Below are 113,649 nucleotides of genomic sequence, written 5' to 3' on the forward strand. Positions count from 1 at the left end.
GTATTCGCCAAACCCCTTTATCTGCTCGAAGATTGACTCTGCAAACGCCTTATCATAGCCGCGGTCGTGCATACCATTGACGATGCGGTCGTAATACTTCTCTAGGCCGCCTTTTCGCTTCCATGCGGCCATCGCGCGACGTAGCTGGTCGGCTTCCCCAGGGGTGAAACCAGCCGCGAGAATGGCAACTTGCATTACCTGCTCTTGAAAGATTGGAACGCCGAGCGTGCGTCCGAGCGCGACTTTCAAAGCATCGCTCGGATAAGTGACGGGCTCGAATCCTTGCCGACGGCGCAGGTACGGATGCACTGCGCCCCCCTGAATGGGACCAGGCCGTACGATAGCGACTTCGATGACGAGGTCGTAGAACTCTCTCGGCTTCATGCGAGGGAGCATGCTCATTTGCGCACGCGACTCAATCTGAAAGACACCGACGGTGTCGGCTCGCGAAATCATTTCGTACGTCGCCTCGTCTTCCGCCGGGATGTCTTGCATTTCGAATCGTTCGCCGCGTTGCTCAGAGACGATGTCGAGCGTGCGCCGGATGGCCGACAACATACCGAGCGCGAGCACGTCAATCTTGAGAAGGCCTAGTGCTTCAAGGTCGTCTTTGTCCCACTGTATCGCGCTGCGGTCCGCCATTGCGGCGTTCTCGACAGGCACCAGTCGAGTGAGCTTGCCTCGACTGATGACAAAACCGCCCGAGTGCTGCGAAAGATGACGAGGAAAATTTAAAATCTGCGCCGCAAGGTTCGCCCACATCGCAATGAGCGAATTGGAAGGGTCGAGCCCAGACTCTTCGAATCGGCGAAGCAAGTCCTGCGAATGGTCAAACCACTGATGCGATTTCGCGACCCGGTCGACGATTTGCGGGTCGATGCCGAGCGCTTTGCCTGTTTCTCGCAACGCGCCCCTCGGGCGATACGTTGAAACGGCGGCCGCAATAGCCGCGCGGTCGCGGCCGTACTTGCGATAGATGTACTGGATAACCTCTTCGCGACGCTGATGCTCGAAGTCGACGTCGATGTCGGGCGGCTCGCCGCGTTCTTTGCTAATGAACCGCTCGAACAACATGTTTCCGCGCGAGGGGTCGACCTCCGTTACACCAAGGCAGTAGCACACGGCGCTATTCGCGGCGGAACCACGGCCTTGACACAAGATATGCTGACTGCGTGCGAAGCGCACGATGTCGTACACCGTCAGAAAGTAAGCCTCGTACCGGAGCTCACGGATGAGTTGCAATTCGTGCTCGATTTGCTGCTGCACGGCGTGAGGGATGCCGGCCGGGAATCGCCGGTGCGCACCGATGTACGTCTCCTGCCGAAGGTAAGCCTCGTGTGTGAAGCCTTCGGGCACGAGCTCGTCCGGATACTCATAACGAAGCTCATCCAACGAGAAATTGCATCGCTCGAGGATGTTAAGCGTCTCGGATAGCGTATGCGCCGGGTAGAGGTTCGCCAGGCGCAATCGCGAGCGTAGATGCCCTTCCGCATTTGGCGCGAGGTCATAGCCGCATTCGGCAACGGGCTTCCCGATTCGGATTGCCGTCATTGTGTCTTGCAGCGGCTTTCTCGACCGCACATGCATGACGACATTGCCCGTGGCGACAACCGGCACGCGATACTGGTCCGCGATGTACTCGACCACACCGCGGTGGATGTCGTCCATCGCGCGCTGGTGCAGCGTGAGACCGACCCACGCCCGCTCGGCGAAGACGTCGTTCATCCACTCAAGCTGAGCAGCAAGCGCATCTTCCTTTGCGGGGAAATCTGGCATGAGAATCGCGAGGCAATCGGGCATGCCTCTCAGATGTGCGTGCTCTCTCTCGGGCCTCGAGATGTCATTCGGGGTCAGCAGGTACTCGCCCTTGGCTGCACGCATGCGGCCCTGCGTGATGAGTTCGGAGAGGTTGCCGTAGCCATTGCGGTTTTGAGCCAGCAAGATGAGCCCGAACGCCGGACTCTTGTCCGCATTCACAAGCCGGAAAAACGAGCCAATGACAAGCGGCAGCTTTTCTTCTTTCGCTTGGACGTGAGCGCGCACGACGCCCGCTAGCGAGCACTCATCGGTAATGGCGAGCCCGGAGTAGCCGAGTTGCGATGCGCGCAACACCAGTTCCTCGCCGTGTGAAGCGCCACGGAGGAATGAGAAGTTGGTAAATGCGAATAGCTCCGCATAGTCCGGCAACGCCGACGAGGGAAAGTCCACGACGACACCTGCTTATCCGAACAGGCCATGGAGGAACCATCGGACTTCTTCCGTCTTCACGCTCGGGCGCTCGCGGTATATCCAGTAGCAGCTCTTGTCGCTCGCCTCGGCGACATAGTAGTCGCGTGTCACCAACTCGCCATCATGCCAACCTGCTTCGATTCTTTCACCGGTTGAGACGAGTTTGAGCGGGGAGCCGTAGAAAGGTCGATGATTCTTCACCATCAAGCGAAGCGGCTCCTCGAGCAGCCATGTCGGACGCGGCAACCCTTCGGGCGGCACCGACAACTTCGCGTCATCCTGGACGGACACCCAACGATTGGCGAGTTCGGGCCGGTGGTCGCAAGTCGGCGCCGGGCGCAGCACGTTCTCCGCACCCAGTCTTGCGACTAGCAGTTCAAGGAGGCGGTTATGGTCTTCCGCCGAACCGCCCGGGTCGGGGAATAAGTCCTCCGACGGCGGCTCGGCAGGTTGGACCTTCGACGCGGTCAAGCGCACGGCGATAACCGCCGCCTGCAGCTCCGTGCGCCCAAGCCGTTCTTTCAGCAAACGAACGAGATGCTCTTCGTGCCACGTTGGCTCCGCGAGCGCAATTTCCAGGACGGTCGGCTCGACTGCCTGTCGACCGCGCTCGTGTTCGAGCGCCACCGTCGCAAGGGTGAGCGCGAGCTGTTGCGCGCTCAGCCAGCCGCACAGCTGCACAATAAGCCGACGTGCCGAGAACAGCACCGCTTCGGCATGCTCGACGCGGTCCGGAAGCTCGGTGCGCGCGCTGAAGTTTGGCGGGACCTCGAGCCATTCATATAGCTCCGGTGACAGACCATAAGCACGGTCGAGAGAATCCAACAAATCCACACCACACCTCTTCTTTAGTCCAGCGCGCGGCAGGCGCCGGATGTCGCTCAACGCTCGGCAGCCGAGACCGTGAAACCAGTCAGCGAATGCGCGGACTTCCTGTACGACCATAAACGGTAACGAGTCAAGATGCCGCTCGAGCGAGCGCATCTTGACTACGCGGCAACGCCCGCGCTTGGCAAGCAGCCAGGCGCCCTGCCCGGTCGGCGCCACGCTCATGCGAACGGTTACGCCTATCGACTTCACGACGCGTCGGATTTGCGAGCAGACGCTTCGAATGCCGCCGAAGAGTCGCAGGCTGGCGGTCACGTCCATGACGATGGTTTGTTCGTCGCATAGCGCGACCTGTGGCGAGAAGCGCAGCAGGCCGAAGGCGACTGCGCGCTGCATCTCCGCCTCAAGCTGGACGCTTCGGTCATACACCGCAGCGTCGGGGGCAAGTGTCGCTACCCCGCCTCGTTTCATCCCCGGTAAAACGCCTGCTTCCCGTGCCGCCGCATCCATCACAATTACCTTGTCGCGCTCAAGCACCGCACACCCGTGTTCAGTCGGAGGTGACCACCTCGGACGGAACACCTCCAGCGAAAGCCGGGGCAGGAAGATGGCGACGAACACGGCCATAAGGGCTCAATAGAATCGGCGATGGTTGCAAAGAGACAGACAGCTGCTCGGTTTTCGTTGGGCCTCGTCGCTTCACCACATCAACGACGAGGCCGCCATCAGCGGGTCTCACTCCGAGCCGCAGCGTTGCGGGCGACGCGTCTTGCGCGCTCGCCAACGGCCGAATGAGCACGAGCAAGGTTTCGGTCGCTTGCGCAGCCAGGTGAAGGCGCCGAAGCGCTTCAGCCCGTATGTGCTGCTGCCAGAACACCAGGGCACCGCAGCTCTTGGCTTGCAGCACGCGTTCGGCGCACCAGAGGGCGTCCGCCGTCTTGGGCGCCTGCAATCTCAACACCTTGTTCAACGGCAAACCGAGATACGAGAACGCCAACGCGTTTGGAACGTGCGGCGCCTGCAGCAGCACGATGGGGCGCGTACTGCGTTCGAGGAGAGCCGGCTTCAACAGCCGCATCTCGCCAGTCCCTGGCTGCTGGACAAGCAGTTCCACCAACGCGCCGAGCGGCCAGCCTCCGCCCGGCAACTCGGCCGACAGCGCGGCGTATCCGGTGTCGACCGTCTTGCCGTACGCGCGGGCGAGCTGAGACCCGCGCCAAAGGCTCGGATGAATCGACTCGATGTGTTGAGGCAGAGCGGCCATCTTTCTGAAACACTGTATGGATGTACAGTATCGTAACGCAAAAAGTGAAGCAGTGAATTGCCCCTTTAGTCGCTCCTGGGAAGTCGAATGGCTATGCTTGTACGGAGGTAACCTATGCCCGAGGTCGCCGAATTCGTCGCATGGCTGGGCGAAGCCTGGCGACGCGGCCATCGACGAAGCTGTGGCACGCGGCAAGCTGGTGAGCCGACATTCTTCTCGCAAGATAACGGACGCATCGTTGGTACGAGTTCGATTGAGGACGACAACCGATGGAGGGTCAATGGCGGCATCCGAGACCGCCATCATTGCGAGGGGTGCGACGGTTCTTGCGTCGGAACGAAACGCGGTTTAGTCAGCGCGGAGGATTGAAGGGATTGACGGCGCCGACCGGTTGAACACGTCGTCGACCGAACCATCACCGACTGCACCGAAGTTCAGGCAAGGAGAACAAACGGGACCCACGGAATGGATAAACCTGATATAGACGAAGTGCCGGGCGCACGCGCCGATTTGCTGTGCTTCCTGGTGGCAACCGTCGCTGCGTCGCACACGCTGACGCGCGAATGGCGCATCGACCATGTCGTTGAGAGCAGTCGACTTTGGCTGGCGAGAAGCGGCGTATCGATGCATTGGCTTAACCGAGTGCTGCTTGGCCAGCTTGCGATGAAGATTGCCAAGCGCGAGTTGAAGGCCGCTGGCATCGCGGTACGGCAGAGCGACGTGCAGGTGCTGTTCACCGGCGAAATGAAGCTTAATCACGCGAGCTCGGTGGTTCAGAAGATGATGAAGTTGTGCAAGCAATCTCTCTGAGCCGGTCAGCCAATCAATCGACCAAAAGAAGGCAACGCATGTGCTACTCGGCCCAAATTCAGGCGGACTATCGCAGGTATGTGAGAAATTTCGGTGCACACATGGACATCGAGGAATTCGCGCGCCTGTACTTCGAGCGGGCCGAGGGCAGCAAGGCGAAGATTCCCAAAGCGGTCGACGACGCGTTTCGCGAACCGCAGACTGATGCCGAGAGCGAGATAAAAGCGTTAATCGACCGGTACAACCAAGACCAGACGACGAAGCTTGAGCAGGAGCTATTCAAGCAGCGAACCCGCCTTGCGGACGCCGAGCGCACATTGAAGTCGAAGGTTACGAAGGCGGCCACCGAGAGCCTGCGCATTGCGACCGCCAAAATCGAGGCCTCCCTACGCCGACTCGAGGACATCAATCGGACCGGGCCCGAACGTCGCGACTCACGCATCTTCCCCGGCTCTTACGCGCCCGTGCTTGTGATGGAAAACGGAAGATATGTGGTGAAGCCGATGCGCTACCAGTGCAGAATCGCAGGCAAGCCCGCGAACTACGACTTCAAATACCCCGGGACTTACAACGCGCGACGCGATAATCTCGAAGGCTTCTGGAAACCCTGTTTCGGCTACACACATGGCGTGATGCTAGTGGACGTCTTCTACGAGAACGTCAAAAAGGCGAAGTACGAGAACACGCTGCTTGAGACGCACGACCGAGACGAGAACGTCGTCCTTGAGTTTCGCCCGAGCAACGGCCAGTTGATGCATGTCGCATGCCTCTGGTCCAGATGGACCGCGCCAGGGCAGCCCGACCTGCTGTCCTTCGCCGCAATCACGGACGAGCCACCGCCCGAAGTCGAGGCTGCTGGCCACGACCGATGCATCGTGCCAATCAAGACTGAGAACATCGACGCGTGGCTCAACCCGATTGCGTCAAACCTGGAAGCAATGTACGCGATACTTGATGACAGGGACCGACCATACTACGAGCATCGACTGGCTGCATAGTAGACCTCGCATATGTTCATTCGTGTCTCGTGGTTACCGCGTCTGTAACACATCGAAGGGACTTAATACTCTCTTGACTCGAATGGCTTCGAACGAGGAGACCTTGTCGCCGAAGAGCGCGACAGTCTAGCTTCTCGCAATCCGCGTCCACCGAATTTTCTTGGAGGCAAACTCCCCACGCTCACCCTCAGATTTACGCTCGCAGCGCGTCCTTTGCCAAATCATGACTCCGATTGCGCGGTATGCATACTGCTGACCGTTCTGCTTCGTGCAGCGGCACGACTGGTCGAACATCAACGGCAGCGGTCCCAGGACAACCGGTATTGTGTCGGGTGGCAGACTAGCCAGGTTCTCGCACGCGTCGAAGCGCAGGCGCCCTTGCATCGCGACCTTCTGCCGTGATGCACCGGCTAAGCGCTGTCGGTGTCGCTCACGTGCGGCGTCACAGGTCCTGCGTCGACATAATATTGCCTTTCCCCAATATCAACGCTTTTGACAAATTCGATGGCTCGCTCTCTGCCCGTAACATTTCAGCACGACCGCCCACACGTTGAGACCGACCTCTATGGCCGAAAGTCGTTTGCCGAGCATGTAGGTCGGCTCTTGGCGCTGCCGCCGGCGAGTCCGGGAATCGTCGTCGGAATCGAAGGGCCATGGGGCTCGGGCAAGACAACGGTAGTTCGTTACATCGTCGACGCGCTGAAGACAGCTTCCAAGACGGCCCCTATCGTTGTTGAATTCAACCCTTGGATGCTGGCCGGCGCAGATGCTCTGGTTGAGGCGTTGCTAACGGAACTCGCGTCTGGAATCGGCATGGACGGGCGGAAAAAGCGCGCAAAAAAGTCCTTGGAAGTGGCAGGCAAAATCCTTGGCTACGCTGGCTTGCTGCGACATTTGAAATATGTGAAATACGTTCCCGGCGTCAGCTTGGTTGGAGTGGCGGCTGATACAGTTGGCACTGCGCTTCACGATGCCGGTGAGATTGCAATCAAAGCGGCCGACACTGCTGACAACGCAAAGAAGGTCGTCGAGGAAGCCGAAAAACTTGTGTCCGTCAAAGTTGGACTGGGCGAGCGCAAGAAGGAGGTCATCAAGGCGCTAGGTAAGCTTGACCGAAGTATCGTAGTCATCGTCGACGACCTGGACCGGTTGACGCCCGACGAAATCAAGGCAGTGTTTCGCACTATCAAGGCCGTTGCAGATTTTCCGCGCGTTGCCTACCTTCTCGCTTACGACCGAAACGTAATCAGCGAGAGCCTCGGCGGAGGTCCGATTGCTGGAGGAGAAGCGTATATCGAAAAAATTGTTCAGGTCGTGTACCCAATTTCGCCCGCATTCCCGTGGCAGTTACAAGGGCATATCACAGGGGAGATTACCACCCTTCTCGAGCGCATCAATCGCAAGCTAGAACCGTTCGAGTCCGAATTGTTCGCGCGGGCGACCTCGATTGCGTGCAATCTGTGCCGCTACCCCCGCGACATTGTCAGACTGACGAACCGATTAACGCTTAGCCTAGAAAGCACAAAGTATGAGGTGAATGCCGCTGATGTCATCGTCGCCGAGGCACTTTTCCAGCGATTTCCGAACATCAGAGATGCGGTTGTGAGAAATCCCGAGCAGTTCACCGGGGCATTCTGGTCAATAGCAGATGAAGCGCGGGCGACTGACTGGTCGATGTATTTCACTCGGTCGAAGGAGGAGAGACGCACGGCGTGGCAGGCCCATCTTCCACAGGACAAAGCAGACAATGCCGCAGCTACTGCAGCACTTAGATGTCTCTTTCCGTTGACCGGAGGCGTGAGTCCCAGCTCGTATCCACGCAGTCACTTGCGTCTATCCGAGCTATCGAGACTAATTCGCTTCTTTGCCCTTACATCGGTCGCCGGCGTGCACGAAGTCGCAAATATTCATGCCATGTTGGCAGAGCCAAGCCAAATAGGCGAATTGCTGCAGGAGGTCGATTACAACAGCGCCGCCGAGATTGTCAATCATATGACCGCCTATCTCGATACCGCTAAGGCCATAGACGGCATCGGCGTGGCGCGGCAATTGTTAAAAGCCTCTCTGGCCAATAAGCCGGATATGGCCGCAAGTCGGGATTTTAGCCGCTCTGTAGCAGTTTTATTGGCAAGCTGTCTTGAGTTTTGCGGAGAAACTGTGCACGACGTCGTCACCGAATTTGTTAGCTCGGCTCCGCTAGCTTACGCCCTCGACTTCCTCACAATAGCGGGCATGTCCCACGGGGAAGTGAGAGGAGCAGATGGCTACAAAATTAGTGAAGCGCCTGTGTTCGTCGCTGACGCGAGCGTCATCACCTCGAGCATTGACTTATGGCGGCGACGCGCGGAAGCTTCTATGGCTTCTGGCGAGGTGGTGGCAGAGAATGACTTCTTCGCCGTCCTGTACGGGCTTGGAAATCTTGGGCGCGCCTCGCGCAACGCCGATGCGATTCATGCGTTCCGACGGTTCTGCATCGACGTGAAGGGGGGATTGGAATTTTTTCTTGAGACGGCGCGACCCTTCAAAGAATTCCAAGCCGAGCTCTTTTACTATTACGTTTGGGATGCAGATGAGATGGCTGCCCTTTTGGAAGCATCATCTGTGTCCGACCAATATTCTTGGTATGCGGCTCGTCTGCGCGATGATAAAGCGGTGCGGGAATTCATTGCAGCGCGCAGTCAGGGGTGAACGGATACGCACAACTTCAACTGGCCCACCCATGACAGCTGCCGGTAGGTCTGCAGCTCTGCTAAAACGTTGCAGTGCAGTGCCGAACGGCGGCCACTCTTTGCCGCGACACACCGGCGCGTCTGACAGGCCAGCCCTGACGCCTTGGTCAGGAACCGATTGTCACCAGTTTAAAGGTGAGCCTTGACATTCCTTGCTTGAGCAGCTTCACAACATGCCGCGAGAAACGAATGTCTGCGCTTTCATGCCGGCTGCTCGCCGGACCAGCTGAATGCCACCGCCAGAAGCATCAGGTCATGGTTTTTGCATGAGCCCCAAGCTATTCGTCGGACTCAGGTAGCAGCAGTTGCCGCGTGCGATTCATGACCCAAGCCACCTCCGCTAGCGAAAAGTCCCACTCGACAGCGTCGACCTTCAATCTCACGCACCTCTCGGCCCGGGTCAACGCAACGTCCGACGACCGACCCGAGCTATCAATCTTCCGCGCTACGTACGCGGAAAGCTGACGAGCAAGGTCCTCCCACCCGTCATATCGTACCCGCCGTTGTTCCTCGGTGAGCCCGCTGTGATAACCGCTTCGTCTTCCCGTCCGTTAGAGCAGAGAACAAGGGAAGAATCTTTGGCCATTTTGTCTGCGGGTTGTTGTTGTAGTGGTGCAGTTGCGCGAATTCATTTCCTGCAATCAGCTGACGCCACGCCCTCTGATTCCGGAGCACCTCAATCACTCGCATATTCACATCTGGAGTCCACGCTCCGGTCTTAGACTTATCGGTGTTGACATGCAACTTCGCGAATTCATTCACATGTTTGGTGACGAGGTAATCGAATTTTGTAGCGTCAAGCCATTGGATATGGTTGTGTCGCAGCCCGGTGTAAAGTGCGCAGAGTATCTGGTTGAGTGCGTGAGGCTGGGGTAGTATTAGCGAGCGATTCTTCTCCCCATCTTTGACGTCAAAACATTTCAGGGAGAGGAAATTTGGGATGTGGCGCAGCGGGGTGGCTTTGCCTTTGAAGAATAGAACAGGAATACACCCGCCAAATTTCTCAATCAAATCTGTCGTGTCTATAAACCTCCTCCGATTCATATACTGAGAAAATGAGGAGCCGTCCACCTCACCAGATAACACTCCCTGCAGAATGCACTCCTGGTGATTACGGATGGCCTCCAGATACGAAATAAGAACCGAAAAAACCCTTCGAGGAATCGGAGGCTTCGCCGTCGTCCCGCCACGCGACGTCCGTGGATAATCGTCCCGTGACATCGGTTGCCGAAAGCCCCCGCAGCCTGGAATCTCGTTGCTGTACTTTTCAATGAAGGAAAAGAACTTTTCCACCGCGTGCAACATAGCGTAGTAGCTATTGCCCATCCAATCTCTAGTATCGCGTATCGCATCCATCAACTCCATGAACGTGAACGGAGTGGGACCGTTGATGTCAAGCAGGCGCGAGATAAAGATGCTGGCCGTCAGCTTTTCTGGGCAGTCTGGAAATGCAAAAGAGACGTCTGAATTTCTATCGAACCAATACGGTAGGTACAAGAACAGATAGAGATTTAGATAACCAAGACCCAACCTCAATCCCTTAACCGACTCGACTTTGGTCTTTCGCAAATAGAGTTCTTCCAACTGCAGCCATTGACGTGTTAGGGCAGCAAAATCAAGATTCAATCCGGGCAGCGCTCCTAGCCGCTTCAGCCTAGCTGGCGCAGCAAATCCCGGTTTCCGCAAAATCACCTCTTCAAGGATGTCGGCATCGGTGCGGAAGGCCAATCTCGCTCTGACCTCCTCTTTGAGCGGCTTCGACAAGGGCTTCTCCGTGCTAGCACTGCGCTTCTCCTTTAATGAGAGATTCATCTTTTCAGACCACTCAGCAACCGACACCACGACTGCCGCGCCAAATCGTCTAGTCAATACATCAAGTAGAAGGCGAAACGGCGGAGGTGAAGTTGGGCGGAGGACGCCCTGCCTCTCGGCTTCTTTTAGCGCCAGCAAGTCCTCAAGGTTGACATCTGCGGGCCGATGCCAACCGGTTGCAAGAAGCAACTTTGTACCATAAGTGAGAAAATATTCTCGGCCCTTTCGGTCGTTGGTTATTGCGAGGAATGCGGGGTCTGAGACGATTTCTGCCTGACTATCCAAAGTTCTCACAAACGCCAGCAGTTCGGAGCAGACAGACATTCCGATTTCCATGCGACGACCATGCTCATTGTATATACTCGGCCAAGCAAACGAAAATGGAAGAGTAATGCAGCCGCAACTGTGAAGCGCAAGCAAGAACATCGTGGCGCCAAGCGGCATTCGTCGCGCGTAGCTTCTTTTATACGCAAACTCGCCCTGCGGCGTGCCAAGGGTAAAGGCGTAGAATTGTTCTGCGGTGACGTCTTCGAGCCGCCCCACGCATATCTTGAAGGCGTTCTGCACATAAGATTCATCGAATGTTTTCTCTCGCTGCTCCAGCGTCTGTAGTTCAACGAACTTCGAGAAAGCAACTGTTAAATGCGTTTTCGTTGTGACGCGACGTAGGTCTAGTGATTCAAGCTTGTATGCACATAACATAGCTTGCGACGCTTCAAACAACGCCTCCGCAACTGCACGGTCTAACGCGGCGCCTGTTTCGTTGAAGACGAGTTGTCCATCAGTCGCGTTGAGCATCTTTTTCTCTCGCCAAGTCTTGCTCAAGTTTCGCCACTAAGGCGTTAAGTGCCTGCAACTTGAGTTCCCTCACTGATTTTGGAAGACCTTCACCGAAGACCACCGAATTCGCATGTTTAAGTTCTTCTTGAAGAAGGTCTTTGTCATACTGGGCGTACTTCGACGTGTTACTCGCGTACTTATGCCCCATAATCTGCTGAACGAATGCCAAAGGCAGCCCATATTCACCGTTCATTCTTGGGAAATAATTCAGTGCGTAAGTTCCATAAGCATGCCGAAGTGAATGGTCTCCCCCGATTCTAGTTTGAATACCAACCTTCTCTACGGCCTTCTTGAAAATCGACCGTCGCCCGCTGGCATCCGACAAGAAGTATGGTCTTCCCAAACATTGTTGAGAGGAGTACTGAAAGACGAAGCGGTGTAGTCCATGGGGAATGTATTCGTGCTTCAGATACAACTCGAGATTTTCGAAGAACATCGTTGCGAACGGTTCAATTAAAAGCGTTTCATGTGTGGTTCGCCCTTTCCACGACAGCATCTCCCTTTCCCGCGGCTGAAGATAGAGATAGCTTGAATGATTACGTCGAGACGCCGGGTCTACAAGAAAGACTTTCGCATGAGCAACGTCTATGTCGTCGAACAGGACTTGACGACCTTCATGTCCACGACATCCGCTTGCCGCGAAGAGGGAGTACGCCGACTTGTCACGGTATGACGGTAAGCAACGAATGAAATCCCCAATCTTGTCAAATGGAAAGGCCCGGGACTTGTCGTAGTCGACCTTGGCTGATGCCGTGCTTGCGATGGCATTCTCGATGAACTTCGGCCCACCAGCAACGACGCCAGCAATGATGGAGTGTTGAATAAGTGCGGCGCGCTGCGGACCTTTGATGACCTCGCGACTCTTGATGTCGGAAAAAAGCCGAACTTCGTCCACAGCGCAATTCTCAGGAATGGGCTGGGCTAACTCGCTAAGTTCTCTACGTACTCGCTCGGAAAGCTTTAGGAACCGTCGAATGGCTGCGTGAGCTTGAGCCGAGGTGGCTCCACTGCTTTTTGGGGAAGGGATGGTTGAGTCGACCAGTCGTGCAATGCACTTGCCGGACGCTGCGCCTATGACAAGGTAATCATCGTAGGCTTCGATAACCTCTTCTAAGGTTGAACGAGCTATCGTTTGCCCGGCACAACCGAGGAGCGCAGCCGCTTCAAAGACATAGTCAAGAAATCTGGCAAGCTGATAACAGTACGCGATTCGCGTGCGGAGCGAGCACTTGCGAAGCAGGGAGTTGGCAAAAGCGTCGAACGCCGCAATTCTCTTGCCGTCCGGACCCAAAAGCTTCCAGGAGCGCTGCCCGTCCTTATCCTCAGGCACTATGGTCACATTCTTCAACATGCCAGCCGCTCCAAATATGCAACTGACTTGGAAGGTAGCAGAGGAATGCGCCGCCTCTGTGCGGTAGCGCACAGACAACGATTTAATCGTATGTTGCGATAAACAACTAACTCGCTAACCTACTGATTTTTATGGAAATGTGAAGTCCGCCCTACACGAATCGAACGTGTGACCTACGGCTTAGAAGGCCGTTGCTCTATCCAACTGAGCTAAGGGCGGTTAGAGACCAAAATTATAACAATATGCGACTGCCGCGCATCACAATAAGAACGTGTGACCTACGGCTTAGAAGGCCGTTGCTCTATCCAGCTGAGCTAAGGGCGGAGAACCGGAGCGGGCGGCGGAAGCAACGCGAGTAAGACGCGAGACAACCGCGAAAGCCGCCGCGAATCAGGAGAGATCGCGATTTTACCTCATTCGCCGCTGCCCTTGTCCCGGCTCGTCACATCGGCTGCGGATGCATCATGAACCAGCCGAGGAAGAAGATTCCCGCGATCACGCAATACACGCCGAACGACGCGAGCTTGCCGTGGCCTTCGAAGTAGCGCATCAGGAAGCGCACGCTCAGATACGCCGCGATGCCCGTCAGCACCCCGCCCAGCACCGAATCGGCGAGTTGTCCCGGCGCGTGAAAGAGCTTCGGCAATTCGAGCACGCCCGCCGCGAAGATGATCGGCGTGCCGAGCAGGAACGAGAATTCCGCCGCCGCTTCAGCCGTGAGACCCGCGCCCACGCCCGCGATCATCGTCAGGCCGCTGCGCGAAAAGCCCGGAATCAGCGCGCCGATCTGCGCGAGCCCGACCAGAAACGCCTGCCTGAACGTGAGCTTTTCCGGCGCCCGCGTCGCGCGGCTTCGCTGCAGACGGTCACCGAGCCACAGCAGCACGCCGTTGACGATCAGCGCCGCCGCGACGATCCGCAGATCGTGAAAGATGGCCTCGAGCCGCTTCTCGAGCAGCAAGCCGACGATGCCCGTCGGAATCGTGCCGATGATGAGCGCCCACATCATGTGCCCATCGTCGTTCTTGCGTCCGCCGAGCGACGCGAAGAAGCCGCGGATCAGCGCGATCCAGCGTTCACGGAAATACCAGAGCAGCGCGACGGCCGTGCCCAGATGCAGCGCGACGAGAAACGGCAGCAGTTGCGGCGCGTGCTTGTCGATGTGCATGCCGATCAGGCCGGGAACGAGGAGCGTGTGCCCGAGGCTGCTGACAGGAAAGAGCTCGGTTACGCCCTGGAGCACGCTTAAGAAAACGAGAAACCACAAAGTCACGCGTCGGTCCTTTTTCGGGGAAGGTGGAGGACGCGCCGTGCAGTTCCATTCCTCGCGTCACGCGAAGCCAAAGATGCCGGACAGGGAATGTGGAACAGGAAGGATGAGTCGATACGGCGCGCAAACGGGACCGATTATGCCGTCGGCTAAATCGAGCGCCAAGCGCTTACCGCACACAAATTGCGCCGACAGTCAATCGTCGGCAAAACGAAGCATTATCGAAAGTCGATGACAGGCAATACGAAAGCGAGCGCGCCTCCGAACGGGACGCGGACTCGCAATTCGGCGATCGCCCGTCAGGCCTTCAGCTTGTAGAGGAAAAGCGCCGTGCTTGCCCCGAAGAGCCCGAACATCGCGACGCCCATTGCCATCGCCAGATCCATGGTTACTCCTTGTCCGTCTGATTCCCAACACAGGGAGCATATAACAACATATTGCATAAGCCTTGCTTAGTCGCAATTTCCCGCAAAGGGTTTTTCCGGACAGAATTCCAAGGCAGAATCGTCGGGTTAAGCCGCGTCGCTCAGGAGCGTGCGCGGCGTCTCGCCATCCAACGGAGCGCCTGCCATCATGTCACCGGAATCCGACATCATTGAAATCGAGCGCGACGGCGCCGCCATCCAGCTCGCGCCGCACGCGGGCGGACGGCTCATGACCTGGCGCGTCGGCGGCAAGTCCGTCGTGCACTGGCCCGACGCCGCCGACTGGTCCAATCCCGCGAAGATCCGCGGCGGCAATCCGCTGCTCTTTCCGTTTCTCGGACGGCATTTCGTCGATGGCGAAATCGGCAAGTGGCGCGATCCGGAAGGCATCGTGCATGCGCTGCCGACGCACGGCTTCGCGCGCAACCTGCCCTTTTCCCACACGCGCGACGCCGACGGCCACGGCCTGCGCATGACGCTCGTCGACAGCGACGCCACCCGCGACGGCTATCCGTTCGCGTTCCGCTTCGAGGCGGCGTACCGCATCGTCGACGGCCATACGCTCGAAGTCGAGCTGACGACGTCGAATCCGGGCGAGGTCGCGCTGCCCTACTACGCCGGGCATCACTTCTATTTTCATCTGCCGCACGGCCAGCGCGGCGAGAGCAGCGTCGCGCTGCCGCACACCGAACGGCGCCGTCAGCTTCCGGACGGCTCGATCACCGAAGCCGAGCCCGGCCTGCCGCGTTATTCGCTCGCCGATCCGGGCATCGTCGATACGTTTCATTGCCTCACGCGGCAGTCCGACGAACCGGTGCTGTTGAATCTGCCGGGCCTGAAGCGCACGATCGCCTTCGAGTTGCAGCAGCCCGATTCCGTGCCGTGGTACGCGGTCACGACCTGGACCGAATCCGACGCATCGGACTTCTATTGCGTCGAACCGTGGATCGGCCTGCCCGATGCCATCCACAACGGGCGCGGCCTGCGCTGGCTCGCGCCGGGCAAGACGGAGACGGCTTCGCTGCGGCTCGTCGTCGGCGAGCAGGCGTAGGCGAAGCGGCGTCATTCTGTCCGGGGAAACCCGAGACGGTAAAATCCTGCCTTTCGATTCGCCGCGCGGCTGTGCACGCACTGCTCGCGGCGATGCTTTGCGAGGTCAGGTTTGCAAAAAACAATTCGACGGCTCGTCTGCGCATCGCTCATCGCAGTGTTGGCCGCTTGTGGAACGGGGCCGGTCGCGCCGGGTTTCTATCGTGTAGAGCGTGGAGACACGGTTTCCAAAATCGCGCGCGAGAATCGCACGACGATCGCGAACATCAAGCGCTGGAACGGGCTCGCGAATCCCGACGCCATCGAGGTCGGACAGGTGCTGCGTATCGCGCCGCCTGCGGGCAGCGCGAGCACCGCGGATTCATCGGGTGCGGCGGCAACGGGCAGCGCGAAGAGCGAAGCCGGCGCGCAGGCGTCCTCGCAGAGCAAGGCCGGACCGGGCGTCACGCTCGTGTGGCCGGCGCAGGGCAGCGTCGTTCGCAGCTTCGACGGCAAGAACTCGAAGGGCATCGACATCGCCAATGCGGCGGGCACGCCCGTCGTCGCCGCCGCGAGCGGCAATGTCGTCTACGCCGGCAACGGTCTGCGCGGCTACGGCAACATGCTGATCGTCAAGCATGACGACGATTATCTGACCGCCTACGCCCACAATCGCGTGCTTCTGGTGAAGGAAGGCCAGACCGTGCAGCAGGGCCAGCAAATCGCCGAAATGGGCGACACCGACAGCAATCGCACCATGCTGCATTTCGAAGTGCGCTACATGGGCCGCTCGACGGACCCGGCGCGCTATCTGCCGCCGCGCTGACAGCCGGCGGCCGCTTTAAGGAAGATCGATGAGATTGACGATGAGGATCAACACCGCCGCGCTCGGCGCGGCTCTCGCGCTCACCGGCGCACTGGCCGGCTGCGCGAGCGGCCCGACGATGACCTATCTGCCTTCGGGCGACACGGGCTTCGCGATCAACTGCAGCGGCGGCGACGCGGCGACGAGCTGGGCGGCCTGCTACAAGCAGGCGGGTGAAACGTGCGGCGCGTACGGTTACGACGTGATTTCGAAGGATGCCGACAACGGCGCGACCGCAGGCGGCACGGTGGGCGGAATCTTCGGCGCGAACATCAAGAACCGTTCGATGGTGATCCGCTGCAAGCAGTAACGCCCGTCAGCGGTCTTTCGGCGCCCACGTGCGCCAATGCCCCGACAACGGATCGATATGCGCGGCAAACGCCACGAGCGAAGCGACGGCGAGCGGCGCGACAGCAGCAAAAATCCAGAGCAGATCCATGACAGATACATTTTGCAACAAGTTCGGGCGATGATACCCGAGCGGCAAAAGTTTCGTTGGATGAATCCCGCCGAAATCGCCGAAACGGAAAGAGTTACGCATTACGGTTTCTTGCATCCCTGCACGAGGCGCGCCTTGCATCCCGTTACGCACGGAAACAAGCGCATACAGCCGTGACGCGCTCGAATTCCTAGACTGGCGGCAGCCCGTGCCGTATCTCCGCGCGAACGGTTGGCGCGGGTCAGAAGCCCCGGTGCGCCCGCATCGGGGCTTCGTCTTTGCGGGGCTTACTGAGGCTTGGCAGGATCGGAGATCATCGACGGCGGCGTCATGTCCGTCGGCACGCCCTTGTAGTCGGGCGGATCTTTCGGTTCGTGCTTCTGATGGCCAGACTCCGCACAGGCGGCGAGACCGAGCGTGAAGAAAACGGCGCAAGCGAAGGCGGAAACAGCGCGCATTGAGACTCCTGGAAGAGCGTAGAAAAGACAAAGGGGTTACAAGCCGTAACTTGTAACCCCTTCGTGTATCGTGGTCGGAGCGAAAGGATTCGAACCTTCGACCCTCTGATCCCAAATCAGATGCGCTACCAGGCTGCGCTACGCTCCGACGAGCCGCAGATTGTAGCGTGCCTGACCCGCGTCCGCAATGCCGAACTCAGGCACGCAACTTTCTGCTGCATCCGAAAGCGAACCTCATCATCCGGAGACAATCGATGAACCTCATTCTCTGGCGACACGCCGAAGCAGAAGATCAGGCGTCGAGCGATCTCGCGCGGCAGCTCACGCCGCGCGGGCGCAAACAGGCGCAAGGCATCGCAAAGTGGCTGAAGGCGCGCATCGACGATGACGCCGTGCTGCTCGCCAGTCCCGCGACGCGCACGATCCAGACGGCCGAAGCCTTCGGCGACCGCTATCGCGTCGTCGACGCGCTCGCGCCCGGCAACGGCGCGCAGGCCGTGCTCGATGCGGCGGGCTGGCCGGACGGCATTGCGGAGACGGTCGTCGTCATCGGGCATCAGCCGACGCTCGGCCGGGTGGCCGCGCTCCTCATGACGGGCCACGAAGCGGATTGGTCGATCAAGAAGTCGGGCATCTGGTGGCTCCAGTCGCGCACGCGCGGCGGCGACGGGCAAAGCGTGCTGCGCGCGGTCATCAATCCGGACCTGCTTCAGGCGTCGTAAGCTCGCGTTCATGCGGATGTCGTTTCATCGAAACGTCATTGCGATGCCATGCGAGCGTCACCGTGCATTACTACATTGGCGAGGACTTGAAGCCACAGCAACGTCCTGTCGAGGAACGCCAATGCAAGAACTGCCGACGCCTTTCCTGCAACTCGGAGCGTCATCGCTCTCGCTCGATTCGCGCCGCCACCTTCCGCGCACGTCGGAAACGAACACGGGCCGCGAGCGCCTGCAAGTCGCGTGGGCGCGCGACGACGACGCCCTGCGCGACGCGCAGCGCCTGCGCTTTCGCGTGTTCTCGGAGGAAATGGGCGCGCGTCTGTCCGGCCCCGCAGGGCTCGACGTCGACGCCTTCGACGCCTATTGCGATCACCTGCTCGTGCGCGATCTCGACACGCTGCAGGTCGTGGGCACGTATCGCGTGCTGCCGCCGCATCAGGCGGCGCGCATCGGGCGTCTCTACGCTGAAAGCGAATTCGACGTGTCGCGCCTCACGCACCTGCGCCCGAAGCTCGTCGAAGTAGGACGCTCGTGCGTGCATCCGGATTATCGCAACGGCGCGGTGATCATGTCGCTGTGGGGCGGCCTCGCCGCGTACATGATGCAAAACGGCTATGAGACGATGCTCGGCTGCGCGAGCGTCGGCATGATCGACGGCGGTCATTACGCCGCGAATCTCTACACGTCGCTACCCGCCGATGCGCTCACCGCCCCTGAGTACCGCGCGTTCCCGCACACGCCGCTGCCCGTCGAGGAGTTGCGCACCGGCGCGAACGTGAGCCCGCCGCCGCTCGTGAAGGGTTATCTGCGGCTCGGCGCGAGGATTTGCGGCGCGCCGGCATGGGATCCGGATTTCAACACCGCCGACTTCCTCACGCTCTTCCGTCTGTCCGATATCAACGCTCGTTACGCGCGGCATTTCATCGGCGACATGCAGGGACGTTGAAGCCCTGAAACGCAAAAGGCCCCGTCGACTCGACGGGGCCTTCTCTTTCTCACGACGCGAAAATCAGTCGCCCGTGTATACCACGCGATACGGCCGCCCGATCTTCTCCCATTCCATCGCTTCCTGAACGAGGCTGTAGTCGGTGAGCGGATTGTTCGCCACCCACTCGTTCGGCAGATGCACTTCGAAACCGCCACTCGCCTGCCTCACTTCGATGCCGGGCAGCCCGACATCCGTGCGCCGGCGCGACAGCAGCGCGGCGAGCCGCAGGCAAAACAGCAGCGTCCATTCGACGTCGCGCGCCTGCGCGAGCTTGCCGAGCTTGCCGGCGTGGCCGAGCACGAGCGCGGCGAGACGCGCCTGATCGGTGCGGGAAAACCCCGGCATGTCGGCGTTGCTCGCGATATACGCCGAATGCTTGTGATACGCACTGTGCGCGATCGACAGTCCGATCTCGTGCAGCGACGCGGCCCACGCGAGGAACATGCGGTTCTCCTCGCGCACGTCTTCGTCGGGTTCGCCGAGCTGGTCGTAGAAGCTGATCGCCAGTTCGCCGATGCGCTCCGCCTGCGCGGCATCGACGCCATAACGGCGCTTGAAGCCTTCGACCGTCACCGTCCGCATGTCCTGATGCTGCGAGCGTCCGAGCAGGTCGTAGAGCACGCCGAGGCGCAGCGCGGCATCGGTCGTATCGGCATAGTCGATGCCCAGTTCCTCGAACACGCCGAGCATGATCGAAAGCCCGCCCGCCAGCACCGGCACGCGATCGGGCTTCAACGCGACGAGCTTCAGCCGGTTCACGTTCTCGGCCTTGATGAGCGCGCGCTTGAGCTTCTCCAGCCCGCCGCGCGAGATGCCGTGCGTGATGCCTTCGTCGTTGAAGCCGTTCGCCTCGATCAGTTCCGCGAGCGCGCGCGCCGTGCCCGACGAGCCGATGGCCTGATCCCAGCCGGTGCCCTTGTATTCGCTCGAAATGATCTGGATCTCGCGTTTGGCGGCGAGTTCGGCCTGCCGCATCGTGTATTCGTCGACGTTGCCGGCCGGGAAAAACTGGCGGCTATGGCTCACGCAGCCGATATAGAGGCTTTCCATGTGGATCGGCGTGTAATGCGATCCGATGATGAATTCCGTCGAGCCGCCGCCGATATCGACCACGAGCCGCTTGCCCGCGCTCGCCGGCACCGAATGCGCGGCGCCCGCGTAGATGAGGCGCGCTTCCTCGCGCCCGGCGATGACTTCGATCGGAAACCCGAGCGCGGCTTCCGCCTCGGCGAGAAAGTCGGGCGCGTTTTTCGCGACGCGCAGCGTGTTGGTGGCGACGGCGCGCACCTGGTCGGGATGGAAATCGCGCAGACGTTCGCCGAAGCGCTTCAGCGCGTCCCAGCCGCGCACCTGCGATGCGCGGTCGAGCATCTTGTCCTTGGAGAGGCCGCCGCCGAGACGTACGGGCTCGCGCAGCGCGTCGACCTGATAGATCTGGCTGCCGGCGGGCGTTTCCTCGACCCGTCCGACGATCAACCGGAAACTGTTCGATCCGAGGTCGACCGCGGCAAGTAGATGGGGATGTGTGACCATCGGATATCCAGAAATCGTGAAGTGGGGGGGAAGCACTGTCACAGCGGCGCTGCTGCAGCGCACGAATTCTATTCTATGCCGGGGTTGGCGAGCGGGCCTTGCCGTCCCGTTCGGAACCGCGCGTTTGCGCTGGCAACGCTATCCGCAATGTGAGTAGAATTTGTGACATCCGCTATGTCATAAAAAATACATCATACTGTGAGAGCATCCGAGAGTTCCCTTGCCCATCTGATCGAGACACCTTCCCTCCCTCCGATGTCCATACGCTATCCGCTCTTCAACCGCGAACTGGGCATACTAGGTTTCAACGAGCGCGTCCTCGCGCAAGCCGCCGATACGACGGTTCCCCTGTTGGAACGCCTGCGTTTCATCTGCATCACCAGCAGCAATCTCGACGAATTCTTCGAAGTCCGTATGGCGGGTCTGCAAGAGCAGATGCGCGACAACCCCGGCTCGCTCTCGCCGGATGGCATGTCGCTGCAGCACGTCTACGACCTCGTCTCCGAGCGCGCGCAACGGCTCGTGCGCCAGCAATATTCGATGCTGCATGACATCGTGCTGCCCGCGCTCGAAATGGAAGGCATCTATTTTCACGGCGCGGAGGACTGGACGGAACAGCAGACCGGATGGGCGCGCGACTACTTCTACAACGAACTGCTCCCCGTCCTGACGCCTATCGGGCTCGATCCCGCGCATCCGTTTCCGCGCGTGCTGAACAAGAGCCTGAACTTCGTCGTCGAGCTGGAAGGCACCGATGCCTTCGGCCGTCAGGCGATGATGGGCATCGTGCAGGCACCGCGCGCGCTGCCGCGGCTCGTTCGCATGCCCGAAGCGCTGTCGGGCTATCCGCATGGTTTCGTGCTGCTGAGCTCGTTCATGCAGCACTTCGTGAACGAGCTGTTTCCGCATCTCGTCGTGCGCAGTTGCAATCAGTTTCGCATCACGCGCAACAGCGAGCTTTTCGTCGATGAGGACGAAATCACCAATCTGCGCGTCGCGCTGCAGGGCGAATTGCCGGCGCGGCATCTGGGCAACGCGGTGCGTCTCGAAGTGTCGGCGGAAACGCCGCCGCATCTCGTGCGGCGTCTGCTCGACGAAGGTCAGCTGAGCGAACGCGATCTGTATCGCGTGAACGGGCCGGTGAATCTCGTGCGGCTCATGCAGTTGCCCGAGATGGTCGATCGACCCGATCTCAAGTTCGTGCCGCATATTCCGTCGGTGCCGAAGGCGATCGTGAACACGTCGAATCTTTTCGATGCGATCGATCAGGGCGATATCCTTTTGCATCATCCGTACGAGAGTTTTCAGCCGGTGCTGGAGCTGCTGCTTCAGGCCGCGAAGGATCCGCAGGTCGTCGCGATCAAACAGACGATTTATCGCACGGGCACCGATTCGCCGCTCATGGATGCGCTCATGCAGGCCGCGCGCAATGGCAAGGAAGTGACGGTCGTCGTGGAACTGCTCGCGCGCTTCGATGAAGAGACGAACATCAATTGGGCGTCGCAGCTCGAAGCGGTTGGCGCGCATGTGGTGTATGGCGTCGTCGGCCATAAGTGCCACGCGAAGATGATGCTGATCGTGCGGCGCGTGTCGCAAGGCGGCAAGTTCGTGTTGAAGCGTTATGCCCACTTGGGCACGGGCAACTATCATCCGCGCACGGCGCGTCTTTATACCGACTTCGGTCTGATGACTTCCGATCAGGAAATGTGCGAGGACGTGCATCACGTCTTTCAGCAACTGACGGGCATTGGCGGAGAGATTCCGCTGCATCAGTTATGGCAATCGCCTTTCACGCTGCATGCGAAGCTGATCGATGCGATCCGCGCCGAGGCCGAGCATGCGCGGGCGGGACGGCGTGCGCGCATCGTCGCGAAGATGAATGCTCTGCTCGAGCCTACGGTTATTGCCGCGCTTTACGAGGCTTCGCATGCGGGCGTGAAGATCGATCTGATCGTGCGCGGGGTTTGTTCGTTGAAGCCCGGCGTCGAGGATCTTTCGGAGAACATTACGGTTCGGTCAGTCGTCGGGCGCTTTCTCGAGCATCATCGGATTTTTTACTTCTATGCGAATGGCAGGGAAGATGTGTTTTTGTCGAGCGCTGACTGGATGGATCGCAACTTCTTTCGTCGTGTGGAAGTGGCGTTTCCAATTCGCGATAGGCGGTTGAAGCGGCGGGTTATTGCTGAAGGGTTATCGGTTTGTCTTGGCGATAATCAATCGGCTTGGGTCATGCAGAGCGATGGGCATTATCGGAAGCGCCGTCCGGGTAAGTCTATTCGCAACGCGCAGTTAGGGTTGCTGGCTAAGTTTTGTTCTTGATGTTTTTTGCCCTTTTTCGTGCGTGTTTTCTTCTTCGCTGGATTCGGTATTCGCGTCGGGCTTTGTGCTTGTTCGCTTCCGCTTTCGTGGAATCCTGCGTTCGTGTCGGTCTATTAGCACTGCCGCCCCGCACAGGGGCAACGCTAATAGACCGACGCGAAAACAGGATTCTACGAAAGCGGAAGCAAACAAGCACAAGACCGACACGACAACGGGATCCGGCGACAATCACCAGAATCCACTCAAGCCGCAAGCGACTTCCTAAACGCTGTCCGCGACCCTGGAAACCTCACGATAAACATACTCCCCTTCCCCACTTCGCTTTTAACGTCGAGCTCTGCACCGTGCCGTTGCAGCACATGCTTGACGATGGCAAGCCCAAGCCCTGTCCCCCCCGTATCCCGCGACCGGCTCCGATCCACTCGATAAAACCGCTCCGTCAAACGCGGAATATGCTCCGCAGGAATCCCGAGCCCCGTATCCCGCACCGTAAAAACCGCACGATCCTTCATGCGCTGCCACGTCACCTCGATGGTCCCGCCATCAGGCGTATAACGCACGGCGTTGGTCACGAGATTGCCGAGCGCGCTCATCACTTCGGTCTCGACGCCCGCAACCGTCAGCGCATCGTCGCTATGAAACGTGATGCGATGGCGCCCGTTCGACAGATTGTTCGCGTCGTCTTCCAAATGACGCAGCACGGCGCGCATATCCAGCAGTTCATCGCCAGGCGGCCGCATATCGCCTTCGAGATTCGCGAGCACGAGCAGATCGCGCACGATGTTCTGCATGCGCGACGCCTGCTGCTCCATCATGTCGAGATAACGCATGCGATCGGCTTCATCGAGCGGCAACTCACGCATGGTTTCGAGAAAGCCGGATAGCACGGTAAGCGGCGTCTTCAACTCATGCGAGACATTGGCGACGAAATCGCGGCGCATCGAATCCGTGCGCTCCAGTTCGGTAATGTCCTGCGTCAGAAGCAGCTTGCGATTGTCACCGTACGGAAACACCTGCACCGAAACCGTGTACTTGCGATTCACGCCCATGCCGCGCATCACGAGCATCTCTTCGTAGTGGTGCGCGTTCAGATAGCGGACGAAATCGGGATTGCGCACGAGATGCGTGATGTGCTGGCGCAAGTCGCGCTTCGCATCGAGACCGAAGTGCTTCTCGGCGATGTCGTTACACCACTCGATCTGATCGTGATCGTCGAGCATCGCGACGCCGTTCGGTGACGCCTGGATCGCCTGAATGAAGCGCGCATGCTGTTGCTCGACCTGACGCACTTGCGCGTGCCAGCGCTTCGCGAGCTTGTGCAGGCGATAGTAGATCTCGCCCCAGATGCCGAGCGCGCTCGGCACCTCGCCGTAGACCGGCGCTTCGAGCAGACGCCAGAGGCGCTGCATGTGATACGTGACGAAGAAGCCCTGCACGACGAGCATGAGCACCGCGAAGGCAAGCGCGATGCGCAAGCCCGCGAATGCGCCGATCGCGGCGCACAGCGCGGCGAGCAGCGCGAGGGACACGATCGCACGCGTCCAGATGATGTTCATGTTGTCGGTGAGTCTGAGTGACGTTGATGCGGCAAGTTAGAGCGGATAACGTTGACAGAATTCAGGCGCTCTTCGCAAGCCGGTATCCGCTGCCGCGCACCGTTTCGATCATAGCATCGCAACCCGCCGGCTTGAGCGCAGCACGCAGACGCTTGATATGCACATCGACCGTGCGCTCTTCGACGAACACGTGATCGCCCCACACCTGATCCAGCAATTGCGTGCGGCTGTGCACGCGCTCAGGATGCGTCATGAAAAAGTGCAGCAGGCGAAATTCCGTCGGACCGAGATCGAGCTTGATGTCGTTGCCCGAATGACTCGCCGCCACGCGATGCGTCGCCGGATCGAGACGCAGCCCATTGATCGCGACGACGTCTTCGGTGAGCTGCGGCGCGCGCCGGCGCAACACCGCCTTGATGCGCGCCATCAGTTCCTTCGGCGAGAACGGCTTCGTGACGTAATCGTCCGCGCCGATTTCGAGGCCAAGCACCTTGTCCTGCTCGTCGCCGCGCGCTGTCAGCATGATGATCGGAATGTGCTTCGTGCGCTCGTTGTTGCGCAGCTCTCGCGCGAACGCGATGCCCGACTTGCCCGGCAACATCCAGTCGAGCAACACGAGATCGGGCAGCACGTCGCTGATCAGGTTTTGCGCCTGTTCCGCGTTATACGCACGAATCGGGCAATGTCCCGCATGTTGAAGGTTCACCGAAATCAGTTCGGAGATCGCGGGTTCGTCTTCCACGACGAGGATACTGCTGGGCATCGGCACCTCTTGACCTTTTGCTTGAAATGAAACGATTGCGCGCGATTAACTCAGCGCCTCACGTTCGAGCTGATCGCGCGAAATATGCCGCACGTCGGTGCCCTTGACGATGTAGATGATGAACTCAGCGATGTTCTTCGCGTGATCGCCGATGCGCTCCACCGCTTTCGCGATGAACAGATAATCGAGGCCCGCCGAAATCGTGCGCGGATCTTCCATCATGTACGTCACGAGCTTGCGCACGAAGGCGCGGAATTCCTCGTCGATGGCCTTGTCGTCGCGCACGATCTGCGCGGCGGCAACCGTGTCGAGACGCGCGAACGCATCGAGCGCGCGGCGCAGGATCGATACCGCCATTTCGCCCGACAGCTTGATCTCGGCGATGTTCACCGTGCGGCCCGCGCCGTCTTCGTTGATGCGCTTCACGCGCTTGGCGATCTTCTCCGCTTCGTCGCCGGCGCGTTCGAGATTCGTGATCGTCTTCGAGATCGCCATCAACAGACGCAAGTCACGCGCAGCCGGCTGACGGCGCGCGATGATGTTGCTGCACTCTTCGTCGATCTCGACTTCCATCATGTTCAGACGCGCTTCGGCCGCGATCACCTGATCCGCGATGCCGATGTCGAATTCGTTCAGCGCCTGCATCGCTGCGATGATCTGCGACTCGACCAGACCGCCCATTTCCAGCACTTTCGACGACACCGCGTTGAGATCGGCGTCGAACTGGCTCGAAAGATGTTTATCGGACATATATGCTCCTTAAGCCTTCTGTTTCACCTGGCTGACAATCAGCCGAAGCGGCCCGTGATGTAGTCTTCCGTTTCCTTGCGGGCCGGCTTGATGAAGATCTTTTCGGTGTCGCCGAACTCGATCAATTCACCGAGATACATATAGGCAGTGTAGTCCGAACAACGCGCCGCCTGCTGCATGTTGTGCGTGACGATGACGACCGTGTAATCGCTTTTCAGTTCGGCGATCAGCTCTTCGATACGGCCCGTCGAAATCGGGTCGAGCGCCGAGCAAGGTTCGTCCAGCAGCAGCACTTCCGGACGAATCGCGATGCCGCGCGCGATGCACAGACGCTGCTGCTGGCCACCCGACAGACCGTAGCCGCTTTGCTGCAACTTGTCCTTTACTTCGGTCCAGAGCGCGGCTTTCGTGAGCGCCCATTCGACGCGGTCATCCATTTCCGAGCGCGACAGTTGCTCGAACATCTTCACGCCGAACGCGATGTTGTCGTAGATCGACATCGGGAACGGCGTCGGCTTCTGGAACACCATGCCCACGCGCGCGCGCAGGAGCGAAATATCCTTCGTCGTGTCGAGCAGGTTCGTGCCGTCCATCAGGATTTCGCCTTCGGCGCGCTGCTCCGGATAAAGCGCATACATCTTGTTGAACGTGCGCAGAAGCGTGGATTTGCCGCAGCCCGACGGACCGATGAACGCCGTCACTTTCTTCTCGGGAATGCGCAGGTTGATGTTCTTCAGCGCGTGATACTTGTTGTAGAAGAAGTTGAGGTTGTTCACCTCGATCTTCGGCTTGATGGAATCAGCAGGCTGCGAACTGTGCGTCGGGCGCACGCTGCCCGGCACCGGGCCGCGCTCGATCTGCTTTTCCTGGTGGTTGACACCGCTTTCGACCATGTTCATGGAATCACTCCACCCTTATTTCTTCGAGAAGATCGCGCGCGCCAGGATATTCAGACCCAGCACGCCGAGCGTAATCAGGAACACACCGGCCCACGCGAGCGATTGCCACTGCGGGAACGGACTCATCGCGAACTTGTAGATCGTCACCGGCAGATTGGCCACCGGCTGGTTCATGTCCCACGAGAAAAATTGATTCGACAGCGCCGTGAAAAGCAGCGGCGCGGTTTCGCCGGCGATACGCGCGACCGCCAGCAACACGCCCGTCACGATGCCGCCCACCGACGCCTTCAGCGTGATCGACATCACCATCTTCCACTTGGGCGTACCGAGTGCGAACGCGGCTTCGCGCAATGCGTTCGGCACGAGCTTCAGCATGTTTTCCGTCGTGCGGATCACGATCGGAATCTGCAGCAGCGCCAACGCGATCACGCCGGCCCAGCCCGAGAAGCGGCCCATCTTCGCGACGACGATCGCATACACGAAGAGACCGACGACGATCGAAGGCGCGGACAGCAAGATGTCGTTGATGAAGCGCGTGACGCTCGCGAGCCAGCGCTTCTGGCCGTACTCCGCGAGGTAGACGCCCGCGAGAATGCCGAGCGGCGTGCCGACGAACGTTGCGAGCACGACGAGCATCAGCGAGCCGACGATCGCGTTGGCGAGACCGCCGCCATCGGTGTTCGGCGGCGGCGTCGATTGCGTGAACAGATCGACCGACAACCCGCCGATGCCGAGCCTGAGCGTCGTGAAGAGAATCCACACGAGCCAGATGAGGCCGAAGGCCATCGCGGCGAGCGAGAGCGTCAGCGCAACCGCGTTCGTGCCGCGGCGGCGGCGCTGCAGCTTCTGACGCGTGGCTTCCACGCGGCTCGAATCCTGGTTGAACGTAACGGGACGGCTCATTATTTACGGCCCTCCCCGCGTTCCATGCGCAGAAGCATCAGCTTCGAGAGCGCGAGCACGAAGAACGTGATGACGAAAAGAATCAGACCGAGCTCCATCAACGCCGACGTATGCAGGCCCGGACTCGCTTCCGCGAATTCGTTCGCGAGCGCCGAGGTGATGCTGTTGCCGGGCGAGAAGAGCGACACGTTGTCGAGCAGGTTCGTATTGCCGATGACGAACGTCACAGCCATCGTCTCGCCGAGCGCGCGGCCGAGGCCGAGCATGACGCCGCCGATCACGCCGGCGCGCGTATAGGGCAGCACGATCTTCCACATGACTTCCCACGTCGTGCAGCCGATGCCGTATGCCGATTCCTTCAGCAGCACGGGCGTCACTTCGAACACGTCGCGCATCACGGATGCGATGTACGGAATGATCATGATCGCGAGAATCACGCCGGCGCACAGAATGCCGATGCCGATCGGCGCGCCTTGAAAGAAGATGCCGATCAGGGGCACGTCGCCGAGCAGCTTGCCGAGGGGCTTTTCGAAGTATTGCGCGAAGATCGGCGCGAACACGAGCAGGCCCCACATGCCGTAGACGATCGACGGAATCGCCGCGAGAAGTTCGATCGCGACGCCGAGCGGACGGCGCAGCCACGCGGGCGACAGTTCGGTCAGAAAGAGCGCGATGCCGAAGCTCACCGGCACCGCGATGATGAGCGCGATGATCGACGTCGCAATCGTGCCGTAGATGGGCACGAGCGCCCCGAACGAGTCGCTGGGCGGATCCCATTCCGAACGCCAGAGGAACGAGAGGCCGAATTTCTGAATGGTCGGCATCGACGCGATGATCAGCGAAACGATGATGCCGCCGAGCAGGAGCAGCGTGATGACAGCCGCAAGCCGCGTCACGCCGCCGAAAATGATGTCGCCGATGCGGCTCGGCGCGCGCTGCGTATGCGCCGCCGGCACGGCCGACGATAGGTTGATGTCCGACATGGGAGCCTTGGTTTCGCTACGTGTCAGACCGCGCGGCGAACGTTGGCTCGCCGCGCGGCTTCCTTGCTGCGTTGCTGTCCCGCGAATCAGAAGCTTAGGACAGTTTCAAACGACTGCTTGCTTCCCTTATTCCGCGACCGCCTTGCCCGATGCGTCCTTGACCTTCGCCTTCCATTGCGTCTTGATTTCGGCGACGACCGAATCCGGCAGCGAGATATAGTCGAGATCGTTCGCAGCCTGGCCGCCGTTCTTGAACGCCCAGTCGAAGAATTTCAGCGTTTCCGTGCCCTGCGCCGGCTTCTCTTGCGTCGCGTGCAGCAGCACGAAGGTCGCGCCGACGATCGGCCATGCGTTCTTGCCCGGCTCGTCCGTCAGAATCTGATAGAACGACTTCGACCAGTCCGCGCCCGCTGCCGCTGCCTTGAACGTGTCGGTCTTCGGCTCGACGACCGTGCCGGCCGAATTCTTCATGCCGACGTAGGTCATCTTGTTCTGCTTCGCGTACGCCCATTCGACGTAGCCGATCGCGCCCGGCAGACGCTGCACGAATGCCGCGACGCCGTCGTTGCCCTTGCCGCCCGTGCCCGTCGGCCAGTTGACCGTCGAACCTTCGCCGACCTTCGACTTCCACTCGGTGTTCACCTTCGACAGATAGTTCGTCCAGATGAAGCTCGTGCCGGAGCCGTCGGCGCGGCGCACGACCGCGATGTCCGTATCCGGCAGCTTGACCTTCGGGTTCAGCGCGGCGATTTCCGGGTCGTTCCACTTCTTGATCTTGCCGAGGTAGATGTCGCCGAGCACCTGGCCCGATAGCGTCACTTCGCCAGCCTTCACGCCCGGCACGTTGATGACCGGCACCACGCCGCCGACGACCGTCGGGAACTGGAACAGGCCGTTCTTCGCGAGTTCGTCGTCTTTCAGCGGAGCGTCCGAGCCCGCGAAATCCACGGTCTTCGCGATGATTTGCTTGATACCGCCCGACGAGCCGATGCCTTGGTAGTTCACCTTGCCGCCGCCCGTTTTCTGGTAGGCGTCCGCCCACTTCGTGTAGATCGGCGCTGCAAAGGTGGAACCCGCGCCGGTGATGTCGGCTGCTTGAGCGGAGATGGCGAACACTGCACCAATCAGGCCGGCCAGCGCGGTTTGCATCAATTTCATTCTTAATCTCCAGTAGTGAGCGTGTGTCGCGTGAGCGTGTAGACGACACCGCGAAATATAGGAGGAGTCTGTGACAGTAATATGACTAATCGTGAAGCCAGCATGTCAATGCGCTTACGTGCTGAAAGTTTGATCACAGCCGATCCGTCAAGCCGGCGGCGCAAATAAAAAAGCGGGCCGAAGCCCGCTTTTAGCGAAACGCGACGAACTTCAGTGAACGCCTACGAAGTCGCGTCCTTTACGACCTGCGCAATCGTTTCCGCGTATCGAACCGCGTCCTGTTGCGCCGATGCTTCCACCATCACGCGCAAGACCGGTTCGGTTCCCGACGCGCGAATCAAGACGCGGCCGTGCGATTGGAGGGATTGCTCGGCTTGCTCGACCGCGCGGCGAATCGCGGCGCTGCCTTTCCAGTCCGCGCCCGCGCTCATCCGCACGTTGATGAGCTTTTGCGGGAACAGGCTGACGCCGCGAAGCAGATCGGCGAGCGACTTGCCGCTGCGCTGGATCGCTGCAAGCACGAGGAGCGCCGAGACGATGCCGTCGCCGGTCGAGTGACGGTCCAGCGAAAGGATGTGGCCCGAGCCTTCCGCGCCCAGCAGCCAGCCGTTCTCGCGCAATTTTTCGAGGACGTAGCGGTCGCCGACCGCCGCGCGCACGAACTGCACGCCCGCCTCCTTCAGCGCCACCTCGACGGCCATGTTGGTCATCAGCGTGCCGACTGCGCCTTCCACCTTGCCATCGGTCGCGATGCGATCCTTGACCAGCACGTAGAGCAATTCGTCGCCGTTATAGAGACGGCCGGACGAATCGACGACCTGCAGACGGTCCGCGTCGCCGTCGAGCGCGATGCCGATATCCGCCTTGTGCTCGACCACCGCGCGCACGAGCGCGTCCGGGGCGGTCGCGCCAACGCCGTCGTTGATGTTGAAGCCGTTCGGCGACACGCCGATCGACACGACTTCCGCGCCGAGTTCATGGAAAACGTGCGGCGCGACGTCATATGCGGCGCCGTGCGCGCAATCGACGACGAGCTTCAGACCGCGCAAGTCGAAACTCGCGGGAAAGGTGCTCTTGCAGAATTCGATGTAGCGTCCGCCTGCATCATCCAGACGCCGGGCTTTACCGAGGCGCTCGGAAGGCGCGCATTCCATCGGCTGCTCGAGCTGGCGCTCGATTTCCAGTTCGACTTCGTCGGGCAGCTTGTTGCCGTCGGCGGAGAAAAATTTGATGCCGTTGTCGTCGTACGGATTGTGCGACGCGCTGATCACGACGCCCGCCGACAGCCGCAGTGCCCGCGTCAGATAGGCGACGCCAGGCGTCGGCATCGGGCCGGCCAGCATCACGTCGACACCCGCCGCCGAAAAGCCGGATTCCAGCGCAGCTTCGAGCATGTAGCCCGACACGCGCGTGTCCTTGCCGATCAATACCGTCGGACGATTGCCCTTCTTTTGCTGTGCGCGGTCGGCGCCCGCGAGCACCTTTCCGGCCGCGTAGCCGAGCTTGAGTACGAAATCCGGCGTGATCGGCGCGACGCCTACGCGGCCGCGGATGCCGTCGGTTCCAAAATATTGACGTGCCATTGTTGCTTGACCCTCCTCGCGACCGTTCGGCGCATCGTATCGGTCCACGATTTTAGTTAATGAGTTCTATCGGCGCGCGCCTGCGCCCAAATTGCTGATGAATGAGGCCAGTGTCAATAATGCCCATTCCCGGCAGCATTCTTTGTTGCCTGCCAGACTTTCAGCGCATCGACGGTTTCGGCGACATCGTGGACGCGGATGATGGCCGCGCCCCGCTCTGCCGCGCACACCGCCGCGGCGACGCTCGCCGCGAGCCGCTCGCCCGCGCCGCGTCCGGTGACGGCGCCGAGCATCGACTTGCGCGACATGCCCGCGAGCAACGGAAAGTTCGTCCCGGCGGGCGACGTGTCCGTGAGATGCGCGAGCAACGCGTAATTATGCTCGACCGTCTTGCCGAAGCCGTAACCCGGATCGAGACTGATGCGGTCTGTCGCAATGCCCGCGCGCCCGAGTGCGGCGACGCGCTCCGCGAAGAACGCGCGCACGTCGGCGACGACGTCTTCGTACACCGGCTCGTGAAGCTGCATCGTGCGCGGCTCGCCGAGCATGTGCATCACGCAAAGTCCGCAGTTGCTGCCCTTGACGGCGTCGATCGCGCCGTCCTGACGCAAGCCCCAGATGTCGTTGATCATGTCCGCGCCGGCGTCGAGCGCGGCGCGCATCACGGCTGGTTTGTACGTGTCGACGGAAAGCGGCACTCGAACGGCGCGCAATGCCTCGACTATCGGCACCACGCGCTCGAGTTCCTCGTCGAGCGGCACGGGCGGCGCGCCGGGACGCGTGGATTCGCCGCCGATATCGATCATGTCGGCGCCGTCGGCGAGCATCTGCTCGGCGCGAGCCAGTGCGGCGTCGCGCGAAATGAAGCGGCCGCCATCGGAGAACGAGTCCGGCGTAACGTTGAGAATGCCCATGACGAGCGGGCGGTCGAAGGTCAGCATGAAGCGTCCGCATTGGAGCGGCGCGGCTGAAATCGGGGATGGGGTTGAAGTGGCCAAGCGGATAGAACGGAACGGAGGGACGGAGACGGCGCCGCGTTCAGCACCTGATTAAAAACGGACGCCATAAAGTGAAAATGGGCCGGCGTGCTATGCACACCGGCCCATGAACTCATGCAGGAAACTCAGGCCGTTGCCGGCGCGTTGCCCGGTTTGACCTCGGTGCCGCTGCTACCACCGGATGGCGTGTCACCGGACGGCGGCGGCATGTTCTTCGGCGGACGCGGCGGACGATCCGACATGATGTCGCCAATCTGGTCCGCGTCGATGGTTTCCCATTCGAGCAGCGCCTTGGTCATCGCTTCGACCTTGTCGCGGTTGTCTTCCAGCAGCTTCCGGGCGAGCGCATATTGCTCGTCGAGGATGCGGCGGATTTCCGCATCGACCTTCTGCTGCGTGGCTTCGGACACCGACTTCGCGCCCATCTTGCCGAACATGCCGTTGTCTTCCGTATCGACGTAGACCATCGTGCCGAGCACGTCGGACATGCCGTAGCGCGTCACCATGTCGCGCGCCATCTTCGTTGCGCGCTCGAAGTCGTTCGACGCACCGGTCGACATCGAATTCAGGAACACTTCTTCCGCTGCGCGGCCACCGAACAGGATCGCGATTTCCTCCAGCATCTTGTCGCGATACAGGTTCACGCGGTCATGCTCGGGCAACTGCCACGTAACGCCCAGCGCCCAGCCGCGCGGCATGATCGTGACCTTGTGCACCGGATCGGCATGCGGAAGCAGCTTCGCAACCACCGCGTGACCCGACTCGTGGTATGCCGTATTGCGACGCTCTTCTTCGCGCATCACAGCCGATTTGCGCTCCGGACCCATGAAGATCTTGTCCTTCGCGTCCTCGAAATCCTGCATCTCGACGATGCGCTTGCCGCGACGCGCCGCGAACAGCGCAGCCTCGTTCACGAGATTCGCGAGATCGGCGCCCGAGAAACCCGGCGTGCCGCGCGCGATGACCGATGCATCGACGTCGTTCGCGATAGGCACCTTGCGCAGGTGCACCTTCATGATGTGCTCGCGGCCGCGGATATCCGGCAGACCGACATAGACCTGACGGTCGAAACGGCCCGGACGGAGCAGCGCCTTGTCCAGCACGTCCGAACGGTTCGTCGCCGCGATCACGATCACACCGGAATTCGCCTCGAAGCCGTCCATCTCGACGAGCATCTGGTTCAGCGTCTGCTCGCGCTCGTCGTTGCCGCCGCCCATGCCGGCGCCGCGATGACGGCCGACCGCGTCGATTTCGTCGATGAACACGATACACGGCGCATGCTTCTTCGCCTGCTCGAACATGTCGCGCACACGAGCCGCGCCCACGCCGACGAACATTTCGACGAAGTCCGAACCCGAAATGCTGAAGAACGGAACTTTCGCTTCGCCCGCGATGGCGCGCGCCAGCAGCGTCTTACCGGTTCCCGGCGGGCCGACCAGCAGCACGCCGCGCGGTATGCGTCCGCCGAGCTTTTGGAATTTCTGCGGGTCGCGCAGGAAGTCCACGAGTTCCGAGACTTCTTCCTTGGCTTCGTCGCAACCCGCGACGTCGGTGAAATTGATTGCGTTGTTGTTTTCGTCGATCAGCCGCGCTCGCGACTTCCCGAACGAAAACGCCCCGCCTTTGCCGCCTCCCTGCATCTGCCTCATCATGTAGAACCAGAAGCCGATGATCAGGATCGTAGGTCCGAGGTAGTACAGCGCGGAGACGAGCGCATTCGGTTCATCGTCAGCCTTGCCGCTGACCTGAACGCCGTATTTCATCAAGTCGCCGACCATCCATATGTCGCCGGGCGACACGATCTGGTACTTCTGGCCGTCGTTCGGAGTGACCGTCAGATTGCGGCCCTGAACGGTGACGTTCTTGACTTTGCCGTTCTTCGCGTCGTCCATGAACTGCGAATAGGACACACCTTCCTGGACGCGGGGCTTATCGAACTGCTTGAACACCGTAAACAGCACCAGTGCGATCACGAGCCACACTGCCGCTTTAGAGAACATATTGTTGTTCAAAGCACCACTCCTCACTCATAGACGGGCGCCTACATAAACCTTGCGACGCCACCAAAGCATTCTAATCCAGACCGCTAACCCCTGCCATAAGGTTTAACTACCGCACAAATAGCGGAAGAGAGGTTTTTTTCGGCATATTCCGCGAAAATATCGCCGTAATTCGCCGAATCGCTCGAGCGGGCCGTTCAGTTCGGTTGCTTGAGCCGCCGCCCGAGAATAAAAGTCTCCGACGATTTGTCGCGAGAAGCTTTCGGCTTGCGTGGCGCAACCACCTTGAACTGTTGCTTGAACTTCTCAACGATCTGGCTGTATCCGCTGCCGTGAAAACATTTGACCAGCAGCGCACCCTCCGGTTTCAGATGGTTCTGCGCGAACTCCAGCGCCAGATCGCATAGATGCTCGATGCGCGCGGCATCCGCACTCGCCACGCCTGAGAGGTTGGGGGCCATGTCGGAGATTACAAGGTCCACCTGACGCTCGCCGACGATTTCATCGAGTTGCGCAAGCACTTCGTCCTCGCGAAAGTCGCCCTGGATGAACGTGACGTCCGAAATCGGCTCCATCGGCAGAATATCCAGCGCGATGATCGTGCCGTCGATGCCGCCCTGGCGCTCGGCATCGCGCTTCGCGCCCTGCGCGAGTTTGTTGCGCGCGTACTGGCTCCAGGAGCCGGGCGTCGAGCCGAGATCGACGATGACCTGACCCGGCTTGATGAGTTTGTCCTGCTCGTCGATCTCCTTCAGCTTGTATGCGGCGCGCGCGCGATAGCCCTCGCGCTGCGCCATCTTTACGTAGGGATCGTTGATGTGGTCATGCAACCACGAATGATTAAAACGGTTCTTTGCCATTCAAACTGAGCTCATGTGGCGCGCTGACAGCACGCCCGGTGCGTATTTTGCTGCATCGCGCGAGGCTTTTAGCGGATAATACGCGTCTTGTCGGCCGGACCGGTCCTCGGCGCGCTCGCGCTCCGAAAACCCGTGCATCCGGCCTGTTCTGTTTCTGGTGGGCGGTGGCGCGACCGATGCGCCGAAGATCCGGCACGAAGCCGTGCGCTTTCGCTGCAGCGTGTTCAAACCGCCTCGCGAATCTACCTCACGCCGCCCACATTTTAGTCGAGTCCGAAATTTCTCATGCCAGCTCTTAAACTCTCCCCCGCCGAACGCGCCGATCTGCGCTCCCAGGCCCATGCGCTCAAGCCCGTCGTGCTCGTCGGCGCGGAGGGCCTGACCGATGCCGTGCTGAAGGAAATCAACGTCCACCTGGAAGCGCATCAGCTCATCAAGGTCCGCGTATTCGGCGACGAACGCGAAGCACGCGTCGAAATCTACGACGAAATCTGCGATCGCCTGAACGCCGCGCCTATTCAGCATATCGGCAAGCTGCTCGTGATCTGGAGGCCCGAAGGCGCCGCTCCGAAAACCCGCGCCACCCGCACGCGCAGCACGATGCCTCCGAGCGCAGGCGAAGCCGCCGAACGCGAGACGAAGGGCCGCGCGCCGCGCACGGTGAAGGCAGTGAAAATCACCCGCGATGCGCCCGCGTTCAAGAAACCCAAAAAGCAGACGCTGAAGGTACTGGGCAACGAACGTGTGACCGCCGGCGGCAACGTGAAGCGCGCGAAGAAACGTCAGACCAGCTCGAAGCGCCAGCATCAGACGGTCAAATGATCGAACGGCGTGTGCATTTCCAATGAAACGCACGCGCCGTCCCGAGCAAGCGCGATTCAGCTTCGCGCTCTTTTCGCCGCCACCTTGGCGGATTTCCCCTTCGGCACGATCTTGACGGGCGCCGCGCCCGGCAAGCGCCACACCAGCGCAATGCCGAACAGGCATTCGATCAGATAGATCGCGCTGGATAGGCCGTGCAGAATGCCGAACTCCTTCGCATACGGCGAGCTCGCGAGATCGGTGCCCGCTTCCTGCGCCGCCATTCGCAGCGAGTTCATGAACGGCTGCAAGGCGAAATAGCCGACCAGCACGCACACGAGCATCACCGCGACGATCCACCGCACGCGTTTGTAATCGACGATGCCGCTTTTCACGAAGCGATTGCCGATGAGGATCAGCACCAGCGCGCTGATCACGCCGATGATCGCCTCGATGCGGAAGAGCTGCGCCGCCACCGAGCCCGCCGACGTGCGGTCGAGCATCGAAAAGAGCACGGGCGCAGCGACCAGACCGAGGGTCAGCAGACTGCCGACCCAGACCATGCTGATGGTGCGAAAGAGCCGGTGCTCCATCAGACGTAGCGAACCGCGATGATCTCGTATTCGCGTGCGCCGCTCGGCGCCTGCACCGATGCCACGTCGCCTTCCGACTTCGCGATCAGCGCGCGCGCGATCGGCGAGCTCACGGAGATGAGGCCGTGATCGATGTCGGCTTCGTCATCGCCGACGATCTGATACGTCACCATGTCGCCCGATTCCAGGTCCTCGAGTTCGACGGTCGCGCCGAACACCACGCGACCTTCCGCTTCGACCTGCGTCGGATCGATCACTTGCGCGGCGGCCAGCTTCGACTCGATTTCCGCGATGCGGCCCTCGATGAACCCCTGCTTTTCCTTCGCGGCGTCGTATTCCGCGTTTTCCGACAAGTCGCCTTGCGCGCGCGCCTCCGCGATCGCGTTGATGACCGCCGGACGCTCCACGGCCTTCAGGCGTTGCAATTCGTCGCGCAGCAACTCCGCGCCGCGCTTCGTCAAAGGAATCGTGCTCATAGACCACTCACAAACAATTTCGTCAAAAAAATTACCGCGGTTAAGCGCATCTCCCACAGAGCAGGAGACGCCGCTTAACCGCGGCTCGTGATACTTAGACCAGTAATCGAAGCCTTAGTTTAGGCGAGCATGCAAGCCTTGTAAATCATAGACTTCCAAATCTCGGAGATACCTCAACCCTTCGACCGCCGCGCGCGCTCCCGACATCGTCGTGTAGTACGTGACCTTGTTGGCCTGCGCGCTCATGCGGATCGAGCGCGAATCGGCGATGGCGGCGCGCGTTTCGTCGACGGTCGTGAAGACGAGCGCGATCTCGCCGTTCTTGATCATGTCGACGATGTGCGGACGGCCGTCTTTCACCTTGTTGACGACCTTCACCGGCACGCCTGCCGCCGCGATGGCCGCGGCCGTGCCCTTGGTTGCGACGATCGGATAGCCGAGCTCGTGCAGCATCTGCGCGACTTCGACGGCCTTCGGCTTGTCGGCGTCCATCACGGTCAGAAGCACCGTGCCCGATTCCGGCAGACGCGAGCCCGCCGCGAGCTGCGACTTGAAGAGTGCTTCGCCGAACGTGCGGCCCACGCCCATCACTTCGCCGGTCGAGCGCATTTCGGGTCCGAGCACCGGATCGACCGCCGGGAACTTCACGAACGGGAACACCGCTTCCTTCACGCTGAAGTACGGCGGAATGACTTCCTTCGTCACGCCTTGTGCCTTGAGCTTCTGGCCGACCATCGCGCGAGCGGCGATCTTGGCGAGCGGCAAACCGGTTGCCTTCGACACGTACGGCACCGTGCGCGATGCGCGCGGATTCACTTCGAGCACGTAGATGATGTCCTTCTTGGAGCCGTCGTCTTGCGCGACTTGCTGAATCGCGAACTGCACGTTCATCAGGCCGATGACGTTCAGTGCCTTCGCCATTGCGGCGGTTTGCCGCTTCAGTTCGTCGACGGTTTCCTGCGACAGCGAATACGGCGGCAGCGAGCAAGCCGAGTCGCCCGAGTGCACGCCCGCCTGTTCGATGTGCTCCATCACGCCGCCGATGAACACGTCGTCGCCATCGGAGATGCAGTCGACGTCGCATTCGATCGCGTCGTTCAGGAAGCGGTCGAGCAGCACCGGCGAATCGTTCGACACCTTCACGGCTTCGCGCATGTAGCGCTCGAGGTCGCGCGGCTCGTGGACGATTTCCATCGCGCGGCCGCCGAGCACGTACGACGGACGCACGACCAGCGGATAACCGATTTCCTCCGCGAGCTTCAGCGCTTCGTCTTCGGCGCGAGCGGTGCGATTCGGCGGCTGACGCAGATCGAGATCCTTGAGCAGCTTCTGGAAGCGCTCGCGGTCTTCGGCGGCGTCGATCATGTCCGGCGACGTGCCGATGATCGGCACGCCGTTCGCTTCCAGATCGAGCGCGAGCTTGAGCGGCGTCTGGCCGCCGTACTGCACGATCACGCCGACCGGCTTTTCCAGATCGACGATTTCGAGCACGTCTTCGAGCGTCAGCGATTCGAAGTACAGACGGTCGGACGTGTCGTAGTCGGTGGAAACCGTCTCCGGATTGCAGTTGACCATGATGGTTTCATAGCCGTCCTCGCGCATGGCGAGCGCGGCATGCACGCAGCAGTAGTCGAACTCGATGCCCTGCCCGATCCGGTTCGGGCCGCCGCCCAGCACCATGATCTTCTTCTTGTCGGTCGGATTCGCTTCGCACTCTTCTTCGTACGTCGAGTACATGTAGGCGGTCTTCGTCGCGAACTCGGCCGCGCACGTGTCGACGCGCTTGTACACCGGGCGCACCTTCATTTCGTGACGCTTCTTGCGCACGTCTGCTTGCGTCGAACCGGTCAGCTTCGCCAGACGCCGGTCCGAGAAGCCGCTCTTCTTCAGATACAGCAGTTCGTCACGCGTGAGGCTCGCGAGCGTGCGGCCTTCGAGCGCCTTTTCCTTGAGGATGATCTGTTCGATCTGCGCGAGGAACCACGGATCGATCGACGTCTCTTCGAAGATTTCTTCCATCGTCAGGCCGAGACGGAAGGCGTCGCCGAGATACCAGATGCGGTCCGGACCCGGCTCGCCAATTTCGCGGATGACTTCGTCGCGGCTCGTGGTCTTCTCATCGAGACCGTCGACGCCGACTTCCAGACCGCGCAACGCCTTCTGGAAGGACTCCTGGAACGTGCGGCCCATTGCCATGACTTCGCCGACGGACTTCATCTGCGTGGTCAGGCGCGAATCGGCTTCGCGGAATTTCTCGAACGCGAAGCGCGGCACCTTCGTCACGACATAATCGATCGTCGGTTCGAACGATGCGGGCGTTTGTCCGCCGGTGATTTCGTTCTTGAGTTCGTCGAGCGTGTAGCCGCACGCGAGCTTCGCGGCGACCTTGGCGATCGGGAATCCCGTTGCCTTGGATGCCAGCGCCGACGAACGCGACACGCGCGGATTCATTTCGATGACGACCATGCGGCCGTCCTTCGGGTTGATCGCGAACTGCACGTTCGAGCCGCCGGTATCGACCCCGATCTCGCGCAGCACCGCGAGCGACGCGTTGCGCAGCACTTGATACTCTTTGTCGGTGAGCGTCTGCGCCGGCGCGACGGTGATGGAATCGCCGGTGTGCACGCCCATCGGGTCGAGGTTTTCGATCGAGCAGACGATGATGCAGTTGTCCTTTTTATCGCGGACGACTTCCATCTCGTACTCTTTCCAGCCGAGCAGCGATTCTTCGATGAGCAGCTCGCGCGTCGGCGAGAGATCGAGACCGCGACGGCAAATCTCTTCGAACTCTTCCTTGTTGTACGCGATGCCGCCGCCCGAGCCGCCCAGCGTGAACGACGGACGAATCACGGTCGGATAGCCGCCGCTGCCGGTCGCTTCGGCGATCTGCTGCTGCACGGCGAGCGCTTCTTCCATCGAATGCGCGATGCCCGACTTGGCCGAACCGAGGCCGATCTTCGTCATCGCGTCCTTGAACTTCTGGCGGTCTTCCGCCTTGTCGATCGCTTCCGGCGACGCACCGATCAGCTCGACCTTGTACTTTTCCAGCACGCCGTGATGGAACAGGTCGAGCGCGCAGTTGAGCGCGGTCTGTCCGCCCATGGTCGGCAGGATCGCGTCCGGGCGCTCTTTCGCGATGATGCGTTCGACCACTTCCCACGAAATCGGCTCGATATACGTGACGTCGGCCGTGTTCGGATCCGTCATGATCGTCGCCGGATTGCTGTTGACGAGGATGACCTTGTAGCCTTCCTCACGCAGCGCCTTGCATGCTTGCGCGCCCGAATAATCGAACTCGCACGCCTGGCCGATGATGATCGGACCCGCGCCGATGATGAGGATGCTCTTGATGTCTGTGCGCTTCGGCATAACTGTGCTCTGTATATTTGCGATGTTCTGTTCTTAGGCTGCGACCTTCTGTGCTTCCATCAGCTTGATGAAGCGGTCGAACAGATACGCGATGTCGTGCGGGCCGGGCGACGCTTCCGGATGGCCCTGGAAGCAGAAGGCGGGCTTGTCGGTGAGCGCGAAGCCTTGCAGCGTGCCGTCGAAGAGCGAGACGTGCGTGACTTTCGCGTTGGCGGGCAGCGTCGACGCATCGACCGCGAAACCGTGGTTCTGCGACGTGATGACCACGCGGCCGTCGTCCATGTCCTTCACCGGATGGTTCGCGCCGTGGTGGCCGGTCTTCATCTTCATCGTCTTCGCGCCGACGGCGAGACCCATGATCTGATGGCCGAGGCAGATGCCGAACGTCGGAATGCCGCGCTCGATGAATTCCCTGGTGGCCGCGATGGCGTAATCGCACGGCTCCGGATCGCCGGGGCCGTTCGACAGGAAGATGCCGTCCGGATTGAGCGCGAGCGCATCGGCGGCGGTCGATTGCGCGGGCAGCACGGTCACGTGGCAACCGCGCTCCGCCAGCATGCGCAGGATGTTGTACTTCACGCCATAGTCGAACGCGACGACGCGAAACTTCGGCGCTTCCTGCTTGCCGTAGCCGCTGCCCAGACGCCATTCGGTCTGCGTCCATTCGTAGGGCTGGTCCGTCGACACGACCTTCGCGAGGTCCATGCCCGCGAGGCCCGGGAACGAGCGTGCGAGCTCGAGCGCTTTCGCTTCGTCATCGGAACCGGCGAGAATGCAGCCGTTCTGCGCGCCCTTCTCGCGCAGGATACGCGTGAGCTTGCGCGTGTCGATGCCGGCGATCGCGACGACGCCTTGCGCCTTGAGATAGTCGGAGAGCGTTTGCTCGGAACGGAAGTTGGATGCGAGCACCGGCAGGTCGCGAATGATGAGGCCGGCGGCATGGACTTTGGTGGCTTCGACGTCTTCGGCGTTCACGCCGTAGTTGCCGATGTGCGGATAGGTCAGCGTGACGATCTGGCGGGCATAGCTCGGATCGGTCAGGATTTCCTGATAACCGGTGATGGCGGTGTTGAACACCACTTCGCCGATCGTCGAACCGGGCGCGCCGATCGATTGACCACGAAAGACCGTGCCGTCGGCAAGTGCGAGAAGTGCGGGGGAAAATGACGGCAACACGGGAAGCTCCTTGGGGAACACCCTGTTACCGACCTGTCTGTCCGAAATTCAGGCTTGGCTTCCCGTCGCTCGAAGAACGAGGGGTTTCCTTCGCGCAGTGTGGCGGCGGCTCGCGAGGCGCGCGTCGCGGTTCGGTTCAGCTCGCTTGCATGGGGCAAACGCAGTGACGAAGCAGGCGACTGGCGGCGTGCGGCGCGCGCCGACTGGCGCAGCGAACGACGGTGTGTGGGAGGTAGGCGCTAGGGTGCGGGTTGATGTGCTCAAACCTTCGAATTATAGCGTTAAATTGACACATCTGCCAAATTTGGGAGCGCTCTGCTTGCCTCCCGCCGCCCCGATCACGACGCCGCGTTTTCCACTTCCGCCTCGCGTTCGTGCAGCGCGCGGCCCGGCAACATGTACCAGATCGCGCTCGCCACTTGCAGCGCAATCAGTGCCGCCCACACCGAAATATGCGCCGATGCCGGATAGCGCCCCGCTTCCGCAGGCCAAAGCGACAACATAGTGCCGACCCCGACCTGAAAGCCGAAGATCAGCAGGAAGATGACGAGCGTGAGCGTCGTATTCACGCGTCCCGCCATGTGCGACGGGAAATACTTCGCCGCGACCGCATAACTCAGGATGCCCGTGCCGCCGAATACGCCATACGCGGCGATGAGCGTCGCGGGCGGCAGCGGCACGCGCAGCACCATGAGCAACTGCGTGGCGACGAAAAGCACCATGCCCGCGCCGCAGAACGCGTACACCGACACGCCGCGCCGCTCCAGACTGCGCGCCGCCGCGCCGAAGCCCACCGAGCCGAACATCATCGCGAAACCGAGCACGGAGACGATCGCGGACGAATGCGCGGGCGTGAGATTCATCACGTCGATGAGATAGGGACGGATCCAGAGCGACTGCATCGCGAAGAAGACGCCCTGCGTGACGACCGGAAACGACGCGATCTTCCAGAACGCGGCGCTTCTCATGATGTGCCACGTGCCCTTGAACTGCGTGACGATGTCCGCCTGATGATGCGTATCCGCCTTGCGCGGCGCGAAGAGCGCAATCGCCGCCGCGACGACGAGCGTGAACACCGCGAGCCCGAAGCACACCTGACGCCACGTTGCGAATTGCAGCAGCGCCGACAGCGGCGATCCGACGACGACGCCGCCCAATCCGCCGACGGCCATCGTGAATCCGTTGATGAGCGGCAGGCGCCAGATCGGGAAATGCTGCGCCGACGCCTTGAACGCCGCCGCCAGACACACCGACACGCCCACGCCGATGAGCAGGCGCCCGGCCATCAGCCCTGCCAGGCTATTCGAGGCCCCAAACACGCCAATGCCCGCCGCGGCGAACACGAGCATGCCGGCCGTCACACGCGCCGGCCCGAAGTGATCGAGCAGTACGCCGACAGGAATCTGCGCGGCAGCGAAGCCGATGAAGTACAGCGCCGTCAGCAGGCCGAGATCGGCGGCCGACAAGCCGAGTTCGTGCGTGATGAGCGGCGCGAAGCCGAGATTGACGCCGCGGAACACGTACGAGACGAAGTAGCCGGCGGCAAAGAGGATGAAAACGCGGAGACGAACGGTGGACGACATATGAAACGGACGCTTCATCGATTCTTTCGGATCGACAGTTTAGCGGCGTCCGCAAAAGAACACGCCGTCACCTTGGTGACGGCGTGGGTTATCGCGCCGGCAAAACCGCGTGCGTTATTTCTTCTTGCTGCTCTTCGACGTGGCAGCCGGCTTCGCGGTCTTGGCCGCGGCAGCAGGCTTTGCTGCATGCGATGCCGAAGAAGACGACACCTTCGTCACCTTCCCCGACGTATGGGCACTCGTCTTGCCGCCGCGCGATGTCTTCGGCTCAGGTACGCGCGTGCCGATCTTCGACACGCCGCCCGATGAACGGCTCGACGCCGCCACCGTCTCCACACGCGCCGGACCCGGCTCGGCCGGAACCGGTCGGCCATACGGCACATGCAGCACGACCACCTGCCCCGGCATGAACATGTCTCCGCGCGTGCGGTTCCATGCGCGCAACTGTGCCGGCGAAACGTTGTAGCGGTCTGCCAGCGTGCCGATCGACTGCTTGCGGCGCACGCGGATGACGAGCCGGCGCGTGTCGGGCACGTCGCGCTCGATTGCGAGCATCGCATTGGCCGCGACGTCGGCGCTGATGTCTTCGTCGTCATCGTCGGTGCGGGGCACGACGATCGTCGAGCCCGGCTTGAGGCGCATGCCCGCCGGAATGCGGTTGACGGACATCAGCGTGTCAGCGTCCACGCCGATTTTTTCGGCGATCGCCGCCGGACGCGCGCGCTCGGTGACGGTGTACGTCGTCCACGACGACAGCGCGCCCGAGTACGACGAAAGATTGCGCTGAAACGACGCAGCGTTATCGAACGGCAGCAGAATCTGCGGATTGGTCGCGCCGAGAATCACCGGCTTCGAGAACGACGGATTCAGCGAGCGAAATTCTTCCACGCTCATGCCGGCAAGCTTCGCGGCCATCGTCACGTCGATGTCGCGCGCGGTCGTGACCGTCACGAAATACGGGTGATTCGGGATGTCCGGCAACGTGAGACCGTACATCTGCGGATTGCTCACGATGTTCTTCACGGCCTGCAGCTTCGGCACGTAGTTGCGCGTCTCGTTGGGCATGCGCAGGCTTTCGTAGTCGGTCGGCAAGCCCGCCGCTTCGTTGCGCGCGATCGCGCGCTGCACGTTGCCCTCGCCCCAGTTGTATGCGGCGAGCGCGAGATGCCAGTCGCCGAACATGTCGTGCAGACGCGAAAGGTAGTCGAGCGCGGCAGACGTCGACGCGAGCACGTCGCGGCGCTCGTCCTGCCACATGTTCTGCTTGAGGTTGTAATCGCGGCCGGTGCCCGGCATGAACTGCCACATGCCCGCGGCCTTCGCGACCGATAGCGCCTGCGGGCTGTATGCCGATTCGATGAACGGCAGGAGCGCGAGCTCGGTCGGCATATGCCGCTGCTCGAGTTCCTCGACGATGTGATACAGATACTTCTGCGAGCGCGTGGTCATGCGCTCGACGTAATCCGGGCGTTGCGCGTACCAGTTGACCTGCATGTCGACGAGGTCGCTTTGCAGATCGGGAATCTGGAAGCCGCCGCGGATGCGGTTCCAGAGATCGGACGAACCCGCGAGCGAAGTCACGGGCGTCTTGTCGACGTTAATGGTTTCCTTGGCTGCTGCGGTGCGGCGAATCGTGTCGGCGACTTGTTGCGGCGAAGCGTTGGAGTTGGCTGTTGCTGTAATTGGATCTGACGCCGTAGGTCCTTGGCTCGCGCACGCGGCGAGCATCAGGACGGACAGCGCGCTAAGGGTTAGTCGCATGGAGAACGTCTCTGCTTCCAAAAGATGATGCTTGGAAATTTGCAGCCGATAGTACGGAACAGCACTTAAGACGTCAATAAGAATGCGCGCAAAACCCCTGCAAAATCCTGCATCTAACGTCGATTCCAACGTTTCGGTTGAAGTTAGCCCCAAATAGGTTCGGGTTAGCGGAACTTATCCTTCCAGCCGCGCATCATTCGAAACGCTTCGAGCCGGTCCGAAACGGGCGCGCCGAATTGCGACGCAAGCGTTGCGTGGATCGCCGGGACGTCCGCACGCAGGAACGGATTCACCGTTTTTTCGTGGCCGATGGTCGTCGGCAAAGTCGGCTTGCCGGCGGCGCGCAACGCCTGCGCGTCCTCGCTCCAGCGCAGCAGCGCGGTGTTGTCCGGCTCGCACGCGCGTGCGAACTTGATGTTCGACAGCGTGTACTCGTGCGCGCAGTGAACCTGGGTGTTGTCCGGTAGCGCGGCGAGCGCGTCGAGCGAACTGAGCATCTGCTGCGGCGTGCCCTCGAAAAGACGGCCGCAGCCGCTCGCGAAGAGCGTGTCGCCGCAGAAAAGATGCGGCGTGCCGTTCGGATCGCCCGACTGGAAATAGGCGATGTGTCCGGCCGTGTGACCCGGCACGTCGATCACGGAGAGTTCGAGCGCCGGCTTGTCGATGCGCACCCTGTCGCCGCCGGTGACGCGCTGCGTCAGATGCTCGATGCGCTCGCCAGCCGGGCCGTAGACGGGAATCCCACCCTCTGCCGTTCGGCTATCGATGAGTGCTTTCACGCCGCCGACGTGGTCGTGGTGGTGGTGCGTGAGTAAAATAGCGGTCAGCCGCCAACCACGTTTGGCCAGATAGGCCTCGACGGGCGCGGCGTCGCCGGGGTCGATCACGACCGCATCGCGCGAGTCCGACACGAGCCAGATGTAGTTGTCCTCGAATGCCGGGACCGGCACGTATTCGAGTGCATCGAGTGCATCCTGGGCAGGCGATTTCTTGGCAAGCGAATTCATGGCGATCATCTATGCGGCAATCCGAACATGTCTGACCGATCGATTATAGACTGGCCCACCTGGACGAGCTCGGCGCCCGGGCGCTACGTGCTCGAATGGGAGCAGGCGCAGCTCGATCACGTCGTGTCCGACATCTTCGGCTATCACGCGCTGCAGCTCGGCATGCCGCAGCTCGACGCGCTGCGCGAAAATCGCATGACCGGGCGCGCGCTCGTGCTCGACGCCGAAAGCGCATCGAGCGCACCGTACACGCCGCCGCGCGCGACGACGCCCGGCGTGAGCGCGCTTCCCGCGGCGAGCGCGCCCGACGGCCGCAGCACCGTGTGGTGCGATCTGCTCGACCTGCCTTTCGAAGCGCAGAGCGTCGATTTGCTCGTGCTACCGCACACACTCGAATTCTCGCCCGATCCGCACCGCCTGCTGCGCGAAGCCGAGCGCGTGCTGGTGCCCGAAGGCCAGTTGATCATCCTCGGCTTCAATTCGCTGAGTTTGTGGGGCGCGCGGCAGTCGCTCGGCAAGGTCGCGGGACGGCCGTTCGTGCCATCGGCGCACGAGATGATCGCGTTCACGCGCATCAAGGACTGGATCAAGCTGCTCGGATTCGACCTTGAACGCGGGCGCTTCGGCTGCTATCGTCCGCCGCTTGTCACGGACAAATGGCTGCAACGCTATCAATTCATGGAAGCCGCCGGCGATCGCTGGTGGCCCATCTTCGGCGCGGCGTACATGATCACGGCGGTCAAACGCGTGCGCGGCATGCGCGTCATCGGTCCGCGCAAGCTCAAAAAACCCGCGCTCGCGCCTGGCCTCGCTCCGGTCGCCGCTCCGCACACGCGCAACGAGACTCGCAAAGAGCATTGATGACTCAAGAATCCGCATCGAACAAGGTAATCGACATCTACACGGACGGCGCCTGCAAAGGCAATCCGGGACCCGGCGGCTGGGGCGCGCTGCTGCGTTTCGGCTCGCTGGAGAAGGAGCTGTTCGGCGGCGAAGCCGCGACCACCAACAACCGCATGGAACTGATGGCCGTGATCTCCGCGCTCGAGGCGTTGAAACGTCCGTGTCACGCGATCATCCACACCGATTCGCAATACGTGCAGAAAGGCATCAGCGAATGGATTCACGGCTGGAAGAAAAAGAACTGGATGACGGCCGCGAAGACGCCCGTCAAGAACGCCGATCTCTGGAAGCGCCTCGACGAACTCGTCGCGCGGCATGAGATCGAATGGCGCTGGGTCAAGGGCCACGCCGGACATCCCGAAAACGAACGCGCCGATGCGCTCGCCAATCGCGGCGTGACATCGCTTGCGGACAACTGAACGAAACGCACGCCAACTTATGCGCCAACTGATACTGGACACCGAAACCACCGGCCTGAACGCGAGGACGGGCGACCGGATCATCGAAATCGGCTGCGTCGAGCTGGTCAACCGCCGGCTGACGGGCAACAACCTGCACCTCTACGTGAACCCGGAACGCGACAGCGATCCCGGCGCGCTCGCCGTGCACGGCCTCACCACCGAATTCCTGAGCGACAAGCCGAAGTTCGCGGAGATCGCCGCGCAACTTCGCGACTTCATCGCGGGCGCGGAGTTGATCATCCACAACGCGCCCTTCGACGTCGGCTTTCTCGATATGGAATTCGCGCTGCTCGGGCTGCCGAAAATCGCCGAGACGTGCGCGGGCGTGATCGACTCGCTCGCGCAAGCCAAGCAGATGTTCCCCGGCAAGCGCAACTCGCTGGATGCGCTGTGCGATCGTTTCGGCATCAGCAACGCGCATCGCACGCTGCATGGCGCGCTGCTCGACTCGGAGCTGCTCGCCGAGGTCTATCTCGCGATGACGCGCGGCCAGGAAAGCCTCGTCATCGACATGCTCGGCGATCAGCCCGCGTCGGGCTCGGTTTCGACGTCGCGCATCGCGTTCGACGATCTCGATCTGCCGGTGATCGCCGCGAGCGCCGACGAACTCGCCGCGCACGAAGCCCTGCTGAGCGATCTCGACAAGGCGATGAAAGGCACGAGCGTCTGGCGCACGGAACCGGCTCCCGCGGAAGGAGAAGCCGTTCCTGCGTAATTTTTTCGAATTTGCTTAACGAAGCACTAGACGAAACCAAAAACGCCTGACATAATCTCGTCTCTCTTCGGGTGGTTAGCTCAGCGGTAGAGCACTGCCTTCACACGGCAGGGGTCACTGGTTCGATCCCAGTACTACCCACCAGAATTCTGGTGTTGGTAAAGACAAGCACCGAAGATCAAAAGGCTCAAGTCTCACGACTTGGGCCTTTTTCATTTTCAGCCGGTGAAACGGGCATCACGACGCCCACACGCCGCGCGCCATGCCGCTCGCGGCGATCACCATCAACATGACGAGTCCGGCTTCGAGATCGCTCAGCCATGCGAAGCGTCGCGCCCGCGTGAGATCGATCGGCCCGCCCTGCGCGAGCGCGATGCGCCAGCGGATCAGCGCCAGCATCGGTGAGACTTCGATCAGCAGAATCACGACGAGCGCCGTCATCTTCAGATGGAAAAGCGGCTCGTGCAGATAGAACGCGCCGCCCTTTTCGAATCCGCCGAACGCGCGCGTCACGCCCGTGACGATCAGCACGATCGCCGTGACGCCCCACACGGAATCCGAACGAAAGACGTCACGCAGGCGCAGTTCGTTCGCCTGAATGGATTCCGCGGGATCGAGACGCCGCAACGCGCGGGCGCGCGCGAGCACCGAGCCGAGCGCGAAACCGAAAGCAAGAAGATGAAGCGCGGCCAGCAACCAACGTATCAGCATCCTTTCCTCCCTGAAGAGACAGGAACGACGTGTACGGCAATTTCGGCTAGATCAGACCTGACGCAGCGTCGCATCGAGCGCGCGCGCCGCGTTGCGGTCGCCTTCGCTCGCGAGCGGCGCGCGGAACACGGTGGTGCGATTGTGCCCGGCCGCGGCCGGCGAGTCCCACAACAATTCGACTTTCGGCCGGCGCGCGAACAGGCCGTGCCGCACTTCCCCGCTCGCGCGGATAGCAGGCGCGGCGGGCTCGGTCGCCGGCGCGAGCATGCTCGTCGACGGCGACGTCTCCGCCGGCTCCGGCCATTTCACCGACAGCTCGCGCGCGTCGTACTGGCCGAGCTTGCGGCTTTCCGCCCATACGACGGCGGTACGCGTGACGGGATCGAGCGAGAGCGCATAGCGCCCGATCGCGAAGCGCCGCGCCGCGATATTCGTGCGCCAGAGCGCGCGCGGACGGCAGATCCACATGACGATGGCATAAAGCGCCGGCCCGACGAGCAGCCAGCCGTTGGTCTCGGCGAGCGCCTGCGTGAAGCGCCGCCATCCGGAACTCCAGACGAACGCGCCGACGGAAAACATCGCGAAGCCGAAAGCGAGCAGCGCAATGAAGCGCAACGCCTGCCGCAGCCATTGCGGCAGCGGATGCAGCGGCCGCTCCGTGCGCGCCTTCGCGCCCGGCAGCACGATCAGAAGAAAGATCAGGACGAGGTTCACGCACGCCCACGGCGACGACGTCATCGCGCGCAGCGAGGACAGATAGCCCATCTCGGACATCGAGAACGCCCAGCGCGCCGCGAGCACCAGCCCGATGGCGCGCAATGCGAACACAGTGCCGGCGCCCGGCGCCGGGTTCGCGCTGATTTGCTTGGGTCTCGCCAAAAGAAACGCTCCTGTCCACGTGCGATGCATGCCGCTCCGCGCATCGCGAAGCCCGGTCATTATAGGGAGATTACGGATGTCGTCAGAGGTTTCACATCCGCAGCGCGGTCTGTCGCGCGAAAGGCATGCCTGAATGTGCTATTACGACAACGCCCCGCGTGCCTTGAGGCACGCGGGGCGTCGTTTTTCAACTCATGCCGCGGCGAAGCGGCAAGACTTGCTTAGCTCGCGTTGACTTCGCGCAGAACCGTGCGGCGCTTCTGGCGCAGCAGTTCTTCATACACGTTGACGTAGTTCGCGGCCATGACCTTCGACGAGAAACGCTGCTCGAACGCGGCGCGAACCTTTTCGCGGGGCAGTTGATCCAGGCGCTTCACGGCGGCGATCGCCGAAAGTTCATCTTCGACGACGAAGCCCGACACGCCGTTCTCGATCACTTCCGGCACCGAGCCGCGGTTGAACGCGATCACCGGCGTACCGCAGGCCATTGCTTCGATCATCACGAGGCCGAAGGGCTCCGGCCAGTCGATCGGGAATAGCAGCGCGTGGGCGTTGCCGAGGAACTCGGTCTTCTCCGCTTCGCTGATTTCGCCGATGTACTCGACGTGCGGCAGCGCGAAGAGCGGCTTGATCTCTTCTTCGTAGTAGGCGCGGTCGGCCTTGTCGAGCTTCGCCGCGATCTTGATCTTCATGCCCGCCGCCTGCGCGATGCGGATCGCGCGGTCGACGCGCTTTTCCGGCGAGATGCGGCCGAGGAACGCGAGATAGCCGGGCTTGACGTTCGGGATCGGCTTCAACAGGTTTTCCGGCAGACCGTGATACACCGTCGAGAGCCAGTGCGCCTGCGGCAGCGGCTGACGCTGGTTGTCCGAAATTGAGATGACCGGCACGTCGTTGAACGTGTTGAAGATCGGCTGCAGTTCGGGCAGATCGAGACGACCGTGCATCGTCGTCAGGAACGGCACTGGCTGGCGCGCGAACAGCGAGAACGGGTAATAGTCGATGTGGAAATGCAGCACGTCGAACTCGTCGGCGCGGCGGCGGACTTCTTCGAGCAGCAGCATATGCGGCGCCATCGTGTCGCGGATCGTCGGGTCGAGGCGCAGCGCCTGCGGCCAGAACGCCTCGAGCTTCGCGGACGTCTGCGAATCGCCGCTCGCGAAGAGCGTGACGTCGTGTCCAGCATCCACGAGTGCCTCGGTCAGATAAGACACCACGCGTTCCGTGCCGCCATACAGCTTCGGCGGAACAGCCTCGTGGAGGGGCGCGATTTGAGCGATTCGCATGTCGTGAAACTCCTAATAAAGAATCAGGCAAGTACTGCTGTCATGTTGACGTTGGAAAGCGAATCGCTCGGCTCGGGCGAAGCTTTCCGCGGCGCGGCGGCCGCGGCGCAAAGGCTGATGCTCGAGTGAAAAAGCGGGGTCGCTGATCACCGGTTCGTCGCGCAGGCGATTCGATCTAGCAATTGCGGTTCCATATCTCAAAATCGCCGCGCGCCAGCAATTAACGCGTATCTGCTGCGGCGGTTGACGCGAACTTGCAAAAACCTGTCGATGGCCTAAGGGCAAACCCGGATCGGATTATGGAGTTTTTTCCAGAGCGGCGCCGGCAGTCATTTCAACTTATTTACCTTGTTACAAGGGGGATACACTTTGCAAACCACTGTTTATTAAGGTTGTTCTACATTTGAGCACGGGCTTTGACGATGCCCGGGCGGCAGCACGCACTCCGCGCCGTCTGACCCGCCGCGTAGGCCGGATTGCGGCACCGGCTGCGTTATCGGGCGCGACACGTGCTTTTGTGTTCGCTGGCGCGATTGGCGCAGATCCTTCAGACGAGCGTTCCATCGCAAAAAGTCGTGCAATGTGCTTACAATGCGCGCCCATGCCGTCAGCCGCGCTCGGCGGCCGAAAGGCTGAAGCGACGCCCGATTTTTGCCGTGGATGATGTTCGGATGGCCACACGCGCCGAGCGTCACATGCCCGAAGTCGCGATGCCGCAGCGCGATACTGGCTACAATTCAGTGATGGAGACGGCGCAGCGTCGCCTCGCTTGACGTCAGTCGCGCCGGATCGGGCGACGCATCGCATGCCGGCAGTCGCATCTCGTACCGCGCATGGCACTGCCCGAAGGCGCAACACACGCTCAACCGCTCTACGACCAAAAAAGACCATTGGACCAACTCACCGTTTCCCAGCGTAACGCGCACAACGCGAAGCTTTCGAGCTACGCGCATCGGCCGCTCGCGTTCCTGATGCGCTACATCCGCCGTCACCCCGTCGCGCATGCCATCGTGCTCTTCAGCGTGTTCGCCGCCGTCGGTTGCGCCCTCGCCTCGCAGTACGCGATCAAGCATCTGATCGACGTCCTCGGACAAGGCCGCGGGCATCCCGGCCCGCTGTGGGGCGCGTTCATGATCCTGGTCGGGCTGATCGCCGCCGACAACCTGCTGTGGCGGGTCGGCGGCTGGGTCGGCGCGCACGTCTTCGTGATCGTTACCGGCGACTTGCGCAAGGACCTCTTCTCGTATCTGTCCGGCCACTCGCCGACGTACTTCTCCGAGAAGCAGCCAGGCATGCTCGCGAGCCGGATCACGGCGACGTCGAACGCGATCTACACCTCCGAGAACGTGATGGCGTGGAACGTCCTGCCGCCGTGCATCGCGGTGCTGGGCGCGATCGTGATGATCGTCTCCGTCAATCCGCTGATGGCCGCCGGTCTCATGACCGCATCGCTGATCCTCGCGCTGATCCTGTACCGGCTCGCGAAGCGCGGCTCGGCGCGGCATCACAGTTTCGCGTCGAAGGCGGCGTCGGTGGATGGCGAGCTCGTCGACGTGATCGGCAACATGGCGCTCGTGCGCGCGTTCGGCATGACGTTCCGCGAGCAGAAGCGTTTCGGCTCGACCGTCAAGGCCGAAATGGTCGCGCGTCAGCAGAGTCTGCTGTACCTCGAAAAGCTGCGCCTGTTCCACGCGGTCGTCACGGCGATCCTTTCCGCAGGCCTGCTCGGCTGGGCGCTGTGGCTGTGGTCGCAAGGCCGCGCGACGTCGGGCGATATCGTGCTCGTCAGCTCGCTCGGTTTCACGATCCTGCACGGCACGCGCGACTTGGCCGTGGCGCTCGTCGATGTGACGCAACACGTCGCGCGTCTCGCCGAAGCCGTGCAGACGCTGCTGGAGCCGCACGGCATGCCGGACCGCTCGGACGCGACGGAACTCGTGCCGCAAGGCGGGCGCGTCGATTTCGAGGGCGTGACGTTCGCCTATCCGCGCCGCCGTCCGATTCTCGACAATTTTTATCTGCATATCGAGCCGGGACAGCGCGTCGGGCTGATCGGCAAGTCGGGCGCGGGCAAATCGACCGTGCTCGCGCTGCTGCAACGCTTCTACGAGCCGCAAAAGGGCAGCATCAAGATCGACGGCCAGGATATCAGCGCGATCACGCAGGACAGCCTGCGCCACGCGATCGCGCTCGTGCCGCAGGATATTTCGCTGTTCCATCGCACCGTGTTCGAGAACATCGCGTACGGACGTCCGGATGCGAGCCGCGAGGAAGTGCTCGCCGCCGCCCGCGAGGCGCGCTGCACGGACTTCATCGAGGCGATGCCGGAAGGATTCGACACGATCGTCGGCGACCGCGGCGTGAAGCTGTCGGGCGGTCAACGTCAGCGCATCGCGATCGCGCGCGCGATTCTGAAGAACGCGCCGATTCTGCTGCTCGACGAAGCGACGTCGGCGCTCGACAGCGCATCGGAAGAAGCGATTCAGCAGGCGCTCGACCGGCTGATGGTCGGCCGCACCGTGATCGCGATCGCGCACCGTCTGTCGACGCTGCAGAATTTCGACCGCATCATCGTGATGAGCGCGGGCAAGGTCATCGACGACGGCCCGCCGCAGGAATTGCGCGAGCGGCCGGGGCTGTATCGCGAGTTGCTGGCGAAGCAGCACGGCAAGGTGCCGTCGATCGTCGCGACGCCGCACAAGCAGCCGGCGTAAGCGTCATCAAGCAAAAAGGCCGCGTTTCCAAAGGAACGCGGCCTTTTTCACGTCTTGAGGTCGCGCAGAAAGTTGTCGCGCCACACCGAGACGTTGTTGTCGCGCAATTGCGCCATCATCTCTTCGTAGCGCGCTTTTCGCTCGTTCAAAGGCATGCTGAGCGCGATGGCGAGTGCATCGGCCATGCCATCGATATCGAGCGGATTGACGATGAGCGCGGCCGTCAGCTCGCGCGCCGCGCCCGCGAATTGCGACAGCACGAGCACGCCGGGATCGTCCGGATTCTGCGCCGACACATATTCCTTCGCGACGAGATTCATGCCGTCGCGCAACGGCGTGACGAGACCCACGTGCGCCTCGCGGAACAGCGCGGCGAGCACCGGCCGCTCGTACTGACGATGGATATAGCGAATCGGCGTCCAGTCGAGTTCGGCGTATCGCCCGTTGATGCGGCCCGATTCCGCTTCGAGCTGCAAGCGGATGTCGCGATAGGCATCGACATCGGAGCGGGTCGGCGGCGCGATCTGCAGGAACGACACGTTGTTGCGCTGCTGCGGATCGTGTTCGATCAGCCGCTCGAACGCGCGAAAACGCTCGACGAGCCCTTTCGAATAATCGAGACGATCGACGCTCATCACGAGCTTGCGATGATGCAGCGTCGACTTGACGATTTCCACGTCGCGTCCGCGCTCGCCGTCTTTCGCGAGCGCGGCGATTTCATCCGGATAGACGCCGATCGGATACGCCGCCGCACGCAGCGTCTGACCGAACGCGCGAATCGCGACCGGCTTCGCGCCGCCGCGCTGCAACGCGCCGCCCGCTTCCGTTTCGATGTAATCGCAGAACGCGCGCAGGTCCGGCTCCGTCTGAAAACCGAGCAAATCGAACGCGCACAGCGCCTCGACCAGTTCGCGATGACGCGGCACGCTCAACAGAATCTGCGACGCCGGAAACGGAATGTGCAGAAAGAAGCCGATGCGATTCTTCACGCCCAATGCGCGCAGCGCCTGCGCGAACGGAATCAGGTGATAGTCGTGCACCCAGATCACGTCGTCGGGCTTGAGCAGCGGCGCGAGCTGCGCCGCAAGCCAGCGATTCACGCGGCAATAGCCGTCGTATTCGTGCCGGTCGAACTCGATCAGGTCCGGCCGATAGTGAAACGCGGGCCAGAGCGTCGCATTCGAGAAGCCGCGATAGTACTGGTCGTAATCGCGCCGCACGAGTCCGATGGTCGCGAACGTCACCGGTCCGTGCTCTTCGAGCTTGATGTCGTCAGGTGCGGACGTGAGCACGTCCCCGCTCCAGCCGAACCACATGCCGCCGGTTTCCTTGAGCGCGTCGTAGACGCCGACCGCAAGCCCGCCCGCCGCGGGCCCGCCTTCGGAAATCGGCGCGACGCGATTCGAAACGATGATCAGCCGGCTCACGCGTGCTTCCCCGCCGTGCCCGCGATTACTTGCAGCCAGTCGAGCAGCAACTCGACCGATTCGATGCGCGCGCGCGCAACCGTATCGCCGGGGCCGACCTTGATCGACAGGCCATCGAACTCGTTCACGACCGCGAAACCTTTTTCATCGGTGAGATCGTCGCCGATAAACACCGGCTTGCGCCCCGTGAACGGCGGCTCGCCCATGTACGCGCGCACCGCGCGGCCCTTGTCGACGTCCTTCGGCTTGATCTCGTAGACCATCTTGCCCGGCTGCAGCACGTAGGCATCGGCATATTCCGCGACGAGCTTTTGCGTCGCCGCGCGCGCCGCCGGCTCGCGGTCGGGCGCATTGCGGTAATGCAGCGCGAGCGCCGCGCCCTTGATTTCGAGCAGCATGCCCGGATTCGCGCTGACGACTTTCTCGAGCGCGTGCTCCATGCGCAGGAGCCGCTCGTCGTTGAAGCCGATGCGCTGCACATCGCCGTTCGAATCGCGCCGTTCCGCGCCGTGCATGCCCGCGACGGGCAGATCGTCCATCTGCAGGAACGAATCGATATTGTCGATGCCGCGCCCCGATACGACCGCGACCGCGCCGTTGGTCGCGCGTCTCAACGCGGCGAGGATGTCGGGCACCGAGCGCGGCACGAAGATGCCATCGGGCGTCGAGGCGAGTTCGACGAGCGTGCCGTCGAAATCGAAGAAAAAGGCGGTCTCGGCAAGAGACAGGGAATCGGGAAGAATTTGCATCGATCTTTGGCCTGTGGTTTGCCTGTGATGTGGCGCGCGGTCCGTTTTGGACGACGCAATGCGTGCGAATCTTACCGCGCGAAGGCTTTCAATTCAGAAAGCTCCGAACTTTCAGCTTTCGACGTGCGGCCTTTCAGCGCGCTTGAACCATGCGGCAAATCGTCTCAAAAATAGTCCGATAGCGACATGATGCGCTGGAGACGCGTGAAAGGCGTGTATTTTGCGACGAAGTTCAAATCGAATCATCCTGCAACGCCATTCCCGATGCACGCTTCGTTCCTCGAATTTCCCGCGCGGCGCCTCGTCGCCCTTCTCTCGCTGTGCGCCCTCGCCGCCTGTTCGAAGCCCGCCGAGCCGTGGCATCTGACGGATGTATCGGGCCATCTGCCGGATCTCGACTTCTCGCTCATCGACGATGGCGGCGCGAGCGTCACCGGACGATCCTTCGCCGGGAAGACGACGCTCGTCTACTTCGGCTACACGCATTGCCCCGATGTCTGCCCGGAAACGATGGCGCGCCTGATGCAAGTGCTGCAACGCGTTGGGCCGGATGCGGACGAGACGCGCATCGTCTTCGTTTCGGTCGACCCGGCGCGCGACACGCCCGCGCTTTTGCGCTCCTACGTGCGCGCCTTCGACGACAAACACGCGGTCGGCCTGACCGGCACGGATCGCGCGATCGAGAAAGTCGCGCAGCGTTATCGCGTCGCGTATCAGATGGAAAAGCGCGATCCGGACGGCGCGTATGAAGTCACGCACAGTTCGGCCGTCTATATCTTCGATGCCGCCGGTCACGCGCGCCTGCTCGCGACCGATCACGATTCGATCGACGCCATCGCGGCCGATCTGAAGCGCGTGATCCACGCAAAGGACGCCTGACGATGAGCACGCTGCTTTACTGGCTCGATCCGTGGGAGCCGTCGCCGACGGTCGTGATCGCGGTGCTCGTCGCGGGGATTCTGTTCGCGCGCGGGGCGCGGCATGCGCGCGTGTCGGTGTCGCGGCGCATCGCGTTCTGGTTCGGCCTCGTTGCGCTTTACGTGGCGCTGCACACGCGGCTCGATTACTTCTTCGAGCACGAATTCTTCATGCATCGATTGCAGCATCTCGTGCTGCATCATCTCGGTCCGTTTCTGATCGCGCTGTCGTATCCGGGCGCGGCGCTGCGTGCGGGCATTCCGTTCGGATGGCGGCAGCGCTGGTTGCGTCCGGCCGCGCAAACGCGCATTGCGCGCGTCTTTTGCGATGTCGTGTTCAATCCCGTGATCGCCGTCGCGCTGTTCGTCGGGCTGATCTATTTCTGGCTGCTGTCGCCGATCCACTTCAAGGCGATGCTCGATTACCGGCTCTATCGCGTAATGAACTGGAGCATGGTGATCGACGGCCTGTTGTTCTGGTGGCTCATTCTCGACCCGCGGCCCGCGCCGCCCGCGCGCCTCGCGCCCGGCAGACGGATTCTCGTCGTGATCGCCGCGATTCCGCCGCAGATCATTCTCGGCGCGTACATCTTCTTCACGCCGCACGAGCTGTATCCGATCTATTCGATTTGCGGCCGCGCGTTCACCTGGATCACGCCGATGCGCGATCAGCAGATCGGCGGCCTGTTGCTGTGGATTCCCGGATCGATGATGAGCGTGATCGGCGCGCTGATTGCGCTGCGTCACTGGCTGCGGCTGTCGGCGCGCTCGCGGCTCATCAAGGAACGCAGCGTCGCGATCGCGGCGCCCGTCAACGTCAGCGCGTCATGAAGGAAAACCGGGACGGCGCATCCAGACGTGCGGAATGCCGTCTTCGTCATGCACACCCGACGACGGCACGAAGCCGAACGCGCCGTAGAAGCGCTGCAAGTGCGCCTGTGCGTGAAGGCTGACCGGCTGATCGGGCCATTGCTTCAGGATCTGCTCGAGCGCGCGTTCGAGCATCGCGTTGCCGAGCTTCAGGCCGCGAAACTTCGCGGTCGTCAGCACGCGGCCGATGCGCACGTCCTTCTCGCCCTCGTCCGGATGACCCGGCAACAGCACGCGCAGATAACCCGCGAGCGCCGGGCGCTTCTCGCCTTCGCCATATGCGAGAAGATGCCACGCGTCGACATCGAGGCCGTCGATATCGCCATACACGCAATTCTGCTCGACGACGAACACGGCGCTACGGGCCGCGAGCATGTCGTAGACCTCGGTCGTCGACAGATCGTCGAAGCGCTTCCAGCGCCATTCGAGTTGGGAGAGTGAGTCGGTCATTGGAGTAGGTGTGGCAGAAACGTTGCAATTATGCCGTGCCGCCACGGGACGCAGAATCGGTGGCTACCGGCGTTCCGAAAAAGAAAAAGCCCTGACGGATCAGGGCTTTTCAAGTGGAGGCGCGGACCGGAGTCGAACCGGTCTAAACGGCTTTGCAGGCCGCTGCATAACCGCTTTGCTACCGCGCCACAAGCGGTTCTGGTGCCACCGGCAATTGACCGGCTGAGCCACCAAACAAAAAGGGAAGCTTGGCTTCCCCTTTGACTGGAGCGGGAGACGAGTCTCGAACTCGCGACCTCAACCTTGGCAAGGTTGCGCTCTACCAACTGAGCTACTCCCGCAATATCCTGCGATACAACTACTGCCGGTACTGCTGCCGCTTTGCGCTTTGCGCTTTGCCAATTCAGCGCCGACGACCTCAGAACCTTCAAAATCTGGAGCGGGAGACGAGTCTCGAACTCGCGACCTCAACCTTGGCAAGGTTGCGCTCTACCAACTGAGCTACTCCCGCAATATCCTGCGATACAACTACTGCCGGTACTGCTGCCGCTTTGCGCTTTGCGCTTTGCCAATTCAGCGCCGACGACCTCAGAACCTTCAAAATCTGGAGCGGGAGACGAGTCTCGAACTCGCGACCTCAACCTTGGCAAGGTTGCGCTCTACCAACTGAGCTACTCCCGCGTGTTACTGCTTTCTTTTACTGCTTTCTTTTACTGCTTTCTTTTACTGCTTTCTTTTACTGCTTTCTTTTACTGCTTTCTTTTGCTCTTGCTTCGCTTGCTGCGTCGCGTCGTGCATCAGAGAAACGAGATTATGTAGAAGCCAAAGAAGGCTGTCAACTGTTTTGTGAGAGGATTTTTTCGCTTCGACGCAATTTTTGCAATGAGCGCGTTTTCCGCCTCAAAGCATGCCGCCGCGCTCGCGAATCTGCGGCCACGCGAGCTTCATGTAGTAGAGCATCGACCAGACGGTGAGGAACGCGGCGACGTAGATGAGCCACAGGCCCCACACGCGCGTGTCGATGATCCATTGCGTGCCGGCGATCTTCAGCGGCCCGTAGAACAGCAGCATCGGGATCGCGACCATCTGGCACACGGTCTTGAACTTGCCGAGCTGATTCACCGCGACGCTCTTCGATGCGCCGATCTGCGCCATCCATTCGCGCAGCGCGGAAATCGTGATTTCGCGTCCAACGATGATGAGCGCGATCACCGCATTGAGCCGCGACAGTTGCACGAGCACGAGCAGCGCGGCGGTGACCATCAGCTTGTCGGCAACGGGATCGAGGAACGCGCCGAACGACGACGTCTGATTGAGCTTGCGCGCGAGAAAGCCGTCGAACCAATCGGTGAGTGCGGCGAGCACGAAGATGACCATGCCGAGCAGGTTGCGATGCTCCGGGCTCATCATCATGTCCGGCAGATAGAACACGCCCACGACGAGCGGAATCAGCACGATTCGCAGCCACGTCAGGAAGATCGGTAGATTGAACGGCATGGGCGAAAGCGGTTGAGGGACATGTAAGGAAGCCGCCATTGTGCCGCGTCGATCCGGCGCTCACAAGGCGGCGCACCGCTGTGGCGCGCCGCGCGGCCGGCTTTGCGGCTCAATGCAACTGACGATAAATCTGCTGCGCGAGCGCGAGCGAAATGCCTTCGACGCTCGCCAGGTCCTCGACGCTCGCCGCCTGCACGCCGCGCAATCCGCCAAAACGCGACAGGAGCCGCTGACGCCGTTTCGCGCCGACGCCTTCCAGTTCCTCCAGCCGCGAAGTCTGGCGCGCCTTTGCCCGCTTCGCGCGCATCCCGGTGATGGCGAAGCGGTGCGCCTCGTCGCGGATCTGCGCGACGAGCATCAGCGCCGCGCTTTCCTTGCCGAGTTCGAGCGCGGCGCGGCCGTCGGCGAACACGAGCGTCTCCAGGCCGACCTTGCGCCCTTCTCCTTTCGCTACGCCTACCAGCATGCCGTGATCCAGACCGAGCTCGGAGAACACCTGCCGCGCGATTTCCACCTGGCCCTTGCCGCCGTCGATCAGCACGATGTTCGGCAGCGTGCCGCCCGCCGCGACCGGTTCGGCGCCATCGGGCGTGACGTTGGGATCGGCGGCGTCGTCGGGTTGCAGGGTCGCGGCTTCATCGTTGGCGTTCGCGGCGGCCTGCGCGACCATCTTCTCGTATCGGCGCGTGAGCACCTGCCGCATCGCGGCGTAATCGTCGCCCGGCGTGATGCCGGTGATGTTGTAGCGCCGGTATTCGCCCGACTGCATCTTGTGATGGTGATACACGACGCACGATGCCTGCGTCGCCTCGCCCATCGTATGGCTGATGTCGAAGCACTCGATGCGCAGTTGCGCGAGATCGTCCATCTCCATGGACAGCGTGTCCGCGAGTGCGCGCGTGCGCGCCTGCTGCGAACCCTGTTCCGACAATAGGCGCGCGAGCGCGAGCTTGGCGTTGTTCTCGGCCATCGAGAGCCACGCGCGCTTTTGCCCTTGCGGCTGACGCAGCAGCGTGACCTTGTGCCCCGCCTGCTCGATCAGCAGATCGACGAGCTCGCGGCTCGACGGCGCATGACTCACGACGAGCACCGGCGGCACGCGATTGCCGATGTAATGCTGCGCCATGAAGGCTTCCAGCACTTCGGATTCCAGCGAGCTTTCGCGTGGCTCTTCGGACTCGGTTTCGGTTTCCGTTTCGGTGGGCGCATCTACCGTTTCGTTGGCATCCGCAAGCTCGTCTTCGTCGCCGAGCGCCATCGCGCTTTCGACGTGCGCCGGAAAATACGCCTTGTCGCCCAGATGCCGGCCGCCGCGCACCATCGCGAGATTCACGCATACCTTGCCCCCGAGCGCGACGACCGCGAGGATATCGACATCGCTCTCGCCACCGACTTCGATCGCCTGCTGATGCAGCACGGTCGACAGCGAGCTCATCTGATTGCGCACCGCCGCGGCCTGTTCGAACTTGAGATCCGCGGCGAACGCGTGCATCTTCTGCTCGAGCTCCTTCATCACCTCGCCCTGACGCCCGAGCAAAAAGCGCGACGCATTCGACACGTCGCGCGCGTAATCCTCTTCGTTGATCAAGCCGGTGCACGGCGCGGTGCAGCGCCCGATCTGATGCAGCAAACACGGCCGCGTGCGGTTGTTGAACACCGAGTCCTCGCAGGTGCGCAACTGGAAGACGCGCTGCAGGATCTGGATGCTCTCGCGCACCGCCCACGCGCTCGGAAACGGGCCGAAATACTGGTTCTTCTTGTCGACCGCGCCGCGGTAATACGCCATGCGCGGAAACTTGTGGCCGGTGAGCTTGAGAAACGGATACGACTTGTCGTCGCGAAAAAGGATGTTGTAGCGCGGCGCGAGCGCCTTGATCAGATTGTTTTCGAGCAGCAGCGCTTCGGCTTCCGAGCGCGTGACGGTCGTCTCGATCTTGCGGATGCGCGTGACCATCATCGCGATGCGCGGCGAATGCAGCGTCTTCGTGAAGTAGCTCGACACGCGTTTCTTCAGATTGCGCGCCTTGCCGACGTAGAGCACGTTGCCGTCGCCGTCGTAGTAGCGGTACACGCCGGGCAGATGCGGCAATTGCGCGAGCGTCGTTTTCGGGTCGAAATCCGGTTGGAGGGCGTCGGTGTCAGTCATGCAGCAAGGGGACGAAAGGCATCGGCACGACGGTGAGCCGTGCCTGGAGCGTTATCTTAGAATCGCCAGTTTAGAACATTAAACCGCGCGCCTTCGTCCTCATGACTACCCTTGCCGCCAATCAGGAACTCGCCTGCGACATCTTCTGCGCGGTCGTCGACAATTTCGGCGACATCGGCGTGTGCTGGCGTCTCGCGCGGCAGTTGCACGCGGAGCACGGCTGGCGCGTGCGTCTTTTCGTCGACGATCTGACTGTCTTTCACGCGCTCTGCCCCGACGTCGATGCGACGCTGCCGCGCCAGGAGGCGATGGGCATCGCGATCGAGCACTGGCGCGAGCCTGCGCATGCGGGCGACACGCTTGCCATCGCCGATGTCGTGATCGAGGCGTTCGCGTGCGAATTGCCGCATGCGTACATCGCCGCGATGGCACGCCGCGATCCGAAGCCGGTCTGGATCAATCTCGAATATCTGAGTGGCGAGGATTGGGTCGCCGATTTCCACATGCGCCCGTCGCCGCATCCGCGCTATCCGCTCGACAAGAGCTTCTTCTTTCCCGGGCTCGGCAAGGGCACGGGCGGCGTGCTGAAGGAACGCGATCTCGACGCGCGCCGCGAGCGCTTCGATGCGAACGCGTGGTGGCGCGAGCGCGTCGGGATCGAGCGGCCGGGCGGCGAACATACGGTCGTGTCGCTGTTCGCATATGAGAATCCGGCTGTCGACGCGCTCCTCGCGCAATGGCGCGACGGCGATGTGCCCGTCGTGCTGCTCGTTCCCGAAGGCCGCATCTCGGGCGCGGTCGCACGCTTTTTCGACGTGCCGAACTTCATCGCCGGCACGACGGCGCGCGCCGGCGCGCTGGAGACGCACGCGCTCGGCTTCGTCGAGCAGCCGCGTTTCGACGAACTGCTCTGGGCCGCCGACATCAACTTCGTGCGCGGCGAGGATTCCTTCGTGCGCGCGCAATGGGCGATGAAGCCCTTCGTCTGGCACATCTACCCGCAAGCCGACGACGCCCATCTGCCCAAGCTCGACGCCGCGCTCGCGCATTACACGCGCACGCTCGATCCGTCCGCGCGCGAGGCGGCCGCACGCTTCTGGCACGCGTGGAATGGCGTGGGCGTTCCCGACTGGGCGGACTTTTGGGCGCATCGGCGAGAATGGGAGCGCCGCGCCGTGAAGTGGGCGAAGGAACTCGCGGGCATCGGCGATCTGGCCGGCAATCTCGCCGCCCATGTGGCCTCGCGAATCAGCAGACGAAACTCGCGCTGACGCGTTTCAGGAGCGCCAATCGACTGGCCAAACAAGCAAAAAGTCAGTTAAAATAAGCGGTTATCCGAGGAAGCAAGGCGCAGTTCGTCCAGTTTTGCGCCGCGAAGATCAAGCCATTTGCTCAAGCCGTTCGCGGCAGATCCCTCGTTAGCCCGAACACTCGCACGGCGGCGGCATAAAACCGAGGCACCGCCGCCGCCGGATCGATTCATTTCAGGCATTCAAGCCAAATCCATTCGTACAGGACCCAGTTTTATGAAGACCGCACAAGAACTCCGCGTCGGCAACGTCGTCATGATCGGCAACGATGCCATGGTCGTGCAGCGCGCCGAGTACAACAAGTCGGGCCGCAACGCCGCGGTCGTGAAGATGAAGTTCAAGAACCTGCTGACAGCAGCGGGCATGGAAACCGTCTACAAGGCTGACGACAAGTTCGACGTCGTCGTGCTCGACCGCAAGGAAGTGACGTACTCGTACTTCGCCGATCCGATGTACGTCTTCATGGACGCCGACTACAACCAGTTCGAAGTCGAAGCCGAAATGATGGGCGACGCGCTCAACTACCTCGAAGACGGCATGGCGTGCGAAGTCGTGTTCTACAACGAAAAGGCCATTTCGGTCGAACTGCCGACCACGCTGGTTCGGGAGATCGTCTACACGGAACCGGCCGTCAAGGGCGATACGTCGTCGGGCAAGGTGCTGAAGACCGCCAAGCTGAACACCGGCTTCGAACTGCAAGTGCCGCTCTTCTGCAACATCGGCGACAAGATCGAAATCGACACCCGCACGAATGAATATCGCAGCCGCGCGTAAGCCTTACGCCGCTGCGTTGTAAGCCGAACGGCCGGTGCAACGCACCGCCCGATCGGTTCAAAAAGCGCCCCATCGCGGGCGCTTTTTCTTTTGCATGAATTTTTTGACAATTTCAGGCAAACTTTACCGGTCGCGCCCCGACACGCTCCACCGCCGATTCCCCCAGCCGCCCGCGCTGGCCCCGCGTGCGCGACGCACATCGGAAAAATTAACTGCCTGGCACGGTTTCTGCTCGGTCAACCAGATCAAGATTTCCAAGCCGACATGCAAAGCACGCCTTTCATCCGGAGCAGGTTTCTGATCGTCGCGGCGCTCGCATTGCCCGCCTTTGCTCTCATCGCCGGCTGCAAGTCGAGTCCGGCGACATCGGCGAATGCGAACACCGGCGGCGAAATCGCAACCGACGACGCTGCGCTCGCCGCTCGCGTGAAAGCCGCGCTCGCCGCCGATCCGCAGTTGAAGCCATTGCCGGTGAGCGTCGCGACGTATCGCGGCGTCGTGCAGTTGTCGGGATACGCAGATTCGGAGGTGCAGATTCAGAAAGCGCTGGCCGTGGCGCGCAGTGTCCCGGGCGTGCAGTCGGTCAGCAACGAACTGCATCTCAGACCGCAATGACGCGCTTGCAGCACAACGATGCCGAACGAGTAACGCAGGACAAAAAACCGCAGCGGGGTACGCGCCGAACGCCGGAAAGCGGCGCGGTATTCCGCCCACGACACGCCCGATCCCACGCGGAAACGGCGCATTACAGTCCACTTTGATACGTTGGTCCGCCATGCCACACGCACTGATTGTCGAAGACGATCCCAATAGCCTCTCCGGCCTGTCCGCGATCCTCACGGCAGACGGCTTTTCCGTCGATACCGCGACGACGCTCGCCGAGGCGCGCTCCGCGCTGACCCGCTTCATCCCCGATGTCGTGCTGATCGACCTGAATCTGCCGGACGGCAGCGGTCTCGACTTGTTGCCGAGCCTGCCCTCGCAACCGCCCGATGGCGCGCTGCCGGTCATCGTGATGACAGGGAATGCGACGGTGGAAAGCGCGATCGAAGGCTTGCGACACGGCATCTGGGACTATCTGCTGAAGCCCGTGAACATCCCGCGCTTGCGCAGCTTGCTTGCGCGCATTCCGCGGCCGTACGAGCTCACCGAGGAAGTCCAGTCGCTGCGAACGACGCTGCGCGATCTCGGCCATTTCGGCGACATGATCGGCCGCAGCGCAGCGATGCAGCACGTCTACGATCTGATCGAGCACACCGCGCCGACCGAAGCCGCTGTGCTGATCTGCGGCGATCCGGGCACGGGCAAGAAGATCGCGGCGCGCACGATCCATCAATTGAGCCGCCGTCGCAAAGGCCCGTTCGTCACGTTCGATTGTTCCGCGAGCCGCCAGGCGCCCGACGGCACGCAGCGCTCGATGGAAAGCATTCTCTTCGGCCATGAGCGCAACGCCTTCGCGGGCGCCGAGAACCGCGAGCCGGGTCTGCTCGAACAGGCGGGCGGCGGCACGCTGTTCCTCGACCAGATCGATCTGCTGCCCGCCGCGCAACAGGAAGCGCTCCTGCGCGCGCTCGATTCGCAGACGTTCATGCGCGTCGGCGGCAGCAATCGAATCATGACGGACTTCCGCCTGATCGCCGCGTCCCGCACGCCGATGCGCGAAGCCGTCGCGAGCGGCGCGATGCGCGAGGATCTGTTTCAGCGTCTGTCGGCGTCGTCGATCATGCTGCCGCCGCTCGCCGATCGCGACGACGACATCGCGCTGATCGCCGAAACGCTCGTCGACGAATTGAACCGCGAGAATCACATCGCCGGAATCACGAGCGGCTCGCCGAAGCGTATCAGCCCGGCGTTTATCCGCGAGTGCATCGCGACCGAATGGCCCGGCAACGTGCGCGAGCTGCGCGAGCGCGTGCGGCGCGCGTATCACGCGTCGGGCGAGACGATCGAGACATTGCGCGTCGATGAGCCGGGCGGCCTCGGCGGTCGCGGTCTCAACGGCAGCAGCGTGCAGGTGACGGTCGGCACCGCGCTCGCGGACGTCGAGGACATGCTGATTCGCGCGACGCTCGAAGCGGTCGGTGGCACACGTCACCGCGCGGCGACGCTGCTCGGCATCAGCCCGAAGACGCTCTACAACAAGCTGCAGCGGATGAAGCTGGAATCGTCCTGATTTCACCTGCCACAAAAAAACGCCACGAGATCCGTGGCGTTTTTCGTTTACCCGAGCATCTCTTTGACGAGCGCGCGCGCCGCCTGATATTCGGCCTGCGCCTGCAGCTTGCTCCAGCGCAGCGCCTTGCCGCGCGGACGCATCTGCTTGAGACGCTGCGCCGACGCCTTCGGCGGCGTATAGCGCAACTGCTCCAGCACCTTGCCCGCCTCTTCCGGCTGATTGCAGATCAGCGCCATGTCGCAGCCCGCCGTGAGCGCGGCCGTCGCGGCCTCGGTGAGCGTGCCGCCCGCGCGCGCGGCTTCCATCGACAGATCGTCGCTGAAGATCGCCCCGTTGAAGCCGAGCCTGCCGCGCAGGATGTCCTGCAGCCAGATGCGCGAGAATCCCGCCGGTTTGTCGTCGACCTTCGTGTAAATCACATGCGCCGGAATCACCGACGCCAGCGACATGCCGAGCCAGTCGTACGGGCGCACATCGGCGGCGAGAATCTCGTCGAGCGTGCGATCGTCGGTCGGCAGCGCGACGTGCGAATCGGCTTCGGCGAAACCGTGACCCGGAAAATGCTTGCCGCAGTTCGCCATGCCCGCGAGCGCGAGGCCGTGATTCAGGCTCTTCGCGAGCATTGTCACGACGCGCGGATCGGCGTGAAAGGCGCGATCGCCGACCACTTTCGACTGTCCGTAGTTCAGATCGAGCACCGGCGTGAAGCTCATGTCGATGCCGCACGCGCGCAACTCCGACGCGAGCACGTAGCCGAACGCGGTCGCCGCCTTCGTCGCGGCGAGCACGTCCTTGTCCCACAGCTCGCCGAGCTTGCCCGGCGCGGGCAGCACGGTGAAGCCGTCGGTGCGAAAACGCTGCACGCGGCCGCCTTCGTGATCGACGGCGATGAGGATGTCATCGCGTACCGCGCGGATCGCATCGGTCAGCGCGACGAGTTGCGCGCGGTCGGTGAAATGCCGCGCGAAGAGAATGATGCCGCCCGTCATCGGATGCGTGATGCGTTCGATATCCGCGTCGGAGAGCGTCGTGCCGGCGACGTCGAACATGACGGGGCCGGGAGTGCGTTTCATCGGATTCAATTGGCTTTTAGTCTTGGTTGGATTGAATTCAGGATTGGCCGGGCGCGCTGTCGGTCACTTCCGCGATCACGAACGACACCGCGTAATCGCGCTCGTCGCTGACCGTGACTTTCGCCGTGATGCCGCGTTGCTCGAGCCATTGCGCGAGTTCGCCGGAGGCCGCGATCATCGGCTTGCCGCTCGGCTCGTTGAGCGTCTGCAGCGCGCGCCACGTCATCGGCCAGCGCATGCCGAGGCCGATCGCCTTCGAGAACGCTTCCTTGGCCGAAAAGCGCGTCGCGAGAAACGCGAGGCCGCGCACTTCCGAACGCGCGTTGCGCGCGTGGTAGACGCGCAGTTCGTCGGGGCCGAGCACCTTTTCGGCGAAGCGGCCCTTGGTGCGTCTCATGACCGCCGCGACGCGGCTCACCTGCACGACGTCCGTGCCAATTCCGTAGATCGTCATGATGTGCCCGCTCAGCGCGCGTTGGCCGACGCGAGACGCGACGCGACCATGATCGCCTTCATCTCGCGCACGGCGTTGTCCCAGCCCGCGAAGATCGAATGCGCGACGATCGCATGTCCGATGTTCAGCTCGACGATGCCCGGCAGCGCCGCGATCGCCTGCACGTTGGTGTAGTGCAGGCCGTGGCCCGCGTTCACCTTCAGCCCGAGCGCGTTGCCGACATCGACGCTCGCCGCGACGCGCTCGAATTCGCGTTGCTGTTCGGCTTCGTCGTGCGCTTCGGCATATCGGCCCGTGTGCAGTTCGATGACGGGCGCGCCCGCCTCTTTCGCGGCGCGAATCTGCGTCTCGTCAGGATCGATGAAAAGCGACACGCGCGCGCCCGCGTCGGCGAGTTGCCTGCACGCGGCCTTGACCTCTTCGAAGCGGCCGGCGACATCGAGGCCGCCTTCAGTCGTCACTTCCTGACGCTTTTCCGGCACGAGACAGACGTCGTGCGGCTTGATCTCGCACGCGATGTCGAGCATCTCGCGCGTCACCGCGCATTCGAGATTCATGCGCGTTTTGAGAAGCGGACGCAGCGTGCGCACATCGGCATCGACGATATGACGGCGATCCTCGCGCAGATGCAGCGTGATGGCGTCCGCGCCCGCTTCCTCGGCGGCGAGCGCCGCGCGGATTGGATCGGGATACGACGTGCCGCGCGCGTTGCGCAACGTGGCGACGTGATCGATGTTCACGCCCAGATCGATCACATTCGCAGGCGATGTGAGAAAGAAGCTCATAGTTTTTGCAGGTCGATCAATATCTGACGGGTGGCGAGCGGCGTGCCGCCCAGGTAGTGATTCAGCAGAAAGCGCATCAGCGTCTTGCTCTGCGCGGCGGTCTGCGGATTCGTGTAGTCGTCGCGCTCCATGTCGATGAGCGTTTGCCCCGAAATCATCGGCCATTGCGCCGGAAGATCGTCCGACGCCTCGCGCACGCCGCGGTCTGGATCGAAGACATAGCGGGCGTCGGCGAGGACCGGCTGGCGTGTCACCGTGCGCACGAGATTCATCGCGTAGCCGGTTTCGCGCAGCAGCACGCATTCGAATGAACGCAACACCTGAGCGGCGGGTTCGTCGTGCGCGAGGCGCGAGAGCGTCAGCACGTAATGGTTGAAGAGCGCCGGATGCGCGTCCTCGCGGGCGCAGAACTTCACCAGCAATTCATTGACGTAGAAGCCGCACAGCAACGCGTCGCCGGCGAGCGGCAACATGCCGCCGACCCATTCGGCGGTCGTCAGCGTGCGGACTTCGCCCTTGCCGGTCCACGAAAGTCCCAGCGGCTGAAACGTCTGCAATACGCCGCGCAGCGCGGAATGCGGACGCTTCGCGCCCTTCGCGACGAGCGCGACGCGCCCGTGATCGCGCGAGAACACGTCGATGATCAGACTCGTCTCGCGATACGGATAACTGTGCAGCACGAATCCCGGCTGCTCGGCGACGCGAAAATCCGAACGCGGCTTTCTCGGCGCAGACTCGGCATCGGATGTCGATGACGGCGCCGCGCGCCGCCGCTTTGGCACGGCGCGCGCGGCCGGGCGCTCCTCCGCGTCGAAATCGTCGTCGGGACGATCATCGGCGGGCGGAATCATCCGGGCGTCGTTCGGGCCGTCGTCCATGCATCACTCGTAGCCGTACGCGCGCAGGCCCGCTTCGTTGTCCGCCCAGCCGCTCTTCACCTTGACGAAGGTTTCGAGATACACGGGACCGTCGAAGAGCTTCTCCATGTCGAGCCGCGCCTCGGTGCTGATCTGCTTCAGCTTCGCGCCCTTCTGGCCGATGATCATCGCCTTGTGCATGTCGCGATCGACGAGAATCGTCGCGAACACGCGGCGCAGACGCCCTTCGGTCTCGAACTTGTCGATGAGCACCGTGCTCGTGTACGGCAGTTCGTCGCCGGTCCAGCGGAACACCTTCTCGCGCAGGATTTCGGCGGCGAGGAAGCGTTCGCTGCGATCGGTCAGATCGTCCTCGCCGTAGATCGGCTCGCCTTCCGGCAGATACGGCTTCACGACCGACAAGAGGCGCTTGATGTCGTCGACGTTTTTCGCCGACAGCGGCACGATCTCGCGGAAGTCCCGCAAGGCCGACATCTGCTGCATGAAGGGAAAGAGCGAACTCTTGTCGCCGACGCGATCCAGCTTGTTTGCGATCAGCAAAGTCGGCGTGCCGGTCGGGATCAGATCGAGCACCTTCTGGTCGTCCGGACCGAAGCGGCCCGCTTCGATCACGAAGAGAATCGCATCGACGGACGTGAGCGTCGACGTCACCGCGCGGTTCAGCGAGCGATTCAGCGCGCCGCTGTGACGTGTCTGGAAACCGGGCGTGTCGACGAAAATGTACTGCGCGTCGTCGAACGTGTTGATGCCGGTGATGCGGTGGCGCGTCGTCTGCGCCTTGCGCGAGGTGATGCTCACCTTCTGGCCGACGAGCGCGTTCATCAGCGTCGACTTGCCGACGTTAGGACGGCCGACGATCGCGACCATGCCGCAGCGGAAACCGGAAGAAGTAGGAGCGTTCATAGATGTGTGCGGCAAGAAGTCGTTGGGGCGCGGGGGCGCGATGTGCGCTCGATGCGCGCGTCAGTGACCGGCGTCGGCGGCGCGCACGACGCGGCCCGCGGGCGCATCCGCGGCGGCGCTGTTGCGCGTGCCGGCGTCGTCGTCGCGTTCGTCGGACGGCGCGGGCTTGTCCGCATTCGCGCTGCGTTCGGACGTTTGCGTCGCATCGCTTTTCGCCGCTTTCTCCGGCCGGTGAATGACGGCGCGTTCGGGCTTGTCCGCGGCTGCGTACGCGCCCGCCGACGGCTCGACGTGCGTCGCGCGAATCACGGCGAGCGGCGCGGTGGCCGGGCGTTCCTGCGGCGCCTGCTGCGTGCCGTGCGGTGCATGTTGACGCTCGCGACGATCGGGCGACCGCAGATCGAGCGCCGCCTGAATGCCGGTGACGCCGGGCACCACTTCGGGCTCGACCTGCTTCGCCGCGCGCGCGCCCTTGCGCTTCGGCTTCATGCCGAGCGTCGGTGCAGCGGCCATCACTTCGTCGAGCGCCTTCTTCGCGGCAGCCTGCTCGGCGGCGCGGCGGCTCGCGCCGGAACCGGACACTTTCACGTCGAGTTTCGGCACCGTGCATTCGACTTCGAACTGCTGATTGTGCGCGGCGCCGTGCGTTGCGATAACGGTGTAAGTCGGCAACGCGATCTTGTGGCCCTGGAGATATTCCTGCAGAAGCGTCTTCGCATCCTTGCCGATGGTGCGCGGATCGATGTGATCGAGCACCGGCGTGTACAGCCGCTTGATAACGGTGAAAGCGGCGTCGAAACCGCCGTCGAGGAAGATGGCGCCGAAGATCGCTTCGAGCGTGTCGGCGAGAATCGACGGACGGCGAAAGCCGCCGCTGCGCAATTCGCCTTCGCCGAGCCGCAGGCCTTCGGACACGTTCAACGCCTGCGCGATTTCGTAAAGCGACTGCTGTTTGACCAGATTCGCGCGCACGCGCGACAGGTCGCCTTCGTCGAGTTTGCTGAATCGTTGGAACAAAAGCGCGGCCACCACGCAATTTAGAACGGAATCGCCGAGAAATTCGAGCCGTTCATTGTGCGTGGCGCTGTGACTGCGGTGGGTCATCGCCTGGCGCAGCAATTCCGCATTGCGAAATTCGTACCGCAGCCGGCTTTCCAACGGAGAAGATGGCATGGAGAGAGTATAACGCGGGCGCGCGGGCGGACGATTCCGCCGGACCGCGCCGGAAAACGCGTGGCGAGACGGTGTTAGCCGCGCTTCTTCACGCCGTTTCGAAGCTTGTTTTAAGAATGAGCAACGCCGGCTGTCTCAGGAGACGAGCCGGCGTGATGTGTGTTCACTGGAAAGCGCCGATGCGCTTGAGATTGCTGAAGTTCATCCAGATGAAGAAGGCGCGCCCGACGATGTTCTTGTCCGGCACGAAGCCCCAGTAGCGGCTGTCCGCGCTGTTGTCGCGGTTGTCGCCCATCATGAAGTAGTTGCCCGGCGGGACTTTGCACGTCACGCCCTGAGCGTTGTAATTGCAGTTGTCGCGGAACGGGAAATCGTCCGCGCCGACGATGAACGGCGGCACTTGCGGATTGTTCAGGATCGCGTTCTTGCGGCCGTCGAGATCTTCCTCGAACTGCTTCGCGTAACCGATGCGCTCGTCGTCGAAATAATCGGGCAGCGGCGTCTCCGGCACCGGCTTGCCGTTGATCGTGAGCTTCTTGTCTTCGTACGCGACGGTATCGCCCGGCAGGCCGATCACGCGCTTGATGTAGTCGACCGATTCGTCCTTCGGATACCGGAACACGACGACATCGCCGCGCTTGAGCGGGCTGCCGTTGGTCATCTTCGTGTTCGTGATCGGCATGCGCAGGCCGTATTCGTACTTGTTCACGAGGATGAAGTCGCCGACGAGCAGCGTCGGCACCATCGAGCCGGACGGAATCTTGAACGGCTCGATGATGAACGAGCGCACGACGAATACCGCGAGAATCACCGGGAAGAAGCTCGCCGTGTATTCGAGCCACCACGGCTGGCGCAGCTTGTCGTCGCGCAGGCGGGCGCGCGTCTGCGGGGCGTTTTCATCGGCGAAACGCTCGCCGACGCGCTCCTGCTGGCGATCGAACTCGGCCACCGCGGCATCGGCGGCGCGGCGCCGTTGCGGCAGAAACACCAGCTTGTCGAGCACCCAGGCAATACCCGTCAATACGACGAGGATCAAAAGAATCAATGCGAAATTCATCAATCGCTTCCGGTTGTTATCGTTGTTTGCTTCGCCGTGCGCGCGTTACTCGTCGACGCGCAGAATCGCCAGGAAAGCCTCTTGCGGGATTTCGACAGAGCCGACCTGCTTCATGCGCTTCTTGCCGGCCTTCTGCTTCTCGAGCAGCTTCTTCTTGCGCGAGATGTCGCCGCCGTAGCACTTCGCGAGCACGTTCTTGCGCAGCGCCTTGATGTTCTCGCGCGCGATGATGTTCGAGCCGATGGTCGCCTGGATCGCCACGTCGTACATCTGACGCGGAATCAGTTCGCGCATCTTCGACGCCACTTCGCGGCCGCGATGCTGGCTCTGCGAACGGTGCACGATGACTGACAGCGCATCGACCTTGTCGCCGTTGATGAGCATGTCGACCTTGACGACATCCGCCGCGCGATATTCCTTGAACTCGTAGTCCATCGACGCATAGCCGCGCGACGTCGACTTCAGGCGGTCGAAGAAGTCGAGCACGATTTCCGCCATCGGGATTTCGTAGGTCAGCTGCACCTGACGGCCGTGATACTGCATGTTGATCTGCGAGCCGCGCTTGGCCGTACACAGCGTGATGACGGAGCCGACATATTCCTGCGGCATATACAGATTCACGGTGACGATCGGCTCGCGCACTTCCTCGATCTTCTGCGGCTCCGGCATTTTCGCCGGATTCTCGACCATGATGGTCGTGCCGTCGCGCTGCTCGACCTCATAGATCACCGTCGGCGCGGTGGTGATGAGGTCCATGTCGAATTCGCGCTCGAGACGCTCCTGCACGATTTCCATGTGCAGAAGGCCGAGGAAGCCGCAACGGAAACCGAAGCCGAGCGCCTGCGACACTTCCGGCTCGAACTGCAGCGACGCGTCGTTGAGCTTCAGCTTTTCGAGCGATTCGCGCAGCGCGTCGTACTGATTCGCCTCGACCGGATAGAGCCCCGCGAACACCTGCGGCTTCACTTCCTTGAAGCCCGGCAGCGGCTCGGTGGCCGGACGGCTCGCGACCGTGACGGTATCGCCCACTTTCGCGGCCGTCAGTTCCTTGATGCCCGCGATCACGAAGCCCACCTGCCCCGCCGACAATTGCGCGAGATTCGTCGACTTCGGCGCGAACACGCCGACATGCTCGACCGGGTATTGCGCGCCGGTCGCCATCATCTTGATCTTGTCCTTCGGCTTGAGCGTGCCGTTGACGATACGCACCAGCATCACGACGCCGACGTAGTTGTCGAACCACGAGTCGATGATGAGCGCCTGCAGCGGCGCGTCCGGATCGCCCTCGGGCGGCGGCACTTTCGCGATCAGCGATTCGAGCACGTCCTCGACGCCGAGACCCGTCTTCGCGCTGCAATGGACGGCGTCCGCGGCCTGAATGCCGATCACGTCCTCGATTTCCGCGATCGCGTTTTCGGGGTTCGCGGCCGGCAGATCGATCTTGTTGAGCACCGGCACGACTTCGACGCCGAGTTCGATGGCCGTGTAGCAGTTCGCCACCGTCTGCGCTTCGACGCCCTGCGACGCATCGACGACGAGCAGCGCGCCTTCGCACGCGGATAGCGAGCGGCTGACTTCGTAGGAGAAGTCGACGTGCCCCGGCGTATCGATCAGGTTGAGGTTATAGACGCGGCCGTCGCGCGCCTTATAGGTCAGCGCCGCGGTCTGCGCCTTGATCGTGATGCCACGTTCGCGCTCGAGGTCCATCGAATCGAGCACCTGCGCTTCCATCTCACGGTCGGACAGGCCGCCGCACAACTGGATGATGCGGTCAGCGAGCGTCGACTTGCCGTGGTCGATGTGCGCGATGATCGAGAAGTTACGAATATGATCCATTCAGTGCCGATCGTGCCAAAAAAAGCGAAAAAGGCGCGCCCTCACCAACGCGGAGCACGCCTTGAAAATTTGGGGAAAACTTGAGCATTTTAGCCGAAAACGGGGGTGCCCCGGCGGATTTCGCCTGCGCCGCCCTCACCGACCGCGCGCGAGCAGCGCTGCGTGTACCGCGTCGGCGTCGAGCCGGTACTGGCACAGCTCGACGCCATCGAGCGCCAGAACCGGCACGCGTTCGTCGTAGCGCGCTTCGAGCAGCGGATCTTCGTCGATGTCGATCCATTCGATCGGAATGCCGTGTTGCGCGGCGATCGGCTCGAGTTCGGCCCGCATGTCCTCGCACAGATGACACCAGGCGCGCCCGTACAGAATGAAGGCCGCGCCTGGCTTCGACGTCATCGCGCTTATTTCTGCGCCGGCACGCGCGGGCGCACCGGCACGAACTGCGTGTTGTCGCCGCGACGCACGAGAATCGCGACCATCTTGCTCGCGTCGAGGCCCTGCGCGACTTCCTGGAACTGCTTGGCGCTCGTGATATCCGTATCGCCGATACGCATGATGATGTCGCCCTTCTGGAAGCCCGCGCGTGCCGCCGGTCCCTCGACGGCATCGACCTGAACGCCGCTCGACAGCTTGAGCGCCTTCTTTTGATCTGCCGGAATGTCGCTCACCGCCATGCCGAGCGAATTGCTCGCGCGCTCCTTCGGCTGCGGCGGTTTCTTCTGCTCGGTCTTCGCGACCTTGTCCGGCTGCATTTCGGCGACCGTGATCGACAGATCGCGCGTCTGGCCCTTGCGCCAGATCGTGAGCGTGGTCTTCGTGCCGGGTTTCGTATCGCCGACCATGCGCGGGAGATCGGTCGCGGTCTCGACGTTCTGACCGTTGAACTTGAGGATGATGTCGCCTGGCTGCACGCCGGCCTTGTCGGCCGGCCCGCCCGATTCGACGCTCGACACGAGCGCGCCCTGCGCTTTCGGCAAGCCCAGCGAATCCGCGACGTCCTTCGTCACTTCGCCGATCGCCACCGCGATGCGCCCGCGCACCACCTTGCCCGACGTCTTAAGCTGATCGGCGACGCGCATGGCTTCGTCGATCGGAATCGCGAACGAGATGCCCATGAAACCGCCCGTGCGGCTGTAAATCTGCGAATTGATACCAATCACCTCGCCCGCCATGTTGATGAGCGGACCGCCCGAGTTGCCCGGATTCACGGCGACATCGGTCTGGATGAACGGAAGGTAATCGCCCGTATCGCGCCCCTTCGCGCTGACGATGCCCGCGGTCACGGTGTTGTCGAGGCCGAACGGCGAACCGATTGCGAGCACCCACTCGCCGACGCGCACCTTGTTCGAATCGCCGATGGTGATCGCCGGCAGGTTCGATGCGCTGATCTTGACGACGGCGACGTCCGTGCGCTCGTCGACGCCGACGAGACGCGCCTTGAATTCGCGCTTGTCCGTGAGCGTGACGTAGATGGTGTCGGCATCGTCGACGACGTGTGCGTTGGTCATCACGTAGCCATCGGTCGACAGGATGAAGCCGGAGCCGACGCCACTGCTCTGCTCCGAGTTGTCCTGGTTGTCGTCGGGCGCGTTGCGGCTGCCGCCCTTGCCCTGATCGCCCTGACTTCCGCCGCCGTTATTTCCGCCGCCGCCACCTCCACGAGGCGGCTGACCCGGCATCGGAATGCCGAAGAAGCGTCGGAAGAATTCCGACATGTCGCCTTCATCGAGACCGGGCGGCAGGCCGCGCAGATCGCTGCCCGAACCGACGCGCGAGGTCGTGCGAATGTTCACGACCGAGGGCCCCACCTTGTCGACGAGCGTCGTGAAGTCCGGCAGGTTCACCGTGGGCACCGCTGACGCAGATTGCGATACGAACGGCAGGCACACGGCGAGCGCCGCGGCCGCGATGAACTTGCGCAGCGAGAAGTTGCTCATAGGTTGGAGGCCGGGATCTGAATTACTTGGAAGGCTTGTATTCTATGGTAGAAGCAAATTGCTGCAATGTGGCTTGCGGCACTTCACCCAGCAAGGTGATCCAGAAATCTCCGCGGCGCTTCACCAGAACGTGCGTCGCTCCGCTATTGCCCGCGCCTTCCTTGCGCGTATTTTTCTCCACCGGCTCGACGAAAACCGAGATCGTCGCGAGGCCATCGGAGAACACGGCCTGATCGACCGGAATCGGCGGCTGGCCTTGCTGGCTCGACGCCATCGGACGGCGCAACTCGCGAATCTTGCGAAAGCCCGCGATAGTCGGCGTCAGTTGCCAGCCCTGCGCTTCCATGTCGACCGGCTGCACGGGCGGCCGCACGACGGTCCAGCCCGACGTGTTGCGAATGCCGTTCGCGATCGGCGCCTTGTCGATCGGCCCGCCAATACGTACCTGAGAGAAAGAAAGCTGCTCGAGGACTTGCCCGTCCGGGTCGAGCGTTTGCGCGCGCAGCAGCAAGCCGGTTTTCGCATCGGCCCACAGCTTGTAGGCAAAACGATAGGAATCTTTCGGATCGAGCTCCAGCACCTGGCTTTCGATCCCCGCGACGCGGTCCGTGCCCAACAGCTTCGGATCGTAGACGGAAAGCACCTGATCGCCACTCGTCGACAACAGCGCCGGGAACGAATCCCGGTTCTGCCGATGCTCGACCACGAGCAGATGACGCTCCGGCACGAAGGTGAACATGTCGTCGTCGTGACGCAGCATCTTGCGCGGCGCGCCGTCGAGACTTTCGAGCGATTCGTATTCGCCGTCACCGCGCGTGGCGACGTGCGTAATGCGCGACGACTGCACCGTCGCGCCACGCTGGTAGACGAACGTGCCCTCGTAATTCTGCTGCTGGGCCGCTTCGTGGATGCGGTTGAGCAGAGTGGCGGCTGTCTTGCGGGCGGCAGCGGGATCGTCTCCCTGAGCGAACGAGCTCGTTGCCGCCGTCAACAACGCGGCTGCGCAGAGCATCAATGCCGGCAGCCGCCCCCAATATCTTGTTTTATTCAACCGCACACTCAGCATCAAATTATTGGCCTTGCGTTATAGCCGCCGCGCGAATCAGGGGCATCGAACCGGGCATCGCGGGCTGCTGGGAGAACTGCTGATGCGCTTCGAGATACTGATCGAGATTCGCGTCGCGGATGATGTTCGCTTCGACGATCGGCGTACGCGTGGTTACCGCGGGCACCGACGCGAGCGCCACCCGCTGCATCGACGAATCCGCCGGCGCGACGCTCGCCACCTGCGCGCCCGAGTTGCGATCGACGCCTTGCAGCTGCGGCACGACGATCCATGTCAGCGTAGCGGCCGCCGCGGCAACCGCGAAGGCCGGCATCACGCGACGGCGCAACATGCCGCCCCGCGCTTTCGTCGTCACGCCCGGCAATGCAGCCGGCGCGAGTACGTGCGCCTCAGCTTCGAAACGTTCGGAGAATGCGGCCATGAACGCGCTGCTGCGCGCCGGGCTGACCGCGAGATCGTCGGAGCGCAAGGCGTCGCCGATCAGGTGATATTCCGACCACGCCGCGCGTTCGTCGCCTTTCAGATCCGCGAGAAACTGGCTGATGCTGCCAATTTCGCCGAGCGCTTCGCCGTCGACGAAAGCCGACATGCGCTCGCCGCGCGAACCCGCCTGTGTTTGATTCTGCACCGAGACCGACCCCATGATGCTCCCCATCTTTGACCACACCCCGTTGTGACACCACCAACCCAGATATCGCGTCCCTGCCCCGAGGGTTTTCGCCGCCTACCAGCGTTTGCCTTCGGGAGTGTCCAACAACGGACGCAATTTTGCCGCAATGGCTTCGCGAGCACGAAAAATTCTCGATCTGACGGTGCCGATCGGGCAATCCATCATTTCGGCGATTTCCTCGTAGCTCAGTCCTTCAATCTCCCGAAGCGTGATGGCGGTGCGCAATTCCTCGGGCAGCAACGCCATCGCGGCGTTGACAGTCTGAGCGATCTGCTTGCTCATCAACATCGACTCGGGCGTGTTGATATCCCTTAGTTGGTCCGCGTCGGAGAAAGTTTCCGCTTCTTCTGCATCGGCTTCGGTAGAAGTGGGAGCGCGGCGGCCCTGAGTTGCAAGATAGTTTTTTGCCGTATTGACAGCAATGCGGTAAAGCCAGGTATAAAACGCCGATTCGCCGCGAAACTGCGGCAGCGCGCGGTAGGCCTTGATGAAGGCGTCCTGGGCGACGTCCTCGACCTCGGCGGGGTCGCGCACGAGGCGCGAGATCAGTCGAATGATCTTGCGGTGGTATTTGGCGACCAGCAGTTCGAACGCGGCCTTGTCACCCTTCTGGACACGTTCGACCAGCAATTGGTCGATTTCTTTTTCACTCACCTGGGAAATCCGATTAGCTTGGGGAAGTTGCGCGGACGGCTATTGTAGCGTTACCGCCTGTAAGGCTACCGGAACGCTCATGCGCCGTTACAGTCGTTACAGGTGGGACGCTGCGGCGCGGCGAGCCTGGACCGAGAGCTGGCGGAAGGTGTCGGCATCGACGGAATCGGCCGCGACGACGAGCGTTTCGCGCCGCCCGCGCGCATCGCAAAGCGTCAACGCGATGAGGCGTCCGCTCCATTGCGCGCACCCAGCGATGCTCGTGTGGCGCATCTCGCCGCTTCGGTTCCAGATCGTGATGCCCTCGGAAAGAAGGCCAATCGCCGATGGCTGGGCGTTCATCCACCGGTACGACGCCAGCCCGAGCACCGCCAGCGCCGCCGCGCAAGCGACGGCGGCGTGCCCCGCGTGCTCCGCATGCGCGAAAACGCACTGGAACACCGACGCTCCCGCAACGGCTACGAAGCCGAGCATTGCGCCCCGCAAGAAACGCGACGGCCGCATCGCGACGCCTGCGTCACGATGCGGCCGATTCACACACACGCTCGCCATATGGATCCCCGCGATGACGAGCGCGCCGAGCTCAGTGGCGCTTGAAGACGAGCGAGCCGTTCGTGCCGCCGAAGCCGAACGAGTTCTTGACCGCCACGTCGATCTTCATCTCCCGCGCGGTGTTCGCGCAGTAGTCCAGGTCGCACTTCGGATCCTGATTGAAGATGTTGATGGTCGGCGGCGACACCTGATTGTGGATCGCCAGCACGGTGAACACCGACTCCAGGCCGCCCGCGCCGCCCAGCAGGTGGCCGGTCATCGACTTGGTGGAGTTCACGACGACCTTCTTCGCCTGATCGCCGAGCGCACGCGTGATGCCGATCGTCTCCGCGATGTCGCCGAGCGGCGTCGACGTGCCGTGCGCGTTGACGTAGTTCACTTCATCGGGATTGATGCGCGCGTTCTTCATCGCGTTGACCATCGCGCGGCGGCCGCCGTCGCCGTCTTCCGGCGGCGCGGTCATGTGATACGCGTCGCCGCTCATGCCGTAGCCGAGCACTTCCGCGTAGATCTTCGCGCCGCGCTTCTTCGCGTGCTCGTACTCTTCGAGCACCATCACGCCCGCGCCTTCGCCGAGAACGAAGCCGTCGCGGTCGGTGTCCCACGGACGGCTCGCCGTCGCGGGATCGTCATTGCGCTGCGAGAGCGCGCGCGCTGCCGCGAAACCGCCGATGCCGAGCGGGGAAACCGTGGCTTCCGCGCCGCCCGCGATCATGACGTCCGCGTCGCCGTATTCGATCAGTCGCGACGCCTCGCCGATGCAGTGCAGGCCGGTGGTGCAGGCCGTGACCATCGACAGATTCGGGCCTTTCAGACCGAAGCGGATCGAAAGATGGCCGGAGATCATGTTGATGATCGACGCCGGCACGAAGAACGGCGAAATGCGGCGCGGGCCGCGATTGAGCAGTTCGGTTTGCGTGACTTCGATCATCGGCAGACCGCCGATGCCCGAGCCGACCACGACGCCCACGCGCTCCGAGTTTTCATCGGTGATTTCGAGGCCGCTGTCCTGCATGGCCTGCACGCCCGCGGCGAAACCATAATGGATGAACGTATCCATATGGCGCGCCTCTTTGGCGGGCATGTAGTCTTCGATATTGAAGCCCTTCACCTCACCGGCGAAACGCGTGGAAAAGTTCGTCGCGTCGAACTTCGTGATATTGGCGATGCCCGACTTGCCCGCGACCAGATTGGCCCAGCCGTCGGCAACAGTATTGCCGACAGGCGATACGAGCCCAAGGCCTGTAACAACAACTCGACGACGGCTCACGGTAACCCCTTATCCATAGAATGACGAAAAACAAAAGCCACAGCGGCCACAGGAAACCGCCCTGTGTGCCCTGTGGCTGTCAAATCGGTTTGCAGCGACGATGCATCGAGCTGATTGACGATGAGTCGCTGGCGCGTCCGGCCTTAGGCCTTGACGTTGGCGCGCGCGTAGTCGATCGCTTGCTGAACCGTGGTGATCTTTTCGGCCTCTTCATCGGGAATTTCCATGCCGAATTCGTCTTCCAGCGCCATGACGAGTTCGACCGTATCGAGCGAGTCAGCGCCCAGATCGTTCACGAACGAAGCTTCGTTCTTGATTTCGGCTTCCGCCACGCCCAGTTGTTCGGCGACGATCTTCTTCACGCGCTGTTCGATGTTGTCCATGCAGCCCTCCGAGGGGAAAAAAGTTCAAAAATACAAGTGCGCGCATTTTATCAGGTTTGGACCCGCAAAATACGACGCGTCAGTTCCATGCTCCACCGTGTCCTGCCCTTCATCAAGAGGGCGGCGGCCGGCATTGCATCGATTCTTCACTGCCGCGCGAAAGCGGTACGCACGATGCTCTTTCGAGCATTTTGCGCGCCCGTTCCGGCGCGGATATTAAGCGAAATTCTGCGAAATGCCTATTAAGGCCTTACATGTACATGCCGCCGTTCACATGCAGCGTCGTGCCGGTGATGTAACCGGCGAACGGCGAGGCCAGGAATGCCACAGCATGCGCGATGTCTTCGGGCGCGCCCAGTCGGCCAAGTGGGATAGACGCGGTGAGCGCGGTGCGCTGCTCTTCCGGCAGAACCTTGGTCATGTCGGTGTCGATGAAACCGGGCGCGATGCAGTTCACGGTGATGCCGCGGCTGCCGATCTCACGCGCGAGCGCGCGCGTCATGCCGGCGACGCCAGCCTTTGCCGCCGCGTAGTTGGCCTGGCCAGGATTGCCCGACGAACCCACCACCGACGTGATGTTGATGATGCGGCCGCCGCGCGCCTTCATCATCGGGCGCAGCACCGCGCGCGAAAGACGGAACACCGCGCGCAGGTTCGTATCGATGACGGCGTCGAACTCGTCGTCCTTCATCCGCATCGCGAGCTGATCCTTCGTGATGCCCGCATTGTTGACGAGCACGTTCAGCCCGCCGAATTCCTTGACGATGCCGTCGATGAATGCATCCGCCGCGGCGGCGTCGTTCACGTTCAGCACCGCGCCACGGCCCTTTCCGCCCGCTTGCTGCAACGCTTCGCTGATGCCCGCAGCACCGCTTTCGCTCGTCGCCGTGCCGATGACCGTCGCGCCCTGCTTCGCGAGTTCGAGCGCGATCGCGCGTCCGATGCCACGCGACGCGCCCGTGACGATTGCTACCTGGTTTTGCAGATTCATGTTGTTCGTCCTTAGCCAGCGATCAGTTTGCGCGTTTCTTCGAGCGATGCCGGATCGAAGATCGAGCCGCCGACGAGATTACCGTCGATACGCTTCGTCAGGCCCGCGAGCACCTTGCCCGGACCGCATTCGATGACGTGCGTGATGCCGTCTTTCGCCATCGCCTGCACGCACTCGACCCAGCGCACCGGACCGGCGGCCTGACGCACCAGCGCGTCCTTGATCGCGGCGGGATCGGAGACGATCGCGACGTCGACGTTATTGATCAGCGGAATCTGCGGCGCCTTCACTTCGACGTTGGCGAGATAGTCGCGCAACTGATCCGATGCGGGCTTGAGCAGCGAAGAGTGGAACGGCGCGGAAACCGGCAGCGGCAGCGCACGCTTCGCGCCCTTCGCCTTCGCCAGCTCGCACGCTTTCTCGACGGCCGCCTTCGAACCGGCGATGACCACCTGCGCCGGCGCATTGAAGTTCACCGCTTCGACGACGCCCGCCGACGAGGCTTCAGCGCACACGGCGCGCACGGTGTCGTCGTCGAGGCCGAGGATCGCGGCCATGCCGCCTTCGCCGACCGGCACCGCGTTCTGCATCGCCTGCGCGCGAAAACGCACGAGCGGCACGGCGTCCGCGAACGCGAGCGCGCCCGCCGCGACGAGCGCGGTGTATTCACCGAGGCTGTGACCAGCGACGAGCGCAGGCTTCAGGCCCGTTTCCTTTTCACACACGCGATAAATCGCATACGCGGCCGTCAGCATGACGGGCTGCGTGTTCGTCGTCAGGTTCAGCTCTTCTGCCGGGCCTTCGGCGATCAGCTTGCCGAGATCCTGGCCGAGCGCGTCGGAAGCCTGCTGCACGGTCTCGCGCACGATCGCGTGATCGGCGAATGCGTTGAGCATGCCGATGGACTGCGAGCCTTGTCCGGGGAAAACGAACGCAAATTTCATATCGTCCTCGTTGATTGGAATGATCCGCGATGTCCTCATGGACCGCGCGCTGGAGGAGCGCGCGGGGTCAGCGATGAAGAGGGATCAGTTACGAATTGGGTAGAGGGATCTGATCGGCGAATCAGTAGCGGATGACCGACGCGCCCCACGTGAAGCCGCCGCCCACGCCTTCGATGAGAATGTTGTCGCCGCGCTTGATGCGGCCGTCGCGCACCGCGACGTCGAGCGCGAGCGGAATCGATGCCGCCGACGTGTTGCCATGCTCGCCGACCGTCACGACCATGCGCTCCGGCGGCAGATGCAGCTTGCGCGCCGTACTTTGCATGATGCGGATGTTGGCCTGATGCGGAATCAGCCAGTCGATGTCTTCAGGCGTGAGCTTCGCCTTGTCGAGCGCTTCGAGCGCGACCTTTTCGAGCACGTTGACCGCGAGCTTGAACACCGCTTGCCCGTCCATGTGCAGGAACGCGCTGCCCTGAACCACGCCGCCGTTCACGTTGCCCGGCGTGCAGAGAATGTCCGAATAGCTGCCGTCCGCGTGCAGCGCGCTCGACAGCACGCCGGGCTCATCGGACGCCTGGAGGATGACCGCGCCCGCGCCGTCGCCGAACAGCACGCACGTGGTGCGATCGTTGAAATCGAGAATGCGCGAGAACGTCTCCGCGCCGACGACGAGCGCCGTGCGGTTCATGCCGCTGCGAATGAAGCTGTCCGCCGTCGCGACGCCGTAGGCGAAACCGGAGCACACCGCCTGCACGTCGAAGGCCGCGCCGTTGTTCTTGATGCCGAGCTTGTTTTGCAACAGGCACGCCGTGCTCGGGAACACGAAGTCAGGCGTGGAAGTCGCGACGATGATCAGATCGATCGATTGCGGATCGATGCCCGCCGCCTCGATCGCCTTCTGCGAAGCGATCAGCGCGAGATCGCTCGTGGTTTGATCCGGTGCTGCGAAATGTCGCGCGTGAATGCCGGTGCGCGCGACGATCCATTCGTCATTGGTCTCGACGCCCTGCTTCGCGAGACGGTCCGCCAAGTCCTGATTCGTGACACGCTCGGACGGCAGATAGCTGCCGGTGCCCAGCACGCGAGAGTAAAGATTGGATTGAGCCATTATGCCTTCGAATGTAGCGCAGTACCGGACTCGCCCGGCGGGTTCGGCTGCGAGTTTGGCTGTGGGTTCAGCTGTGAAGCGGCCTGCTGGATCGATTGATCCGCGGCCGCCGACGCGGGACCCTTCGCGTCCGCCTCGCGCGCGGCGGGAGCGTTTTCTTCCATCGCGCGCACCAGGCGTTCGAGCACGCCATTTTTGACGGCATCATACCCGCGTTTGATGGCCCACTCAAACCCGAAGGCCTCGGCCGAACCGTGACTTTTGATTACAAGCCCGCGCAGGCCGAGCAAGGCCGCGCCGTTATATTGCGCCGGATCGACACGCCTCTTGAAACGCTTCAGCACGGGCAGCGCGACGAGCGCCATCAACTTCGAGGCGAAGTTGCGGCTGAACTCTTCCTTGATCATGTCGGCGAGCATTTTCGCGAGACCTTCGGAGGTCTTCAGCGCGACATTGCCGACGAAGCCGTCGCACACGACGACATCGGTCGTACCTTTATAGATGTCGTTGCCTTCCACGTTGCCGTAGAAGTTGAGCGTGCTCGCGCGCAGCAGCTCGCCCGCGCGCTTGATCGTTTCGTTGCCCTTGATGACTTCTTCGCCGATGTTGAGCAGACCGATCGTGGGCCGTTCGCGCCCTTCGATCGCCGATACGAGCGCGTGGCCCATCTCCGCGAACTGCAGCAGATGCTCGGGTTCGCAATCGACGTTGGCGCCCAGGTCGAGCACCGTGGTGTAGCCCTTCTGGCTCGGCATCGCGAACGCAATGGCAGGCCGCTCGATACCGGCGAGCGTCTTCAGCACATAGCGCGACACCGCCATGAGCGCGCCGGTGTTGCCGGCGGAAATGCAGGTCTGCGCCTCGCCCTCTTTCACGAGATTGAGCGCGACGCGCATCGACGAATCTTTCTTCTTGCGCAGCGCGACTTCGACCGGGTCGTCCATCGCGACGACTTCGCTGGCGGGAACGACGGTCAGACGCGGCTCGTCGGAAGCCTTGTACTTCTTGAGCTGAGCGCGGATGGGCTGCTCGAGACCGACGAGCATCAAGTGCGCGTCGGGGTGCGAGCGCACGAAATTGACGGCAGCGGGAACGGTCACGGCCGGACCGTGGTCGCCTCCCATGCAGTCGATGGTTATCTTTACAGTCATGGAACGCGACGAATTTCGGACACAAAAAAGCGGCAGTGAAATGCCGCCTTCTCGTCGTACCGGGAAAGTGTCAAGAGCGAGTTGCGCCCGCGCGCCCGTGGAATGATTCCGGCGGGCGCATCGAGCGTCGATGAACGCTTAGTCGTTCTTCGTCTTGATGACTTTCTTGCCACGATAGTAGCCGTTCGGGCTCACGTGGTGGCGCATATGCACCTCGCCCGTGCTCGGCTCGACAGCCAGCGGAGCCGTCGGGAGGAAGTCGTGGGAACGGTGCATGCCGCGCTTCGACGGCGACTTCTTGTTTTGCTGAACTGCCATGATTACTCCAGAAAAATTTTGCGAATTCTAACACAGCCCGATCCGCCGACAGCCCTCGGCCGTTCGGCCATCGGGTGCGCACATCGCGCTACCAGTTTGTTGCGTGCTACAAAACCATTTCAGTGCTTCTTGCCGTCGGAGCCGCCCTTGAGCTTCTCCAGCACGGCAAACGGATTCGGCTTTTCGTCCTCATCCGTCACACCGCTTTCATCCGGCTCGTCGTCCGCCGTGCCCGGAAGCAGACTTTCGTGCGTCTCGGGACATACGTTGTGCTTGGGCACGAGCGGCAAGGACAACAACAACTCCTCTTCGATCAAGTCGACGAGATCGAACTGGCGCGAGCCCACGATCACTTCGACTTCATCGTCGTCGAGCGGAAATTCGTCCGCTTCTTCTTCCGTCGCCACGATCCGATATGTCGCATCGACATCGAGATGCTGCGAATACGGCTGAAGGCAGCGCTGGCACGTGAGCCACACCGAACCGTGCACCGCAAGACGCAGATACGGCTGCGGCGCCTCCGTGCCGTCGTCCTGCAATTCCGGCTGGGTCGAGCCCTCGCCTTGCCAGGTGAACACGGTATCGCCGTCTGGCACATCAGCCGGCACTTCGGCTAACATGCGCGGCATCTGCGACACACGCAGCGCGCCGGCCGATTGCCTGCCGCTCTTGGCGAATTCGTAAATGTCGAGCGCGCGCGGATCGGCGGGGCTCACAGGTTTGCCAGGATTCTGAGTCATGTGCGCTCCTGCTTGGCCTTACTTGGGTTAGTGCTACCGGTGAGTGCTCAGTATGCACCGCGACTCGGCTTAAATGCAGCTTCGATGCAGGCCCGACTTGCCCGAATTTGCCCCAATGTGCATCTGGCCGGCATCATGCTGTCTGACCTCGTGCTTTCTGACTCTTCGGCTCGACCGGTTTCATCGATGACAGGAGAGCCTTCGCCCGCGCACGTACCGATGAAAAGCCCAAAATCATATCGGCTTTGTTCTTTCGAGTCAAATACTTAAGGGCTGAATCGCAGCCCGTCGTTTTTACACCCTTTTTTGTCCGGTTCGTCTCATGTCTGAAGCTTCGAAATCGCCGCCACGCCTGATTCTGGCGTCCAGTTCACCTTATCGGCGCGAATTGCTCGAACGCTTGCGCATTCCGTTCGACGTCGTGTCGCCCGATATCGACGAAACGCCGCTCACCAACGAAACGCCCGAAGCGACCGCGGTTCGGCTCTCGATCGCCAAGGCGCGTGCGGCGGCCGGACGGAGCGGCAACGACGCGAACGCCCTCGTGATCGGCTCGGATCAGGTGGCGACCTTCGACGGCAAGCAGATCGGCAAGCCCGGCACGCACGAGAAAGCCTTCGCCCAGCTCCAGGCGATGCGCGGACGCAGCGTCGAATTCCACAGCGCGCTTTGCCTGTTCGACAGCCGCACGGGCGACGCGCAATCCGCCGATATCGTCACGCGCGTGCGGTTTCGTCGCTATTCGGACGCCCAGATCGAGACGTACCTGCGCGCCGAAACGCCGTACGACTGCGCCGGCAGCGCCAAGGCGGAAGGCCTGGGCATCGCGTTGCTCGAAGCGATCGAATCCGACGATCCCACCGCGCTGATCGGCCTGCCGCTGATCGCGCTGACCGGAATGCTCGCGAACGCCGGCCATCCGGTGCCGGAGGCGGCATGAGCGGCGTTCTCTATCTGATTCCGAACACGCTCGGCGAAGGCGACGCCGACGCGCTCGCCCAAGTTTTGCCCGAACCGGTGCGCGCGCAGGCGGCCGCGCTCGCGTACTACATCGGCGAAAACGCCAAAACGACGCGCGCCTTTCTGAAGAAAGTGGGCACCGAACGTCCGATTCAGGAAATCGAGGTGCGCGAGCTGAACGTGAACACGCCGCCAGCGGAAATCGACAAGCTGCTCGCGCCGATCCTCGCCGGCACCGACGCCGGCCTCGTCTCCGAAGCGGGCTGTCCCGCCGTCGCCGATCCCGGTGCGTTGCTCGTGCGGCGCGCGCATCAGCGTGGCGTGAAGGTCGTGCCGTTCGTCGGACCGAGCTCGATCTTGCTCGCGCTGATGGCTTCCGGCATGAACGGCCAGAGCTTCGCGTTCAACGGCTATCTGCCGGTCGATGCCGGCGAACGCGCGAAACGGCTGCGCGAACTGGAGCAACTGTCGCGCAAGGCCAATCAGACGCAGATTTTCATTGAGACGCCCTATCGCAATAAGGCGATGCTCGACGCGCTCATCGCTGGCTGCGCGCCGTCGACGCTCATTTGCGTCGCCGTCGATCTGACGCTGCCGGGCGAAAACATCGTCACGCGCACGGCGGCCGACTGGAAGAAGCAGGCCGCGCCGGACCTGCATAAGCGCCCGGCGATCTTCCTCTTGCTGGCTTCGTAAAACTCAGCGCAACTGGGGCTTGCCGCCGAGCGTGAGCGCGCGCATGGCGGCATCGCCCACGGATGCGCCGAAGCGCCGCACCACACGCTCGCTGATGCTTTCCTTTTGCGTGTAATCGACGATATCCGGCTGCTTGATGACCTCGCGCGCGACATAGCTGGCGTCGCCGAAACCATCGGCGAGACCGAGTTCGACGCTCTTTTCGCCGGTCCAGAACATGCCCGAGAACAGCTCCGGATCATCCTTCAGACGCTTGCCGCGCCCGAGCTTCACGGCATCGATGAACTGCGTGTGAATTTGATCGAGCATTTCCTGCGCGTGCGCGTTCATCGCGGGCGTTTCCGGCGAGAACGGGTCAAACGCGCCCTTGTTCGCGCCCGACGTGTGCATGCGGCGCTGGATGCCGAGCTTGTCCATCAGGCCCGTGAAGCCGAAGCCGTCCATCAGCACGCCGATCGAGCCGACGATGCTCGCGCGGTCGACGTAAATCTTGTCCGCCGCCGCCGCGACGTAATAGCCGCCCGACGCGCACATGTCGTCGACGACCACGTACAGCGGCGTCTTCGGATACTTCGCGCGCAGCCGCCGGATTTCGCCGTTGATGATGCCCGCCTGCACCGGACTGCCGCCCGGACTGTTGATGCGCAGAATCACGCCCGCCGTGTTCTCGTCCTCGAACGCGCTCTGTAGCGCACCGTCGATGTTGTCGGCGCTGGCATCGCTGTTCGCGGAGATCTCGCCCTGCAGATCGATGAGCGCCGTGTGCTTGCCAGCCTTCGCGGCACGATCGCCGGTGAAATCGAACACGCCCCAGGCGATCAGCGCGATCACGCCGAGAAACAGGAAGCGAAAGAAGATGCGCCAGCGACGCGCGGCGCGCTGCTCGCGAATCGCGGCGAGCGCGATGCGTTCGAGCGCTTCGCGCTCCCAGTTGTCGTTATTGCGCGGCGGAATGTTGTCGGACATGCGTCGTGGATATGTAGAGATTGAATCAGGCGGGACGCAGGGCGTCGTCGGGCAGCCAGAAGACCGCCCGCCCTTCCGGCGTGTCGCGCTCTTCGACCGTCACGGCCCGCAGGCGCGCGCCGCGGCAAGGACCGCCGACGCATTTGCCGGTATCGGGCTCGTAGATCGCCCCGTGCGTCGCGCACATCAAGTATAGGCCCGAGCTTTCGAAGAACTGGCCCTCGTTCCAGTCGAGCTCCATCGGCACGTGCGCGCACCGGTTCAGATAACCGAACGCTTCGCCGCCGTATCGGACGAAGAACACGACCGCGTCGCCGCTCGCTTCGGTCGCGTTGACGCGCACGCCCGCGCCGCCATCGACGAGTTCGTCGGACGCGCATACCCGCACCGGTTCGCTCATGCGTGCTCCCGCAGCCAGCCGGCGAGCGACGCGACGCTGTCGGCGCAGTACTGCGGCTTGAGCGCCGCGAGAGAATCGGCCGGATGCGCGCCATAACCGACGCCGACGCCCGCCGCGCCCGCGTTGATCGCCATCTGCAGATCGTGCGTCGTGTCGCCGATCATCACCGTGCGCCCGAGATCCTGCCCGAGCTCGCGCGTGAGTTCCTGCAACATTGCGGGATGCGGCTTCGAGAACGTTTCGTCCGCGCAGCGCGTGCTGTCGAAGAGGCTCGTGAGCCGCGATTCGTCGAGCGCGCGATTCAGCCCGACGCGGCTCTTGCCCGTCGCGACCGCGAGAAAATAGCCGAGATCGCGCAATTCCTGCAGCAGTTCACGCACGCCGCCGAAGAGTTCGGTTTTCTGGCCCATCGTCAGGAAATGGAAGCGGTAACGTTCGGCCAGGCGCGGATAGTCGGACGGATCGAGCGTCGGCGCGCATATCTGCAGCGCGTCCTTCAGGCCGAGGCCGATCACATAGCTCGCGGATTCATCGGCGGGAACCGGCAGCCCGAGGTCGCGGCACGCGGCCTGAATGCTGCGCGTGATGTGGACGGTCGAATCCATCAGCGTGCCGTCCCAGTCGAAAACGATCAGATCGAATTGCTGCCGCGCCATTTACTCGGTCTCCCGGTTTTTCAGTTGGTCGATGAACCGTTTGCACTCGACGGGCAGCGGCGCTTCGAATTGCAGCGGCTCGCCCGTCGCCGGGTGCGTGATTTTCAGTCGATACGCGTGCAAAAACATGCGTTTCAGCGACGGCTTCGCGCTCGGGCGGGCCAATTCCTTGTTCAGCGCGAAATCGCCGTATTTGGCGTCGCCCGCGATCGGCAGGCCGATGCTCGCCATGTGCACGCGAATCTGGTGCGTGCGGCCGGTTTTCAGCTCTGCCTCGACCCACGCGTAGTCGCGCCAGCGCTCGATCAGATTGAAGACCGTATGCGACGGCAGCCCGTTCTCCTGGATTCGCACGCGCCGCTCGCCATCCGCTGCGACATATTTATGCAACGGCGCCTTGACGATGCGCCGGCGGCCCCAGTCGCTCTGCCAGTCGCCGTGACCGCACGCGTAATAGCGCTTGTCGACCCGATTTTCGCGAATCTGCTCGTGCAGCCCGACGAGCGCCTGGCGCTTCTTGGCGAGCATGAGCACGCCCGACGTCTCGCGATCCAGCCGATGCACCAGTTCGAGAAATTTTGCGTGCGGCCGCGCATTGCGCAACTGCTCGATGACGCCGAACGCGACGCCGCTGCCGCCATGCACCGCGACGCCGGACGGTTTATCGATGACGATCAGATGGTCGTCCTCGAAGAGAATCGGGAATTCGGCGGCGGGCGCGTTCGACGACACCGGCGCCGCGTCCTGCTGCGCGATGCGGATCGGCGGCACGCGCACGAGATCGCCCAACTCGAGCCGGTAAGCCGCGTCGATGCGTCCCTTGTTCACGCGCACTTCGCCACTTCGGAGGATGCGGTAAATATGGCTCTTCGGGACGCCCTTGCAGACGCGCAGCAAAAAATTGTCGATCCGCTGACCGGCGGCCGTTTCGTCGACTTCGATCATCGACACTTGTTCGCTTGCGACCTGTTTATGGGATGTTTTGCCTAACTCATTCATTCTGAATATAATTTGCGAGCAGCCTGAAAAGGTCGACGCTTAGGATCAAGCAGCGGCCGAATTATTCAGACTGTATCGGTGCAAGCGATAAACCATCATTTTACTTGCGCCCAAGGTCGGTTGCTCACCCGGAAAATCGAGAGCGACGAGTTGCACGCACGGCGATATCACCGGCAAGGACGGAGCCCACAGGCGCGTTCGGTCGAGTCGATCGCCGACGGTAACGGATTTTTGGTCAAAAAGAATTTTATCGGCGAGAAGCGACGGCGCCCGGCAAAACCGGATGCCAGCCCGGATCGACCCTGCCGTCGAGCGGGAGAAAAAGGCAAATCGACGCTCGCCGATTTTGCGAACAACTGACGGCGAAATCGCTGCTGCGCTGATTTCTGCGAAGCGCGACAACGCCGCAAACGAGGCGAGACATGCGGCCGCGAGCCGACGGGAGCCGACAGAAACAAGTCGGGCCCGCGGCCGCGCCGGCGCGGCAAGGCAGCAAAGAGGATCGGTTACGAAGCATCGCGCCGGTTTGCGCGAGACCGCTCTTCCTCGCGGCCGCCGTTGGGAGGAATCAGGCTCTTTGCAAGAGCGCAGGCCGGTTCGGCGCGTCCATTTTGAGACGCGGAGCCGCAGCGCCGCCGTTCATCCTCGCCACGAGCCGAGCGATCTGTCGTACGTCTCGCAGTTGCTTCGCAATGCGCCCCACGGCGCGGCTGTCCGATGCGGAAGCCGCGGCCTGCTTTCGGCAATTCTCCCGCCAGAAGTCCCGCTCCAGCGTGCTTTGTGACAACACACAAAAAAGCGTGGCACGCCCACCTTCCCGCTTCGCGCGCGTGATGTATCAGTCACCGACGCCGATTCGCACGACGAGGGAGGACGGAGCCATTCTGGAGCCGTTTCATGAAACGAATGCTGTTTAACGCGACGCAGCAAGAGGAATTGCGCGTCGCCATCGTCGATGGGCAGAAGCTCATCGATATCGACATCGAAACCGCCGGGCGCGAACAGCGCAAAGGCAACATCTACAAGGGAGTCGTCACCCGCATCGAGCCGTCGCTCGAAGCCTGCTTCGTCAACTACGGTGAAGACCGCCACGGCTTCCTGCCGTTCAAGGAAGTCGCCCGCCAGTATTTCCGCGATGGCGTCGAGATGCGCTCCGCGCGCATTCAGGACGCGCTGCGCGAAGGCCAGGAACTCATCGTCCAGGTCGAGAAGGAAGAGCGCGGCAACAAGGGCGCGGCGCTGACCACGTTCATCTCGCTGGCCGGACGTTACCTCGTCCTGATGCCGAACAACCCGCGCGGCGGCGGCGTGTCGCGCCGCATCGAAGGCGACGAACGGCAGGAACTGCGCGAAACCATGGCGCAGCTCGAACTGCCGGAAGGCATGAGCATCATCGCGCGCACGGCGGGTATCGGCCGTTCGGCGGAAGAGCTCCAGTGGGACCTGAACTACCTGATGCAACTGTGGCGCGCGATCGAAGCCGCGTCGCAGAGCGGCGTCGCCGGCCAGCCGATGCTCATTTATCTCGAATCGAGCCTCGTCATCCGCGCGATTCGCGACTACTTCCAGCCGGATATCGGCGAAATTCTCATCGACACGACCGAAATCCATGACCAGGCGCGCGCCTTCATGGATATCGTGATGCCCGACAACCTCTCGAAGGTGAAGCGCTATCACGACGACGTGCCGCTCTTCTCGCGCTTCCAGATCGAGCATCAGATCGAAACCGCGTACTCGCGCACGGTGCCGCTGCCGTCGGGCGGCGCGATCGTGATCGATCACACCGAGGCGCTCGTCGCCATCGACGTGAACTCGGCGCGCGCGACCAAGGGCGCGGACATCGAGGAAACCGCGACGCGCACCAATCTCGAAGCCGCCGACGAAGTCGCGCGTCAGCTTCGTCTGCGCGATCTGGGCGGGCTGATCGTGATCGATTTCATCGACATGGAATCGGCCAAGAGCCAGCGCGAAGTCGAGCAGCGCCTGAAAGATGCGTTGAAGCACGACCGCGCCCGCGTACAAATGGGCAAGATTTCGCGCTTCGGCCTGATGGAACTGTCGCGTCAGCGCCTGCGTCCGGCGCTGTCGGAAGGCAGCCACGTGACGTGCCCGCGCTGCAACGGCACGGGTCACATCCGCGATACCGAATCGTCCGCGCTGCAAGTGCTGCGGATCATCCAGGAAGAAGCGATGAAGGAAAACACCGCGGCGATCCATTGCCAGGTGCCGGTCGAGGTGACCGCCTTCCTGCTCAACGAAAAGCGCTCGGAAATCAACAAGATCGAGTCGCGCTTCAAGGTCAATGTCGTCCTGATTCCGAACAAGCATCTCGAAACGCCGCACTACAAGCTGGAGCGTCTGCGTCACGACGATGCGCGTCTCGACGATCCGCGCGCGTCGTGGAAGATGGCCGTCGAAGCGGCGAGCGAGCTCGAATCGGAGACCGGCTACAGCAAGCGCACCGAAGAGGTGAAGCCGAAGCAGGAGGCCGCCGTGAAGGGCATCACGCCCGAGAAGCCCGCGCCGAGCGCGCCGGTGAAGCCCGCGCCCGTCGAGGCCGCGCCCGCGCCGACGCCCGTTCCGGCGAGCGGCGGATTCATCGCGTGGATCAAGAATCTGTTCGGCATTCAGCCTGCGCCGCAACCCGCGCCGGCTCCGGTCGAAGCGCAACCGGCCACGCGCGCGCCGCGCGAACGCGGTGAACGCACCGGCGGCGGCGATCGCAACCGCAATCGACGTAGCGGTGGCGCCGCGCGCGAAGGCGCTGCGGCAGGCACGGCGGCGGGCGCCAACGGCGCGGCGCGCCAGGGCGGCCGTCGTGAGGATCGCGAGGCGCGTGGCGGACGCGAAGGTCGTGAACTGCGCGAAGTCCGCGAGCCGCGTGAGGCTCGTGAACCGCGCGAGGCACGCGAAGCACGCGAGCCGCGCGAGGCACGCGAGGCACGCGAACCGCGTGAAGCGCGCGACCGCAACGCGGAACGCGCAGCGCGTCCGGAAGCAACCGAACGTCCGGAACGCCGCGAGCGTCCGGATCGTGGCGAACGCGCCGAGCGTGGCGACCGCGCTGAACGAACCGAGCGCGCGGAACGCGGCGAGCGTCGCAAGCCGCAACCGGAAGCCGCCGTCGAGGCGCTGACGCAAGGCGAAACGGTGCCGTCGGAAATCGTCGAAGCGGCGCAAGCCAATGCGGACGCGCAAGTGGCCGGCATCGATGCGGCATCCGACGCGGCGGCCGCACGTGACGGCGAAGAGCGTCGTCGCCGTCGCCGTGGGCGTCGTGGCGGTCGTCGCGAGCGCGAAGAAGACGGCATGACGGTGAATCACGCGGCGGACGTCGCCGAAGCAGAAGGCGCAGCAGAGAGCACTTCGGCGCAAGCCGGCGTGTTTGATGCGGAAGCCGCGCAGGAAGCGGCTGCACGTCGCGAACCCCGCCCGGCCGCGCCGCAACCGGTGGAAGCGTCGGTGCAGCAACCGGCCGCTCAGCCGCTCGAAGCGAAGCCGCAAGAGCAAGCGCCCGCCGCTGCGGAGGAAGCGCCGGTCGCCAAGACTGTTGAGGCCGAGCCTTTCGAACTGAAGGCGCAAACGCCCGAACCGACGAACTTCGATCTCTTCGCCAAGCCCGCTCCGGCACCGGAGGTCGAGAATCCGTTCGGTCCGGAGCCGAAGGTCGCCGAGACGAAATTGGCCGATCCGTTCGCACCCGCGTCCGCGCCGGTCGCATCCGAAGAGCCGAAGCCCGTGGAAACGGCGCCGACGCCCGTCGAGCCGGTCGCGGCCGAGCCTGCCGAAGTCGCCGAGCCGGTGAAGACCGCCGCTGTCGCATCGACGCCCGAAGCGACGGCCGTCGAGCCAGTGAAGCCGGTCGAGATCGCGCAAGCGCAGACGCAAGCGCCGGTCTTCGCGCCGGAGCCTGTCGCAGTCGTCGACGAGCCGGTGAAAGTCGCTGCGCCCGCCGCGCCTGCAACGTCGACGCCGATCGCCGTCGACACCCTTCAGCCGATGCTGGAGCGTGCGGGCCTCGTCTGGGTGAACACCGACGAAGGCAAGCTGCGCGAAGCCAATGCCGCCGCCGCACGCGAGCCGGCTGCGGTGCGCGTGCCGCGCGAACGCAAGGCACTTCCGCCGGCCGACACCGCGCCCATGCAGCAAGTGGAAACCAGCAAGCAGGCCCACTAAGCGCGCGCGTCCCGTTCACTCCGGTGAACGGGCAAAAGCCAGAAACGCCATCGATCCCCGATCGATGGCGTTTTTTTGCGTCGTAAAACGGCTGAACCGAGGGAAAACCGCGACTCCGTGGCAGTGCGTCCCGATGTCCCGCTTCCGTTAGAATGGAACGATCCAACCATTATTCGAACAAGGCCGAAGCGGCCGAGCCGAGCCCCGAGTCATCATGCCCCGACGCATCATTCCTCTCGCCGATGTCAGCGCGATCCCGGATTTCTCCGGCGCCGCGACATCGCCGTCCGGGCTGCTCACGGACACGCTCGCGCGCCCATTGCGGGATTTGCGCATTTCCGTGACAGATCGCTGCAACTTTCGCTGCGTGTACTGCATGCCACGCGAAGTGTTCGATAAGGATTACCAGTTTCTCCCGCACGCCGCCCTGCTCTCGTTCGAGGAAATCGAGCGCCTCGCGCGCGTATTCGTTGCGCATGGCGTGGAAAAGATTCGCCTTACGGGCGGCGAGCCGCTTCTGCGCAAGAACATCGAATTCCTGATCGAGCGGCTCGCGCTGTTGCGCACGCCCGAAGGCCGCCCGCTCGATCTGACGCTCACGACGAACGGCTCGCTCCTCGCGCGCAAGGCGAAGTCGCTGAAGGACGCGGGTTTGTCGCGCGTCACCGTGAGCCTCGATGCGCTCGACGACGCCCTCTTTCGCCGCATGAACGATGCCGATTTCGCGGTCGCCGACGTGCTGAACGGCATCGAGACGGCGCAAGCCGCCGGGCTCGCTCCGATCAAGGTGAACATGGTCGTGAAGCGCGGCACGAACGATCAGGAAATCGTCCCGATGGCGCGCCATTTCAAAGGCAGCGGCGCGGTTCTGCGTTTCATCGAATATATGGATGTCGGCGCGTCGAACGGCTGGAACATGAGCGAAGTGCTGCCTTCGGCGCAAGTGGTCGAACGCATCGACGCGCACTTTCCGCTGGAACCGCTCGAAGCCCACACGGCCGCGGAAACGGCGCAGCGCTGGGGCTATCGCGACGGCAGCGGTGAAATCGGCGTGATTTCGAGCGTCACACGCGCGTTTTGCGACTCGTGCACGCGTGCCCGGCTCTCGACGGAAGGCAAGCTGTATCTGTGTCTCTTCGCGGTTTCCGGCCACGACCTGCGCGGACTGATCCGCAGCGGCGCGGGCGACGACGAAGTCGCCACAGCCATCGCGCGAATCTGGGAGGCGCGCGGCGACCGGTATTCGCAATTGCGCGGCAGCGCATCGGCGCCATCTCGCGACGATGCACGTCGCGTCGAGATGTCGTACATCGGCGGCTGAGCGCGGCGGATCGTTCGTGCTGAGCGCTCATTCATCGTCCAGCGTCACGGCGCTCGTGCTCGCGGGCGGACGCGGCTCGCGCATGGGCGGCATCGACAAGGGCATGCAGCCGTTTCGCGGTGAGCCGCTCGCGTTGCACGTGATGCGGCGCATCGCGCCTCAGGCGGGCGCGCTTCTGATCAGCGCAAATCGTTCCATCGAAGACTACGCGCGCCTCGGCGCGGCATTCGGCGCGCGCGTTGTCGCGGACGCGCGCGCGGATTTCCCCGGGCCGCTCGCCGGCATCGCCGCTGCGTTGCGCGTTGCGAGCACCGAATTCGTTCTGACCGCGCCTTGCGACGCCCCTTTCGTCGACGAACACATCGGCGCCGCGTTGATGCAAGCACTCGACGCGCACGGCGGCGACGTTGCATACGCAGCAACAATCGACGCGTCGGGCGAAGTCATGGCCCACCCCGTTTTCGCGTTGCTGCGTACATCGCTCGCCGACGACCTGGACGCCTGGCTGGACGCGGGCGAGCGCAAGGTGCGCGCGTGGTACGCGCGCCACAAGGCGGTGGAAGTCCAATTTCACGACGAACGCGCGTTTTACAATATCAACGATTTACAGCAGCTCGCCGATCTGGAACGCCGCTGACTCGTTCAACCGGCTGCCCGCTCACATCGCCATTGCGGGCGCTCAACCACCGCGCGGCCACGTGCTGCTTCGCCGGATTCCGGCCGCGATCCACGCCGATTCATGACCACGTCCAAGGATTTTTCCGCCTGCGTCGCCCACTACGATCCGAATGCGCTGCCCGTTGAAGCCGCGCAGGAAATCGTGCGCCAGTGGGCCATGCCGGGCATGCGGGACGCGCAGATCGAGCGCGTGAGCCTGTTCGACGCGCTCGGCCGCGTGCTCGCCGAGGATGTGATCTCGCCCATCGACGTTCCCGCTTACGACAATTCCGCGATGGACGGCTACGCGTTCGCCGGCGATGTGCTCTCGCGCGGTGGCGAGACGGTCGGCTTGTCCGTCGCGGGCACGGCGCTCGCCGGGCGGCCGTTCGAAGGCGCGCCGGGCGCGGATCAATGCGTGCGGATCATGACGGGCGCGCTCATCCCGCCCGGCTGCGACACGGTCGTGCCGCAGGAGTTCGTCACGCGCGAAGGCGACGCGATCCGCTTTTCGCCGGCGACGATCCGTGCCGGCCAGAATCGCCGCCTCCCCGGCGAGGATCTCGCGAAAGGCAAGCCGGCGCTGCTCGCGGGTCGCGTCGTGCGGGCATCGGATCTCGGTTTGCTCGCGTCGCTCGGTATCGGCGAAGTGTCGGTTCGCAGGCGGCTCACCGTCGCCTTCTTTTCGACGGGCGACGAATTGCGTTCGGTCGGCGAAACGCTGAACCCTGGCAGCCTTTACGACAGTAATCGCTACACGCTCTTCGCAATGCTCAAGCGGCTCGGCGTCGAAACCGTCGATCTGGGTATCGTGCGCGACGATCGCGCCTCGCTCGAAAAGGCGCTGCGTCATGCGACCGAAAGCGCCGATGTCGTCATCAGTTCGGGCGGCGTGTCGGTTGGCGATGCGGACTTCACGCGCGCGCTGATGAATTCGCTCGGCGACGTCGCCTTCTGGAAGATCGCGATGCGCCCCGGCCGCCCGCTGGCATTCGGCCGGCTGTGGTCGGGCGAGCGCCCGGGCACGGGCGAGTCGGCGCTCTTCTTCGGGTTGCCGGGGAACCCGGTCGCCGTAATGGCGACGTTCTACTTCATCGTGCGCGAGGCGCTTCTGGCGATGTCGGGCGCGATGCGCCAGCCGCTCACCGTCATCCGCGCGCGCGCCGCCGAGCCGATGAAAAAGCGCGCGGGCCGCACCGAGTTCCAGCGCGGAATCGCGACGCGCGACGACGACGGGCGCTTTCGCGTCGTCACCACCGGTCCGCAGGGTTCCGGCGTGCTGAGTTCGATGAGCGAAGCGAACTGCTTCATCGTGCTCGAGCACGCGCGCGGCGACGTCGAAGCGGGCGACGAAGTCGAAATCGTGCCGTTCGACGGCCTGATCTGATCCGGCGCCGCCGCCAGCCGGTACAAACATTCCTACATCGATAGACGGGGCTTTCCTTCCATGAAAAAGCAGATTTCATTCATCGCACCGGGACAGACCGCCAAGGCGCTGATCCTCGTGTACCTGACTTTCAGCGTGCCCATTGTGCTGCTCGGCGTCGTGGTCGCGTTCGTGCGATACGGCTCGGTGGAAGTGAGCACCGTCACGAGCGCGCTGCTCCTGAACGCGATTCTCGGTTTCATCCTGCTGTGGATCGCGTGCCACGCGTACAACTGGGTGGCCTCGCGTTTCGGCGGCATCGAGATCGTGCTCTCCGACGCGCCGGAGGAAGCGTGAGCGCCCCGATCATCCGCGCGGCCTCGCCCGCCGACGTCGCCGCGATCTTCGGCCTGATGTACGAGCTGGCCGAGTTCGAGAAGCTCACGCATCTGTTCATCGCGACGGAGCAAGGCGTGCATGACGCGCTCTTCGGCGCACGACCGGCCGCTGAAGCGCTCGTCGCGGAAGTCGAAGGCGAAATCGTCAGCTATGCGCTCTTCTTCCAGAACTTCTCGACCTTCCTCGGCAAGCGCGGCCTGTATCTCGAAGACCTCTACGTGCGTCCTTCGATGCGCGGCAGCGGCCTCGGGACGCTGATGCTGAAAAAGCTCGCCGCGCTCGCGGTCGAGCGCCAGTGCGGCCGCTTCGAATGGTCGGTGCTGGACTGGAATCAGAACGCCATCGATTTCTACGAAAAGATGGGCGCGACCGTGCTGCCCGACTGGCGCATCGTGCGCGTGACGGGCGAGCCGCTCGAACGCCTCGCGTCCTGAATCGCGTCCTGCATCACGGCTCGTCGTCGCCTTCGGGCGATGACGGATCGCCGAACGCCTCGCCCAACAACCCCGCCGCCTGTTCGCCGGGCAACGCCTCGACATCCCGAAGGCGCTTGCCCATCTGCCGCGTGCGCGTCTGCGCCGCTTCGATCGAGCGCGTCACCGTTTCGAGCTGCGACTTTGTTCGCGCCAGCACTTCGCCGAACTTGCCGAACTCGGTCTTCACCGCGCCGAGCACCTGCCACACTTCGCTGGAACGCTTCTCGATGGCCAGCGTGCGGAAGCCCATCTGCAGGCTGTTGAGGAGCGCGGTCAGCGTCGTGGGTCCCGCGACGGTCACGCGAAACTCGCGCTGCAACGAATCGCTCAGGCCAGGACGGCGCAAGACTTCCGCGTAGAGACCTTCGGTCGGCAGGAAGAGCAATGCGAAGTCCGTCGTGTGCGGCGGCGCAACGTACTTCTGCGCGATCGATTTCGCCTCCGCGCGCAAGCGCCCTTCCAGCGCGCGCGACGCGTCCTCGACACCGGCCGGGTCCGCGCGTTCCTGCGCATCGATCAGACGCTCGTAGTCCTCGCGCGGAAATTTCGCGTCGATGGGCAGCCACACGGGCGTAGCCACGTCGCCCGGCGCACCCGGCGCGTCGTGCCGGCCAGGCAGCCTGATCGCGAACTCGACGCGTTCGTTGCTCTTCGGAACCGTCGCGACGTTCTTCGCGTACTGATCGGGCGTGAGCAACTGTTCCAGCAGCGCTTCGAGCTGCACTTCGCCCCAGATGCCGCGCGTCTTGACGTTGGTCAGCACCTTCTTCAGATCGCCGACACCCGCCGCGAGCGTCTGCATCTCGCCGAGTCCCCGATGCACCTGCTCCAGCCTGTCGGAGACGAGCTTGAACGACTCGCCGAGCCGTTGCTCCAGCGTCGCGTGCAACTTTTCGTCGACGGTGCGGCGCATCTCGTCGAGCTTCGTCGCGTTGTTCGCCTCGATGTCCTTCAGGCGCGCTTCGAGCGTCGCGCGCACTTCGCCGAGCCGCCGCTCGTTCGCTTCGGAAAGCTGCGCGAGATGCAGCGACATGGAATCGGCGAAGCGCTTCAACGCGTTGCCCTGATCCTCGCGCGCCTGCTGGCTTTGCTGTGCGAGCTGCTGCGCAAGCGCGTCGAATTGCGCGTTCTGCACGTTCGACGTGCTCGCCAGTTGCGTCGAAAGCGTCTGATGGAATTGCGCGAAGCCGCTTTGCGATTCCATGCGCGAGACGCGCGCGCTCTCCGCGATATCGCCACGCAAGCCGCGTTCGAGCCGTTCCTGCGCGCGCGCGTGTGCCTCGCCCATGTCGTTGACGCGATCGGTGAGCGCTTCGAACTCGTCGAAGATGACCGCGTTCGAATTGCGCCGCATCGTCATGACGAGCGCGACGAGCGAGACCACCAGCGCGATCGCCAGCACGGCGATCGCGCCAACCAGCAGTTCCATCATTTCTTCAGTACGTCCGGATTGATCGGGTTCGGCGGATTGCCTGCGCGCGGCCCTTCGCCCAGCGCGGCGATGAGATTGTCGGCCGCGAGATTGGCCATCGCGCGGCGCGTGCCTTCGGTCGCGCTCGCGATATGCGGCGTCAGCACGACGTTGTCGAGCAGCAGGAAATCCGGGTTGAAATTCGGCTCGCCCTCGAACACGTCGATGCCCGCCGCCGCGATGCGCTTGTCGCGCAACGCCGCGATCAACGCCGCGTCGTCGACGATGCCGCCGCGCGCGATATTCGTCAGCGTCGCCGTCGGCTTCATCAGCGCGAGTTCGGCCGCGCCGATCGTATGATGGCTTTCCTTCGAGTAAGGCACGACGAGCACGACATGATCCGCGCGCTTGAGCAGATCTTCCTTGGACGCGTACTCGGCATTCAGCTCGCGCTCGATTTCCGGCGCGACGCGCGAACGGTTGTGATACATCACGCGCATGTTGAAGCCGGCCGCGCGCCGCGCCAGCGCCTGCCCGATGCGCCCCATGCCGATCACGCCGAGCGTCGAGCCGTAGACATCGGTGCCGAGGAACGAGTCGAACGACCACTTCTGCCACTTGCCCGCGCGCAGAAAGTGCTCGGATTCGGTGACGCGACGCGCCGCCGCCATCATCAGCGCCCAGCCGAAATCGGCCGTGGTTTCGTTCAGCACGTTGGGCGTGTTGGTGCCGAGCACCTTGTGCGCGTCGAACGCCTGCATGTCGAAGTTGTTGTAGCCGACCGCCATGTTCGCAACGACCTTCAGATTCGGCGCACCCGAAAGCTCTTTCTCGCCGACCATCTCGCCCGCCGTGAACGCGCCGTCCTTGTCGGCGAGACGCCGCGCGAACTCTTCCTGCGGGAGCACGTCGCCGAGATTCACATCGACATCGAAATGCTGCTTCAGTCGCTCGATCACGTCGGGAAAAGTGGGACGCGCTACCAGCACTTTCTTCTTCATCGGTTGCTCCTAGAAAAATAGCCAGCCCAGAACGGCGAAAAGCGGCAAGAGAATCGCGCCCGACCACGCCATGAAACCGAAGAAACTCGGCATGCGTACGCCGCGCGATTCGGCGATCGCCTTCACCATGAAATTCGGCGCATTGCCGATATACGTGTTCGCGCCCATGAAGACCGCGCCCGCGGAGATGGCGGCGAGCGTCGTGGCGTCGGTGGTCATGAGCGTGCGTGCGTCGCCGCCCGCGAGATTGAAGAAGACGAGGTAGGTCGGCGCGTTGTCGAGAAACGACGACAGAAGACCGGTCGCCCAGAAATACGCGATGTCGACGGGCTTGCCCTGCGCATCCGACACCGCGTGCACGATGCCCGCGAACGCGCCCGATTCACCCGCGCGCAGGATCGTGATGACCGGCGCGATGGTGATGAAGATCGCCGCGAAGAGCTTCGCGACTTCCTCGATGGGCGCCCAGTCGAACGCGTTCCCCGCGCGCGCGCTTTTCGGCGTGAGCGCGAGCGATGCGAGCAGCACGGCGACGAGCAGCACGTCGCGCACGAGATTCTGCAACTGGACATGCGTGCCGAAGATGTCGAACGTGATGCCGGGTTTCCAGATGCCGCTCATCAGCACGAGCACGACGATCGCCGCGAGCAGCGCGAAATTGATCTTGCCGTCGATGCCGAGCGGAGGCGTATCCGGCGTCGGGTCGAGAAACGCGGGCCGCGCGTCGTGCCTGCGCCAGTAGAAACTGTCCAGCACGAAGAACACCGCGAGGAGCACGGCGCAGACGAAGAGCATCGGCAGCGCGAGATGCACGGTAGTCCAGAAGAAGCCGACGCCGTTGAGAAAGCCGAGAAAAAGCGGCGGATCGCCGAGCGGCGTGAGCGAGCCGCCTGCGTTCGCGACGAGAAAGATGAAGAACACGACGACATGCACGACGTGCTTGCGATTGTCGTTCGCGCGCAAAAGCGGACGGATCAGCAGCATGGCCGCGCCCGTCGTGCCCATGACGCTCGCGAGCGCGGTGCCGAGCGCGAGCAGTCCGGTATTGAGATGAGCCGAGCCGTGCAGGTTGCCGCGTACGCAAATGCCGCCCGCGACCGTATACAGCGCTGCGAGCAGAATGATGAACGGCACGTACTCTTCGAGCATCGCGTGGACGAGCACGCTGCCCGCCGTGCCGACACCGAACGCAAGCCCGAACGGCGCGAGGAACGCGATCGCCCACCCCGCCGCGATCTTGCCGAAATGGTGATGCCAAACCTTCGGCGCGACGAGCGGAAACACCGCGATGGAAAGCAGGATGCCGACGAACGGTATGCCCCATGTGGCCGGGAGCGTCGCGCCGTCGAGCGTCGCAGCAGCGGCCGGCGCCGCGATCAGCGCCAGCATCGCGCAAGGCACGTACAAAACCAGACGCCGCATTGACTCACGCTCCGCGCACGACGATCACATGCACGCGATACGGCCCATGCGCGCCGAGCACGATGGTCTGTTCGATATCGCCGGTGCGCGACGGACCCGACACGAAGTTCACCGCGCGCGGCAACTCGCCGCGCTCGGCGCGCATCAACGCGAATGCATCTTCATGCGCGGCGACGATGCGCGACGCCGGCACGATCGCGATATGCGTCTGCGGCAAGAGCGCGCCGGATGCGGGCGTCTGCGCGCCCGAGAGCAGCACGAGCGAACCGGTTTCAGCCGTCGCGCAGAAGCAGCCGGTGATGCCGACGAGATCTTCATCGGCAGGCTTGCGAAACGCCGCCCGAATGCTCGCTTCGGACCAGCGCAGATGAGCAAGCGCGGGCCACGCGACGACATCGACGGGAAGGTTCAGCGACTGGAGATAGCGCACGGCTTCGGCGGGCGCATCGTCGATCGATTCGACTTCGGCGACGGTCGTGGAGAGACGCTCCGCTTCGAGCGTGAAGCGCGCGATCAGCTCGTCACGCGTCTGAGGCAACGGAGGACGCGGACCCGCCGGATGTCGCTCGACATACTCGTCTGCGCCAGCGCGCTCGGCATCCGTAGCCTTGCCGCGACGGCCCTGCGCGCTGCGAATGCGCGCGAGAATATTGCGGCGCGCGTCCGATGTATCCATGGTGCCGTCCTCGTGTTGGCGTGCTTGAGATTCGTGCGCGCCGCGATGATTTACGACGCGTCCGAATTATAGCGAGCGGCATACACGCACGAACCTCGGCCGAACGGCATAGGCCGAATGGACGAATGCGCGTCGCTCAGTCGTCGCCGACCGGCTGCTCGATGCCGAAGACCTGACGCAGATAGGCGAGATACGCCTTGTCGTCGCACATGTTTTTGCCGGGCGAATCGGAGAGTTTCGCGACCGGCTGACCGTTGCATCGAACCATCTTGATGACGATTTGCAGCGGCTGATAGCCGAGATCGTTGGTGAGATTCGTGCCGACGCCGAACGCGAGCTGGCAACGTCCGCGAAAACGCTCGTACAGCTGCAGCACCTTCGGGATATCGAGCGCGTCGGAGAACACGAGCACTTTGGTGCGCGGGTCGCAGCGGTTTTCTTCGTAATGCCGGATGAGGCGCTCGCCCCAATCGAAGGGATCGCCCGAATCGTGGCGCGCGCCGTCGAACAGCTTGCAGAAGTACATGTCGAAGTCGCGCAGAAACGCCTTCATGCCGTAGACGTCCGACAGCGCGATGCCGAGGTCGCCGCGATATTCCTTCGCCCACATCTCGAAGCCGAAGATCTGCGAGTCGCGCAGACGCGGGCCGAGCGCCTGACACGCCTGCAAGTACTCATGCGCCATCGTGCCGAGCGGCCGCAAGCCGTGCTTCATCGCATAGAAGCAGTTGCTCGTGCCGGCGAACTGCGCGCCGAGCTTGTCCTTCAGCGTGAGCACGACTTCCTCGTGCCACTGCCCCGAAAAACGGCGGCGCGTGCCGTAATCGGCGATCTTGCAGTCCGAATATTCGGGTGGCGTGGCGAGCAGCTTGATCTTGTCGCGCAGGCGCTCGCGGCCGGTTTCATACTCGGGCTTGCGCTGCGTGTTGCGGAAATAGACTTCGTTGACGATCGCGAGCACCGGAATCTCGAAGAGAATCGTGTGCAGCCACGGCCCTTCGATCTCGATGTCGATCTCGCCGTTCTTCTTGGGCGACGGCGAAATGCGGATCGACTTTTCATTCAGATGGAAGAGCGCGAGGAAATCGATGAAGTCGCTCTTGATGAAGCGCATGCGCCGCAGATAATCCAGTTCCTCTTCCTTGAAGCGCAGATTGCAAAGCTGGCGCACCTCGTCGCGAATTTCATCGATATACGGCACGAGATCGACATTCGGCGTGCGGCAGCGGAAGCGATATTCGACATGCGCCGCGGGGAAGTGATGCAGCACGACCTGCATCATCGTGAACTTGTAGAGGTCGGTATCGAGCAGCGAATTGATGATCATGGTTCTGACGGGAACATCCACGCGAATGGACCGCGCGCTTTGCCTGCTTGCCAGCGCGCAGCCCGAGGCCTTTAGGGTCATGTTACCCGAATGTCCGCGCGGACATGATCCGCGCCCTGCCCTTTTGCGACGCCGCGCATACATACATCACGAATCGATATAAAGAGCGCTTCGCGCGGCGCGCGCCCACTTTTACCGTTACGCTACAATATGCGTTTCGGCAAGCGCACCTTCCGGCCCATGCAGCCGCCAGGGCGCCGCCCCCACGAATTCCGCATGCAGGAGCCTGAATGACTCACGTTGTGACCGAAAGCTGCATCAAGTGCAAGTACACCGATTGCGTGGACGTGTGCCCGGTGGATTGCTTCCGCGAAGGTCCCAACTTTCTCGCGATCGATCCCGACGAGTGCATCGACTGCGCCGTGTGCGTCGCCGAGTGCCCGGTGAACGCTATCTACGCCGAAGAAGACGTGCCTGGCGACCAACAGCACTTCACCGAACTGAACGCTGAACTCGCGCGTAACTGGCCGAGCATCACGAAGACGAAAGGCTCGCTTCCGGAAGCGGACGAGTTCAAGGACGTCAAGGAAAAGCTGAGTCTGCTCGAGCGTTGATTGTTGCGCTCGCCGACGCACGCGCTTCATTTGATTGCAAAAAATGCGTATCAAATGAAGATTGAGCGTTGACACGCCAAAAGCAGCCCCCTATAATTCCGCTTCTCTGCTGTAGATGTTCCCCGATAGCTCAGTCGGTAGAGCGCCGGACTGTTAATCCGTAGGTCCCTGGTTCGAGCCCAGGTCGGGGAGCCAAAAACTCCAGCAAGTCGGTTTCAAAAGAGCTCGGTCAGTTGGCTGAGTTTTTATTTCAGTTGTAGATGTTTCAGTTGTTCCCCGATAGCTCAGTCGGTAGAGCGCCGGACTGTTAATCCGTAGGTCCCTGGTTCGAGCCCAGGTCGGGGAGCCAAAAGCTTCTGTCAAAAAGCCCAGTCGCATGACTGGGCTTTTTGCTTTGTGCGCTGACTTCATCGCTTCACGCAAGCCACACGACGGTCAGCGAGCGCACGCCCTGCGCGCCGCGAATCAGCACGCCTTCGATATCCGCCGTCGCCGACGGCCCCGTCACGAGTACCGCATATCGGGCCGCTTTGAAATCGTCGCGTCGATACACCTGCTGCAAGCCCTCGACGAGTTGCGCCGGGTCGAGCAGCACGACGAGATGCTGCGACAGATAGCCGATCGCGTTCACGACGTACTCTTCTTCGCTGAACCACACCGAGCCCGTTTCAGCGACGCCGAAGCGCCCTCGCACGATGCCCACATCGACATCCCGAAGCGATGCCGGCACGGTATCGGATGAAAGCGGCCGCGTGCCGTCGACGCCCGGAACCGCCGATGCAATCACCTTCGCATCGGCAAAGCGTGCCGCGATCAGCGCGTTCACGTCTTCGAGAGTGGCCGCTTCGACGCATGTGCCGCCCATCGCGGTGAGCGCGGTCGTAAAGCGCGCCTTCAGTTCGCCTTCCGGCGACGGGAACACGGGCACGTCCGGGCGCGGACGCGATGCGGGCTGCGCCGCGCGGATCTTCGAGAGAAAAGCTTCGCGAGTCGTCATTTATCGAGCTTCCGGTTTTTCCTGTACCACTCGTGAAAAGTCTCGGCGGGCGCTTCGGGCAGATCGCGGCCGCGTCCCCAGATATTGAGCGGGTTGTAGAGCACGAAGTTGGGCAGGCGCTTCAACGCGCCGCCGAGCGATGCGACCGTCGCACGATAGAGCGTCGGGCTCGCGAGCAGGCGCCCCGCCATCTTCAGCACTTCCTGCTTCACGAACGGCACTTCGTGCTTCTCGGCGATGACCTCGCGCCACTTGTAGATCTGCTCGTGAATGTTCACCTTCACGGGACACACGTTCGTGCAACTGCCGTTCATCGTCGACGCGAACGGCAGCGCGCTATAGCGCTTCAAATCGTGCGTCGGATTGATGATCGCGCCGATCGGACCGGAGTACGTCCCGCCATACGAAAGCCCGCCGCTTCTGCGATACACCGGACACGTATTCATGCACGCGCCGCAGCGGATGCACTTGAGCGAGTACCAGAAATCGTCCATCGCGAGGCGTTCTGAGCGGCCGTTATCGACGAGGATGAAGTGCATCTCCGTGCCCGGACGCGGCGCGCGAAAATGCGACGTGTACTGCGTGATCGGCGAGCCGAGCGCGCTTCTCGACAACATTCGAACGAACACGCCGAGATCGCTGATCGTCGGAATGATCTTTTCGATGCCGATCGACGCGATATGCAGCGGCGGCACGTTCGCCGAAAGATCCGCGTTGCCCTCGTTCGTGCACACGACGACCGTGCCCGTCTCCGCGACCGCGAAGTTGCAGCCCGTCATGCCCGCCGTCTTCTCGCGCACGAAATACGGCCGCGTGTTCATGCGCTGGCTTTCCGCGAGATAGTGGATGTCGCTGTTCCGCGGATCGGTGCCGATCGTCTTGCCGAACAGTTCGGCCACGTCCGCGCGCAGCTTGTGCACGGCCGGCACGACCATATGGCTCGGATCCTGATGATCGAGTTGCTGGATGCGCTCGCCGAGATCGGTTTCCATCACCGTGATGCCGCGCGGTTCGAGATAGTCGCGCATGTAGCACTCGTCGGTGAGCATCGACTTGCTCTTCACGAGCGACGTCATGCCGCGCTCGCTCATCAGCTTGAAGACGAGCGCGTTGTGCTCCTCGGCGTTCGCCGCGAAATGCACGACGACGCCGTTTTTCTCGGCCTGATCGACGAACTGCGCGATGTAATCGGCGAGATTGGACAGCGTGTGTTCCTTGATCGCCGATGCGAGATTGCGCATCGTCTCCCATTCGGGGATGCCGTGCGCCTGCGCGTCGCGCTTGCTGCGCAAGTCCCACAGACGCTTGTCGTGGAACGCGACGTGATCTGGCTTCTGCAGGAACGCGCCCGCCGCCTTCGCGTGATCGATACGAACGCTTTTGCTCATGCGCGCGCCCCGTTCAGAACCTGCGCGATGTGGATGAACTTCGCATCGGCTTTCATGCGCTCGGCGCAGCCTTGCTGATGCATGAGACACGACATGTCGCCCGACACGATGTACTCCGCGCCCGCGCCGACGTGATCGCGCACCTTGTCCTGACCCATCCGCACGGAGACGGCCTCTTCCGTCACCGAGAACGTGCCGCCGAATCCGCAGCATTCGTCGGGACGCGCGGGCGCGACGAACTCGATACCCCTCACGCGTTCGAGCAGCGTGCGCGGCTTCGAATACGGCGTTCCGGCCACTTCCGAATTCGACGTTTCGCGCAGATGCCGCACCGCGCTGCAACTGTTGTGCAGCCCGACCTTGTGCGGAAATTCGGCCCACGGAAACTCGCGCACCTTCAGCACGTCGTGCAGGAATTCGACGAGCTCGAACGTATTGCGCCGCACCTTCTGCACGGCGCTCGTCTGCTCGATCGCGGTGAAATGCTCGCGTACGTGATGCGTGCAACTCGCCGATGGCCCGACGACATAGTCGTAGTCGGCGAAATTGCGCGCGAACACGCGCTCGGCGCCGGCAGCCTCCTTGTGTGCGCCGCTATTGGCCATCGGCTGGCCGCAACAGGTCTGATCCTGCGGATAGTCGACGTCCACGCCCAGCCGTTCGAGCAGTTCGAGCGTGGCGATGCCGACTTGCGGATAAAAAGCGTCGATGAAACAGGGGACGAACAAGGCGACTTTCATGACGGGTTCGGCGATTTGGTAAGCTTGGTCTGACCAAGACTTTAATGAGATGCCTCTTTCGTGTCAAACTCGGGCATTCCCCGGCTTTCACCTCGCATTCACGTCGAACGATGACTTTCCAGCCCGTCCATGCGCATTCCTACGCCCGCGTGCGTCTCTCCGATGTCGTGTCGGGACAGATCCGGGAATTGATTTCGAACGGCACGCTGCTGCCGGGCCAGCGCCTGCCCGCCGAGCGCGATCTGGCGGAGCAGTTGAACGTGTCGCGTCCGTCGCTGCGGGAGGCGTTGATCCGTCTGGAGTCGGACGGATTCATCCGCGCGGCCGGGCGCGGCGGTTTTGTCGTATCGGATGTGACCGCGCCGCTCGTGTCGCATCCGCTCGCCGCCCTGCTCGAGCAACAGCCGAACGCGAGCGCCGACGTTCTCGAACTTCGCCACGGCCTCGAAACGCTCTCGACCGCCTACGCCGCCGAGCGCGCCACCGACGACGATCTGGCGCGCATCGCCGCTGCCTTCGACGCGCTGCAAAACGCCGTCGCCGAAAAAAGCACGCGCATCGCGGAGAGAGACGCGGCGTTCCATCTCGCCATCGCGGACGCGACGCACAACGTCGCGCTCACGCACGTCATGCACGGACTCAATGAACTGGTGCGCGAATCGATGCTCACGTCGCACCGTCTCGTCGATTACGACGACGAAGTCGAAGCGAACCTGATGACGCAGCATCGCGCGATCTTCGATGCGATCGTAGCGCGCGATCCGGCGCGGGCGCGGGAGTGCGCGGGCGCGCATCTCGATTACGTGCGCACGCTGTATCGCGATGTTCCCGCGAAGAAAAACCGCGCGGCCTGATCCAATCACATTACGAATCTGTAAGCCGCAAGAAAGTGATGATAGGACGTCGCCTACACGCATTTCGGACACGCACGGCTAACGCGGGCGGCGCATCCTCGCGATACTGAAACCGTCGAAAACAACATGCGAAGGAGGACAACATGCCTTATCTACTCGGATGGCTGCTCGGCGTGCCGGTCATCGTGCTGGTGATTCTGTATCTGATCTTTCATTGACCGCATGCGGGCACGAGATGCATCGAAGAGCCAAGGGCGTCGATACAATACGACGCCCTTTCTCTTTTCCGAAGGATGACGATGAACCGCTCCGTCCTCGCGCTCGCCGCATCGCTCGCACTTTTCTCCGGCGCCGGACTCGCGCACGCGGAGGAAATCGCGAGCGTCAACACCAACTTCCGCTTCACCGGATCGGACCGCGTGACCGTCGATGCGTACGACGATCCGCTCGTCCAGGGCGTCACCTGCTATGTGTCCCGCGCGCGCACGGGCGGCGTGAAAGGCACGCTGGGCATCGCCGAAGATCCGACCGAAGCGTCGATCGCGTGCCGCCAGGTCGGGCCGATCAAGATCGCCGAACCGCTCAAGCAGAAAACCGACGTGTTCTCGGCCGGCATGTCCTTCATCTTCAAGACGCTGCATGTGGTGCGCGTCGTCGATACGAAACGCAATACGCTCGTCTATCTGACTTACAGCGACCGCATCGCGACCGGCAGCCCGAAAAACAGCGTGACGGCGGTTCCGATGCCCGAGGGCACGACCATACCGGTGAAGTGACACGCAACTGTCCGGCCGGGCGCGAAGCAAAGTTGTAAACTGGGCGATTCCGCTTATCTCAGAATTGCTCGATCATGCACGCCGACCGTTTCCGCAATGCCGCACGCTACTGGCGCTCGCCGCTCGTGCCGGACGCGGACATGGTCACGGCCGAATACTACGATCACGAATTCTCGCCGCACTGGCATGACGCCTATACGGTGCCCGTGATCGAGGCCGGCGCGGAGTGCTTCGACTATCGCGGCGCGCATCACGTCGCCGAAGCCGGTTCGGTGCCGGTGATCAATCCCGGCGAAGTGCATACCGGCGCGCGGGCCGTCGATGCGGGCTGGCGCTATCGCGTGTTCTATCTGCCGGTGCCGTTCGTCGAAACTCTCGCGTGCGACCTGTCGGGGCGGCCGGAATCGTCGCCGTGGTTTCCGGATGAAATCATCCGCGATCCCGATCTCGCGCGGCGTTTGCAGATCGCGCATCGCCTGCTGGAAAACGGCGCCGACCCGCTCGCCGCGGAACTGGCGCTCGTCGATGCAGTGACGACGCTGCTCGGACGCCACGCGCTCGAACGTCCGCGCATCGCGCCGCTCGCCGCCGACGCGCACCGCGTCACGACGATGAAATCCCGCCTGGCCGACGATCTCCTCGAACCCGTCACGCTCGCCGAACTCGCGCAGACGGTCGGTCTCTCGACCTTCCACGCCGCGCGCCTCTTCACGCGCGAAACCGGTCTTGCGCCGCATGCGTGGCGCAATCAGCTGCGGATCGTGCGCGCGCTGCCGGCGTTGCGCGCGGGCGCATCCGTGACGGATGTCGCGGCGGCGAGCGGTTTCACGGATCAGAGTCACTTCACGCGCCATTTCAAGCGCACGTTCGGCGTGCCGCCCGGCCGCTGGCGTTAGGCGGTCCGGCCTCGGGAAAGCGCAAGAACGTACAAGCATTCTCATCGACGTTTTGCGTATCCTCGCTTCCATAGGAGGAAATCTTGAAAGCAACACCTTTGCGCGAATTCGCCGCCGGCGCACGCGACACCATCCCGATGATGATCGGCGCCGCGCCCTTCGGCGTGATCTTCGGCACGCTCGTCACCGCAAGTCCGCTCACGCTCTGGCACGGCCAGTTGATGTCGCTCGTCGTGTTCGCGGGCTCGGCGCAGTTCATCGCGGTCGGCCTGATCGCGTCGCACGCGAGCTTCGCCGTCATTCTGGCGACGACGCTCGTCGTCAATCTGCGTCATGTGCTCTATTCCGCGACGCTCGCGCCGTATGTCGCGCATCTGCCGCGCCGCTGGCGCTGGGCGCTCGCGGGCATGCTCACCGACGAGGTCTTCGCCGTCGCCTACGCGCACTATCGGAAGCGCGCGCCGGGCGAGATCGGGCCGCACTACTTCTTCGGCTCCGGCGTCGCGATGTATCTGAACTGGCAGTTGTGGACGCTCCTCGGCCTCCTGTTCGGCGCCGCGTTTCCCGGACTGAAATCGCTCGGGCTCGACTTCGCGATGGTCGCGACGTTCATCGCGATCGTCGTGCCGCAGCTCGTCGCCGTGCGCTTCGTCGCGGCGGCGCTCGCATCGGGCGTGCTGTCGTTCGCGTGGCAAGGCTGGCCGTACAAGCTCGGCCTGCTCGCGGCGGTGTTCGTCGGCGTGGCCGTCGGCATGCTGCTCACGCTGATGGAAAACCGTCCGCAGGCGAAGGGCCACGCGAAACATCGTCTGAAGAACGCGAAGGAGCGCACGCAATGAACTACGTCACGCTGATCTTCGGCATGGCGGCCGTTACGTTTGCGATCCGCGCCGCCGTGTTCGTGCTGGGCGAACGCCTGCCCTTTCCGCCGATCGTCCGCACCGCGCTTTCGTTCGTGCCGGTGACGGTGCTCACCGCGATCATCGTGCCGATGACCGTCTCGCCGCACGGCAACGGCGCGGAAATCACCTGGCGCAATCCGCAGCTCGTGGCTGCGATCGTCGCGATCATCGTTTGCGCGTTCACGAAGCGGCCGCTTTTGACGATTGCCGTGTCGCTCGCGGTGTTTTTGGCGTGGCAGTTCGCCGTGCTGCGCTAAACGTTTTCTCTCCATCAGCCGTTAAACGGCTTTCAAAGAGCATCGAAGAATCCTCAAGTTCCCGAAGCGCGCGCCGATAACAGAAACGAATGGACTCCGCCTGAGACGCGGCGCCGACAGCTTTTCCCGCCTTCGGAGATCGAAGGCGGAACCGGGAACCAACATGCGTCAAATCACCTTATCGTTACGCGACGAGACCATCGCTTCGCTGCAGCGCGATTTCGAAGCGTTCACGCGTCTGTCGCTGAAGCTGGATCCGCAATTCGTCACGCCTTCGTTCGAGGACTTCCTGCGCGCGAAGCTCCTGGACAACAACACGCCGCTCACCGAGCAGGCGGTGCAGCGCATGCTCACGCACGGCCAGTACGCGTGGGCGAAGCGCGCGCTCGACAAGGAGTTTCCGGACGTCGTCGAGATCCTGATCCGGCAGGCAGCCGAGCACGGCTTCGCGTTCGCGATCCGCGCGGACTGGACCGCCGAGGATCTCGTCAAGGCATCGCGCGCGTGGGCGACGGCGATCGTCACCGAAGCGGACGGCGACGTATCGCAAGTCGACATGCTCGCCTCGCAGATCAAATCCGCGGCGGCGGATATTCGCGAAGTCGAGGAAAAGATGCAGACGCCCGCATGGCGTCTCGCCGATTCGCTACGTCAGCGCGTGTATGAAACCAAGATTTCGGTGGAGACGAGCATCGGTTCGACCGCGCGCGAGAAGCTCGGCGAACTGCGCTGCCTGCTGCGGCTCGGCATCTTCTATGGCTCGATCCAGAAGCAGGAAGCGCAGCAAGTGCTGGAATATCTGCGCTCGCTGCGGCCCGAGCTTTTCGTCGAAGAGCCTTACGACGGCTACACACGCTTCGCAGCATGGCTGCGCAGCATCTTCTCGCCGTCGCCGCGCGCGCCGCGTGCATCGCGCGCGCAGCGCTGAGATTCAGGTCAGTCCCACATTCCCTTTAGGCGCGCCGCGATATCGATCTTCGCTTTCGCGGCCGCAGCCAGCCCCGCCGCCGTCGGCGCAGCGGGCGCGATGACGGGCGGCCACGCGGCCGCTTCGAAGTTCTGCATCAGATGCGGCGGAATGAAACGCGTGCGCTGCGCCCATACGTGACGGTCGCCGAGATGCGTCTGGTTGTACACGTAGAAGCGCTGCGGCGTGATGATGTGCAGGTCTTCCTTCGCGCGCGTCATCGCGACGTATAACAGCCGCCGTTCCTCGTCGAGTTCTTCGTCGCTGCCCGTGCCGAGATCGGACGGAAT

At 62.6% G+C, this 113,649-nt stretch carries 107 protein-coding genes and 9 tRNA genes (2 of these 116 only partly in view); 38 read left to right on the top strand and 78 right to left on the bottom strand.

Annotated features, from left to right (window positions below):
* The 3 genes in view from NCT05_RS11280 to imuA are tightly spaced (at most 12 nt apart) and all read right to left on the bottom strand, a layout consistent with a single transcriptional unit that may run on beyond the window.
* Window positions 1–2,208, bottom strand: partial view of an error-prone DNA polymerase gene (locus tag NCT05_RS11280; protein WP_250502287.1) — the 5' portion only. It extends 942 nt beyond the left edge of the window; only the first 2,208 of its 3,150 coding nucleotides appear in the window; it begins with the start codon at window positions 2,206–2,208; the stop codon falls past the left edge of the window.
* 12 nt (window positions 2,209–2,220) lie between these two features.
* Entirely contained in the window at window positions 2,221–3,684 is a 1,464-nt protein-coding gene (locus NCT05_RS11285) for a Y-family DNA polymerase (RefSeq protein ID WP_250502288.1), read from the bottom strand.
* On the bottom strand, window positions 3,608–4,321 hold the full coding sequence (gene imuA / locus NCT05_RS11290) for a translesion DNA synthesis-associated protein ImuA (protein ID WP_250502289.1): 714 nt from the start codon (window positions 4,319–4,321) through the stop codon (window positions 3,608–3,610). The genes NCT05_RS11285 and imuA overlap by 77 nt, the downstream gene beginning before the upstream one ends.
* Window positions 4,322–4,786: 465 nt before the next feature.
* On the opposite strand from imuA, the gene NCT05_RS11295 reads away from it, so the two are divergent.
* The 3 genes from NCT05_RS11295 (at window position 4,787) to NCT05_RS11305 (ending at window position 8,817) form a co-directional block, all read left to right on the top strand.
* On the top strand, window positions 4,787–5,131 hold the full coding sequence (locus NCT05_RS11295) for a hypothetical protein (protein ID WP_061132768.1): 345 nt from the start codon (window positions 4,787–4,789) through the stop codon (window positions 5,129–5,131).
* 38 nt (window positions 5,132–5,169) lie between these two features.
* Window positions 5,170–6,129: an SOS response-associated peptidase family protein gene (locus tag NCT05_RS11300; protein ID WP_250502290.1), complete on the top strand. Its 960-nt coding sequence runs from the start codon at window positions 5,170–5,172 to the stop codon at window positions 6,127–6,129.
* Between the two features lie 504 nt (window positions 6,130–6,633).
* Window positions 6,634–8,817 carry a KAP family P-loop NTPase fold protein gene (locus tag NCT05_RS11305; RefSeq protein ID WP_250502291.1) on the top strand — a complete coding sequence of 728 codons (2,184 nt, stop codon included), beginning with the start codon at window positions 6,634–6,636 and terminating at the stop codon, window positions 8,815–8,817.
* A gap of 527 nt (window positions 8,818–9,344) precedes the next feature.
* On the opposite strand, the gene NCT05_RS11310 is transcribed toward NCT05_RS11305, so the two are convergent.
* From NCT05_RS11310 to NCT05_RS11325, 4 genes are all read right to left on the bottom strand, one after another.
* Complete coding sequence (locus NCT05_RS11310) at window positions 9,345–11,468, bottom strand: hypothetical protein (protein ID WP_250502292.1); 2,124 nt, start codon at window positions 11,466–11,468, stop codon at window positions 9,345–9,347.
* Entirely contained in the window at window positions 11,452–12,861 is a 1,410-nt protein-coding gene (locus NCT05_RS11315; RefSeq protein WP_250502293.1) for a tyrosine-type recombinase/integrase, read from the bottom strand. The genes NCT05_RS11310 and NCT05_RS11315 overlap by 17 nt, the downstream gene beginning before the upstream one ends.
* A 145-nt stretch (window positions 12,862–13,006) precedes the next feature.
* Window positions 13,007–13,080, bottom strand: a tRNA-Arg gene (locus NCT05_RS11320).
* A 223-nt stretch (window positions 13,081–13,303) separates the two neighbouring features.
* Window positions 13,304–14,134 (bottom strand): undecaprenyl-diphosphate phosphatase, encoded by an 831-nt coding sequence (locus NCT05_RS11325; RefSeq protein WP_008342009.1) that lies wholly within the window; start codon window positions 14,132–14,134, stop codon window positions 13,304–13,306.
* A 570-nt stretch (window positions 14,135–14,704) separates the two neighbouring features.
* Here NCT05_RS11325 and NCT05_RS11330 point away from each other — a divergent pair.
* The 3 genes from NCT05_RS11330 (at window position 14,705) to NCT05_RS11340 (ending at window position 16,760) form a co-directional block, all read left to right on the top strand.
* Window positions 14,705–15,607 (top strand): aldose epimerase family protein, encoded by a 903-nt coding sequence (locus tag NCT05_RS11330; RefSeq protein WP_008342010.1) that lies wholly within the window; start codon window positions 14,705–14,707, stop codon window positions 15,605–15,607.
* Window positions 15,608–15,718: 111 nt separating this feature from the next.
* A complete protein-coding gene (locus NCT05_RS11335; RefSeq protein WP_244807465.1) occupies window positions 15,719–16,411 on the top strand; it encodes a peptidoglycan DD-metalloendopeptidase family protein in 693 nt (230 codons plus the stop codon).
* A gap of 28 nt (window positions 16,412–16,439) precedes the next feature.
* On the top strand, window positions 16,440–16,760 hold the full coding sequence (locus NCT05_RS11340; RefSeq protein ID WP_008342014.1) for a hypothetical protein: 321 nt from the start codon (window positions 16,440–16,442) through the stop codon (window positions 16,758–16,760).
* Window positions 16,761–16,766: 6 nt separating this feature from the next.
* Here the strand turns inward: NCT05_RS11340 and NCT05_RS11345 are convergent, their stop codons facing one another.
* The 3 genes from NCT05_RS11345 to NCT05_RS11355 all read right to left on the bottom strand — a co-directional run bounded on the left by NCT05_RS11345 (window position 16,767) and on the right by NCT05_RS11355 (window position 17,495).
* A complete protein-coding gene (locus tag NCT05_RS11345; RefSeq protein WP_235366331.1) occupies window positions 16,767–17,030 on the bottom strand; it encodes a hypothetical protein in 264 nt (87 codons plus the stop codon).
* A 146-nt stretch (window positions 17,031–17,176) separates the two neighbouring features.
* Window positions 17,177–17,347: a hypothetical protein gene (locus NCT05_RS11350; RefSeq protein WP_167561874.1), complete on the bottom strand. Its 171-nt coding sequence runs from the start codon at window positions 17,345–17,347 to the stop codon at window positions 17,177–17,179.
* Window positions 17,348–17,418: 71 nt separating this feature from the next.
* Window positions 17,419–17,495, bottom strand: a tRNA-Pro gene (locus NCT05_RS11355).
* A gap of 106 nt (window positions 17,496–17,601) precedes the next feature.
* Here NCT05_RS11355 and NCT05_RS11360 point away from each other — a divergent pair.
* Window positions 17,602–18,069 carry a SixA phosphatase family protein gene (locus NCT05_RS11360; protein ID WP_034474269.1) on the top strand — a complete coding sequence of 156 codons (468 nt, stop codon included), beginning with the start codon at window positions 17,602–17,604 and terminating at the stop codon, window positions 18,067–18,069.
* Window positions 18,070–18,190: 121 nt separating this feature from the next.
* Window positions 18,191–19,015: a GNAT family N-acetyltransferase gene (locus tag NCT05_RS11365; protein WP_008342022.1), complete on the top strand. Its 825-nt coding sequence runs from the start codon at window positions 18,191–18,193 to the stop codon at window positions 19,013–19,015.
* 63 nt (window positions 19,016–19,078) lie between these two features.
* Here NCT05_RS11365 and ppx read toward each other — a convergent pair whose 3' ends face one another.
* On the bottom strand, window positions 19,079–20,590 hold the full coding sequence (gene ppx, locus NCT05_RS11370; protein ID WP_008342024.1) for an exopolyphosphatase: 1,512 nt from the start codon (window positions 20,588–20,590) through the stop codon (window positions 19,079–19,081).
* A 255-nt stretch (window positions 20,591–20,845) separates the two neighbouring features.
* Between ppx and ppk1 the strand changes: the two genes are divergently transcribed.
* Window positions 20,846–22,909 carry a polyphosphate kinase 1 gene (gene ppk1, locus NCT05_RS11375; protein ID WP_008342026.1) on the top strand — a complete coding sequence of 688 codons (2,064 nt, stop codon included), beginning with the start codon at window positions 20,846–20,848 and terminating at the stop codon, window positions 22,907–22,909.
* Window positions 22,910–23,151: 242 nt separating this feature from the next.
* Here the strand turns inward: ppk1 and phoR are convergent, their stop codons facing one another.
* The 11 genes from phoR to NCT05_RS11430 all read right to left on the bottom strand — a co-directional run bounded on the left by phoR (window position 23,152) and on the right by NCT05_RS11430 (window position 35,362).
* Entirely contained in the window at window positions 23,152–24,465 is a 1,314-nt protein-coding gene (gene phoR, locus NCT05_RS11380) for a phosphate regulon sensor histidine kinase PhoR (RefSeq protein WP_008342027.1), read from the bottom strand.
* A gap of 61 nt (window positions 24,466–24,526) precedes the next feature.
* Window positions 24,527–25,228 (bottom strand): phosphate regulon transcriptional regulator PhoB, encoded by a 702-nt coding sequence (gene phoB, locus NCT05_RS11385; RefSeq protein ID WP_008342029.1) that lies wholly within the window; start codon window positions 25,226–25,228, stop codon window positions 24,527–24,529.
* 45 nt (window positions 25,229–25,273) lie between these two features.
* Complete coding sequence (phoU, locus tag NCT05_RS11390; RefSeq protein WP_008342031.1) at window positions 25,274–25,978, bottom strand: phosphate signaling complex protein PhoU; 705 nt, start codon at window positions 25,976–25,978, stop codon at window positions 25,274–25,276.
* 38 nt (window positions 25,979–26,016) lie between these two features.
* Window positions 26,017–26,877, bottom strand: a complete 861-nt coding sequence (gene pstB, locus NCT05_RS11395) for a phosphate ABC transporter ATP-binding protein PstB (protein WP_008342032.1) — start codon at window positions 26,875–26,877, stop codon at window positions 26,017–26,019.
* 15 nt (window positions 26,878–26,892) lie between these two features.
* Entirely contained in the window at window positions 26,893–27,780 is an 888-nt protein-coding gene (gene pstA, locus NCT05_RS11400; RefSeq protein WP_244807467.1) for a phosphate ABC transporter permease PstA, read from the bottom strand.
* On the bottom strand, window positions 27,780–28,763 hold the full coding sequence (gene pstC, locus NCT05_RS11405; protein ID WP_008342037.1) for a phosphate ABC transporter permease PstC: 984 nt from the start codon (window positions 28,761–28,763) through the stop codon (window positions 27,780–27,782). The genes pstA and pstC overlap by 1 nt, the downstream gene beginning before the upstream one ends.
* Before the next feature lie 126 nt (window positions 28,764–28,889).
* A complete protein-coding gene (gene pstS, locus NCT05_RS11410; RefSeq protein WP_008342038.1) occupies window positions 28,890–29,921 on the bottom strand; it encodes a phosphate ABC transporter substrate-binding protein PstS in 1,032 nt (343 codons plus the stop codon).
* Window positions 29,922–30,142: 221 nt separating this feature from the next.
* The gene (gene glmM / locus NCT05_RS11415) at window positions 30,143–31,504 is read right to left on the bottom strand and encodes a phosphoglucosamine mutase (RefSeq protein WP_008342040.1); all 1,362 of its coding nucleotides are present in this window, start codon (window positions 31,502–31,504) and stop codon (window positions 30,143–30,145) included.
* A gap of 113 nt (window positions 31,505–31,617) precedes the next feature.
* Window positions 31,618–32,445 (bottom strand): dihydropteroate synthase, encoded by an 828-nt coding sequence (gene folP, locus NCT05_RS11420; RefSeq protein WP_250502294.1) that lies wholly within the window; start codon window positions 32,443–32,445, stop codon window positions 31,618–31,620.
* A gap of 182 nt (window positions 32,446–32,627) precedes the next feature.
* A complete protein-coding gene (gene ftsH, locus NCT05_RS11425; protein ID WP_008342043.1) occupies window positions 32,628–34,514 on the bottom strand; it encodes an ATP-dependent zinc metalloprotease FtsH in 1,887 nt (628 codons plus the stop codon).
* Window positions 34,515–34,699: 185 nt separating this feature from the next.
* Window positions 34,700–35,362 (bottom strand): RlmE family RNA methyltransferase, encoded by a 663-nt coding sequence (locus tag NCT05_RS11430; RefSeq protein WP_008342044.1) that lies wholly within the window; start codon window positions 35,360–35,362, stop codon window positions 34,700–34,702.
* 285 nt (window positions 35,363–35,647) lie between these two features.
* On the opposite strand from NCT05_RS11430, the gene NCT05_RS11435 reads away from it, so the two are divergent.
* On the top strand, window positions 35,648–36,184 hold the full coding sequence (locus tag NCT05_RS11435; protein ID WP_175980371.1) for a YhbY family RNA-binding protein: 537 nt from the start codon (window positions 35,648–35,650) through the stop codon (window positions 36,182–36,184).
* Window positions 36,185–36,240: 56 nt separating this feature from the next.
* On the opposite strand, the gene NCT05_RS11440 is transcribed toward NCT05_RS11435, so the two are convergent.
* The 7 genes from NCT05_RS11440 to gloB all read right to left on the bottom strand — a co-directional run bounded on the left by NCT05_RS11440 (window position 36,241) and on the right by gloB (window position 46,137).
* Window positions 36,241–36,756, bottom strand: a complete 516-nt coding sequence (locus NCT05_RS11440; RefSeq protein WP_008342046.1) for a DUF4149 domain-containing protein — start codon at window positions 36,754–36,756, stop codon at window positions 36,241–36,243.
* Entirely contained in the window at window positions 36,756–37,232 is a 477-nt protein-coding gene (gene greA, locus NCT05_RS11445; RefSeq protein ID WP_008342047.1) for a transcription elongation factor GreA, read from the bottom strand. The genes NCT05_RS11440 and greA overlap by 1 nt, the downstream gene beginning before the upstream one ends.
* Before the next feature lie 114 nt (window positions 37,233–37,346).
* Window positions 37,347–40,601, bottom strand: a complete 3,255-nt coding sequence (carB, locus tag NCT05_RS11450; protein ID WP_008342048.1) for a carbamoyl-phosphate synthase large subunit — start codon at window positions 40,599–40,601, stop codon at window positions 37,347–37,349.
* A 33-nt stretch (window positions 40,602–40,634) separates the two neighbouring features.
* On the bottom strand, window positions 40,635–41,777 hold the full coding sequence (gene carA / locus NCT05_RS11455; protein ID WP_175980372.1) for a glutamine-hydrolyzing carbamoyl-phosphate synthase small subunit: 1,143 nt from the start codon (window positions 41,775–41,777) through the stop codon (window positions 40,635–40,637).
* Window positions 41,778–42,115: 338 nt separating this feature from the next.
* Complete coding sequence (locus NCT05_RS11460) at window positions 42,116–43,378, bottom strand: MFS transporter (protein WP_409017178.1); 1,263 nt, start codon at window positions 43,376–43,378, stop codon at window positions 42,116–42,118.
* A gap of 96 nt (window positions 43,379–43,474) precedes the next feature.
* Window positions 43,475–45,121, bottom strand: coding sequence for a transglycosylase SLT domain-containing protein (locus NCT05_RS11465; protein ID WP_033537087.1), 1,647 nt, complete (start codon window positions 45,119–45,121; stop codon window positions 43,475–43,477).
* 164 nt (window positions 45,122–45,285) lie between these two features.
* The gene (gloB, locus tag NCT05_RS11470; protein ID WP_175980373.1) at window positions 45,286–46,137 is read right to left on the bottom strand and encodes a hydroxyacylglutathione hydrolase; all 852 of its coding nucleotides are present in this window, start codon (window positions 46,135–46,137) and stop codon (window positions 45,286–45,288) included.
* Window positions 46,138–46,155: 18 nt separating this feature from the next.
* Between gloB and NCT05_RS11475 the strand changes: the two genes are divergently transcribed.
* The 4 genes from NCT05_RS11475 (at window position 46,156) to NCT05_RS11490 (ending at window position 48,351) form a co-directional block, all read left to right on the top strand.
* On the top strand, window positions 46,156–46,989 hold the full coding sequence (locus NCT05_RS11475) for a class I SAM-dependent methyltransferase (protein WP_008342053.1): 834 nt from the start codon (window positions 46,156–46,158) through the stop codon (window positions 46,987–46,989).
* Complete coding sequence (gene rnhA / locus NCT05_RS11480; RefSeq protein WP_008342054.1) at window positions 46,989–47,450, top strand: ribonuclease HI; 462 nt, start codon at window positions 46,989–46,991, stop codon at window positions 47,448–47,450. Before NCT05_RS11475 ends, rnhA begins: the two co-directional genes overlap by 1 nt.
* 19 nt (window positions 47,451–47,469) lie before the next feature.
* Complete coding sequence (gene dnaQ, locus NCT05_RS11485) at window positions 47,470–48,207, top strand: DNA polymerase III subunit epsilon (protein WP_008342055.1); 738 nt, start codon at window positions 47,470–47,472, stop codon at window positions 48,205–48,207.
* Between the two features lie 69 nt (window positions 48,208–48,276).
* Window positions 48,277–48,351: transfer RNA gene (locus NCT05_RS11490), tRNA-Val, on the top strand.
* A gap of 93 nt (window positions 48,352–48,444) precedes the next feature.
* Here NCT05_RS11490 and NCT05_RS11495 read toward each other — a convergent pair.
* The 3 genes from NCT05_RS11495 to NCT05_RS11505 all read right to left on the bottom strand — a co-directional run bounded on the left by NCT05_RS11495 (window position 48,445) and on the right by NCT05_RS11505 (window position 51,083).
* Window positions 48,445–48,918 carry a DUF2214 family protein gene (locus tag NCT05_RS11495; protein ID WP_034473512.1) on the bottom strand — a complete coding sequence of 158 codons (474 nt, stop codon included), beginning with the start codon at window positions 48,916–48,918 and terminating at the stop codon, window positions 48,445–48,447.
* A 51-nt stretch (window positions 48,919–48,969) separates the two neighbouring features.
* Window positions 48,970–49,797 (bottom strand): hypothetical protein, encoded by an 828-nt coding sequence (locus tag NCT05_RS11500; protein WP_008342060.1) that lies wholly within the window; start codon window positions 49,795–49,797, stop codon window positions 48,970–48,972.
* 221 nt (window positions 49,798–50,018) lie between these two features.
* Window positions 50,019–51,083 (bottom strand): glycosyltransferase family 4 protein, encoded by a 1,065-nt coding sequence (locus NCT05_RS11505; protein WP_008342061.1) that lies wholly within the window; start codon window positions 51,081–51,083, stop codon window positions 50,019–50,021.
* Between the two features lie 833 nt (window positions 51,084–51,916).
* Here NCT05_RS11505 and NCT05_RS11510 point away from each other — a divergent pair.
* Window positions 51,917–53,797 (top strand): ABC transporter ATP-binding protein, encoded by a 1,881-nt coding sequence (locus NCT05_RS11510; protein ID WP_235366332.1) that lies wholly within the window; start codon window positions 51,917–51,919, stop codon window positions 53,795–53,797.
* A gap of 47 nt (window positions 53,798–53,844) precedes the next feature.
* Here the strand turns inward: NCT05_RS11510 and otsA are convergent, their stop codons facing one another.
* Together otsA and otsB are read right to left on the bottom strand one after the other, a co-directional pair.
* Window positions 53,845–55,224 carry an alpha,alpha-trehalose-phosphate synthase (UDP-forming) gene (otsA, locus tag NCT05_RS11515; RefSeq protein WP_250502295.1) on the bottom strand — a complete coding sequence of 460 codons (1,380 nt, stop codon included), beginning with the start codon at window positions 55,222–55,224 and terminating at the stop codon, window positions 53,845–53,847.
* Window positions 55,221–55,973, bottom strand: a complete 753-nt coding sequence (gene otsB, locus NCT05_RS11520) for a trehalose-phosphatase (RefSeq protein ID WP_008342064.1) — start codon at window positions 55,971–55,973, stop codon at window positions 55,221–55,223. Before otsB ends, otsA begins: the two co-directional genes overlap by 4 nt.
* Window positions 55,974–56,237: 264 nt before the next feature.
* Here otsB and NCT05_RS11525 point away from each other — a divergent pair, with 264 nt between their 5' ends.
* Together NCT05_RS11525 and NCT05_RS11530 are read left to right on the top strand one after the other, a co-directional pair.
* Entirely contained in the window at window positions 56,238–56,852 is a 615-nt protein-coding gene (locus tag NCT05_RS11525; protein WP_175980488.1) for an SCO family protein, read from the top strand.
* A gap of 2 nt (window positions 56,853–56,854) precedes the next feature.
* Window positions 56,855–57,721, top strand: a complete 867-nt coding sequence (locus NCT05_RS11530; RefSeq protein ID WP_250434951.1) for a cytochrome c oxidase assembly protein — start codon at window positions 56,855–56,857, stop codon at window positions 57,719–57,721.
* Here the strand turns inward: NCT05_RS11530 and NCT05_RS11535 are convergent.
* From NCT05_RS11535 to uvrC, 7 genes are all read right to left on the bottom strand, one after another.
* Window positions 57,716–58,210, bottom strand: a complete 495-nt coding sequence (locus NCT05_RS11535; protein WP_008342069.1) for a GNAT family N-acetyltransferase — start codon at window positions 58,208–58,210, stop codon at window positions 57,716–57,718. The two genes, NCT05_RS11530 and NCT05_RS11535, sit on opposite strands and share 6 nt — an antisense overlap.
* Before the next feature lie 114 nt (window positions 58,211–58,324).
* Window positions 58,325–58,398: transfer RNA gene (locus NCT05_RS11540), tRNA-Cys, on the bottom strand.
* Window positions 58,399–58,475: 77 nt separating this feature from the next.
* Window positions 58,476–58,551, bottom strand: a tRNA-Gly gene (locus NCT05_RS11545).
* 94 nt (window positions 58,552–58,645) lie between these two features.
* Window positions 58,646–58,721: transfer RNA gene (locus NCT05_RS11550), tRNA-Gly, on the bottom strand.
* A gap of 94 nt (window positions 58,722–58,815) precedes the next feature.
* Window positions 58,816–58,891: transfer RNA gene (locus NCT05_RS11555), tRNA-Gly, on the bottom strand.
* Window positions 58,892–59,110: 219 nt separating this feature from the next.
* On the bottom strand, window positions 59,111–59,707 hold the full coding sequence (pgsA, locus tag NCT05_RS11560; protein WP_008342071.1) for a CDP-diacylglycerol--glycerol-3-phosphate 3-phosphatidyltransferase: 597 nt from the start codon (window positions 59,705–59,707) through the stop codon (window positions 59,111–59,113).
* Window positions 59,708–59,816: 109 nt separating this feature from the next.
* Window positions 59,817–61,853, bottom strand: a complete 2,037-nt coding sequence (gene uvrC, locus NCT05_RS11565; RefSeq protein ID WP_008342073.1) for an excinuclease ABC subunit UvrC — start codon at window positions 61,851–61,853, stop codon at window positions 59,817–59,819.
* Between the two features lie 101 nt (window positions 61,854–61,954).
* On the opposite strand from uvrC, the gene earP reads away from it, so the two are divergent.
* Complete coding sequence (gene earP / locus NCT05_RS11570) at window positions 61,955–63,124, top strand: elongation factor P maturation arginine rhamnosyltransferase EarP (protein ID WP_250502296.1); 1,170 nt, start codon at window positions 61,955–61,957, stop codon at window positions 63,122–63,124.
* A gap of 47 nt (window positions 63,125–63,171) precedes the next feature.
* Here earP and NCT05_RS11575 read toward each other — a convergent pair whose 3' ends face one another.
* Entirely contained in the window at window positions 63,172–63,345 is a 174-nt protein-coding gene (locus tag NCT05_RS11575) for a hypothetical protein (RefSeq protein WP_250440007.1), read from the bottom strand.
* Window positions 63,346–63,379: 34 nt separating this feature from the next.
* Between NCT05_RS11575 and efp the strand changes: the two genes are divergently transcribed.
* The 3 genes from efp (at window position 63,380) to NCT05_RS11590 (ending at window position 66,110) form a co-directional block, all read left to right on the top strand.
* Window positions 63,380–63,937 carry an elongation factor P gene (gene efp / locus NCT05_RS11580; protein WP_008342076.1) on the top strand — a complete coding sequence of 186 codons (558 nt, stop codon included), beginning with the start codon at window positions 63,380–63,382 and terminating at the stop codon, window positions 63,935–63,937.
* 264 nt (window positions 63,938–64,201) lie between these two features.
* On the top strand, window positions 64,202–64,552 hold the full coding sequence (locus NCT05_RS11585; RefSeq protein ID WP_008342078.1) for a BON domain-containing protein: 351 nt from the start codon (window positions 64,202–64,204) through the stop codon (window positions 64,550–64,552).
* Window positions 64,553–64,712: 160 nt separating this feature from the next.
* Window positions 64,713–66,110, top strand: coding sequence for a sigma-54-dependent transcriptional regulator (locus NCT05_RS11590; RefSeq protein WP_008342079.1), 1,398 nt, complete (start codon window positions 64,713–64,715; stop codon window positions 66,108–66,110).
* A gap of 47 nt (window positions 66,111–66,157) precedes the next feature.
* Here the strand turns inward: NCT05_RS11590 and nagZ are convergent, their stop codons facing one another.
* From nagZ to NCT05_RS11700, 22 genes are all read right to left on the bottom strand, one after another.
* Window positions 66,158–67,186, bottom strand: a complete 1,029-nt coding sequence (nagZ, locus tag NCT05_RS11595; protein ID WP_008342081.1) for a beta-N-acetylhexosaminidase — start codon at window positions 67,184–67,186, stop codon at window positions 66,158–66,160.
* A gap of 37 nt (window positions 67,187–67,223) precedes the next feature.
* The gene (gene acpS, locus NCT05_RS11600; RefSeq protein ID WP_250434953.1) at window positions 67,224–67,640 is read right to left on the bottom strand and encodes a holo-ACP synthase; all 417 of its coding nucleotides are present in this window, start codon (window positions 67,638–67,640) and stop codon (window positions 67,224–67,226) included.
* Window positions 67,641–67,651: 11 nt separating this feature from the next.
* Window positions 67,652–68,425 carry a pyridoxine 5'-phosphate synthase gene (gene pdxJ / locus NCT05_RS11605; protein ID WP_175980375.1) on the bottom strand — a complete coding sequence of 258 codons (774 nt, stop codon included), beginning with the start codon at window positions 68,423–68,425 and terminating at the stop codon, window positions 67,652–67,654.
* Window positions 68,422–69,303, bottom strand: coding sequence for a DNA repair protein RecO (gene recO / locus NCT05_RS11610; protein ID WP_250434955.1), 882 nt, complete (start codon window positions 69,301–69,303; stop codon window positions 68,422–68,424). Before recO ends, pdxJ begins: the two co-directional genes overlap by 4 nt.
* A gap of 3 nt (window positions 69,304–69,306) precedes the next feature.
* Window positions 69,307–70,206, bottom strand: coding sequence for a GTPase Era (gene era / locus NCT05_RS11615; RefSeq protein WP_008342088.1), 900 nt, complete (start codon window positions 70,204–70,206; stop codon window positions 69,307–69,309).
* A 60-nt stretch (window positions 70,207–70,266) separates the two neighbouring features.
* The gene (rnc, locus tag NCT05_RS11620) at window positions 70,267–71,379 is read right to left on the bottom strand and encodes a ribonuclease III (protein WP_033537089.1); all 1,113 of its coding nucleotides are present in this window, start codon (window positions 71,377–71,379) and stop codon (window positions 70,267–70,269) included.
* A gap of 163 nt (window positions 71,380–71,542) precedes the next feature.
* Window positions 71,543–72,436 (bottom strand): signal peptidase I, encoded by an 894-nt coding sequence (gene lepB / locus NCT05_RS11625; RefSeq protein ID WP_250502297.1) that lies wholly within the window; start codon window positions 72,434–72,436, stop codon window positions 71,543–71,545.
* A 45-nt stretch (window positions 72,437–72,481) separates the two neighbouring features.
* The gene (lepA, locus tag NCT05_RS11630) at window positions 72,482–74,272 is read right to left on the bottom strand and encodes a translation elongation factor 4 (RefSeq protein ID WP_008342093.1); all 1,791 of its coding nucleotides are present in this window, start codon (window positions 74,270–74,272) and stop codon (window positions 72,482–72,484) included.
* Window positions 74,273–74,407: 135 nt separating this feature from the next.
* Window positions 74,408–74,668: a glutaredoxin family protein gene (locus tag NCT05_RS11635; RefSeq protein WP_008342094.1), complete on the bottom strand. Its 261-nt coding sequence runs from the start codon at window positions 74,666–74,668 to the stop codon at window positions 74,408–74,410.
* Between the two features lie 5 nt (window positions 74,669–74,673).
* A complete protein-coding gene (locus NCT05_RS11640) occupies window positions 74,674–76,209 on the bottom strand; it encodes a DegQ family serine endoprotease (RefSeq protein WP_034473529.1) in 1,536 nt (511 codons plus the stop codon).
* Between the two features lie 22 nt (window positions 76,210–76,231).
* Window positions 76,232–77,275: a MucB/RseB C-terminal domain-containing protein gene (locus NCT05_RS11645; protein WP_250502298.1), complete on the bottom strand. Its 1,044-nt coding sequence runs from the start codon at window positions 77,273–77,275 to the stop codon at window positions 76,232–76,234.
* Between the two features lie 4 nt (window positions 77,276–77,279).
* On the bottom strand, window positions 77,280–77,918 hold the full coding sequence (locus NCT05_RS11650; RefSeq protein ID WP_008342099.1) for a sigma-E factor negative regulatory protein: 639 nt from the start codon (window positions 77,916–77,918) through the stop codon (window positions 77,280–77,282).
* 81 nt (window positions 77,919–77,999) lie between these two features.
* On the bottom strand, window positions 78,000–78,599 hold the full coding sequence (gene rpoE / locus NCT05_RS11655) for an RNA polymerase sigma factor RpoE (protein WP_008342103.1): 600 nt from the start codon (window positions 78,597–78,599) through the stop codon (window positions 78,000–78,002).
* Between the two features lie 96 nt (window positions 78,600–78,695).
* Window positions 78,696–79,151 (bottom strand): protein YgfX, encoded by a 456-nt coding sequence (locus tag NCT05_RS11660; RefSeq protein WP_350030082.1) that lies wholly within the window; start codon window positions 79,149–79,151, stop codon window positions 78,696–78,698.
* Between the two features lie 31 nt (window positions 79,152–79,182).
* The gene (gene fabF / locus NCT05_RS11665) at window positions 79,183–80,421 is read right to left on the bottom strand and encodes a beta-ketoacyl-ACP synthase II (protein WP_008342106.1); all 1,239 of its coding nucleotides are present in this window, start codon (window positions 80,419–80,421) and stop codon (window positions 79,183–79,185) included.
* Window positions 80,422–80,564: 143 nt separating this feature from the next.
* A complete protein-coding gene (acpP, locus tag NCT05_RS11670; RefSeq protein WP_004197638.1) occupies window positions 80,565–80,804 on the bottom strand; it encodes an acyl carrier protein in 240 nt (79 codons plus the stop codon).
* 250 nt (window positions 80,805–81,054) lie between these two features.
* Entirely contained in the window at window positions 81,055–81,795 is a 741-nt protein-coding gene (gene fabG / locus NCT05_RS11675) for a 3-oxoacyl-ACP reductase FabG (protein ID WP_034473531.1), read from the bottom strand.
* 11 nt (window positions 81,796–81,806) lie between these two features.
* Window positions 81,807–82,739 carry an ACP S-malonyltransferase gene (gene fabD, locus NCT05_RS11680; protein WP_250502300.1) on the bottom strand — a complete coding sequence of 311 codons (933 nt, stop codon included), beginning with the start codon at window positions 82,737–82,739 and terminating at the stop codon, window positions 81,807–81,809.
* Between the two features lie 121 nt (window positions 82,740–82,860).
* Window positions 82,861–83,850 carry a beta-ketoacyl-ACP synthase III gene (locus NCT05_RS11685; RefSeq protein ID WP_034473534.1) on the bottom strand — a complete coding sequence of 330 codons (990 nt, stop codon included), beginning with the start codon at window positions 83,848–83,850 and terminating at the stop codon, window positions 82,861–82,863.
* Window positions 83,850–85,001, bottom strand: coding sequence for a phosphate acyltransferase PlsX (plsX, locus tag NCT05_RS11690; protein WP_250502301.1), 1,152 nt, complete (start codon window positions 84,999–85,001; stop codon window positions 83,850–83,852). The genes NCT05_RS11685 and plsX overlap by 1 nt, the downstream gene beginning before the upstream one ends.
* 138 nt (window positions 85,002–85,139) lie before the next feature.
* Complete coding sequence (gene rpmF, locus NCT05_RS11695; protein WP_008342254.1) at window positions 85,140–85,319, bottom strand: 50S ribosomal protein L32; 180 nt, start codon at window positions 85,317–85,319, stop codon at window positions 85,140–85,142.
* Between the two features lie 119 nt (window positions 85,320–85,438).
* Window positions 85,439–86,059: a DUF177 domain-containing protein gene (locus tag NCT05_RS11700; RefSeq protein WP_250440015.1), complete on the bottom strand. Its 621-nt coding sequence runs from the start codon at window positions 86,057–86,059 to the stop codon at window positions 85,439–85,441.
* 322 nt (window positions 86,060–86,381) lie between these two features.
* Here NCT05_RS11700 and NCT05_RS11705 point away from each other — a divergent pair, with 322 nt between their 5' ends.
* Both NCT05_RS11705 and NCT05_RS11710 read left to right on the top strand, forming a co-directional pair.
* The gene (locus tag NCT05_RS11705; protein WP_250502302.1) at window positions 86,382–86,999 is read left to right on the top strand and encodes a Maf-like protein; all 618 of its coding nucleotides are present in this window, start codon (window positions 86,382–86,384) and stop codon (window positions 86,997–86,999) included.
* Window positions 86,996–87,715: an SAM-dependent methyltransferase gene (locus NCT05_RS11710; RefSeq protein ID WP_034473543.1), complete on the top strand. Its 720-nt coding sequence runs from the start codon at window positions 86,996–86,998 to the stop codon at window positions 87,713–87,715. Before NCT05_RS11705 ends, NCT05_RS11710 begins: the two co-directional genes overlap by 4 nt.
* 3 nt (window positions 87,716–87,718) lie before the next feature.
* Here the strand turns inward: NCT05_RS11710 and NCT05_RS11715 are convergent, their stop codons facing one another.
* Genes NCT05_RS11715 through NCT05_RS11735 form a run of 5 tightly spaced genes read right to left on the bottom strand, consistent with a single transcriptional unit; the run spans window position 87,719 to window position 91,138 of the window.
* Window positions 87,719–88,681, bottom strand: coding sequence for a S49 family peptidase (locus NCT05_RS11715; protein WP_008342262.1), 963 nt, complete (start codon window positions 88,679–88,681; stop codon window positions 87,719–87,721).
* 25 nt (window positions 88,682–88,706) lie between these two features.
* Complete coding sequence (locus NCT05_RS11720) at window positions 88,707–89,081, bottom strand: Rieske (2Fe-2S) protein (RefSeq protein WP_250478766.1); 375 nt, start codon at window positions 89,079–89,081, stop codon at window positions 88,707–88,709.
* The gene (locus tag NCT05_RS11725) at window positions 89,078–89,737 is read right to left on the bottom strand and encodes an HAD-IA family hydrolase (RefSeq protein ID WP_008342265.1); all 660 of its coding nucleotides are present in this window, start codon (window positions 89,735–89,737) and stop codon (window positions 89,078–89,080) included. Before NCT05_RS11725 ends, NCT05_RS11720 begins: the two co-directional genes overlap by 4 nt.
* Complete coding sequence (locus tag NCT05_RS11730) at window positions 89,738–90,736, bottom strand: RluA family pseudouridine synthase (RefSeq protein ID WP_250440017.1); 999 nt, start codon at window positions 90,734–90,736, stop codon at window positions 89,738–89,740.
* Window positions 90,737–90,781: 45 nt separating this feature from the next.
* Window positions 90,782–91,138 (bottom strand): hypothetical protein, encoded by a 357-nt coding sequence (locus NCT05_RS11735; RefSeq protein WP_144403826.1) that lies wholly within the window; start codon window positions 91,136–91,138, stop codon window positions 90,782–90,784.
* A 495-nt stretch (window positions 91,139–91,633) separates the two neighbouring features.
* On the opposite strand from NCT05_RS11735, the gene NCT05_RS11740 reads away from it, so the two are divergent.
* From NCT05_RS11740 to NCT05_RS11765, 6 genes are all read left to right on the top strand, one after another.
* Complete coding sequence (locus NCT05_RS11740; protein ID WP_250502303.1) at window positions 91,634–94,912, top strand: Rne/Rng family ribonuclease; 3,279 nt, start codon at window positions 91,634–91,636, stop codon at window positions 94,910–94,912.
* Window positions 94,913–95,126: 214 nt separating this feature from the next.
* Window positions 95,127–96,233 carry a GTP 3',8-cyclase MoaA gene (moaA, locus tag NCT05_RS11745; RefSeq protein WP_250458307.1) on the top strand — a complete coding sequence of 369 codons (1,107 nt, stop codon included), beginning with the start codon at window positions 95,127–95,129 and terminating at the stop codon, window positions 96,231–96,233.
* 82 nt (window positions 96,234–96,315) lie between these two features.
* Window positions 96,316–96,870, top strand: a complete 555-nt coding sequence (mobA, locus tag NCT05_RS11750; protein ID WP_235366333.1) for a molybdenum cofactor guanylyltransferase MobA — start codon at window positions 96,316–96,318, stop codon at window positions 96,868–96,870.
* Between the two features lie 102 nt (window positions 96,871–96,972).
* Window positions 96,973–98,277 (top strand): molybdopterin molybdotransferase MoeA, encoded by a 1,305-nt coding sequence (gene moeA / locus NCT05_RS11755; protein ID WP_250502304.1) that lies wholly within the window; start codon window positions 96,973–96,975, stop codon window positions 98,275–98,277.
* Window positions 98,278–98,337: 60 nt separating this feature from the next.
* Complete coding sequence (locus NCT05_RS11760; protein WP_008342276.1) at window positions 98,338–98,613, top strand: hypothetical protein; 276 nt, start codon at window positions 98,338–98,340, stop codon at window positions 98,611–98,613.
* Between the two features lie 56 nt (window positions 98,614–98,669).
* Window positions 98,670–99,089: a GNAT family N-acetyltransferase gene (locus NCT05_RS11765; RefSeq protein ID WP_051078884.1), complete on the top strand. Its 420-nt coding sequence runs from the start codon at window positions 98,670–98,672 to the stop codon at window positions 99,087–99,089.
* Between the two features lie 13 nt (window positions 99,090–99,102).
* On the opposite strand, the gene NCT05_RS11770 is transcribed toward NCT05_RS11765, so the two are convergent.
* From NCT05_RS11770 to pncB, 5 genes are all read right to left on the bottom strand, one after another.
* Window positions 99,103–100,563 carry a DNA recombination protein RmuC gene (locus NCT05_RS11770; protein ID WP_250440021.1) on the bottom strand — a complete coding sequence of 487 codons (1,461 nt, stop codon included), beginning with the start codon at window positions 100,561–100,563 and terminating at the stop codon, window positions 99,103–99,105.
* Window positions 100,560–101,543: a 2-hydroxyacid dehydrogenase gene (locus tag NCT05_RS11775; protein ID WP_008342282.1), complete on the bottom strand. Its 984-nt coding sequence runs from the start codon at window positions 101,541–101,543 to the stop codon at window positions 100,560–100,562. Before NCT05_RS11775 ends, NCT05_RS11770 begins: the two co-directional genes overlap by 4 nt.
* Before the next feature lie 9 nt (window positions 101,544–101,552).
* Complete coding sequence (locus NCT05_RS11780) at window positions 101,553–102,965, bottom strand: sodium:proton antiporter (protein WP_250502305.1); 1,413 nt, start codon at window positions 102,963–102,965, stop codon at window positions 101,553–101,555.
* Between the two features lie 4 nt (window positions 102,966–102,969).
* Entirely contained in the window at window positions 102,970–103,641 is a 672-nt protein-coding gene (locus tag NCT05_RS11785; protein ID WP_250502306.1) for a LutC/YkgG family protein, read from the bottom strand.
* 136 nt (window positions 103,642–103,777) lie between these two features.
* On the bottom strand, window positions 103,778–104,968 hold the full coding sequence (pncB, locus tag NCT05_RS11790) for a nicotinate phosphoribosyltransferase (protein WP_008342288.1): 1,191 nt from the start codon (window positions 104,966–104,968) through the stop codon (window positions 103,778–103,780).
* 290 nt (window positions 104,969–105,258) lie between these two features.
* Between pncB and fdxA the strand changes: the two genes are divergently transcribed.
* The 3 genes from fdxA (at window position 105,259) to NCT05_RS11805 (ending at window position 105,931) form a co-directional block, all read left to right on the top strand.
* The gene (gene fdxA / locus NCT05_RS11795) at window positions 105,259–105,582 is read left to right on the top strand and encodes a ferredoxin FdxA (RefSeq protein WP_008342289.1); all 324 of its coding nucleotides are present in this window, start codon (window positions 105,259–105,261) and stop codon (window positions 105,580–105,582) included.
* Between the two features lie 119 nt (window positions 105,583–105,701).
* Window positions 105,702–105,777, top strand: a tRNA-Asn gene (locus NCT05_RS11800).
* Window positions 105,778–105,855: 78 nt separating this feature from the next.
* Window positions 105,856–105,931: transfer RNA gene (locus tag NCT05_RS11805), tRNA-Asn, on the top strand.
* Window positions 105,932–105,997: 66 nt separating this feature from the next.
* Here NCT05_RS11805 and NCT05_RS11810 read toward each other — a convergent pair.
* The 3 genes from NCT05_RS11810 to NCT05_RS11820 are packed head-to-tail and all read right to left on the bottom strand — an operon-like array spanning window position 105,998 to window position 108,707.
* On the bottom strand, window positions 105,998–106,579 hold the full coding sequence (locus NCT05_RS11810) for a LutC/YkgG family protein (RefSeq protein WP_250502307.1): 582 nt from the start codon (window positions 106,577–106,579) through the stop codon (window positions 105,998–106,000).
* Complete coding sequence (locus NCT05_RS11815; protein ID WP_250434969.1) at window positions 106,576–107,967, bottom strand: lactate utilization protein B; 1,392 nt, start codon at window positions 107,965–107,967, stop codon at window positions 106,576–106,578. Before NCT05_RS11815 ends, NCT05_RS11810 begins: the two co-directional genes overlap by 4 nt.
* Window positions 107,964–108,707, bottom strand: coding sequence for a (Fe-S)-binding protein (locus NCT05_RS11820; RefSeq protein ID WP_034472657.1), 744 nt, complete (start codon window positions 108,705–108,707; stop codon window positions 107,964–107,966). The genes NCT05_RS11815 and NCT05_RS11820 overlap by 4 nt, the downstream gene beginning before the upstream one ends.
* A 110-nt stretch (window positions 108,708–108,817) precedes the next feature.
* Between NCT05_RS11820 and NCT05_RS11825 the strand changes: the two genes are divergently transcribed.
* From NCT05_RS11825 to NCT05_RS11850, 6 genes are all read left to right on the top strand, one after another.
* Window positions 108,818–109,561: a FadR/GntR family transcriptional regulator gene (locus NCT05_RS11825; protein WP_034472660.1), complete on the top strand. Its 744-nt coding sequence runs from the start codon at window positions 108,818–108,820 to the stop codon at window positions 109,559–109,561.
* A gap of 299 nt (window positions 109,562–109,860) precedes the next feature.
* Window positions 109,861–110,337: a CreA family protein gene (locus NCT05_RS11830; protein ID WP_008342297.1), complete on the top strand. Its 477-nt coding sequence runs from the start codon at window positions 109,861–109,863 to the stop codon at window positions 110,335–110,337.
* Window positions 110,338–110,411: 74 nt separating this feature from the next.
* Window positions 110,412–111,233, top strand: a complete 822-nt coding sequence (locus NCT05_RS11835; protein WP_250502308.1) for a helix-turn-helix transcriptional regulator — start codon at window positions 110,412–110,414, stop codon at window positions 111,231–111,233.
* Window positions 111,234–111,370: 137 nt separating this feature from the next.
* Window positions 111,371–112,072: an AzlC family ABC transporter permease gene (locus NCT05_RS11840; RefSeq protein WP_085955274.1), complete on the top strand. Its 702-nt coding sequence runs from the start codon at window positions 111,371–111,373 to the stop codon at window positions 112,070–112,072.
* Window positions 112,069–112,392, top strand: coding sequence for an AzlD domain-containing protein (locus NCT05_RS11845; RefSeq protein WP_250502309.1), 324 nt, complete (start codon window positions 112,069–112,071; stop codon window positions 112,390–112,392). Before NCT05_RS11840 ends, NCT05_RS11845 begins: the two co-directional genes overlap by 4 nt.
* A gap of 163 nt (window positions 112,393–112,555) precedes the next feature.
* Window positions 112,556–113,320, top strand: coding sequence for a DUF4088 family protein (locus NCT05_RS11850; protein WP_008342301.1), 765 nt, complete (start codon window positions 112,556–112,558; stop codon window positions 113,318–113,320).
* A gap of 8 nt (window positions 113,321–113,328) precedes the next feature.
* Here NCT05_RS11850 and NCT05_RS11855 read toward each other — a convergent pair whose 3' ends face one another.
* Window positions 113,329–113,649: the end of an ATP-dependent helicase gene (locus NCT05_RS11855; protein ID WP_250434973.1), read on the bottom strand. 1,800 nt of this gene lie beyond the right edge of the window; the window shows 321 of its 2,121 coding nt (coding positions 1,801–2,121); the start codon falls outside the window, past its right edge; the stop codon is at window positions 113,329–113,331.

The sequence above is a fragment of the Caballeronia sp. AZ7_KS35 genome (assembly GCF_023631045.1).
In the GTDB taxonomy this organism is placed as follows: domain Bacteria; phylum Pseudomonadota; class Gammaproteobacteria; order Burkholderiales; family Burkholderiaceae; genus Caballeronia; species Caballeronia zhejiangensis.

Coding starts and splice junctions, on each gene's coding strand:
- moaA (WP_250458307.1), top strand. CDS start 95,127: ATGCCCCGACGCATCATTCCTCTCGCCGATGTCAGCGCGATCCCGGAT.
- phoB (WP_008342029.1), bottom strand. CDS start 25,228: ATGCCCAGCAGTATCCTCGTCGTGGAAGACGAACCCGCGATCTCCGAA.
- rnc (WP_033537089.1), bottom strand. CDS start 71,379: ATGCCATCTTCTCCGTTGGAAAGCCGGCTGCGGTACGAATTTCGCAAT.
- NCT05_RS11775 (WP_008342282.1), bottom strand. CDS start 101,543: ATGAAGAAGAAAGTGCTGGTAGCGCGTCCCACTTTTCCCGACGTGATC.
- ppx (WP_008342024.1), bottom strand. CDS start 20,590: ATGGTCACACATCCCCATCTACTTGCCGCGGTCGACCTCGGATCGAAC.
- NCT05_RS11825 (WP_034472660.1), top strand. CDS start 108,818: ATGACTTTCCAGCCCGTCCATGCGCATTCCTACGCCCGCGTGCGTCTC.
- NCT05_RS11730 (WP_250440017.1), bottom strand. CDS start 90,736: ATGAATGAGTTAGGCAAAACATCCCATAAACAGGTCGCAAGCGAACAA.
- NCT05_RS11310 (WP_250502292.1), bottom strand. CDS start 11,468: ATGCTCAACGCGACTGATGGACAACTCGTCTTCAACGAAACAGGCGCC.
- folP (WP_250502294.1), bottom strand. CDS start 32,445: ATGCTGACCTTCGACCGCCCGCTCGTCATGGGCATTCTCAACGTTACG.
- imuA (WP_250502289.1), bottom strand. CDS start 4,321: ATGGCCGCTCTGCCTCAACACATCGAGTCGATTCATCCGAGCCTTTGG.
- NCT05_RS11285 (WP_250502288.1), bottom strand. CDS start 3,684: ATGGCCGTGTTCGTCGCCATCTTCCTGCCCCGGCTTTCGCTGGAGGTG.
- NCT05_RS11815 (WP_250434969.1), bottom strand. CDS start 107,967: ATGAGCAAAAGCGTTCGTATCGATCACGCGAAGGCGGCGGGCGCGTTC.
- pstB (WP_008342032.1), bottom strand. CDS start 26,877: ATGAACATGGTCGAAAGCGGTGTCAACCACCAGGAAAAGCAGATCGAG.
- NCT05_RS11835 (WP_250502308.1), top strand. CDS start 110,412: ATGCACGCCGACCGTTTCCGCAATGCCGCACGCTACTGGCGCTCGCCG.
- glmM (WP_008342040.1), bottom strand. CDS start 31,504: ATGGCACGTCAATATTTTGGAACCGACGGCATCCGCGGCCGCGTAGGC.
- NCT05_RS11525 (WP_175980488.1), top strand. CDS start 56,238: ATGCACGCTTCGTTCCTCGAATTTCCCGCGCGGCGCCTCGTCGCCCTT.
- pstA (WP_244807467.1), bottom strand. CDS start 27,780: ATGAGCCGTCCCGTTACGTTCAACCAGGATTCGAGCCGCGTGGAAGCC.
- NCT05_RS11495 (WP_034473512.1), bottom strand. CDS start 48,918: ATGCTGATACGTTGGTTGCTGGCCGCGCTTCATCTTCTTGCTTTCGGT.
- acpS (WP_250434953.1), bottom strand. CDS start 67,640: ATGACGATCTACGGAATTGGCACGGACGTCGTGCAGGTGAGCCGCGTC.
- phoU (WP_008342031.1), bottom strand. CDS start 25,978: ATGTCCGATAAACATCTTTCGAGCCAGTTCGACGCCGATCTCAACGCG.
- NCT05_RS11575 (WP_250440007.1), bottom strand. CDS start 63,345: ATGCCTGAAATGAATCGATCCGGCGGCGGCGGTGCCTCGGTTTTATGC.
- efp (WP_008342076.1), top strand. CDS start 63,380: ATGAAGACCGCACAAGAACTCCGCGTCGGCAACGTCGTCATGATCGGC.
- NCT05_RS11820 (WP_034472657.1), bottom strand. CDS start 108,707: ATGAAAGTCGCCTTGTTCGTCCCCTGTTTCATCGACGCTTTTTATCCG.
- NCT05_RS11345 (WP_235366331.1), bottom strand. CDS start 17,030: ATGCAAGGCGCGCCTCGTGCAGGGATGCAAGAAACCGTAATGCGTAAC.
- NCT05_RS11585 (WP_008342078.1), top strand. CDS start 64,202: ATGCAAAGCACGCCTTTCATCCGGAGCAGGTTTCTGATCGTCGCGGCG.
- NCT05_RS11590 (WP_008342079.1), top strand. CDS start 64,713: ATGCCACACGCACTGATTGTCGAAGACGATCCCAATAGCCTCTCCGGC.
- NCT05_RS11465 (WP_033537087.1), bottom strand. CDS start 45,121: ATGCGACTAACCCTTAGCGCGCTGTCCGTCCTGATGCTCGCCGCGTGC.
- NCT05_RS11300 (WP_250502290.1), top strand. CDS start 5,170: ATGTGCTACTCGGCCCAAATTCAGGCGGACTATCGCAGGTATGTGAGA.
- NCT05_RS11770 (WP_250440021.1), bottom strand. CDS start 100,563: ATGATGGAACTGCTGGTTGGCGCGATCGCCGTGCTGGCGATCGCGCTG.
- NCT05_RS11720 (WP_250478766.1), bottom strand. CDS start 89,081: ATGAGCGAACCGGTGCGGGTATGCGCGTCCGACGAACTCGTCGATGGC.
- NCT05_RS11510 (WP_235366332.1), top strand. CDS start 51,917: ATGGCACTGCCCGAAGGCGCAACACACGCTCAACCGCTCTACGACCAA.
- NCT05_RS11435 (WP_175980371.1), top strand. CDS start 35,648: ATGCCAGCTCTTAAACTCTCCCCCGCCGAACGCGCCGATCTGCGCTCC.
- greA (WP_008342047.1), bottom strand. CDS start 37,232: ATGAGCACGATTCCTTTGACGAAGCGCGGCGCGGAGTTGCTGCGCGAC.
- NCT05_RS11640 (WP_034473529.1), bottom strand. CDS start 76,209: ATGAGCAACTTCTCGCTGCGCAAGTTCATCGCGGCCGCGGCGCTCGCC.
- carB (WP_008342048.1), bottom strand. CDS start 40,601: ATGCCGAAGCGCACAGACATCAAGAGCATCCTCATCATCGGCGCGGGT.
- NCT05_RS11840 (WP_085955274.1), top strand. CDS start 111,371: ATGATGATCGGCGCCGCGCCCTTCGGCGTGATCTTCGGCACGCTCGTC.
- acpP (WP_004197638.1), bottom strand. CDS start 80,804: ATGGACAACATCGAACAGCGCGTGAAGAAGATCGTCGCCGAACAACTG.
- NCT05_RS11660 (WP_350030082.1), bottom strand. CDS start 79,151: ATGGCGAGCGTGTGTGTGAATCGGCCGCATCGTGACGCAGGCGTCGCG.
- gloB (WP_175980373.1), bottom strand. CDS start 46,137: ATGATCGCCATGAATTCGCTTGCCAAGAAATCGCCTGCCCAGGATGCA.
- NCT05_RS11850 (WP_008342301.1), top strand. CDS start 112,556: ATGCGTCAAATCACCTTATCGTTACGCGACGAGACCATCGCTTCGCTG.
- NCT05_RS11740 (WP_250502303.1), top strand. CDS start 91,634: ATGAAACGAATGCTGTTTAACGCGACGCAGCAAGAGGAATTGCGCGTC.
- rnhA (WP_008342054.1), top strand. CDS start 46,989: ATGACTCAAGAATCCGCATCGAACAAGGTAATCGACATCTACACGGAC.
- lepB (WP_250502297.1), bottom strand. CDS start 72,436: ATGAATTTCGCATTGATTCTTTTGATCCTCGTCGTATTGACGGGTATT.
- NCT05_RS11830 (WP_008342297.1), top strand. CDS start 109,861: ATGAACCGCTCCGTCCTCGCGCTCGCCGCATCGCTCGCACTTTTCTCC.
- NCT05_RS11475 (WP_008342053.1), top strand. CDS start 46,156: ATGTCTGACCGATCGATTATAGACTGGCCCACCTGGACGAGCTCGGCG.
- NCT05_RS11715 (WP_008342262.1), bottom strand. CDS start 88,681: ATGTCCGACAACATTCCGCCGCGCAATAACGACAACTGGGAGCGCGAA.
- NCT05_RS11305 (WP_250502291.1), top strand. CDS start 6,634: ATGGCTCGCTCTCTGCCCGTAACATTTCAGCACGACCGCCCACACGTT.
- NCT05_RS11505 (WP_008342061.1), bottom strand. CDS start 51,083: ATGCGAATCGCTCAAATCGCGCCCCTCCACGAGGCTGTTCCGCCGAAG.
- rpmF (WP_008342254.1), bottom strand. CDS start 85,319: ATGGCAGTTCAGCAAAACAAGAAGTCGCCGTCGAAGCGCGGCATGCAC.
- otsB (WP_008342064.1), bottom strand. CDS start 55,973: ATGCAAATTCTTCCCGATTCCCTGTCTCTTGCCGAGACCGCCTTTTTC.
- NCT05_RS11350 (WP_167561874.1), bottom strand. CDS start 17,347: ATGCGCGCTGTTTCCGCCTTCGCTTGCGCCGTTTTCTTCACGCTCGGT.
- NCT05_RS11315 (WP_250502293.1), bottom strand. CDS start 12,861: ATGTTGAAGAATGTGACCATAGTGCCTGAGGATAAGGACGGGCAGCGC.
- NCT05_RS11635 (WP_008342094.1), bottom strand. CDS start 74,668: ATGACGTCGAAGCCAGGCGCGGCCTTCATTCTGTACGGGCGCGCCTGG.
- NCT05_RS11760 (WP_008342276.1), top strand. CDS start 98,338: ATGAAAAAGCAGATTTCATTCATCGCACCGGGACAGACCGCCAAGGCG.
- pstS (WP_008342038.1), bottom strand. CDS start 29,921: ATGAAATTGATGCAAACCGCGCTGGCCGGCCTGATTGGTGCAGTGTTC.
- ppk1 (WP_008342026.1), top strand. CDS start 20,846: ATGTCCATACGCTATCCGCTCTTCAACCGCGAACTGGGCATACTAGGT.
- NCT05_RS11650 (WP_008342099.1), bottom strand. CDS start 77,918: ATGGGGTCGGTCTCGGTGCAGAATCAAACACAGGCGGGTTCGCGCGGC.
- NCT05_RS11765 (WP_051078884.1), top strand. CDS start 98,670: ATGTACGAGCTGGCCGAGTTCGAGAAGCTCACGCATCTGTTCATCGCG.
- fabG (WP_034473531.1), bottom strand. CDS start 81,795: ATGAATCTGCAAAACCAGGTAGCAATCGTCACGGGCGCGTCGCGTGGC.
- fabD (WP_250502300.1), bottom strand. CDS start 82,739: ATGAAATTTGCGTTCGTTTTCCCCGGACAAGGCTCGCAGTCCATCGGC.
- mobA (WP_235366333.1), top strand. CDS start 96,316: ATGGGCGGCATCGACAAGGGCATGCAGCCGTTTCGCGGTGAGCCGCTC.
- NCT05_RS11440 (WP_008342046.1), bottom strand. CDS start 36,756: ATGGAGCACCGGCTCTTTCGCACCATCAGCATGGTCTGGGTCGGCAGT.
- dnaQ (WP_008342055.1), top strand. CDS start 47,470: ATGCGCCAACTGATACTGGACACCGAAACCACCGGCCTGAACGCGAGG.
- NCT05_RS11785 (WP_250502306.1), bottom strand. CDS start 103,641: ATGGATACATCGGACGCGCGCCGCAATATTCTCGCGCGCATTCGCAGC.
- pncB (WP_008342288.1), bottom strand. CDS start 104,968: ATGATCATCAATTCGCTGCTCGATACCGACCTCTACAAGTTCACGATG.
- phoR (WP_008342027.1), bottom strand. CDS start 24,465: ATGAACATCATCTGGACGCGTGCGATCGTGTCCCTCGCGCTGCTCGCC.
- fdxA (WP_008342289.1), top strand. CDS start 105,259: ATGACTCACGTTGTGACCGAAAGCTGCATCAAGTGCAAGTACACCGAT.
- NCT05_RS11685 (WP_034473534.1), bottom strand. CDS start 83,850: ATGGCTCAATCCAATCTTTACTCTCGCGTGCTGGGCACCGGCAGCTAT.
- NCT05_RS11535 (WP_008342069.1), bottom strand. CDS start 58,210: ATGACCGACTCACTCTCCCAACTCGAATGGCGCTGGAAGCGCTTCGAC.
- moeA (WP_250502304.1), top strand. CDS start 96,973: ATGACCACGTCCAAGGATTTTTCCGCCTGCGTCGCCCACTACGATCCG.
- lepA (WP_008342093.1), bottom strand. CDS start 74,272: ATGGATCATATTCGTAACTTCTCGATCATCGCGCACATCGACCACGGC.
- nagZ (WP_008342081.1), bottom strand. CDS start 67,186: ATGAAACGCACTCCCGGCCCCGTCATGTTCGACGTCGCCGGCACGACG.
- pdxJ (WP_175980375.1), bottom strand. CDS start 68,425: ATGAGCTTCTTTCTCACATCGCCTGCGAATGTGATCGATCTGGGCGTG.
- NCT05_RS11710 (WP_034473543.1), top strand. CDS start 86,996: ATGAGCGGCGTTCTCTATCTGATTCCGAACACGCTCGGCGAAGGCGAC.
- NCT05_RS11705 (WP_250502302.1), top strand. CDS start 86,382: ATGTCTGAAGCTTCGAAATCGCCGCCACGCCTGATTCTGGCGTCCAGT.
- NCT05_RS11725 (WP_008342265.1), bottom strand. CDS start 89,737: ATGGCGCGGCAGCAATTCGATCTGATCGTTTTCGACTGGGACGGCACG.
- plsX (WP_250502301.1), bottom strand. CDS start 85,001: ATGACTGTAAAGATAACCATCGACTGCATGGGAGGCGACCACGGTCCG.
- NCT05_RS11700 (WP_250440015.1), bottom strand. CDS start 86,059: ATGACTCAGAATCCTGGCAAACCTGTGAGCCCCGCCGATCCGCGCGCG.
- pstC (WP_008342037.1), bottom strand. CDS start 28,763: ATGTCGGACATCAACCTATCGTCGGCCGTGCCGGCGGCGCATACGCAG.
- NCT05_RS11330 (WP_008342010.1), top strand. CDS start 14,705: ATGTCACCGGAATCCGACATCATTGAAATCGAGCGCGACGGCGCCGCC.
- NCT05_RS11845 (WP_250502309.1), top strand. CDS start 112,069: ATGAACTACGTCACGCTGATCTTCGGCATGGCGGCCGTTACGTTTGCG.
- NCT05_RS11430 (WP_008342044.1), bottom strand. CDS start 35,362: ATGGCAAAGAACCGTTTTAATCATTCGTGGTTGCATGACCACATCAAC.
- NCT05_RS11365 (WP_008342022.1), top strand. CDS start 18,191: ATGCAAGAACTGCCGACGCCTTTCCTGCAACTCGGAGCGTCATCGCTC.
- era (WP_008342088.1), bottom strand. CDS start 70,206: ATGAACGCTCCTACTTCTTCCGGTTTCCGCTGCGGCATGGTCGCGATC.
- NCT05_RS11780 (WP_250502305.1), bottom strand. CDS start 102,965: ATGCGGCGTCTGGTTTTGTACGTGCCTTGCGCGATGCTGGCGCTGATC.
- recO (WP_250434955.1), bottom strand. CDS start 69,303: ATGGACGACGGCCCGAACGACGCCCGGATGATTCCGCCCGCCGATGAT.
- NCT05_RS11530 (WP_250434951.1), top strand. CDS start 56,855: ATGAGCACGCTGCTTTACTGGCTCGATCCGTGGGAGCCGTCGCCGACG.
- earP (WP_250502296.1), top strand. CDS start 61,955: ATGACTACCCTTGCCGCCAATCAGGAACTCGCCTGCGACATCTTCTGC.
- NCT05_RS11810 (WP_250502307.1), bottom strand. CDS start 106,579: ATGACGACTCGCGAAGCTTTTCTCTCGAAGATCCGCGCGGCGCAGCCC.
- pgsA (WP_008342071.1), bottom strand. CDS start 59,707: ATGCCGTTCAATCTACCGATCTTCCTGACGTGGCTGCGAATCGTGCTG.
- NCT05_RS11295 (WP_061132768.1), top strand. CDS start 4,787: ATGGATAAACCTGATATAGACGAAGTGCCGGGCGCACGCGCCGATTTG.
- NCT05_RS11360 (WP_034474269.1), top strand. CDS start 17,602: ATGAACCTCATTCTCTGGCGACACGCCGAAGCAGAAGATCAGGCGTCG.
- NCT05_RS11460 (WP_409017178.1), bottom strand. CDS start 43,378: ATGAAGCGTCCGTTTCATATGTCGTCCACCGTTCGTCTCCGCGTTTTC.
- NCT05_RS11340 (WP_008342014.1), top strand. CDS start 16,440: ATGAGATTGACGATGAGGATCAACACCGCCGCGCTCGGCGCGGCTCTC.
- uvrC (WP_008342073.1), bottom strand. CDS start 61,853: ATGACTGACACCGACGCCCTCCAACCGGATTTCGACCCGAAAACGACG.
- NCT05_RS11645 (WP_250502298.1), bottom strand. CDS start 77,275: ATGCTGAGTGTGCGGTTGAATAAAACAAGATATTGGGGGCGGCTGCCG.